General features: G+C 63.2%; 99 protein-coding genes, 1 tRNA gene and 2 pseudogenes (2 of these 102 only partly in view). 51 read left to right on the top strand and 51 right to left on the bottom strand.

Annotated features, from left to right (window positions below; translation table 11 throughout):
* Together CN933_RS20430 and CN933_RS20425 are read right to left on the bottom strand one after the other, a co-directional pair.
* Nucleotides 1-645: the 5' portion of an MBL fold metallo-hydrolase gene (locus CN933_RS20430; RefSeq protein WP_018096689.1), read on the bottom strand. 324 nt of this gene lie to the left of the window's left edge; 645 of the gene's 969 nt are visible here — the first part of the coding sequence; it begins with the start codon at nucleotides 643-645; its stop codon lies beyond the left edge, outside the window.
* A gap of 264 nt (nucleotides 646-909) precedes the next feature.
* Nucleotides 910-1,365 carry a carboxymuconolactone decarboxylase family protein gene (locus CN933_RS20425; RefSeq protein ID WP_102762219.1) on the bottom strand — a complete coding sequence of 152 codons (456 nt, stop codon included), beginning with the start codon at nucleotides 1,363-1,365 and terminating at the stop codon, nucleotides 910-912.
* Nucleotides 1,366-1,766: 401 nt separating this feature from the next.
* On the opposite strand from CN933_RS20425, the gene CN933_RS20420 reads away from it, so the two are divergent.
* The 5 genes from CN933_RS20420 (at nucleotide 1,767) to CN933_RS20395 (ending at nucleotide 8,445) form a co-directional block, all read left to right on the top strand.
* Nucleotides 1,767-2,747: an alpha/beta fold hydrolase gene (locus CN933_RS20420; protein WP_018096691.1), complete on the top strand. Its 981-nt coding sequence runs from the start codon at nucleotides 1,767-1,769 to the stop codon at nucleotides 2,745-2,747.
* A gap of 775 nt (nucleotides 2,748-3,522) precedes the next feature.
* Complete coding sequence (locus CN933_RS20410; RefSeq protein WP_102762218.1) at nucleotides 3,523-6,729, top strand: PAS domain-containing protein; 3,207 nt, start codon at nucleotides 3,523-3,525, stop codon at nucleotides 6,727-6,729.
* Complete coding sequence (locus CN933_RS20405; RefSeq protein WP_018096694.1) at nucleotides 6,726-7,367, top strand: response regulator transcription factor; 642 nt, start codon at nucleotides 6,726-6,728, stop codon at nucleotides 7,365-7,367. Before CN933_RS20410 ends, CN933_RS20405 begins: the two co-directional genes overlap by 4 nt.
* A gap of 2 nt (nucleotides 7,368-7,369) precedes the next feature.
* Nucleotides 7,370-7,747 (top strand): response regulator, encoded by a 378-nt coding sequence (locus CN933_RS20400; RefSeq protein WP_018096695.1) that lies wholly within the window; start codon nucleotides 7,370-7,372, stop codon nucleotides 7,745-7,747.
* A gap of 2 nt (nucleotides 7,748-7,749) precedes the next feature.
* Nucleotides 7,750-8,445, top strand: a complete 696-nt coding sequence (locus CN933_RS20395; protein WP_018096696.1) for a response regulator transcription factor — start codon at nucleotides 7,750-7,752, stop codon at nucleotides 8,443-8,445.
* 41 nt (nucleotides 8,446-8,486) lie between these two features.
* Here CN933_RS20395 and CN933_RS20390 read toward each other — a convergent pair whose 3' ends face one another.
* Nucleotides 8,487-9,419: a LysR family transcriptional regulator gene (locus CN933_RS20390; protein ID WP_018096697.1), complete on the bottom strand. Its 933-nt coding sequence runs from the start codon at nucleotides 9,417-9,419 to the stop codon at nucleotides 8,487-8,489.
* 58 nt (nucleotides 9,420-9,477) lie between these two features.
* Between CN933_RS20390 and CN933_RS20385 the strand changes: the two genes are divergently transcribed.
* The gene (locus tag CN933_RS20385) at nucleotides 9,478-10,227 is read left to right on the top strand and encodes an SDR family NAD(P)-dependent oxidoreductase (RefSeq protein WP_018096698.1); all 750 of its coding nucleotides are present in this window, start codon (nucleotides 9,478-9,480) and stop codon (nucleotides 10,225-10,227) included.
* Nucleotides 10,227-10,337 (top strand): annotated as a pseudogene (locus CN933_RS32405) (transposase); the annotation flags it as partial. The gene CN933_RS20385 and the pseudogene CN933_RS32405, both read left to right, overlap by 1 nt.
* 171 nt (nucleotides 10,338-10,508) lie before the next feature.
* Here the strand turns inward: CN933_RS32405 and trhO are convergent.
* The 3 genes from trhO to CN933_RS20370 form a co-directional block, all read right to left on the bottom strand.
* Nucleotides 10,509-11,456, bottom strand: coding sequence for an oxygen-dependent tRNA uridine(34) hydroxylase TrhO (gene trhO / locus CN933_RS20380; protein ID WP_018096699.1), 948 nt, complete (start codon nucleotides 11,454-11,456; stop codon nucleotides 10,509-10,511).
* 78 nt (nucleotides 11,457-11,534) lie between these two features.
* A complete protein-coding gene (locus CN933_RS20375) occupies nucleotides 11,535-12,437 on the bottom strand; it encodes a CHAD domain-containing protein (RefSeq protein ID WP_018096700.1) in 903 nt (300 codons plus the stop codon).
* On the bottom strand, nucleotides 12,434-12,907 hold the full coding sequence (locus tag CN933_RS20370) for a CYTH domain-containing protein (RefSeq protein WP_018096701.1): 474 nt from the start codon (nucleotides 12,905-12,907) through the stop codon (nucleotides 12,434-12,436). The genes CN933_RS20375 and CN933_RS20370 overlap by 4 nt, the downstream gene beginning before the upstream one ends.
* 257 nt (nucleotides 12,908-13,164) lie before the next feature.
* Here CN933_RS20370 and CN933_RS20365 point away from each other — a divergent pair, with 257 nt between their 5' ends.
* The 4 genes from CN933_RS20365 (at nucleotide 13,165) to CN933_RS20350 (ending at nucleotide 15,704) form a co-directional block, all read left to right on the top strand.
* Nucleotides 13,165-13,803 (top strand): 2-dehydro-3-deoxy-phosphogluconate aldolase, encoded by a 639-nt coding sequence (locus CN933_RS20365; protein WP_018096702.1) that lies wholly within the window; start codon nucleotides 13,165-13,167, stop codon nucleotides 13,801-13,803.
* 167 nt (nucleotides 13,804-13,970) lie between these two features.
* A complete protein-coding gene (locus CN933_RS20360) occupies nucleotides 13,971-14,675 on the top strand; it encodes a tellurite resistance TerB family protein (protein WP_018096703.1) in 705 nt (234 codons plus the stop codon).
* A gap of 118 nt (nucleotides 14,676-14,793) precedes the next feature.
* Nucleotides 14,794-15,495 (top strand): GNAT family N-acetyltransferase, encoded by a 702-nt coding sequence (locus CN933_RS20355; RefSeq protein ID WP_018096704.1) that lies wholly within the window; start codon nucleotides 14,794-14,796, stop codon nucleotides 15,493-15,495.
* The gene (locus CN933_RS20350) at nucleotides 15,492-15,704 is read left to right on the top strand and encodes a hypothetical protein (protein WP_018096705.1); all 213 of its coding nucleotides are present in this window, start codon (nucleotides 15,492-15,494) and stop codon (nucleotides 15,702-15,704) included. Before CN933_RS20355 ends, CN933_RS20350 begins: the two co-directional genes overlap by 4 nt.
* 43 nt (nucleotides 15,705-15,747) lie before the next feature.
* Here CN933_RS20350 and CN933_RS20345 read toward each other — a convergent pair whose 3' ends face one another.
* The 3 genes from CN933_RS20345 to CN933_RS20335 form a co-directional block, all read right to left on the bottom strand.
* Nucleotides 15,748-16,773 carry a nickel/cobalt transporter gene (locus tag CN933_RS20345; RefSeq protein ID WP_018096706.1) on the bottom strand — a complete coding sequence of 342 codons (1,026 nt, stop codon included), beginning with the start codon at nucleotides 16,771-16,773 and terminating at the stop codon, nucleotides 15,748-15,750.
* Nucleotides 16,767-17,411, bottom strand: coding sequence for a DUF1007 family protein (locus CN933_RS20340; protein ID WP_018096707.1), 645 nt, complete (start codon nucleotides 17,409-17,411; stop codon nucleotides 16,767-16,769). Before CN933_RS20340 ends, CN933_RS20345 begins: the two co-directional genes overlap by 7 nt.
* A gap of 118 nt (nucleotides 17,412-17,529) precedes the next feature.
* On the bottom strand, nucleotides 17,530-18,423 hold the full coding sequence (locus tag CN933_RS20335; protein ID WP_018096708.1) for a LysR family transcriptional regulator: 894 nt from the start codon (nucleotides 18,421-18,423) through the stop codon (nucleotides 17,530-17,532).
* A gap of 586 nt (nucleotides 18,424-19,009) precedes the next feature.
* Between CN933_RS20335 and odc2 the strand changes: the two genes are divergently transcribed.
* Together odc2 and CN933_RS20325 are read left to right on the top strand one after the other, a co-directional pair.
* Complete coding sequence (odc2, locus tag CN933_RS20330; RefSeq protein WP_018096709.1) at nucleotides 19,010-20,149, top strand: ornithine/lysine decarboxylase; 1,140 nt, start codon at nucleotides 19,010-19,012, stop codon at nucleotides 20,147-20,149.
* Nucleotides 20,150-20,234: 85 nt separating this feature from the next.
* The gene (locus CN933_RS20325) at nucleotides 20,235-20,825 is read left to right on the top strand and encodes a GNAT family N-acetyltransferase (RefSeq protein ID WP_018096710.1); all 591 of its coding nucleotides are present in this window, start codon (nucleotides 20,235-20,237) and stop codon (nucleotides 20,823-20,825) included.
* Between the two features lie 239 nt (nucleotides 20,826-21,064).
* Here CN933_RS20325 and CN933_RS20320 read toward each other — a convergent pair whose 3' ends face one another.
* Nucleotides 21,065-21,700, bottom strand: coding sequence for a LysE family translocator (locus tag CN933_RS20320; protein ID WP_018096711.1), 636 nt, complete (start codon nucleotides 21,698-21,700; stop codon nucleotides 21,065-21,067).
* 277 nt (nucleotides 21,701-21,977) lie between these two features.
* On the opposite strand from CN933_RS20320, the gene CN933_RS20315 reads away from it, so the two are divergent.
* Nucleotides 21,978-22,424, top strand: coding sequence for a glyoxalase superfamily protein (locus CN933_RS20315; RefSeq protein ID WP_018096712.1), 447 nt, complete (start codon nucleotides 21,978-21,980; stop codon nucleotides 22,422-22,424).
* Between the two features lie 71 nt (nucleotides 22,425-22,495).
* Here CN933_RS20315 and CN933_RS20310 read toward each other — a convergent pair whose 3' ends face one another.
* The 3 genes from CN933_RS20310 to CN933_RS20300 form a co-directional block, all read right to left on the bottom strand.
* On the bottom strand, nucleotides 22,496-23,485 hold the full coding sequence (locus tag CN933_RS20310) for a WD40 repeat domain-containing protein (RefSeq protein ID WP_018096713.1): 990 nt from the start codon (nucleotides 23,483-23,485) through the stop codon (nucleotides 22,496-22,498).
* A 43-nt stretch (nucleotides 23,486-23,528) separates the two neighbouring features.
* On the bottom strand, nucleotides 23,529-24,632 hold the full coding sequence (locus CN933_RS20305) for a CobW family GTP-binding protein (protein WP_018096714.1): 1,104 nt from the start codon (nucleotides 24,630-24,632) through the stop codon (nucleotides 23,529-23,531).
* A gap of 116 nt (nucleotides 24,633-24,748) precedes the next feature.
* Nucleotides 24,749-25,540, bottom strand: coding sequence for a creatininase family protein (locus CN933_RS20300; protein WP_102762217.1), 792 nt, complete (start codon nucleotides 25,538-25,540; stop codon nucleotides 24,749-24,751).
* A gap of 113 nt (nucleotides 25,541-25,653) precedes the next feature.
* On the opposite strand from CN933_RS20300, the gene CN933_RS20295 reads away from it, so the two are divergent.
* From CN933_RS20295 to CN933_RS20285, 3 genes are all read left to right on the top strand, one after another.
* Nucleotides 25,654-26,157, top strand: coding sequence for a MarR family winged helix-turn-helix transcriptional regulator (locus CN933_RS20295; protein ID WP_003528917.1), 504 nt, complete (start codon nucleotides 25,654-25,656; stop codon nucleotides 26,155-26,157).
* Nucleotides 26,158-26,265: 108 nt separating this feature from the next.
* On the top strand, nucleotides 26,266-27,288 hold the full coding sequence (locus CN933_RS20290) for a LacI family DNA-binding transcriptional regulator (protein ID WP_026168787.1): 1,023 nt from the start codon (nucleotides 26,266-26,268) through the stop codon (nucleotides 27,286-27,288).
* Nucleotides 27,289-27,361: 73 nt separating this feature from the next.
* Nucleotides 27,362-28,324 (top strand): 2-hydroxyacid dehydrogenase, encoded by a 963-nt coding sequence (locus tag CN933_RS20285; RefSeq protein WP_018096717.1) that lies wholly within the window; start codon nucleotides 27,362-27,364, stop codon nucleotides 28,322-28,324.
* Here CN933_RS20285 and CN933_RS20280 read toward each other — a convergent pair whose 3' ends face one another.
* Nucleotides 28,325-29,080: a gamma-glutamyl-gamma-aminobutyrate hydrolase family protein gene (locus CN933_RS20280; protein ID WP_018096718.1), complete on the bottom strand. Its 756-nt coding sequence runs from the start codon at nucleotides 29,078-29,080 to the stop codon at nucleotides 28,325-28,327. It lies immediately after the preceding gene.
* 328 nt (nucleotides 29,081-29,408) lie between these two features.
* Here CN933_RS20280 and CN933_RS20275 point away from each other — a divergent pair, with 328 nt between their 5' ends.
* The 4 genes from CN933_RS20275 (at nucleotide 29,409) to CN933_RS20260 (ending at nucleotide 32,924) form a co-directional block, all read left to right on the top strand.
* A complete protein-coding gene (locus tag CN933_RS20275; RefSeq protein ID WP_003528928.1) occupies nucleotides 29,409-29,633 on the top strand; it encodes an aa3-type cytochrome c oxidase subunit IV in 225 nt (74 codons plus the stop codon).
* 320 nt (nucleotides 29,634-29,953) lie between these two features.
* On the top strand, nucleotides 29,954-31,102 hold the full coding sequence (locus CN933_RS20270; RefSeq protein WP_018096719.1) for a Re/Si-specific NAD(P)(+) transhydrogenase subunit alpha: 1,149 nt from the start codon (nucleotides 29,954-29,956) through the stop codon (nucleotides 31,100-31,102).
* Nucleotide 31,103: 1 nt separating this feature from the next.
* The gene (locus CN933_RS20265; RefSeq protein ID WP_018096720.1) at nucleotides 31,104-31,514 is read left to right on the top strand and encodes an NAD(P) transhydrogenase subunit alpha part 2; all 411 of its coding nucleotides are present in this window, start codon (nucleotides 31,104-31,106) and stop codon (nucleotides 31,512-31,514) included.
* A 9-nt stretch (nucleotides 31,515-31,523) separates the two neighbouring features.
* Complete coding sequence (locus tag CN933_RS20260; protein WP_018096721.1) at nucleotides 31,524-32,924, top strand: NAD(P)(+) transhydrogenase (Re/Si-specific) subunit beta; 1,401 nt, start codon at nucleotides 31,524-31,526, stop codon at nucleotides 32,922-32,924.
* A 15-nt stretch (nucleotides 32,925-32,939) separates the two neighbouring features.
* Here CN933_RS20260 and CN933_RS20255 read toward each other — a convergent pair whose 3' ends face one another.
* The 4 genes from CN933_RS20255 to rpsU form a co-directional block, all read right to left on the bottom strand.
* Complete coding sequence (locus CN933_RS20255) at nucleotides 32,940-34,211, bottom strand: adenylate/guanylate cyclase domain-containing protein (protein WP_018096722.1); 1,272 nt, start codon at nucleotides 34,209-34,211, stop codon at nucleotides 32,940-32,942.
* 107 nt (nucleotides 34,212-34,318) lie between these two features.
* Entirely contained in the window at nucleotides 34,319-34,792 is a 474-nt protein-coding gene (locus tag CN933_RS20250; RefSeq protein WP_018096723.1) for a DUF992 domain-containing protein, read from the bottom strand.
* 300 nt (nucleotides 34,793-35,092) lie between these two features.
* Nucleotides 35,093-36,016: a tetratricopeptide repeat protein gene (locus CN933_RS20245; RefSeq protein ID WP_013844854.1), complete on the bottom strand. Its 924-nt coding sequence runs from the start codon at nucleotides 36,014-36,016 to the stop codon at nucleotides 35,093-35,095.
* 151 nt (nucleotides 36,017-36,167) lie between these two features.
* Nucleotides 36,168-36,380 (bottom strand): 30S ribosomal protein S21, encoded by a 213-nt coding sequence (gene rpsU, locus CN933_RS20240; protein WP_025424858.1) that lies wholly within the window; start codon nucleotides 36,378-36,380, stop codon nucleotides 36,168-36,170.
* A gap of 306 nt (nucleotides 36,381-36,686) precedes the next feature.
* Between rpsU and CN933_RS20230 the strand changes: the two genes are divergently transcribed.
* The 5 genes from CN933_RS20230 to CN933_RS20210 all read left to right on the top strand — a co-directional run bounded on the left by CN933_RS20230 (nucleotide 36,687) and on the right by CN933_RS20210 (nucleotide 43,305).
* Complete coding sequence (locus CN933_RS20230) at nucleotides 36,687-37,940, top strand: sarcosine oxidase subunit beta family protein (RefSeq protein ID WP_018096724.1); 1,254 nt, start codon at nucleotides 36,687-36,689, stop codon at nucleotides 37,938-37,940.
* Nucleotides 37,941-38,056: 116 nt separating this feature from the next.
* Nucleotides 38,057-38,398: a sarcosine oxidase subunit delta gene (locus CN933_RS20225; protein WP_003533888.1), complete on the top strand. Its 342-nt coding sequence runs from the start codon at nucleotides 38,057-38,059 to the stop codon at nucleotides 38,396-38,398.
* Nucleotides 38,395-41,388: a sarcosine oxidase subunit alpha gene (locus CN933_RS20220; RefSeq protein WP_102762216.1), complete on the top strand. Its 2,994-nt coding sequence runs from the start codon at nucleotides 38,395-38,397 to the stop codon at nucleotides 41,386-41,388. Before CN933_RS20225 ends, CN933_RS20220 begins: the two co-directional genes overlap by 4 nt.
* Nucleotides 41,381-41,935: a sarcosine oxidase subunit gamma gene (locus CN933_RS20215; RefSeq protein ID WP_018096726.1), complete on the top strand. Its 555-nt coding sequence runs from the start codon at nucleotides 41,381-41,383 to the stop codon at nucleotides 41,933-41,935. The genes CN933_RS20220 and CN933_RS20215 overlap by 8 nt, the downstream gene beginning before the upstream one ends.
* A 245-nt stretch (nucleotides 41,936-42,180) precedes the next feature.
* Nucleotides 42,181-43,305 carry a zinc-dependent alcohol dehydrogenase family protein gene (locus tag CN933_RS20210; protein WP_018096727.1) on the top strand — a complete coding sequence of 375 codons (1,125 nt, stop codon included), beginning with the start codon at nucleotides 42,181-42,183 and terminating at the stop codon, nucleotides 43,303-43,305.
* 16 nt (nucleotides 43,306-43,321) lie between these two features.
* Here CN933_RS20210 and CN933_RS20205 read toward each other — a convergent pair whose 3' ends face one another.
* The 12 genes from CN933_RS20205 to CN933_RS20150 all read right to left on the bottom strand — a co-directional run bounded on the left by CN933_RS20205 (nucleotide 43,322) and on the right by CN933_RS20150 (nucleotide 62,430).
* Nucleotides 43,322-44,395, bottom strand: coding sequence for a DUF2332 domain-containing protein (locus CN933_RS20205; RefSeq protein WP_018096728.1), 1,074 nt, complete (start codon nucleotides 44,393-44,395; stop codon nucleotides 43,322-43,324).
* Entirely contained in the window at nucleotides 44,388-44,876 is a 489-nt protein-coding gene (locus tag CN933_RS20200; protein WP_018096729.1) for a MaoC family dehydratase, read from the bottom strand. Before CN933_RS20200 ends, CN933_RS20205 begins: the two co-directional genes overlap by 8 nt.
* Nucleotides 44,877-45,029: 153 nt before the next feature.
* Nucleotides 45,030-47,018, bottom strand: a complete 1,989-nt coding sequence (gene glgX, locus CN933_RS20195) for a glycogen debranching protein GlgX (RefSeq protein WP_018096730.1) — start codon at nucleotides 47,016-47,018, stop codon at nucleotides 45,030-45,032.
* 126 nt (nucleotides 47,019-47,144) lie between these two features.
* Nucleotides 47,145-48,773 carry an alpha-D-glucose phosphate-specific phosphoglucomutase gene (locus tag CN933_RS20190; RefSeq protein WP_018096731.1) on the bottom strand — a complete coding sequence of 543 codons (1,629 nt, stop codon included), beginning with the start codon at nucleotides 48,771-48,773 and terminating at the stop codon, nucleotides 47,145-47,147.
* A gap of 4 nt (nucleotides 48,774-48,777) precedes the next feature.
* Entirely contained in the window at nucleotides 48,778-50,220 is a 1,443-nt protein-coding gene (gene glgA / locus CN933_RS20185) for a glycogen synthase GlgA (RefSeq protein ID WP_018096732.1), read from the bottom strand.
* A 6-nt stretch (nucleotides 50,221-50,226) separates the two neighbouring features.
* Entirely contained in the window at nucleotides 50,227-51,489 is a 1,263-nt protein-coding gene (gene glgC / locus CN933_RS20180; protein ID WP_003533906.1) for a glucose-1-phosphate adenylyltransferase, read from the bottom strand.
* Nucleotides 51,490-51,602: 113 nt separating this feature from the next.
* Nucleotides 51,603-53,813 carry a 1,4-alpha-glucan branching protein GlgB gene (glgB, locus tag CN933_RS20175; protein ID WP_018096733.1) on the bottom strand — a complete coding sequence of 737 codons (2,211 nt, stop codon included), beginning with the start codon at nucleotides 53,811-53,813 and terminating at the stop codon, nucleotides 51,603-51,605.
* Entirely contained in the window at nucleotides 53,810-56,287 is a 2,478-nt protein-coding gene (locus CN933_RS20170) for a glycogen/starch/alpha-glucan phosphorylase (protein WP_522954416.1), read from the bottom strand. The genes glgB and CN933_RS20170 overlap by 4 nt, the downstream gene beginning before the upstream one ends.
* A 198-nt stretch (nucleotides 56,288-56,485) precedes the next feature.
* Nucleotides 56,486-57,745, bottom strand: a complete 1,260-nt coding sequence (locus CN933_RS20165; RefSeq protein WP_033047519.1) for a vWA domain-containing protein — start codon at nucleotides 57,743-57,745, stop codon at nucleotides 56,486-56,488.
* A gap of 177 nt (nucleotides 57,746-57,922) precedes the next feature.
* Entirely contained in the window at nucleotides 57,923-58,810 is an 888-nt protein-coding gene (locus tag CN933_RS20160) for a transglutaminase family protein (RefSeq protein ID WP_018096736.1), read from the bottom strand.
* Nucleotides 58,811-58,815: 5 nt separating this feature from the next.
* The gene (locus tag CN933_RS20155; protein WP_102762215.1) at nucleotides 58,816-61,224 is read right to left on the bottom strand and encodes a circularly permuted type 2 ATP-grasp protein; all 2,409 of its coding nucleotides are present in this window, start codon (nucleotides 61,222-61,224) and stop codon (nucleotides 58,816-58,818) included.
* Between the two features lie 171 nt (nucleotides 61,225-61,395).
* Nucleotides 61,396-62,430, bottom strand: a complete 1,035-nt coding sequence (locus tag CN933_RS20150) for an aldo/keto reductase (protein ID WP_018096738.1) — start codon at nucleotides 62,428-62,430, stop codon at nucleotides 61,396-61,398.
* A 105-nt stretch (nucleotides 62,431-62,535) separates the two neighbouring features.
* Between CN933_RS20150 and CN933_RS20145 the strand changes: the two genes are divergently transcribed.
* Nucleotides 62,536-63,492: a LysR family transcriptional regulator gene (locus tag CN933_RS20145; RefSeq protein WP_018096739.1), complete on the top strand. Its 957-nt coding sequence runs from the start codon at nucleotides 62,536-62,538 to the stop codon at nucleotides 63,490-63,492.
* 69 nt (nucleotides 63,493-63,561) lie between these two features.
* Here the strand turns inward: CN933_RS20145 and CN933_RS20140 are convergent, their stop codons facing one another.
* On the bottom strand, nucleotides 63,562-64,323 hold the full coding sequence (locus CN933_RS20140; RefSeq protein ID WP_102762214.1) for a VOC family protein: 762 nt from the start codon (nucleotides 64,321-64,323) through the stop codon (nucleotides 63,562-63,564).
* 204 nt (nucleotides 64,324-64,527) lie between these two features.
* Entirely contained in the window at nucleotides 64,528-65,001 is a 474-nt protein-coding gene (locus tag CN933_RS20135; RefSeq protein WP_018096741.1) for a DUF1579 domain-containing protein, read from the bottom strand.
* 150 nt (nucleotides 65,002-65,151) lie between these two features.
* Between CN933_RS20135 and CN933_RS20130 the strand changes: the two genes are divergently transcribed.
* From CN933_RS20130 to CN933_RS20105, 6 genes and pseudogenes are all read left to right on the top strand, one after another.
* On the top strand, nucleotides 65,152-65,598 hold the full coding sequence (locus CN933_RS20130) for a MarR family winged helix-turn-helix transcriptional regulator (RefSeq protein ID WP_018096742.1): 447 nt from the start codon (nucleotides 65,152-65,154) through the stop codon (nucleotides 65,596-65,598).
* A 149-nt stretch (nucleotides 65,599-65,747) separates the two neighbouring features.
* Nucleotides 65,748-66,272, top strand: coding sequence for an RNA polymerase sigma factor (locus tag CN933_RS20125; protein ID WP_018096743.1), 525 nt, complete (start codon nucleotides 65,748-65,750; stop codon nucleotides 66,270-66,272).
* Nucleotides 66,269-67,042, top strand: coding sequence for an anti-sigma factor family protein (locus CN933_RS20120; protein WP_018096744.1), 774 nt, complete (start codon nucleotides 66,269-66,271; stop codon nucleotides 67,040-67,042). The genes CN933_RS20125 and CN933_RS20120 overlap by 4 nt, the downstream gene beginning before the upstream one ends.
* A gap of 145 nt (nucleotides 67,043-67,187) precedes the next feature.
* A pseudogene (sorT, locus tag CN933_RS32400) lies at nucleotides 67,188-68,388 on the top strand (SorT family sulfite dehydrogenase catalytic subunit).
* 75 nt (nucleotides 68,389-68,463) lie between these two features.
* Nucleotides 68,464-68,805 (top strand): SorU family sulfite dehydrogenase c-type cytochrome subunit, encoded by a 342-nt coding sequence (sorU, locus tag CN933_RS20110; RefSeq protein ID WP_018096746.1) that lies wholly within the window; start codon nucleotides 68,464-68,466, stop codon nucleotides 68,803-68,805.
* A 43-nt stretch (nucleotides 68,806-68,848) separates the two neighbouring features.
* The gene (locus tag CN933_RS20105; protein ID WP_026168789.1) at nucleotides 68,849-69,292 is read left to right on the top strand and encodes a pseudoazurin; all 444 of its coding nucleotides are present in this window, start codon (nucleotides 68,849-68,851) and stop codon (nucleotides 69,290-69,292) included.
* A 327-nt stretch (nucleotides 69,293-69,619) separates the two neighbouring features.
* Here CN933_RS20105 and CN933_RS20100 read toward each other — a convergent pair whose 3' ends face one another.
* Complete coding sequence (locus CN933_RS20100; protein WP_018096748.1) at nucleotides 69,620-70,087, bottom strand: MarR family winged helix-turn-helix transcriptional regulator; 468 nt, start codon at nucleotides 70,085-70,087, stop codon at nucleotides 69,620-69,622.
* Between the two features lie 126 nt (nucleotides 70,088-70,213).
* Between CN933_RS20100 and CN933_RS20095 the strand changes: the two genes are divergently transcribed.
* The gene (locus tag CN933_RS20095) at nucleotides 70,214-70,618 is read left to right on the top strand and encodes a GFA family protein (RefSeq protein WP_018096749.1); all 405 of its coding nucleotides are present in this window, start codon (nucleotides 70,214-70,216) and stop codon (nucleotides 70,616-70,618) included.
* 70 nt (nucleotides 70,619-70,688) lie between these two features.
* Here the strand turns inward: CN933_RS20095 and ilvD are convergent, their stop codons facing one another.
* The 3 genes from ilvD to cpdR1 all read right to left on the bottom strand — a co-directional run bounded on the left by ilvD (nucleotide 70,689) and on the right by cpdR1 (nucleotide 73,678).
* A complete protein-coding gene (gene ilvD, locus CN933_RS20090) occupies nucleotides 70,689-72,527 on the bottom strand; it encodes a dihydroxy-acid dehydratase (RefSeq protein ID WP_018096750.1) in 1,839 nt (612 codons plus the stop codon).
* A gap of 437 nt (nucleotides 72,528-72,964) precedes the next feature.
* Nucleotides 72,965-73,039 (bottom strand) — tRNA-Val (locus tag CN933_RS20085).
* A 276-nt stretch (nucleotides 73,040-73,315) separates the two neighbouring features.
* Nucleotides 73,316-73,678 carry a response regulator CpdR1 gene (gene cpdR1, locus CN933_RS20080; RefSeq protein WP_003531148.1) on the bottom strand — a complete coding sequence of 121 codons (363 nt, stop codon included), beginning with the start codon at nucleotides 73,676-73,678 and terminating at the stop codon, nucleotides 73,316-73,318.
* Nucleotides 73,679-73,868: 190 nt separating this feature from the next.
* Here cpdR1 and CN933_RS20075 point away from each other — a divergent pair, with 190 nt between their 5' ends.
* Both CN933_RS20075 and hisN read left to right on the top strand, forming a co-directional pair.
* The gene (locus CN933_RS20075) at nucleotides 73,869-74,750 is read left to right on the top strand and encodes an N-formylglutamate amidohydrolase (protein ID WP_020487499.1); all 882 of its coding nucleotides are present in this window, start codon (nucleotides 73,869-73,871) and stop codon (nucleotides 74,748-74,750) included.
* Between the two features lie 299 nt (nucleotides 74,751-75,049).
* Nucleotides 75,050-75,829 (top strand): histidinol-phosphatase, encoded by a 780-nt coding sequence (gene hisN, locus CN933_RS20070; RefSeq protein WP_018096753.1) that lies wholly within the window; start codon nucleotides 75,050-75,052, stop codon nucleotides 75,827-75,829.
* On the opposite strand, the gene CN933_RS20065 is transcribed toward hisN, so the two are convergent.
* Nucleotides 75,826-76,809 (bottom strand): alpha/beta fold hydrolase, encoded by a 984-nt coding sequence (locus CN933_RS20065; protein ID WP_102762213.1) that lies wholly within the window; start codon nucleotides 76,807-76,809, stop codon nucleotides 75,826-75,828. The two genes, hisN and CN933_RS20065, sit on opposite strands and share 4 nt — an antisense overlap.
* A 373-nt stretch (nucleotides 76,810-77,182) precedes the next feature.
* On the opposite strand from CN933_RS20065, the gene CN933_RS20060 reads away from it, so the two are divergent.
* Nucleotides 77,183-77,644 (top strand): Hsp20 family protein, encoded by a 462-nt coding sequence (locus CN933_RS20060; protein WP_003531141.1) that lies wholly within the window; start codon nucleotides 77,183-77,185, stop codon nucleotides 77,642-77,644.
* A 126-nt stretch (nucleotides 77,645-77,770) separates the two neighbouring features.
* Here the strand turns inward: CN933_RS20060 and CN933_RS20055 are convergent, their stop codons facing one another.
* The 5 genes from CN933_RS20055 to CN933_RS20035 are packed head-to-tail and all read right to left on the bottom strand — an operon-like array spanning nucleotide 77,771 to nucleotide 83,732.
* A complete protein-coding gene (locus CN933_RS20055) occupies nucleotides 77,771-79,285 on the bottom strand; it encodes an ABC transporter substrate-binding protein (protein ID WP_018096757.1) in 1,515 nt (504 codons plus the stop codon).
* Between the two features lie 15 nt (nucleotides 79,286-79,300).
* The gene (locus CN933_RS20050; RefSeq protein WP_018096758.1) at nucleotides 79,301-81,007 is read right to left on the bottom strand and encodes a dipeptide ABC transporter ATP-binding protein; all 1,707 of its coding nucleotides are present in this window, start codon (nucleotides 81,005-81,007) and stop codon (nucleotides 79,301-79,303) included.
* On the bottom strand, nucleotides 81,004-81,855 hold the full coding sequence (locus CN933_RS20045; protein ID WP_018096759.1) for an ABC transporter permease: 852 nt from the start codon (nucleotides 81,853-81,855) through the stop codon (nucleotides 81,004-81,006). The genes CN933_RS20050 and CN933_RS20045 overlap by 4 nt, the downstream gene beginning before the upstream one ends.
* Nucleotides 81,852-82,790, bottom strand: a complete 939-nt coding sequence (locus CN933_RS20040; RefSeq protein ID WP_018096760.1) for an ABC transporter permease — start codon at nucleotides 82,788-82,790, stop codon at nucleotides 81,852-81,854. The genes CN933_RS20045 and CN933_RS20040 overlap by 4 nt, the downstream gene beginning before the upstream one ends.
* 51 nt (nucleotides 82,791-82,841) lie before the next feature.
* Nucleotides 82,842-83,732, bottom strand: a complete 891-nt coding sequence (locus CN933_RS20035) for a proline iminopeptidase-family hydrolase (RefSeq protein ID WP_018096761.1) — start codon at nucleotides 83,730-83,732, stop codon at nucleotides 82,842-82,844.
* A 124-nt stretch (nucleotides 83,733-83,856) separates the two neighbouring features.
* On the opposite strand from CN933_RS20035, the gene CN933_RS20030 reads away from it, so the two are divergent.
* Both CN933_RS20030 and CN933_RS20025 read left to right on the top strand, forming a co-directional pair.
* A complete protein-coding gene (locus CN933_RS20030) occupies nucleotides 83,857-84,639 on the top strand; it encodes a helix-turn-helix transcriptional regulator (protein ID WP_018096762.1) in 783 nt (260 codons plus the stop codon).
* 53 nt (nucleotides 84,640-84,692) lie between these two features.
* Nucleotides 84,693-85,616, top strand: coding sequence for a proline iminopeptidase-family hydrolase (locus CN933_RS20025; protein WP_018096763.1), 924 nt, complete (start codon nucleotides 84,693-84,695; stop codon nucleotides 85,614-85,616).
* Between the two features lie 30 nt (nucleotides 85,617-85,646).
* Here the strand turns inward: CN933_RS20025 and CN933_RS20020 are convergent, their stop codons facing one another.
* Both CN933_RS20020 and CN933_RS20010 read right to left on the bottom strand, forming a co-directional pair.
* On the bottom strand, nucleotides 85,647-86,642 hold the full coding sequence (locus CN933_RS20020) for a bile acid:sodium symporter family protein (protein ID WP_026168790.1): 996 nt from the start codon (nucleotides 86,640-86,642) through the stop codon (nucleotides 85,647-85,649).
* 226 nt (nucleotides 86,643-86,868) lie between these two features.
* Complete coding sequence (locus tag CN933_RS20010; protein ID WP_018096766.1) at nucleotides 86,869-87,915, bottom strand: threonine aldolase family protein; 1,047 nt, start codon at nucleotides 87,913-87,915, stop codon at nucleotides 86,869-86,871.
* A 578-nt stretch (nucleotides 87,916-88,493) separates the two neighbouring features.
* On the opposite strand from CN933_RS20010, the gene gltB reads away from it, so the two are divergent.
* Nucleotides 88,494-93,218, top strand: a complete 4,725-nt coding sequence (gene gltB, locus CN933_RS20005) for a glutamate synthase large subunit (RefSeq protein WP_026168791.1) — start codon at nucleotides 88,494-88,496, stop codon at nucleotides 93,216-93,218.
* A 97-nt stretch (nucleotides 93,219-93,315) separates the two neighbouring features.
* Nucleotides 93,316-94,773 (top strand): glutamate synthase subunit beta, encoded by a 1,458-nt coding sequence (locus CN933_RS20000; RefSeq protein ID WP_018096768.1) that lies wholly within the window; start codon nucleotides 93,316-93,318, stop codon nucleotides 94,771-94,773.
* 70 nt (nucleotides 94,774-94,843) lie between these two features.
* Here CN933_RS20000 and CN933_RS19995 read toward each other — a convergent pair whose 3' ends face one another.
* Together CN933_RS19995 and CN933_RS19990 are read right to left on the bottom strand one after the other, a co-directional pair.
* Nucleotides 94,844-96,106 (bottom strand): SGNH/GDSL hydrolase family protein, encoded by a 1,263-nt coding sequence (locus CN933_RS19995; RefSeq protein ID WP_018096769.1) that lies wholly within the window; start codon nucleotides 96,104-96,106, stop codon nucleotides 94,844-94,846.
* 104 nt (nucleotides 96,107-96,210) lie between these two features.
* Nucleotides 96,211-97,428: a lytic murein transglycosylase gene (locus tag CN933_RS19990; protein WP_018096770.1), complete on the bottom strand. Its 1,218-nt coding sequence runs from the start codon at nucleotides 97,426-97,428 to the stop codon at nucleotides 96,211-96,213.
* A 301-nt stretch (nucleotides 97,429-97,729) separates the two neighbouring features.
* Between CN933_RS19990 and galU the strand changes: the two genes are divergently transcribed.
* Nucleotides 97,730-98,617 (top strand): UTP--glucose-1-phosphate uridylyltransferase GalU, encoded by an 888-nt coding sequence (gene galU / locus CN933_RS19985; protein ID WP_018096771.1) that lies wholly within the window; start codon nucleotides 97,730-97,732, stop codon nucleotides 98,615-98,617.
* A gap of 42 nt (nucleotides 98,618-98,659) precedes the next feature.
* Here galU and CN933_RS19980 read toward each other — a convergent pair whose 3' ends face one another.
* The 5 genes from CN933_RS19980 to CN933_RS19960 form a co-directional block, all read right to left on the bottom strand.
* Nucleotides 98,660-100,096, bottom strand: coding sequence for an outer membrane beta-barrel protein (locus CN933_RS19980; RefSeq protein ID WP_018096772.1), 1,437 nt, complete (start codon nucleotides 100,094-100,096; stop codon nucleotides 98,660-98,662).
* A 99-nt stretch (nucleotides 100,097-100,195) separates the two neighbouring features.
* Entirely contained in the window at nucleotides 100,196-100,651 is a 456-nt protein-coding gene (locus tag CN933_RS19975; protein ID WP_018096773.1) for an NfeD family protein, read from the bottom strand.
* Nucleotides 100,652-100,660: 9 nt separating this feature from the next.
* Nucleotides 100,661-101,647, bottom strand: a complete 987-nt coding sequence (locus CN933_RS19970) for an SPFH domain-containing protein (protein WP_018096774.1) — start codon at nucleotides 101,645-101,647, stop codon at nucleotides 100,661-100,663.
* 141 nt (nucleotides 101,648-101,788) lie between these two features.
* Nucleotides 101,789-103,294 carry a xylulokinase gene (locus CN933_RS19965; protein ID WP_018096775.1) on the bottom strand — a complete coding sequence of 502 codons (1,506 nt, stop codon included), beginning with the start codon at nucleotides 103,292-103,294 and terminating at the stop codon, nucleotides 101,789-101,791.
* Between the two features lie 112 nt (nucleotides 103,295-103,406).
* Nucleotides 103,407-104,393 carry a sugar-binding transcriptional regulator gene (locus CN933_RS19960; RefSeq protein ID WP_018096776.1) on the bottom strand — a complete coding sequence of 329 codons (987 nt, stop codon included), beginning with the start codon at nucleotides 104,391-104,393 and terminating at the stop codon, nucleotides 103,407-103,409.
* Nucleotides 104,394-104,505: 112 nt separating this feature from the next.
* Between CN933_RS19960 and CN933_RS19955 the strand changes: the two genes are divergently transcribed.
* The 9 genes from CN933_RS19955 to CN933_RS19915 form a co-directional block, all read left to right on the top strand.
* Nucleotides 104,506-105,861, top strand: coding sequence for a sn-glycerol-1-phosphate dehydrogenase (locus CN933_RS19955; RefSeq protein ID WP_018096777.1), 1,356 nt, complete (start codon nucleotides 104,506-104,508; stop codon nucleotides 105,859-105,861).
* A 4-nt stretch (nucleotides 105,862-105,865) separates the two neighbouring features.
* The gene (locus tag CN933_RS19950; RefSeq protein ID WP_018096778.1) at nucleotides 105,866-106,678 is read left to right on the top strand and encodes an HAD-IIB family hydrolase; all 813 of its coding nucleotides are present in this window, start codon (nucleotides 105,866-105,868) and stop codon (nucleotides 106,676-106,678) included.
* Nucleotides 106,675-108,210: a glycerol-3-phosphate dehydrogenase gene (gene glpD / locus CN933_RS19945; RefSeq protein ID WP_018096779.1), complete on the top strand. Its 1,536-nt coding sequence runs from the start codon at nucleotides 106,675-106,677 to the stop codon at nucleotides 108,208-108,210. The genes CN933_RS19950 and glpD overlap by 4 nt, the downstream gene beginning before the upstream one ends.
* 123 nt (nucleotides 108,211-108,333) lie before the next feature.
* On the top strand, nucleotides 108,334-109,221 hold the full coding sequence (locus CN933_RS19940) for a carbohydrate ABC transporter permease (RefSeq protein ID WP_102762211.1): 888 nt from the start codon (nucleotides 108,334-108,336) through the stop codon (nucleotides 109,219-109,221).
* 1 nt (nucleotide 109,222) lies between these two features.
* Nucleotides 109,223-110,104, top strand: coding sequence for a carbohydrate ABC transporter permease (locus CN933_RS19935; RefSeq protein ID WP_018096781.1), 882 nt, complete (start codon nucleotides 109,223-109,225; stop codon nucleotides 110,102-110,104).
* Nucleotides 110,105-110,172: 68 nt separating this feature from the next.
* Nucleotides 110,173-111,669, top strand: coding sequence for an ABC transporter substrate-binding protein (locus CN933_RS19930; protein WP_018096782.1), 1,497 nt, complete (start codon nucleotides 110,173-110,175; stop codon nucleotides 111,667-111,669).
* Between the two features lie 120 nt (nucleotides 111,670-111,789).
* On the top strand, nucleotides 111,790-112,515 hold the full coding sequence (locus CN933_RS19925) for an SDR family oxidoreductase (protein ID WP_018096783.1): 726 nt from the start codon (nucleotides 111,790-111,792) through the stop codon (nucleotides 112,513-112,515).
* Nucleotides 112,516-112,565: 50 nt separating this feature from the next.
* Nucleotides 112,566-113,630: an ABC transporter ATP-binding protein gene (locus CN933_RS19920; protein WP_018096784.1), complete on the top strand. Its 1,065-nt coding sequence runs from the start codon at nucleotides 112,566-112,568 to the stop codon at nucleotides 113,628-113,630.
* An 81-nt stretch (nucleotides 113,631-113,711) separates the two neighbouring features.
* Nucleotides 113,712-113,959, top strand: partial view of a bifunctional aldolase/short-chain dehydrogenase gene (locus CN933_RS19915; protein WP_018096785.1) — the 5' end (the start) only. It continues 1,801 nt past the right edge of the window; 248 of the gene's 2,049 nt are visible here — the first part of the coding sequence; its start codon is at nucleotides 113,712-113,714; its stop codon lies off the right edge, out of view.

The raw sequence follows: 113,959 nt of genomic DNA, 5'->3' as shown, positions 1-113,959 counted from the left end.
CTCATCGAACGGCCGCAGATGGCTCCGGTATTCTGCCATGAAACGCTTGGCGGTTGCCCTAAGAGCGTCCGGGAATCCCTGCGGCATGTGAGCGTGGGTGAAGTCGGGCGACTCCCAAAAGGTGACCTCGGCGGCTGCCACGTGAATCTGCAGATCTGGCCGCAGCCGGTCCTTCACACCTTCTACAAGGAGGCCACCGATATGGTCCATGTGCAAATGGGTCAGCACAATGTCGGTTACAGACCGAAGATCAATGCCCGCTGAATCCAGTCGCCTGACCAACTGGCCAGCACGCGGGAGGTTCAGATTAGGATCCAGTCCCAGCCCTGCGTCGATCAGGATGGTTCGATCACCGCTGCGCACCAGGGCTACGTTGAGCGACCAGTCGAACGCATCCGCTGGCAAGAACATCTCGCCCAGCCAGGCCGCGCGGGAGGCTGGATCAGCGTTGTGTCCCAGCATTTCGGTTGGGAGCGGTAGCATCCCGTCGCTGACCACCAGCACGTCAATCTCACCGACTCGCACCGCATAGCGCGACGGGACCAACTCTTCGGGTCCCGTTCTGCCGGGGTGTGAGTTGTTGTCCAAGCTCATGCTGGTCTCCTGCTGAGCAATCGAAGGGGGTATGGTTTCTGTCTGCGGCATGATGCGCTCCTGTTCTGCGTAATTGAAACGTGTCGGTTACAAGCCAGGGCGGATTTTATATTGAGGCGTGTTTGGCGGTCGATCCGGCCAAGGAAGAGGAAAGGCCATACCTGAGGATAGGGCAGCCTATGCTCTCTGTGCGGCCGCAGCGGAGATTTTGGCAGAGGGAGATTTTGGCAGAGGCTGGCATGAAGGAGCAGACGCTTTGCATCGGACCCTCCAGAGCGGATGAATCCGCCCGGTGCGTTCGCGTCTGCTCGGTGATCAAGCGGCGCGCTTGTGGTCTGCCGGATGCTGCAGCCGAAATCCGATCGCCAGCCGGTTCCATGCATTGATCATGGCGATGCCGATAGACAGCACCAGGAGTTCGTCTTCCGAAAAGACGCTTTGAGCAATTTCATAATCCGCATCCGGCGCACGGCTCTCGGCGATATTGGTCAGCGACTCGGCCCAGGTGAGTGCTGCGCGCTCACGGTCGCTGAACAGCTGCGATTGGCGCCAGGCGCTCAGAAGAAGCAGACGCTCTTCCGTCTCGCCCCGTTTCAGGGCGTCCTGACGATGCATGTGCAGGCAATGGGCGCAACCGTTGATCTGCGACACGCGCACCTTGACGATCTCCATTAGTTTGGGGTCGAAGCTTTTGGCAATCCAGGCTTCGACGGCGACGAGGCCATCGACTCCGTCATTCTTCCTGGTCAATATGTTCAAACGTCCGGTCATTCTGCTCTCCGTGGATTGATTGCGATCGGGTCGAAGCCACGCGGGTCGCCCGGATCACCAACTATCGACGGCATGGCGGATCATCCATCTGTCCGGAAGGCGCGCCCGATGCGCATCTGATGGAGCTGAGCCTTTCCGATCGATTAGGCTTCCCGTCGTTTGGGCCACCTCCTCCTATACTTCGGCAGAGGAAGGTCGCGTCCCATGTAGAATGGTGTGCGATCGCGAACCCACGCATTCTCCCGGCATGCGCAACCGCTGCCTTAGGAGAAAGAAGATGCCCAAAAATATCAATGTGTTGGCGCTCTGACGCAGCCGTCGCGACGGGTCGTTCGACGCGATCGGCTCGGGCCGGCGGTTCCCATCCTCTTTCGCATTTCAATCATCGTGAAGGATAAAATATGCAGGACATTTCAAACCCACCGGCTGTCGGCGTCTCGCGCCGCGACGCGCTGCTCGGCAGCCTTACCGCCGGTATCGCAACGGCCTTGCCGGCGGTTGCCGCCGCAAACACTCCGAAGCAGCCTCTCACCGCCACCATTAACCACGGAAAGCAAGCCATGAGCACCATCACCACCAAGGACGGCACAGAAATCTATTACAAGGACTGGGGCACCGGTCCGGTCGTCACCTTCTCGCACGGCTGGCCGCTGAACTCCGATGCATGGGACGGTCAGATGCTATTCCTCGTCCAGCAGGGCTTTCGCGTCGTGGCGCACGATCGCCGCGGCCATGGACGCTCAAGCCAGCCGACGTCGGGGAACGACATGAACGGATACGCCGATGATCTGGCGGCCGTTATCGAGGCGCTGGACCTCAGGGACGCAACGCTGGTCGGTCACTCCACCGGCGGGGGCGAGGTTGCCCGCTATATCGGCCGGCACGGTACGAAGCGCGTCGCCAAGGCCGTCCTCATCGCCGCCGTGCCGCCAGTCATGGTGAAATCGGCGGCCAATCCGGAAGGCCTGCCGATCGAGGCGTTCGACGCGATCCGTGCTGGTCTCATCAAGGATCGCTCGCAATTCTACCGTGACCTTGCCCCGCAATTCTACGGCGCCAATCGACCCGGCTCGAATGTTTCCAAGGGCACGCTCGACCAATTCTGGCTCTGGAGCATGCAGGCGGGTCTCTTGAACGCCTATGAATGCGTCAAGGCGTTCTCGGAGACCGACTTCACCGAAGATTTGAAGAAGTTCGATGTGCCGACGCTCGTCCTGCACGGCGAGGACGACCAGATCGTGCCGGTCAAGGATTCCGCCGTCAAATCTGCTCGGCTGATCAAGGGTGCCAAGGACATCTACTATCCCGGCGCGCCGCACGGCATTACCGCCACGCATCAGGACCAGGTCAACGCCGACCTGCTCGCCTTCCTCAAGGCCTGATCCCAGGCGGGATGCGGAGCAGCCCGCCGTGCTCCGCATCCCGTCCGCGCTTGGGGCGGCAATTCGCGGCATGCTCATAACCGGCAGCGCCAGCGGAATCGGCCCCAGCACGGCCGAACTTGTGCGCTCGAGACGTCAACCGCCTCCTCGACTTCGCGCGGCGCTACGGCGAGCAGGTTGTCCCCATTGAACGCGATGTGACGGACAGGTCGCATCGCAGGGCGCAGTCGCAACCGCGATGGAACGGTCCGCATGCTTCGACGTGCTGTTGAACAAGGCCGGCTATCCGCATCCAGGCCCTGTCGAATAGGTCTCTGAAGATGATTTCAAGGCGGAGATCGACACCCTGCAGACGTCAGGACATATCATCAACATCTCCTCCAGCTCGGCGCGCCTCGCCAGGACGATCTGCCGGAACTGCTCGTCCCCGGAAGCGACGCGCTGGCGCGATTTTCCCAGAATGATGCGGTCCGATGGACGGCCGCGCGCGCCGCTGGAATGAGGCGGCAGTTCGTCGGACCTCGACGTGGATGCCACGCCGCTGCTCCGGACTGACAAGAACCATCCAAGCGGATGTCGGATATCGTTGCGACATGACAGTTTTCTACCAAGCCGGCCAAGCGACGGCGCCGCCGCCGATACATGGATTTCCATAAGTTGTGGCTGTCCAGTGGCGCGAATAGTGTACGACGCGGGGTCGCTGGCGCTGAGGTCGAGACTAGCCATTCGATATGCTGGCGCCGCCCAAGCTTTATTTTCCCTGCAGGAGCCGCCGATGACGGACGTCTGGTCGAACCGCCCCCAATTCCTGCACCTGGGTCTGTTTTTTCTGGCTTGTGTCCTGGGTTGCGGCTTCGCGCAGGCACTTGCAGTCGTACCCGGAACAGGCATTTCCATATGGCCCCCGAGTGGGCTTTTCGTTGCAACCCTTATCCTTACACCCAAGCAGAGCTGGCCCTGGTGGGTGCTGGTCGGCTGCCTTGGCGAGCTATTCGGCAATGTCCTGTGGTTCCAGAGCCCGCTGCCGGCCGCCGTCTTGATTTATACCGGCAACGCGCTCGAAGCGATGGTCGGCGCATGGCTCGTAAATCGGGTATTGGGTCGGCCGGTTCGGCTGGAATCCTTGCGGGAAGTTCTTGTGTTCGTCGTGGTGGGCGCTGGAGCTGCCCCGGTGGTCAGTGCGACGATAGGGAGTGCGACGCTTGCCTGGTTCGGCATATTCTCGCAAACGTTCTTGGCGGCCTGGCCTCTCTGGTGGATCGGGGACGCCACTGGGGTCCTGCTCGTCGCGCCGCTCGCGCTCGCCGTGATCCAGAACTGGAACGGCAAGGCCGAGCTAACGGCTGCGCGATGGATAGAGGCATGCGTCGTGGGAGTTATCCTTCTCGGCGTCGCGACCCTTTCGCTCGGCGGCTACCTGCCCTTCGCCTATATAATCATGCCGCCGCTGCTTTGGGCTGCGGTGCGCTTTGAGTTCAAGGGGGCTGCCGTTACCCTCGCCCTCCTCGCGCTAATCACCGCGGTCTTCACGATATCCGGCGCCAGCCAGTTCGCCGGAAACGCCGAGAACCAACGCCACAACCAGATCATGCTGCAACTCTTCCTGGCGATCTCCGCATTTTCGGCCCTGGTCGTGGCCGCCATGTCCCGGCAGCACCAGCTCGCGTTGCTGACATTGCGCCAAAGCATGGAGGCCCTGCGCGACCGGGAGCGAGAGCTCTCGCAGATCGTGAACTTGGTCCCAGTCCACATCAGACGCCTGACGCCCGAAGGCGAGCCGACCTTCTTCAACAAGCGCCTGGTGGATTTTTTCGGTCTGGATCTGCAACAGTTGCACAGGCCAGGCACAAGTCAGCTAGAGGCAAACATTGAGGCTCTTGTCCATCCGGATGATGCGCCCGGTCTATTGCAGGCGGTCCGCGATGCTGTCGCCAGAGGCGAGCCATACTCGATGAAATATCGCATGCGCCGCGCGGACGGCGTGTATCGCTGGGTTGATGGCCGAGCGGAACCCTTGCGAGACGAAGGCGGGACGATCTTGCAATGGTACGCAATCTCAATCGACATAGATGATGAGGTGCGCGCGCAGGAGGCCTTGCGCGACCGGGAGCGGGAGCTCTCGCAGCTCGTAGACGCCTTGCCAGTCCACATCTGGAGCTGGACGCCTGCTGGCAAGCTGGCCTACGTCAACAAGCGATCTTTGGAGGATCTCGGCCTTTCCAAGGCGAATTTCGAAGATTCCGTCCGGGTGGCGCAAAAGCTGGTACATCCCGAAGATGCCCCCGAGGTCCTTCGAGCGTCAGCCAACTCCCTTAAGTCTGGCGACGCCTTCATGAGGCGTTATCGCCGGCGTTGGAAAGATGGCAGCTATCGCTGGATAGAGGCACGCGCGCAGCCTCTGCGCGATCAAGATGGAACGATCGTTCACTGGTATCAGGTGTCCATCGACATCGACGAACAGGTGCAGGCCGAAGAAGCGCTGAAGAGCAGCAAGCGGCAATTGGAGCAAATGATCGACGCCATGCCTTTCAATATCCTGAGCTTCGCCGCTTCAGGCAAGATGACCTACACCAGCAAGCGATATCTCGACGACGTTGGTTCGCCGACGGCAGACTTCCAAGACTTTGATGCGCTGGCCCGGGACGTGGCTCACCCCGACGACTTTCCAGCGATGTTTCAGAGGGCATCGGATGGCTTTGCGGCCGGTGAGCCTTTCGTGAACCGATTTCGCGGGCGAAACAAGCAGGGCGTCTATCGCTGGAAAGAGGCGCGGGCGCAACCGTTCCGTGATGCAGATGGCACAATCGTGCAGTGGTACATTGCTTCGATCGACATTGAGGACGAGATGCGCGCGCAGGCGGCATTGCGCGAGAGAGAACGCTTCCTTTGGCAACTGGTGGAAACACTGCCGGCGATGATTGATTGTGTCGCACCGAACGGCGAACCTGTCTATCGCAGCCAGCAACTGCGCGAGTTCCTTGGCTATGAGCTGGAGGAACTGGATGGGAAGGCCAAAACGCGGCTGAACGGCACGCTCGATGCCGCGGTCCATCCCGACGATGTCGCGGGCGTCAAGGAGCATTTTGCCCAGTGCGTGGCGACCGGCGAACCCTATCTCAGAAAGCACCGCCTACGACGCTTCGACGGCGAATATATCTGGGTCGAAACGCGCGCCGCGCCGATGCGCAAGGACGACGGCACCATCGTGCAATGGAACGTTATTTGCCTGGATATCGATGGCGAGGTGCGGATGCAGGAAGAGCTGCGCCTGGCGCAGGAGCGACTTGCGCGCGCCAGCCAAGCCGCGAGCCTCGCGGAGCTGTCGGCCTCCATCGCCCATGAGGTGAATCAGCCCTTGGCGGCGATCGTCGCCAATTCGCATGCGTGCTACCGCTGGCTGTCGGCTGAGCCCGTCAATGTCGCGCGCGCCAAGATCACGACCGAACGGGTAATCCGCGACGCCAACTCAGCGGCGGAAGTCGTCGGCCGTATCCGTGCGCTGTTCAAGCAATCCGTGGAGAATAGGACCAGCCTGTCGCTCTCCGGCGTCATCGCCGAGGCGTGTAACCTGGTGGCGGGGGAGGCTTTGCGCCGTCGCATCCGGCTCGACATCGACGCGGAGGTCATGCTTCCGCCCATCGCAATCGACCGCATTCAGATCCAGCAGGTCCTGGTCAATCTCATGCGCAATGGCATGGAAGCAATGGAGGCCGTCGCGGTGGAAAAATTGCTCACCGTGCGCGCCTATCGCGTGGGCAGTGAGGTGCAGACCGAAATTGGCGACCGGGGAAGCGGTATCGAGTTTCCGGATCAGATCTTCGAACCTTTCTTCACGACGAAAGAGAATGGAATGGGCATGGGTCTCGCCATCTGCCGCTCGATCGTCGAGGCGCATGGCGGGCGTTTATGGGCCGAGAAAAACGAACCGCATGGCGCGCGGTTCGTTTTCACCTTACCAATCGCGGGGAAAGCGGCGCCATGACAGCGGATGACCACGTCGTTTTCATCGTCGATGATGACAAGCGCATAACGGAGGCTCTCGGCGAGCTCCTGGAGACCCACGGGATGCGTGCCATCGCCTTCGGTTCGGCGGGCGATTATGTCAGCGCCGAGAAACCGGATGTGCCTTCTTGCCTGATCCTCGACGTCGAATTGCCCGATATCAACGGACTTGAACTGCAGCGCCAGATCGCCGAGGGCGATCATCCACCCATCGTCTTCATCACCGGGTATGGCGACATTCCCTCCTCGGTACGGGCGATCAAGCATGGTGCGGTGGATTTCCTCACCAAGCCGTTCAGCGACGCGGACCTCATGGCTGCGGTGCATACGGCGATTTCCGAGGATCGGAAAAACCGATCGGAACGGGCTGAACTGAGCGTGTTGAGGCAGCGTTATCTCGAACTGACGTTGCGCGAACGCGACGTGCTGCCGCTCGTGGTCAGCGGCCTCCTCAACAAGCAGGCGGCATCGGAACTGGGAATCAGCGAAGTGACGCTGCAGGTCCATCGAAGGAATGTGATGCAGAAAATGGCCGCGGCATCACTCGCCGACCTGGTGCGCATAGCGGAGCGACTGGGAATACCGATCACCCATTCGCGCCGAACGGGAGGAAATTGATCATGGAGAACACCAAGCCAGTCGTCGCGGTTGTCGATGACGACCCGAGGCTGCTCGAGTCGCTGGAAGAACTGCTGGAATCCGCTGGATATGCAACTTGCTGCCTCCGCTCGGCCGAGCACCTGCTCGCCCGCGGCCTGTCGGACCTGGACCTGCTGATCACCGATATCGGCATGCCCTGCATGAACGGCTTTGAACTTCGTGACATCGTCAACAAGGCGCGTCCGGAACTGCCGGTATTCCTGGTCACCGGCCGCCACGAGATCGCCTCTCAGGGCCGCGCGCGGGGCATCAGCGGCTTTTTCCGCAAGCCTTTCGATGCGCCTGCCCTGCTCATCGCGATAGGGGAAGCTTTGCAGAAATCGAGAAATGGAGGGTGATTATGAGAATTGACCAGCCGCTCCGGAGATCGGCAGTGCTGTCGCCACAGCACAAGAATGACACAAGTGAGCCCGTCGTCATCATCGTCGATGACGACGCGGCTGTTCGCGAAGGCTTGTCGGAACTGATCCTCTCGGCGGGCTTCCAGGCCGTAGCCTTCGCCTCGACCCGTGAAGTGCTCGACGCCGACATACTGGACAGCCCTGGCTGTCTGATCCTTGACGTTCGCATGCCTGGGGCAAGCGGCCTCCACCTGCAGCACCATCTGGCGGAGAGCGGCAATGGGAAGCCGATCATCTTCCTGACCGGACACGGCGATATTCCGATGACGGTACAGGCGATGAAGGCAGGTGCCGTCGATTTCCTTACCAAACCCGTGCGCGACCAGACGCTGCTCGATGCGGTGATCGCCGGCATTGCGCTCGATGCGTCGCGACGGGCCAACGCCATGGTCGTCAGGCGCAACGTCGAACGCCTGGAGACGCTCACGCATCGCGAGCGCGAGATCCTGCGTGAAGTGGCGCGGGGGCGGCTCAACAAGCAGATCGCATTCGACCTCGGGATAAGTGAGGTCACTGTCAAGCTGCACCGCGCCAATGTCATGCGCAAGATGGAGGCCGGATCGATCGGCGAGTTGATCAGGGCCTGGGAGACGCTGCCCATGGCGATGCGCGAGGCCGGCGGCGCCTGGTTCTGACAGGATCGATTTTTGCCGGCGTCGCCGATGATAGGTTGTGATCACATCGCTTCGATGGCTCTCGCCTCGCGCGCGATGAAGTCGCAGAACAGTTTGACGCGCAATGGCACGGTGCGGCCGAATGCATGCAGTGCATTGAATGGCAGGCTTGGAAGTGCGATCTCTGGCGCGGGCGTGACAAGCGTACCCACTTGCAGTTCCTTTGCCACCAAGCACCGCAGCAGATAAGCGGCGCCCAACCCGGCGAGCGCCGCTTGGATGAGTGCGGCGCCCGAATCGCAATCGACGCGGCCGACAGGCACAAAGCTGCTCCCGTCTGCCAGGCGCACGGGCTGAACCAATCCGCCGAGGACGTATCGGGCAAAGGGCAAGGCTGCAAAACTTTTGGCAGGCAGCGGATTGCCCCAGGTCTCAAGAAAAGCCGGAGAGGCGACGATCACCATCTGCAGGTCGGCCAGATGACGGACGATCAAATCGCCTTGCGTCGGATTGCCAGCGCGCAACACGACGTCAAAATCCTCCCGGATCAGATCGACGAACCGGTCGGTCAGGCCGATATCGAGATGCAAGTTCGGATTGTCGGCCGCAAAGCCTGTAAACAGCCGCGGCAGCAGCAGGGGCGCCAGCTCGGCTGGCATGCTGACGCGTAGACGGCCGGAGAGTGCGGCATCGGACCCGATCCCCTCGTCGCTCGACTCCAGATCCCGCAGGAGCGGTGCGACGCGTTCGAAGAAAATCCGGCCGTCCTGTGTCAACGTCAGGGCCCGGGTGGAGCGTAGGAAGAGACGCGCGCCGATCTTCTTTTCAAGCCGCGCCACGCTCTTCGACACCGCCGATGGCGTCGTGTCGAGATTGCGTGCCGCGGCGCTGAAGGAACCGGCCTCCACCGTTCGCACAAAGGCTATCAATCCAGAAGTCTCGTTCAGCAGGTTCGGCATTCGCAACTCCGCGGCACAAATCATGTGCGTGCCCATGATCTAATGGATGAGCGTGCCGCCGTTTATCTCAAGCTCAGTTGAAAGGAGATAAACAATGCAACGTCTCGAAGACAAGGTCGCCGTTATCACCGGTGGCAATAGCGGCATCGGCAGGGCGACCGCCAAGCTTTTCGCCGAGGAAGGCGCGCGGGTCATCATCACCGGCCGGCGGCAGGATGTCGTAGACCAAGCGGTGCGCGATATTGGTCATCATGCCTTGGGGGTCGTGGGTGATGTCGCTGATCTCGAACATCACCACAGGGTGGCGGACATGATCCAGAACCGTTTCGGCGGCGTCGACATCTATATGGCCAATGCCGGCGTCATTAGTCTAACCGCATCCGGCGATGTGACGCCGGAAGATTACGATCGGCATTTCGCCATCAACACGCGCGGCGTGTTCTTCGGCGTCCAGACGATCGCGCCTCTAATCCGCAATGACGGCAGTATCATCGTCACGAGTTCGCTGGCGGCGACAAAGGTGTTGCCGGACCACGCGGTTTACGCCGGCTCGAAGGCCGCCGTAGCCGCCTTCGCTAAGAATTGGGCGATCGAATTCAAGGCACGGCGCATCCGCGTCAACATTCTTAGCCCCGGGCCGGTCGAGACCGAAATCCTCGGCAAGCTCGGCGTATTGGAGGCGGAACGCCCTGCATTCGAGGATCACATGGCGTCACTCATCCCGGCGGGGCGAATGGGAAGGCCGGAGGAGCTGGCGCGCGCAGCGCTCTTCCTCGCCTCCGACGAGGGCAGCTTCGTAAACGGGATCGAACTTCATGCCGACGGCGGCATGACCTTGGCTTGAGTCGCAAGTCGGCGCTCGTGCGCCAGTTCATCCGCGCTGCTGGTGCCAGGCTCTGGTTTTTGCCGCCCTACTCCCCCGATCTCAATCCGTGTGTGATGGCTGCTGCGCGTTAAGGTGTCGGTTCGGATTTGGTGAACAGGTCGGTTACGGCAAAAGCCAGCGGGTTTTTCAGCAGCCTGCTAGAGCAGTTCAACGTTTCATGGAAACACTGAAATGCTCTAGCCATTTGATCCAACGCACTTTTGGACGGAAAACCGTTACGCACTTTTCCTGGACGTGCTCTAGCTTCCGAGATGCCGCGCGCCGCGCTTCTTGGCAAGCATGATCTGCCTCTGCCTCTGGCGGTAACGTTCGCGATCCTCTTCGGTGCGGGTGTCGTGGCAGTGAACGCAGGAGACGCCTTCCTCGTGAAGGTGCGACTGGAGGTCGGCGGGCGTCAGCGGCTGGCGGCAGGCATGGCAGAGCGTGTGCTCGCCCTCCTGCAGCCCGTGGGTTACGGACACGCGCTCGTCGAAGACGAAGCAGGCGCCTTCCCAGAGGCTCTCTTCCGGCGGTATTTCCTCGAGATATTTGAGGATGCCTCCCTTGAGGTGATAGACCTCCTCGAAGCCCTGCTCTTTCATGAAGGCCGTCGCCTTCTCGCAGCGGATACCGCCTGTGCAGTACATGGCGATCTTCGGCTTGTTGTGCAGGCCGCTATTGTTGCGCACCCATTCGGGAAATTCCCGGAACGTCTTGGTCTTGGGGTCGACGGCTCCCTGGAAGAGGCCGATGGCCGTTTCATAGTCGTTGCGCGTGTCGATGACCAGCGTTTCCGGATCGGAGATCAGCGCATTCCAGTCCTTCGGCTCCACATAGGTGCCGACCACCTTTTTGGGGTCGATGTTTTCGACGCCCATGGTGACGATCTCCTTCTTCAGGCGCACCTTCATGCGCAGGAAGGGCATGGCCGAGGCCCGACTCTCCTTGTGTACCAGGCCGGCGAATTCCGGCTGCGCGCGCAGACAGGCCAGGACCGCCGCAATGCCTTCCTCGGTGCCGGCGATCGTCCCGTTGATGCCCTCATGCGCAAGAAGCAGCGTTCCCTTCACCCCATTGGCGTCGCAGATCGCCTGCAGCGGCTCGCGGAAACCGGCGAAGCGCGGAAAGGATACGAAATGGTAGAGGGCGGCCACCAGAAACTGGCCCGGCGTCTCCGGGCGGCGCGATGTCGTGAGCATGTCGGTCATGCGGCACGCAAATACAGCTTTCGGGCGCCAAGTGCAATTGCGGCGAATCGCGCCCGAGCCTGACTTTCGGGAAGCGTTCTACCTTCCGGCTTCGAGCCAGAGCAGTTCGAGGGTTCGGCTCTCCCTCCGCGGCCGGTCGAGAAAGACCGCATCAGCGCGCTTCAAGGCCTCACGCCTCAGCGCGTCCTGCCTGGCCGCGACATTCGAAAGAAAATGTTCCCTGCTGTTGCCGGCAAGGTCGGGCCGCTCGTCGACGAGCGACATCAATTCGGCGATGTCATTCAGATGGCCGAGCACGTCGACCAGGTCGCTGGCCTCCGCTCTCTTTGCCCGCATCCCCGATGGCCACGCCTCGCGAAGCAGGGCAAGCTGCATTCGGTAATCCTGCGCGCTTTTGCGCAAGTCGTGAAACAGCGCCGTATCGGTGCTGGCCGCACAGGCCGCCCTGGCGCGTGCGGCGCGCCGCAACGTCTGCCGCCAGCCCTTCGCGAGGCGGCGGGCGGATTTCCGCCTGCCGTCATGGAAGGAAACATGAGCGAGCGCGGCGTGCGCCTTTCGGCAATTGACGATGGTTTCTTCGATTTTCCGGTCGAGATTGCCTCGTTCTTCGGCAATCCGGTCGCGCCGGCTTGCGAGGATCGAGCAGACCTTGTCGAGGGCCAGCTGCTGCTCCTCGCTCGCCGCGTGCTGGCGCAGATAGCCGGCATTCTCGACAAGCGCTGCCGCGTCGCGGAATGTCGAGAGATTGCGTGCCATGGCGCGGAAGCGTGCGTTTTCCTGCCTCTGGAAGAGTGGCGCATCCGCGACCACGAGGCGATAGAGCGAGCGCAGGCGCTTGAAGCTCTTGCGCGCATCGTGAATCGCTTCATGCACGCCTTCGGGTTGAGCCTCGAGCATCGCAATCGCGCGTTCGATCTGTTCCCCTCCGACGGCGCGGAAGTCCTCGGTAAAGGGGCGCTTCGGATGGAAGGCAAAGGTCATGTTTGCGCTTCCAGCAGTCCTTCGGTGGCAAGCGCCTGATTGGAGTAGCGGCGATCGCCGGTGATCTCGCGCCCCAGCCAGGCCGGCAGGTTGGGCAGGTCCGTTTCCCGCTTCATTTCGACTTCGGCGACGGTGAGCCCTTCGAGCGCACCCTCATAGACGTCGACCTCCCAGGTGAACCCCTTGTGCGGTATCCGGAAACGCCGTTTCTCGATGACGATGCCGATCGCGTGGGTCAATAATTCCCGCGCGTCGTTCATGGGGAGATCGTATTCGTACTCGTTGCGGACGAGGGCCGATTTGCCGATCTTGATGGTCAGGCGTGCCCGCTTGTTGCCGTGAATGCGCACGCGTACGGAGCGGTCTTCCATGGTGACGATGTAGGCCTGACGTAGCCTGATGCCCTTGTCCGCGTGTTGCCGCCAGCCGTCGGTGGCGACAAGAAACTTGCGCTCAATCTCCTTTGCCATGGATCTCCTGCCATTTCGAGATGTCGGCCGGCACAGACTACCGTTTAATCGATGTCGCTCAAGTCTTGTCCCTTCGATCACGATGATTTTAGATCGGATCGACCTGAAATCGTGAACGTGGCCGGTCCCGACAAGTTAGAGCGGAAGCGGGCGGTATAGCGCGAATAGTTTTCCGCGCCCGACCTGTCGGGCTCGACAACCGCAGACTGGCACGCTATGCGAGGGCATTATTCAATCGTTTTAAAAGGACGATCGGCATGAGCGCGAAAACGGACAAGCTTCTCTCAATCCTCAAGCTGCAGCCGGTGGTTCCCGTCCTGGTGATCGACGATGCGGCGTCGGCGGTACCGCTCGCGCGGGCGCTGGTCGCCGGCGGCCTCAAGGCGATCGAGATCACCTTGCGCACGCCGGCCGCTCTGGAAGCGATCCGTGCGGTCGCGGGTGAGGTGGAGGGCGCCGTTGCCGGTGCCGGCACCATCCTCAATGCCGCCCAGTTCGAAGAGGCCGTCGCGGCCGGATCGCAGTTCATCGTCAGCCCCGGCACGACGCAGGAACTGATCGACGTCGCCAACGATCACGAGGTGCCGCTGCTTCCGGGTGCGGCCACGGCGAGCGAGGTCATGGGGCTGCGCGAGGAAGGCTACGGGGTGATGAAGTTCTTCCCGGCCGAGCAGGCCGGAGGCGCCGCCTATCTGAAGTCGCTCTCATCGCCGCTCGCAGGCACCCTGTTCTGCCCGACCGGCGGCATTTCGCTTGCCAATGCGCGCGACTACCTGACGCTTCCCAACGTCGTTTGCGTCGGCGGCTCCTGGGTGGCGCCGAAGGACCTGGTCGCCAGGGGCGACTGGGCCGGCATCACCAAGCTTGCGGCCGAGGCCTTCGCGCTCAAGGGCTGATCCCAGCCGGCACCTGATGGAGAGGGCCGGCAGTCGTCCGGCCATTTCATTCTTCACGCCGGTTTGTCTTTCCGCGGCAACGTTCCTATGTCTCAATCGGCCAACGACGGAGCGGGGTGGGGCGTTCATGCTCGCCACCGCGCATGGACCGAAAAGGAGCAAGCCTGATGTTCGACGCGAAGAAATTGCTGGATCAGTTCCTGGGATCGCAGGTCCCCGGCGCCGGAGGGTCTGTCCGCGGCCGGGCGGATCAGGTGACCAAAGTCGCGAAGGACAATCCGCTTGCCACCGGCGCGATCGCCGCGGTTCTGCTCGGCACGAAATCCGGACGCAAGCTGGCCGGCAATGCCGCCGTCCTCGGCGGTCTCGCAGCCATCGCCGGCCTTGGCTATCAGGCCTACAAGAACTACCAGTCCGGCAAGGAGCCGGTGGCCGAGCCCGCACCACGCGCACCGGCCCAGTTGCCCGCGCCTCCCGCCGACTCCGGCTTCGCCGCGCCGGAAGCGCTGAGCGACGACTTCGCGCTCGTGCTGGTGCGCGCCATGATCGCCGCTGCGCGCGCGGATGGCCATATCGACGGCGCCGAGCGCAGCCGCATCATGGACAAGCTGTCCGTTTCGGGCCTTTCCGCGGATGCGGCGGCCTTCCTGGAAGCGGAACTCGTCAATCCGATCGATCTCGACGCCATCATCTCCGCCGGGGAGACGGAGGAGGAGCGGGTGGAGATCTATACGGCATCCCGTCTCGCGATCGAGCCGGACGGCCGGGCCGAGCGCGGCTATCTCGACCTGCTTGCCGGACGACTCGGCCTGGCCGATGCGCTCGTCGACCATATCGAGGCGACGGTTTCTGCGGCAAAGATTCCGGTTTGAACGGATTCAAGGGCGGGCGCCGATCCGTTCCGCTCATGGGTCGCATCACGAGTTTGAATTTGTCACCGCCCCGCGTCTGTCCTATTGCCAAACACGAATGCAAACGCGGGAGCAGTTGATGCGTGACCTTGCCGACTGGAAGGGATGCCCGGCGCCGAAACCGGTGCTCATCGAGGGACGATACGTTATCGTCGAGCCCTATGACCGGGCGAAGCATCTGAATGCTCTCTGGAACGATGCCTTCGGTGGCATGGCCATCAATCCTCTGCTCAAATATTTTTCCCAGGACGATTTTTCGGGCATAGAGGATTTCGATGCCTGGCTTTCCGCGGTCCAGCAGAAGTCGGCCTGGGTGACCGAAGTCTTTCGCGAACGGGCGAGCGGCAAGGTCGTCGGCATGGCAAACTACATGCGCGCCGATCCCGCCAACGGCGTCCTCGAGGTCGGCGGCGTCGCGCACGGGGCCGCCATGGCGCGGTCGCCGCTTTCGACGGAAGCGCACTATCTCATGGCCAGGCACGTGTTCGAGGACCTCGGCTATAGGCGCTACGAATGGAAGTGCCACAGCGAAAATCAGGCGAGCCGCACCACTGCGGCGCGCCTCGGCTTCACCTTCGAAGGCATTTTCCGTCAGCACATGGTTTCGAAGCGCGCCAATCGCGATACGGCCTGGTTCTCGATGATCGATCGCGAATGGCCGCTCATCAAGGCCGCTTTCGAGCACTGGCTTTCGCCCGACAATTTCGATCGCGATGGGCGCCAGAAGCAGCGCCTCGAGGATATCCGCGCAACGCTTGGCGCTGGGGAGGAGCGAAGGTGAGCACGCCCGAGAAGGAGAAATCGCCCGCCGTCGCGGCAGCCATCATTCTGCTGGTGGTCGGGATCGGCTTCTTCGCGTTGCCGTCGATCATGGTGAGGCTCGGCGACATATCCCCATGGCTTGCGGCCGCGGTCGGCTGCCTATTCGTGATAGGCTTCTTCCTGATATTCTGGCTGCGCGCCCGCCATCAGCGCCGGAAGGGGCTGTAATTTCTCGCGATCGACGCGCGCCCGCATGCGCTGACGGTGCGCCTCAGCTCTGCAGTGCCGCGCCCAGAAGCACCAGCCCGAGCAGCAGGACAAGCAAAGCACCGGCGATCTCGATGCCGTTCGAGATACGCGCCGCGGCCGAATCGCTGGAGGCATAGCGCACGGCAATGCCCTTGGCCGTGACGGCCATGGTCGCCAGGATCGAAACGGTGATTGCCGTACCGATCGACATGGCGAAGACCGAAAGCACGCCGCCGAGATAGAGCCCGTTCAGGAGGGCGAAGGACAGCACGATCAGCGCGCCGGAGCAGGGCCGCAAGCCGACTGCGACAATCGCCGACCAGGCTTCGCTGAGCGCGAAGCGGTCGCCCTTCAGGAGCGCCGGATCGGGTGCGTGGGCGTGGCCGCAGGTGGCGCAGACCTCGCCAGGCCCGTGCGCGTGGTGGTGATCGTGATGATGATGATGCTCGTGCCTGTGGCCATGAACGTCATCGGCATGCATCATGGCAGGGGCAGGGGCCGGACGCAGTATCGATCGCAGCTTGCGGAAGACCAGCCAACCGCCGAAGGCAGCGATCAGCGCATAGCTCGCGATTTCGAGTGCACGGGTGGCGTTCGTCATGCTGATCGAGGAGCCGCGCAACACGAGATAGACGGCGCCGATCAGGAGGATGGCAACGACGCCCTGCAGGATCGAGGAGAGGAAGGAAAGCAGCACGCCTCTCTTCAGTTCCGTCTCATTGGCGATCATGTAGGAGGAGATGACTGCCTTGCCGTGGCCCGGACCGGCGGCGTGGAAGACACCGTAGGTGAAGGAAAGGCCGATCAAGGACCAGAGCTGCCATGGGTTCTCGCGCATGTCCTTGAGCGCGTCGGTCAGCATTCGGTAGAAGCCTTGCTGCTCCATGTTCACCCAGGAAAAGAAACCGCCAAGAAAGCCCGTCGTCCGGATGGAGGGCTCGGCCGTGCCGATGCCGAGAGGCGACTGTGCGGCGGCGACGGTTGCGGAAAATACCGTCAACAGGAAGGCGGCCGCGATCAGGCGGCCGGCGTCGCGGGCATTCAGCATGTGATCTCGATCCTGGTTGCAAAAAGCTTCGACGTGTCAGTCCCGGTCGGATCGTTCCAGAAGGCGTCGGTCAGCGTGTCCTTGTTCTCCGCCAGCACTTCGTCGGGATCGGGCCGCACCACCTGATGCTGGCAGGCCTCGATCTTTTCGCCGACGACGGAGAGGTCCTCGTCGGTCGGGAAATCCATGGCGGTATACATGGTCGGGTCGTAGACGCCGAAGGAAAGCTTGCCCTTAAGCGGCATGGTCTCGGCAGGCTTGACCGCAAACATCATCAGGAGCTGGTTATCCTTGTAGTCGACGGTGATGCTGTCGGGTCTGCTGACCTTCACGGATTTGCCGTTGTCGGAAATCGACGTGTAATAGTTGTACTCCGCCAGCGACTCGAGCACCGTCTGGCCGACTTCCTTCAGTTCATCCGGGTCGAGCGTGGCGTTCGCGTTCTTGTCGAAGTCGAGAACGACGCTTGCCGAAAACAGCTCGTCGAACCGCCAGACATTCCTCAACTCGCCGATCCCGCCCGTGTCGTCCGAGACGATCTCGAGGCGGGCTTCCGCGAATATATGCGGGTGGGCGAAGGCGAGCGTGGGCGCGAGGAGCGTCGCAAGGCCGGCCATGACGAGGCTTTGTATTTTCATGGGAATGGGAATCCTTTCGGCCGGGGCCGCGCGAATCGTCCCCGAATGTACCGTAAATGAGACGGAATTGGGACTTGCAGCGCGTCGTTCCAACGCGTGAGGAAGGATCGCAGTCGCATCAGCGCGTGCTGCGGAACCAGCTGTGGAGGAAGTCGACGAAGGTGCGAACCTTGGTCGGGAGGTAACGACGATGCGGATAGATGGCGTAGATGCCGCGATCCTTGGGCAGGAAATCGTCGAAGAACGTCACGAGCTCGCCGGAAGCGATCTTCGGCCGGGCGATGAAATCGGGAAGGACCGCCACTCCGATGCCGCTCACCGCGGCGCGCGCCGCGGCAAGTGGACTGTTGACCTCGATCTGCCCGCTGACCGGCACGGTGAATGGCGAACCGTCCTTTTCGACGAAACGCCAGCTCGAATAGGACCGGCCGTTGGTGTCGAGGATGCACGGCAGCTTGGACAGTTCGCTCGGATGCCCGAGGGCGCCGGCCTTGGCCATGAAATCCGGCGAGGCGCAGACCAGCACCTGGAAGTCGTCGAGCTTGCGGGCGATCAGCGTCGAGTCCTCGAGCCGGGTGATTCGGATGGCGACGTCGAATCCTTCCTCGACGAGGTCGATGAACCGGTCGTCCGAGACGATGTCGAGCGACAGTTCGGGATGCTCCTTGCCGAAGTCGATCAGGGACTGGCCGATATCCGCATCGACGAAAGTCCTCGGCACGGTGATTCGCAATCGGCCCTTGAGGTCGGAATTGTTGGCACGCACGAGATCGGCGAGGTTGTCGATCTCCTTCAGGATTTCCGATGCGCTGCGATAATAGGTGTGGCCGGCCTCGGTCAGCGAGAACTGGCGCGTCGTGCGGTTCAACAGCAGCGCGCCGAGCTCGTCCTCGAGTTCGCGCACATATTTCGACAGCAGCGCCTTGGATTTGCCGATGCGCCGGGCCGCGGCCGAAAAGCCTTCCGCGTCCACGACATCGATGAAGGCGCGGATGCGGGTCAAGGTATCCATGGTTCGTCTTTCTCCGGCGTGCAGGCGAAAACGCGCTTGGGTAGACGGGTCTCCGGTTCCCGCCCGCACGCACGGCCTGCTGCGATCGTTCAGCCAAAGTGAACACTGGCGCCGTTGCCCGGTCCAGAAAAAATTAGCGGCGAGATGGAAAAACCTCTTGATTACGACAATGATTTTTCTTACCTACGCCTTGCCCAAAGTCGCACGTGCCTGTGGGTGTCCGCCGACCCTCGATTAGGTGAGGTTATCGGTAAGGTACCTGGAACTAACCCCTCCAGTCGCTATTCCGGCCAACCGGGAAATGCGAGGACATCTTGAAGCAACGACGGTGCGGGCCTTTCTGGTGTCTGCCGGCTTTCCAACAGCCGGGGTTACTGAAGAGGCACACCTTCATTGCCGGAAGTGCGGTTGGGTTATTCCCTCCAATCCATGGCAGACAAAGCCGAATCCTAGCCTTTGCGGGCTTCGATTCACATTCGCGCATCGAGCGCATGCATGGTTCCGGGGTCTCCACCGGCTGGTTCCAGTGCAGGCGTGCGTATGCCCTTTGTCCTCCACAAATGTGGAGTCTAATGGATCGGGGAATATGGCCATGACCACCGCACGTATCATCGACTTCCTCAACACCCGACGACCCGAAGGTCCTTGCCTCGTTGTCGACCTCGACGTCGTGCGCGATAATTTCAAGGCCTTCCGTCATGCGCTGCCCGACAGCGCGATCTACTATGCCGTGAAGGCAAATCCGGCGCCGGAAGTCCTGCGCCTTCTCGCCGGCCTCGGCTCCAACTTCGATTGCGCGTCGGTCGCAGAAATCGAAATGGCGCTCGATGCAGGCGCGACGCCGAACCGCATCTCCTATGGCAACACGATCAAGAAGGAGCGGGACGTTGCGCGCGCCCATGCGCTGGGCATCAACCTCTTTGCGGTGGACAGCCACGAAGAGGTCGAGAAGATCGCGCGCGCCGCTCCCGGTGCCCGTGTCTTCTGCCGCGTGCTCACCGATGGCGAAGGCGCCGAATGGCCGCTGTCGCGCAAGTTCGGCTGCGTGCCGCAGATGGCGGTCGACGTGCTCGTCTATGCGCACCAGCTCGGGCTCGTTTCCTACGGCGTCTCGTTCCATGTCGGCTCGCAGATGACGAAGCTCGACGCATGGGATGCGGCTCTTGCCGATGCCAAGCGTGTCTTCGTCCAGCTTGCCAAGCAGGGCATCGAGCTCAAGATGGTCAACATGGGCGGCGGCTTCCCGACGAAGTACCTCAGGGACGTTCCGTCGGCCGAAGCCTATGGCCAGGCGATCTTCGGCGCGCTGAAGAAGCATTTCGGCAACAACATTCCGGAGACGATCATCGAGCCGGGCCGCGGCATGGTGGGAAATGCCGGCGTGATCAAGGCGGAAGTCGTTCTCGTGTCGAAGAAGTCGGACAACGACAGCCACCGTTGGGTCTTCCTCGACATCGGCAAGTTCGGCGGTCTCGCCGAGACGATGGACGAGGCGATCCGCTATCCGATCCGTACGGCCCGCGATGCCGATGCGATGGAACCCTGCGTGCTCGCCGGCCCGACCTGCGACTCGGCCGACGTGCTCTACGAGAAGAACATGTATCCGCTGCCGATCTCGCTGACGATCGGCGACGAGGTTCTGATCGAAGGCACGGGCGCCTACACGACGACCTACTCGGCCGTCGCCTTCAACGGCTTCGAGCCTCTGAAGGCCTATGTCATCTGATCCTGCTCGCTCCCGCTCAAGCGGGAGCGGCTTTCACAATTCATGTCCGGTCCGCCTGAAGCGGTTTTGATGACGGGAGGCCCAGATGGCCGCTGTTGTTGATTCCCTGCGCGCGTTCTTCGCGCCAACCACCTTTATAATCGACTCGGAAAACCCGGGCGATGTCGTTGCGCGCGAGAACCTGCTCGACCGTGCCATGGGCGCGGGTCGCCGCAGGAAATCGTCGGAAAAGCTGCGCCGCGGCCGCGTGCCTGCCGAGGGCCTTGCCCTTGTCGCGCGGGATGCGGACGGTCACGTCATCGGCACCGTGCGCCTCTGGAACGTCGAGGCCGGCGTCAACCGCGAGGGCCAGGCGGTGCCGGCGCTGCTGCTCGGCCCGCTTGCGGTCGATCCGGCGCATGAGGGCAAAGGTATTGGCGGCATGCTGATGCGCGCGGCGATCCAGGAAGCCAAGAACCGCGGCCATGGCGCTGTCCTGCTCGTCGGCGACGCCGCCTATTACGAACGTTTCGGCTTCTTCGCGCAGCGCGCGCAGCATCTCGTGATGCCCGGTCCTTTCGAACGCAACCGCTTTCTGGCGCTCGAGCTCAAGGAAGGCTGGCTCGACGGTGCTGCCGGGATGCTGGTTCCCAGCGGCCGGAAACTCGCTTTTCCGCCGCTTCGCCGCGCGGCCTGAATTTCTTCCGCCCCTCACCCTGCGGAGGTGGATTATCAGCAGCGCTCCTGCCGCCCTTCGCGGCGGGAGCGCTGTGGCGCTTTAGAGCACTTCCAGGAGAAGTGTGTAACGGTTTTCCCTCGCGGAAGTGCGTTGGATCAAACGGTTGAAGCATTTCAGTGTTTCTATGACATGTTGAAATGCTCTAAAGCACGGCCATTCCCTTCGAATGACCATGCCACACGCTGTGCCGAAGCCTTCTAATTCGCAGCGCGGCGATAGAGCGCCAGAGATCCGGCGAGCGCCAGCAGTGCGCCGCCGCAGATGCGGTCGAGCCAGATCGCGCCGGAGCGCCTCATGAAGCGTATCGCCTGCGACCCGAGCAGGGCATAACCGAACATCACCATGAAATCGATCGACGCGAAGACGATGGCCAGCATGGCGTATTGCGGCGCCTGTGGCAGGACGGGATCGATGAATTGCGGCAGAAAGGCCGAAAAGAACAGATAGCCCTTGGGATTGGTGACGGCGACGAGGAGGCTCTTGGTGAAGATGGAGCGCGTCGCCCCGGCATCCATGGCCTGCGACGCTTGCGACGGTAGTTCCAGCGTCCCGCGCGATCGCATCAGCATGACGCCGAGATAGGCGAGATAGGCGGCGCCCAGCCATTTGATCACGGAGAACCAGAATTCCGACGCTGCGAGCAGTGCGCCGAGCCCGAGTGCGACCGCGCCGATCAGCACGAAATCCGAGAGCATCGCGCCGATCATTCCTGCCGTTGCCCGTTTCACGCCATAACGCGAACCATTGGTGAGGGCGAGAAGCACGGTCGGTCCAGGCGTTGCAATGCCGATGAAGGCGACAAGCGCGAATGCGAGAATTGTGACTTCGCTCATGACGTGCTCCCTGGATCACTTTCCTCATCCCCTCTTGGCGACGCCATGTCGTCCCATGGCGGTCGCTTGCGTGCAAGTGGCATCGCCGGCGGCCCCGCGCGTTTGACAGCCTGCGTCGTTTCCCCTATTTCAGGCGCCGGGCGAGGGCCCCTGCCGTCCGCGAGCGTCAAGCTTCGGTGAAGTCTCTCTTTTCGACACGGTCACGCCGCGCGGCATGCTACCGATGGCAATGCGGACACCCGTCCCGGAAATGCATGCCGTAACAGGAGACCCTGTCATGACGCATGAATTACGAAGCCTTCCCTCGCTCGATGCGCTGAAGGACCAGGCCAGACGCCTGAGATCCCGGCTTGTGTCGGAGGGTGACGAAGTCACCCACTCCAAGTCGCTCGAGCTGATCGCCGCCCAGTATGGCTATCGCGATTGGAACACGCTGCACGCGGCCGTCGGCAACCGACCTGCTTTCAATCCATGGATGCTCGGGGCGCGGGTCAAAGGCCGTTATCTCGGCCAGCCTTTCGAAGCGGAAGTCCTCTCGGCCCAGGCGATCGGCGCGAAGCCGGGACGTTATCGCCTGACGTTCAAGTTCGACGAGCCTATCGACGTCGTCACGTTCGAGAGCTTCTCCGCCTTCCGCCAGCGGGTCACCGCCACCATCGATGAGAGCGGGCGGACGGTCGAGACGACATCGGACGGGCGGCCGCATCTGGAACTGGAATGGTGAGAACCAGCGGAGCTGGCCCTCATCCGCCTGCCCCCGTCTTTCGCCGCAGCGGGGGCATGCATCCGCCCCTGCTAGCCGGCGATATCCACCACACCGCAATCGCCCGCCGCCGATCCAAAAGCGAGTTGGCGGCCGCTCTTGTTCCAGGCCATGGCGGTGATCGCGCCATTGCCCGGGCGACGCAACAGGACTTCCTTGCTGTCCGCGAAGCGGGCGGCAAGGATCATGCCGTCCTCATAGCCGATGGCGACGATATCGTCCGCCGGGTGGCAGGCGACCGTCGTCACCATGATGTTGGCGCGGGTGCCGAGCTCGAGCGGCGCCTTGCCCATCGGCCCGTCCTTGCCCTGAAATGGCCAGACGATCGCCGCCGGCGCCCCGGACGATGCGAGCCACTTGCCCTTCGCTGACCAGGAAAGCGACTTCACCTTCGCCGGATAGCCGGTCATGCGCATGTGGCGCGCTTCGGCGCCGGGCTTCGCGTCGAGCTTCCAGCCATGCAGCGCATTTTCCTGCATTGCCGTGACGACGAAGCGTCCGTCGGGAGAGAAGGTGACGGCGGTGTGGGCGCCCTTCCATTCGAGATCGACCGGCTGGCCTGCCATGGCCACCCAGTGCAGCGAGACGCCGTTGTAGCGCGCGGAGGCGATCCTCAGGCCCTTGGGTGCGAAGGCGATGCCTTCGACGGTCCGCTGCTCGGGAAAGTCCCTGGTGGTACCGTCGGAAAGGCGGACATGCGTCGTCTTGCCGTAGGCGTAAGCGACCGCACCCTGCGGTCCGGCCGCAACTTGCGAGATCCATTTGCGACCCGTGTCGGCAACGAGGCTCGCCGTGCCGTCTGCCGAAATGCGCATTACCTTGCCGTCTTCGCCGCCGGTCAGCAGCGTGTCGTTCGCCTCGTCGACAACGAGGGACAGCAGCCCGTCATGTGCTTCGGTCGTCTTGTGGCCGTGATCGAGCCGGTGGATCGTGCCGGCGGCCCCGGCGAAGAAGGGAACATCCTTGAGGAAAGCCACGCCGACGACGTGACCTTCGAGATCGAGCGGAGCGACGGTCGGCATCAGTTTGACGGACTTTCTTTTCTCATCATGGACTTATCCGGGATCATGCCGGGACTTCGCACGCCTTGAAGGTGCGCTCGATCTTCTCGCGGTCGAGATCGCGGCCGATGAAGACGAGCCTGCTTTCGCGCTTCTCGCCGTCTTTCCACGGGCGCTGGTGATCGCCTTCGATGATCATGTGAACGCCCTGGACGACATAGCGCTCGGCGTCGCCGGCAAAGGCGATGATGCCCTTGAGGCGCAGGATGTTCGGACCGTCGGTCTGGGTGATCTTCTGGATCCAGGGGAAGAAGCGATCCGGATTCATTTCGCCCCCGCGCAGCGAAATCGACTGCACCGTCACGTCATGGATCGGCGAGGGGCCGTCGTGATGGTGATGGTGGTGGTCATGATCATGCTCATGGTCATGATCATGATCATGATGGTGGTGATCATGATGGTGGTGATCGTGGTCGCAATCGGGACCGCAGACGTGGTCGTGATCGTCCTGATCGAGGAAGTGGGGATCGTTTTCGAGCGCCCTGTCGAGATTGAAGGCACCCTGGTCGAGCACCTTTCCGAGGTCGATCTCGGAGCGCTGCGTGCGATAGATGCGGGCGGACGGATTGATGACGCGCACGGTCGCCTCGACGCGCTCGAGTTCCTCCGGCGTCACGAGGTCGGTCTTGTTGAGGAGCACCACGTCGGCGAAGGCGATCTGGTCCTCGGCCTCGCGGCTGTCCTTCAGACGCAGCGGCAGGTGCTTGGCGTCGACGAGCGCCACGACCGCGTCCAGTTCCGTCTTGGCGCGAACGTCGTCATCCATGAAGAAGGTCTGCGCGACCGGCACCGGGTCGGCAAGGCCGGTGGTCTCGACGATGATCGCGTCGAAGCGTCCGGGACGGCGCATCAGTCCTTCGACGACCCGGATCAGGTCGCCTCGAACGGTGCAGCAGACGCAGCCGTTGTTCATCTCGTAGATTTCCTCGTCGGACTCGACGATCAGGTCGTTATCGATGCCGATCTCGCCGAATTCGTTGACGATGACCGCATATTTTCGGCCATGATTCTCGCTGAGGATGCGGTTCAGAAGCGTCGTCTTGCCGGAGCCGAGATAGCCCGTGAGCACGGTGACGGGGATCGGCTTCTGCGCGGATGTTTCGGTCATGGGAACCTCGAGGGTTGGCGATGCGCCGCGGGCATCGATGGTTGGGTTCTCATATAAGAGATGAGGTGGCGATGCGCAAATACAGACCTGTGTCGCGATCGACGCGGGAGAAAAAATCAGTCGAGCTCGCCGGCATCGAAGGCGTTCACATCCTCGAGCAGTTCGATGATGCCTTTCGCAGCATGCGCAAGCAGCGCTTCGCCGCGCTCGGCGGTGGCGGCGGCGGCATTGCCGGCGACGCCGTCCGGGCTCAGATCCGACATCCTCCAGCCGAAGGCGTGCGGGCCGTAGGCGCGCAAATGCTTGAAGGAACGCGCGAACTCGCTCTGCCGCGAGGGGAAGTCGCGGGTCTTCGCCATGTCCACCTTGTCCGGATGGAGCGCCAGCATGACCGAGGTCTCGATATCGCCGCCATGGATGTCGACGGCCTTGTCCTCGGCGCCGATCCAGCCATCCGGCTGTCCGAAGCGTGTCCAGCTCGTCGCCACGGCAAGCATCCGGAAGCGTATCCGCGCCTCCGTCGCTACGATGGTCATCAGGGGCGAATTGCCGCCATGCGCGTTCAGCATCACGAATTTGCGGATGCCGAGTCCGGCGAGGTCCTCGGCGATGCCGAGCCAACGTTCGACCGCCTCGTCATAGGCGAGCGTTCGGGTGCCGAGCACGTCCATGTGTTCGATCGAATAGCCGACCGGTTCGACAGGCAGGAAGGTCACGGGCAGGGCTTGGGGGAGTGCGGCGATAACGCGCTCGACGATGCCCGCCGCAATCAGCCGGTCTGTTTCGAAAGGGAGATGCGGCCCGTGCTGTTCATGTGCGCCGAGCGGGAGCACCGCGATCCAGTCCCGCCGCTCGACAGGTTCGAGTGCGGTGGAATTGTCGGTCCATCGTGGCTTCGGCAGCGACATTTCTACTCGGACCTCGGCGTGGTTTGTCGTAAAATCGTTATTTGAGTCATACAGTTCGTAAACTCAAGCCTTATTGCTATAAGTGTTGTGTAGGGGATTCGGCGGGAGGTCCAATGGGCAAGAAGAGCAAAGCCGAAAGGAAGGGCAAGAACGGCAAGAAGAAGGACGAGATCGTCGCCGAGGCGAACGATCACGATCTGGCTTCGGTTCTCGTCCAGGCGGCCCGCTCGATGCGCACCGTGCTCTCTCGCAACCTCGTCGCGAGCGGCCTTTATGCCGGGCAGGACGGCGTCATGCTAGCCCTTGCCGAAACCGACGGGCTCACGGCCGGGGCGCTGGCGGGCAAGCTCGGGGTCAAGGCACCGACGATGACGCGCACGATCGGCCGCATGGAAGCGCAAGGCTTCCTCGAACGCCGGCCGGACAGGGACGATGCCCGGCTGACCAAGGTCTATCTGACAGAGCTCGGCCGTGATCGCCTGCAGATCATCGCGGAAGCGGGCCAGCATTCCGAGAAGCTCGCAACACGCGGTTTGACCGACAAGCAGGTGCGCACTCTCATGAAGCTCCTGCGCGCGGTCGACAGCAATCTGCAGGCCGCCAGAGCTGCGGATTGAGCCGCGGTGTGAGAACAGGGCGGCTTGAACTTCCCGATTGCAGCGATATTTCAAACAGTTTAAAGGAATTTAAACTGGCTGACGGCAGCGACTGCAACGGGGGATATGGTGGCGCAAAAGGTCAAGCTTTCGACAATCGCGGAAACACTCGGCCTTTCGACGGCGACGGTATCCCTGGCATTGCGCGACAGCCCGCTGGTGGCGGCGGTCACCCGCGACAAGATCAAGGAGCAGGCGCGCGCACTCGGCTATATCTACAACCGCCGTGCCGCAAGTCTCAGGACGTCGCGCTCGGGCATCATCGGTGTCGTCGTGCACGACATCATGAACCCGTTCTACGGTGAGATCCTCAAGGCGATCGAGGCTGAGCTCGATCGCGACAAGCAGACCTTCATTCTGTCCAACCACTACGATTCCGTCGAAAAGCAGCGGGATTTCATCGAGACGCTGCTGCAGCTCGGCGGCGACGGCGTCATCATGTCGCCGGCCATCGGCACGCCGCCGCAGGACATTCAGCTTGCCGAGGACAACGGCATGCCGGCGATCCTGATCGCCCGCTCGATCGAGGGGCTCGACGTCCCGATCTTCCGCGGTGACGACGCCTATGGCATTTCGCTTGCGACCAATCACCTCATCGGGCTCGGCCATCGCTGCGTCGCGATGGTCGGGGGAACCGACCAGACCTCCACCGGCCGCGACCGCTATCAGGGCTACGTCAACGCGCTTCGCAAGGCGAATATCGAGGTCGATCCGGACTTGCGCATCCCGGGGCCGCGCTCCAAGCAGGGCGGTTTCGAGGCCGCCGTGCATCTCCTCTCACTGCCGCAGAAGCCGACCGCGGTCGTCTGCTGGAACGATCTGGTCGCCATCGGGATGATGAACGGCATTGCCCGCGCCGGCCTCGTGCCGGGCGTCGACATCTCGGTCACCGGCTACGACGACCTCGAGGAAGCGTCGATCGCGACGCCCGCGCTGACGACCGTCTGGAACGGCCAGGCGGAGGTGGGCCGCAGCGCTGCGCGCGCGCTCCTCGACAAGCTTTCCGGCAGCCATGAACCGGACGGCATCCATCTGATCAAGCCGGAAATGCGCATCCGCCAGTCGACCGGCCCGCTGCGGGTAACGGCTTGATCGATTCCTCCGAGTCTGAACAGGATGCGTGAGTGTTCGTCCGCATTCCCGCTATGTCCGGAAAGGAAACCCGATGAGTCGTCCCAGAATTCTCGTGCCCGGCAAGATAAACCCGAGGGTCCTCGAACGATTGCCGGAAATGTTCGAGACCGTGTGCATCGAGCGCGCCGATGCGGCTCTGGTGACAGCCGACATGCACGACGTTTCCGGTATCGCCGTTTCGGGCAAGCTGCCGGTGCCGCTGATGGATGCATTCCCCAGCCTCGAGATCGTTGCGAATTTCGGCGTCGGCTACGACGGCGTCGATGTCTCGCGCGCAGCAGCCCGAGGGATTGTCGTCACCAATACGCCTGATGTCCTGACGGAGGAAGTCGCCGACACGGCCATCGGCCTCCTCCTCAACACGCTGCGCCTCCTGCCGCAGGCCGAGCAATGGCTGCGCCAGGGCCGCTGGGCGCGCGAGGGCGCCTTCCCGCTGTCGCCGCTTTCGCTCCGCGGCCGTACGGTCGGGCTGTTCGGCCTCGGCCGGATCGGCCTCGCGATCGCACGGCGGCTCGAAGCCTTCGGCGTCTCGATCGCCTACCACACGCGAACGCCGCGCGAAGGGCTCGCTTTCACCTATCATCCGACCCTTTCGGGTATGGCCGAGGCCGTCGACACGCTCATCGTCATCGTACCCGGGACGGCGAGCACGCTGAGGGCTGTCGATGCGGATGTCCTTTCGGCGCTCGGCCCGAAGGGCGTACTGATCAATGTCGGCCGCGGATCGACCGTGGACGAGGCGGCGCTCATCGCCGCGCTTCGGAACGGCACCATTGCCGGAGCCGGCCTCGACGTCTTCGAAAACGAGCCGCATGTTCCCGAAGCGCTGCTTTCGTTTCCGAATGTCTCTCTGCTGCCGCATGTGGCGTCGGCGTCGGTCGTCACGCGCAACGCGATGTCCGATCTCGTGGTCGACAATCTGAAGGCATGGTTCTCGACCGGCGAAGCTTTGACGCCGGTGGTCGAGACGCCGTTCCGGCGCAGAGTGGTCTAACTAACCGGCCTTGCTCTCACGATAGGCGCGCGCGGCATCTCCGAAGGCCTTGAACAGGGCGGCTGACGGGGCGTCGGTCCGCACCCAGTATTCGGGATGCCACTGCACGCCGACGGCAAAGGCCTTGGCGCCGACGACCGAGACCGCCTCGATGGTCCCGTCGTCGGCCACGGCTTCGACTGCGAGGCGCGGAGCGGCGGCGCCGATCGCCTGGCGGTGCAGCGAATTGACCCTTACCCGGCCCGTGCCGAGGACCGGGGCAAGGCAGCTTCCTTCCTTCACGACCACATCCTGGCGAATGCCATAGGCGACATCGAGATCCGGAACCTCCGGCTTGCGATGGTCCCAGATGCCGGGCTGCTCCTGGATCTCGCTCGCAAGCGTGCCGCCAAGCGCGACATTGAGCTCCTGTATGCCGCGGCAGATCGCGAACAGCGGGACGCCGCGATCGATTGCGCGGCGGATCAGCGGCAGGCTGGTCGCATCGCGGCCCGGGTCGAAAGGCCCGTCCGCTTCGGTCGCCTCCCTGCCATAGAGCGAAGGGTGGACGTTGGAGCGAGCGCCGCTGGCGAGCACCCCGTCGACGCGGTCGAGAATCTCGTCCACATCGTTCCCGGCCTGCAGAGCGGGAACGAGAAACACCATCAGCCCGGCGCCCTCGACCGCCGCGCGGACATATTGGTGGGCGGCAACATGCCAGACATTGCCGTCGAATTCGCGGAAATCGCAGGGGATGGCAACGACAGGTTTCGACATCGTCAGACTCCGGTTATTATCCGCAAAAGCCATGCCGCCAGAACCTTTAAAAAGTCAACGGGAGAAGCGCGGTACTCCCTCGTCTCCGGCGGAACGGCTTGGGCAATGGACAGACGAGCCTGCGCACTTCCGACGGACCGCCATGCACTTTTCCCGAAAGTGCTCATTCGATTATGCCGCAGGCTTGCGGGGCGGTTTTCGTTGCGAATGGCCGGCGCATTGTGTATGCGGAGCTAAAGGAACCGATTGCGCCTCGCGGGCAAGCGGTGATGGGTGGATAAGACAGGGCCGCCATCGGCGGCGCCGCAGAATTTTGGAGAATTGGACGATGGCAGAGCATCATTCGGGACCGGTCGAAACGGGCGCTCCGATGGACTATTCCGAGCATGAGAAGACATATGATTTCTTCATCAGCGCCACGAAATACGGCACTCTGTTTTGCGTCGCGCTGCTGATTGCGATGGCTGCTGCTTTCTTTACGACGATGGGCTTCTTCAGCTCGCTTGTTCTTTTCATTCTCATCAACGTCGCCGGTTACTTCTTTCTTCGCTGATCGGCGTCGCTGATCCGTCCCGCCGAAGATGGGGAGGGGTCCCCATCTTTGTCGCGGGCCCATCGCGTTTTTCCCGCACCACGTGGGAGTATCGTCTCGGCGGCGGATGTTTCCGCCCCCGCAGGAGGAGTTTCTGTCGCTACGACGACGCCCCGGAGGGTGCACTAAGGTCGCTGTAGCGCATCGAGGTGCCGCATGGTTCTCTTCCGAAATCGGCTCGATTCGGGGACCGTGTGAGTGAAGAGGCGGCGTGCAATGCTGTCGTCTGGAGGACAACGTCCGCAACCCGGCCTGCCGGGGCGGACCGGGGAGGGGGATTTGTGAGCGAGATCGTCTTTATCGCCAAGGAATCGGATCCGAACGAGGGACGCGTTGCCGGCTCCGTCGAGAGCGTGAAAAAACTGAAGGCGCTTGGCTTCGACGTGGTTGTCGAAGCGGGTGCGGGCCTCAGTTCACGCATACCCGATCAGGAATACGAGAAGGCCGGTGCGCGGATCGGTACGGCCGCGGATGCGAAAACCGCCGACGTGGTCCTCAAGGTCCGTCGGCCGACCGCGCAGGAGATTTCCGGCTACCGGTCGGGCGCTGTCGTCATCGCCATCATGGATCCCTACGGTAACGAGGAAGCGATATCGGCCATGGCCGGCGCGGGCCTCACGACCTTCGCCATGGAGCTGATGCCGCGTATCACCCGCGCCCAATCCATGGACGTGCTTTCCAGCCAGGCAAACCTTGCCGGTTATCAGGCGGTGATCGACGCCGCCTACGAATATGACCGCGCGCTGCCGATGATGATGACCGCGGCCGGCACCGTGCCGGCCGCCAAGGTCTTCGTCATGGGCGCAGGCGTTGCCGGCCTGCAGGCGATCGCTACCGCCCGCCGCCTGGGCGCGGTCGTCTCGGCGACGGACGTTCGCCCCGCCGCCAAGGAGCAGGTTGCCTCCCTCGGGGCCAAGTTCATCGCCGTCGAGGATGAGGAGTTCAAGGCGGCCGAGACCGCCGGCGGCTATGCCAAGGAAATGTCTGAGGAGTATCGGGCCAAGCAGGCGGCGCTCGTCGCCGAGCACATTGCCAAGCAGGACATCGTCATCACCACGGCGCTGATCCCCGGCCGCCCGGCGCCGCGGCTCGTTAGCCGCGAAATGCTCGATTCCATGAAGCCCGGATCGGTCGTCGTCGACCTTGCAGTCGAGCGCGGCGGCAACGTCGAGGGCGCCGAAGCCGGCAAGGTGACGGAGGTCGGGGGCATCAGGATCGTCGGCCATCTGAACGTGGCGGGCCGCATCGCCGCTTCCGCCTCGTTGCTCTATGCCAAGAACCTAGTCACCTTCCTGGAGACGATGGTCTCGAAGGAGACGAAGGCGCTGGCATTGAACATGGAGGACGAGCTCGTCAAGGCCACGGCGCTGACCCATGGAGGGGCAGTCGTGCACCCGGCCTTCGGCGGCGCCATGAGGGGGGAGAAGTAAGATGGCGAACGAACTTCTGGACAAGGCACTGACCGATCTGGAACGGGCGGTCGAGGCGGTGAAGACCGCCGCCGAATACGTGCCCGATGCGGCCGGAGCGGTGGCGCATGGCGCGACCGGCGGCGCGATCGATCCCTTCGTCTTCCGCCTCGCGATCTTCGTGCTGGCGATCTTCGTAGGCTATTACGTCGTCTGGTCGGTGACGCCGGCGCTGCATACGCCCCTGATGGCGGTGACCAATGCGATCTCGTCGGTAATCGTCGTCGGCGCCTTGCTCGCGGTCGGGATTTCCGCATCGGGGTTTGCCACCGGCTTCGGCTTCGTCGCACTGGTGCTTGCTTCGGTGAACATCTTCGGCGGCTTCCTGGTCACCCAGCGCATGCTCGCCATGTACAAGAAAAAAGAAAAGTGAGGCGGGCCGATGAACGCTAATTTCGCTGCCTTCCTCTATCTCGTCTCGGGCGTGCTCTTCATCATGGCGCTACGCGGCCTGTCGCATCCGACCACCAGCCGCAAGGGCAATACCTACGGCATGGTCGGCATGGGCATCGCGATCGTCACGACGCTGTTCCTGGCACAGCCGTCGATCGGCGGGTTTCTCCTGATCGTCCTAGGTCTGGCCGCCGGCGGCGGTGCCGGCGCCTATATCGCAAAGCGCATCCCGATGACGGCGATGCCGCAGCTCGTGGCCGGCTTTCACTCGCTCGTCGGTCTCGCTGCCGTTCTGGTGGCGGCCGCCGCACTCTATGCCCCGTCCTCCTTCGGTATCGGTGAGGTCGGCTCGATCCACGCCCAGGCGCTGGTCGAAATGGCGCTCGGCGTGGCGATCGGCGCCGTCACGTTCACGGGCTCGATCATCGCCTTCCTGAAGCTCGACGGCCGCATGTCCGGCAAGCCTATCCTTCTGCCCTACCGCCACGCGATCAATCTCGCGATTGCCGCACTCGTCGTCTTCTTCATCGTCGGGTTGGCGCTCAGCGAAAGCCATTTCGATTTCTGGGCGATCGTCGCCCTGTCGCTGGCGCTCGGCGTCCTGATCATCGTTCCGATCGGCGGCGCGGACATGCCGGTCGTCGTGTCGATGCTGAACTCCTATTCCGGCTGGGCCGCGGCCGGCATCGGCTTTACCCTCGGCAACCTGGCGCTCATCATAACCGGGGCGCTCGTCGGCTCGTCGGGCGCGATCCTCTCCTACATCATGTGCAAGGGCATGAACCGGTCCTTCATCTCGGTGATCCTGGGCGGCTTCGGCGGCGAGACGGCGGCTGCCGGGGGCGACGACGGGGTCCAGAGGACGGTGAAACAGGGCTCGGCCGACGACGCCGCCTTCCTGATGCAGAACGCCTCGAAGGTGATCATCGTGCCGGGCTACGGCATGGCAGTCGCCCAGGCACAGCACGCGCTCCGGGAGCTTGCCGACAAGCTCAAGGAGAACGGCGTCGAGGTGAAATACGCGATCCACCCGGTCGCCGGCCGCATGCCGGGCCATATGAACGTGCTGCTCGCCGAAGCGAATGTCCCCTATGACGAGGTGTTCGAACTGGAGGACATCAATTCGGAGTTTGCCCAGGCCGACGTCGCCTATGTCATCGGCGCCAACGACGTCACCAATCCGGCGGCCCGCGACGACAAGTCCTCGCCGATCTACGGCATGCCGATCCTGGACGTCGACAAGGCCAAGACCTGCCTCTTCGTCAAACGTTCGCTCGGCTCCGGCTATGCCGGCATCGACAACACGCTGTTCTACAAGGACGGCACGATGATGCTGCTCGGCGACGCCAAGAAGATGACCGAGGAGATCGTCAAGGCGATCAATCACTGAGGGTATCGGCTCCATTTAACTGGAGGCGATCTCCGGATCCCAGGTGAAGAGCTCCTTCGCCCTGGCGATGCCGCGCAATGCGAAGCGCCCGAGCGAAACGGCATTTGTCCGATGCTCGGGCGGACAGGCGGCGATGAATTCCGAAGACATGATCACGTGCCGCTCGACGGAGCGGCACATGGCGGAGATACGGCTCACCTCGTTGACGGCCGGTCCGACGACGGTGAAATCCAGTCGGTTCTGGCTGCCGATATTGCCGTAAAAGACCTCGCCGATGTGCAGGCCCAGATAGACGTCGGTAGTCGGCTTCCCCTCGTCGAGCCGCCTTGCGTTCAATTCCGCCAGCATGACCCGCAGCTGACGCTCCGCCGCGATGGCGGCGCCGCAGGCCTCGGCCGGTTTGCGGCCGTTGAAGATGGCAAGCACTCCGTCGCCGATAAGCTTCAATACGCTGCCGCCATGATCGTGGACGGCGGTGATCACCATGCCGGAATAGTCGTTCAGAAAGGGGATGACATCCTCCGGCGCGACGCTGTCGGCTATGCGCGTGTAGTTCCTCAGATCGGAGAACCACATGACTGCTTCGATCCGCTCGGCCGAGCCCCGTTCGATGCTGCCCTCGACGACGCGGCGGCCGGCGTCGGGGCCGAGATAGACATCCGCAAGCGTCCCGATGATGCGCATGCACGAGGCTGCCTTCACCGCGAGCGCGAGGGTGGGCAGCAACACTCTCAGTGCTGCGATGTCCTCTTCACGGAAGCCGGCCTGCTTCTTTGTGGTCCAATAGGAGTACAGGCAATCCATCTGCCCTATGCGGCCGCGGTCGGTGAAGTGATGAATCATGCTGATGCAGTCGGTGTGGCCCTCTGCCCTGAGCGTGTCGAGCATGGTGAAGGGAATATGCTTCTCTCCGGCAAGGCGGGTGCGGCGCTCGGTTTCATTGTTCTTGAGCATATGGAAGAAGACGGAACGCTGCCAGTTGGTCTGGGCCTCGCCGCCGCTGGTCGACCCGTATTGCACGACCTCGGGAACCTCGCCGCTTTCGCTGTTCCACTGGAAGGCGCGCCCCTCGAACTCCGGGTGCAGCGTATCGATGATGCCGAGCGCACGATCTATGGGCAGGCCAGCGGCGTGGCACCGTTCACAGAAGCCGGCAAGAAGGTCCTGCTCCTTCAGGCCTCGAATTCCCTCGTCCGACATCCACACAACGATGTCGCGGATCAGCTGTTCCTTCATCCTGCATCCCGTCGTGCCGGCGTTACCGCGTCCGGCAACGATCATCACCATCACAGTGCAGCGACTTGCGGCGCCGCGCAAGGTGGGCCGTGCGGATCACGCAATGTGGCTCGGACAGCGGGATGGGAGAGGAGTCGGCCTCACCGCTCGCCCCGCGATCAACCGGCCGGCGCCAGGACCAGATGATCCACGCCAAGGGCGACATTCAGGCCCTCTTGCACCTGGACATTGACCGGTTGCAGCATGAAAGCCTTGTTCGTGCCGCCGGCAATGACCTTCGCTCCGCCACCGACTGCGAAGCTCGCATCGGCGCCGACGCCGACATATTCGCCAGCCAGTGCATATTCGTTCAGCGGAGTGCCGGTTTTCGCCAGCACGTCCCAGATCATGACGGTTTTGCCGGTTGAGCCGATGTCCAGGCCGATCTTGGTGATCTTGCCCGCGTAGACTCCTCCAGGCGAGCCATCCGCCGGCGAGAAGGTGCACATCAGGTCCTTGGTCGAGGTGACGATCAGCCCGGTGCCGCCTTCCGAACCGCATGTGAGACGCCCGAGCGTGACGTAATTCTGGGCGCTGGCAGCTCCGGTGAGCGCCGCAAAGGCGATTGCCGTAGTGAGGGTCTGTCGAATCATGGCTCGGATCTCCGTGCTGGACCGTTTCACTGTTCATCCAACAGCGAAACGCTCTAAACCCGCTGAAACCAGGCGCTTCCGGACGGAAAACCGCTACGCACTTTTCCTGGAAGTGCTCTAACCCTTTGGTCCAACGCACTTCCGGACGGAAAACCGTTACACACTTTTCCTGGAAGTGCTTCTAGGCCATGGTCAAACGGATTGAATTCAGGATGGTTCCGCGACCCTGTTCGGCTTTGATGAAACGACGACGCCAGCGACAGGCGCGGGCGTCTGATGTCTAACGGAGAATGGGCGACGTCAGGACATCGCCTTGGCGCGGGCAAGGCCGGCACGCGCCGGCTCGTATTTGGGATCGAGCGACAAGGCATGCGAATAGGACTTCGCTGCCTTGGCCTTGTCACCGCGTCGCTCGTAGATCAGCGCCTGGTTTGCCCAGGACTCCGCCAGCTTGCCATTCAGGTTGATGGCCGTGTTGAAGTCGGAGAAGGCATTGTCGTCGTCGCCCTGCGCCACATAGGAGATGCCGCGGCCGTTATAGGGTTCGGGTGAGCTCGGCGAGAGCGAGATTGCCTTGGAGAAATCTTCGATAGCCTGCGCGTGCTGGTTGCGCGCCTGATAGATCAGGCCACGATTGTGGTAGGCGCGGGGGTCCGCCGTATCGAGTTCGATCGCCTTGTTGAAGTCGTTGAAAGCGGCGTCGAGCTGGTTCGCCTGACGGTAGAGATTGCCGCGGCCGATATAGGCGACATCGTAATTCGGATTGATCTGCAGCGCCGCATTGTAATCGGCAAGAGCGGCCTGCTGGTTGCCCAGGTTGCGCTGAACCAGCGCCCTGTTGGCATAGGCCTGATAGAAGCGTGGGTTGAGCTGGATCGCCTGGTCGAAATCGGCGACCGCGCGGCGGAATTCGCCGGCGCGCCCGTAGGCCGAGCCGCGCACATTGTAGCCCTCGGGGTCGCTCGGATTGGACGCGATGACGCTCGAGAGCGAGGCGATGTTTTCTTCCGAGCCCTGTGCCCGTTCGACGCGGAACATCGATTCGGGCTTGTCGGTCTGGCATCCTGCGATCAGCAGGGCCGAGCCGAGCACGAGAAAGGCGGCAAGCTTCGGCTTGCGCTGGTGGCGGCGGTTCGCCTCCTCGGTGATGAGGCCGGAGACGTCCGCAGTCATGGCAGCAAGTGTCAAAGTCGATCCCTCAATGCGACAAGGCCCGAAAGCCATCGGCTTTCCGTTTACAGAGCACGCAAGTGCGGCGGCTGACCGTCGCCAGCTGTCACGCTAGACTGTCGACGGACTGGGTGTCCATACCAAAATGGCGGCGGCGATCCCTCGCCTCCGCCACTTGCATTGGAAAGCGTCGAAAAAAAGACGATCAGCGGGCCACGAGGCCTTCGCGCTGCGCCCGCTTGCGGGCCAGCTTGCGAACGCGGCGGACGGCTTCTGCCTTTTCGCGCGCACGCTTCTGGGACGGCTTTTCGTAGAAGTCACGCATCTTCATTTCGCGGAAAATGCCTTCGCGCTGCATCTTTTTCTTAAGAGCGCGGAGCGCCTGATCGACATTGTTATCGCGGACAAGTACCTGCACGTGAATCCCGTTCCTTTGCTTCGAGTTGGCAAGCCTCACCATCAGGTTTGGGGAGGCAATAAATTTGCGTTCGCTGGGCGAGAACCCTACGATTGAAAGAGCGGATAACAGATCGCGTGCCGAAAGTCCAGCGGCGAGAGAAACCGCGCGGGGAAAAAGCGCCAATACCTCTGCGGCGGCGGGCCGTCGATGTCGCAAGACCGCGCAAGTCCGCCTGATCGCGTCGCAAAAGAAACGTTGCGTGGTCCTCGGATTTGCGATTTCTAACGCCAACGAACGTTACCGGGTTCATGGAGTAGCAGGCTGATGCGCAAATATTCTGTTTTTGCCGTGGCGCGCGAGGCGCTGCGCGGCCACAAAGGGTGGGGCCCGCACTGGGCTTCGCCGGAGCCGCGCAAGCAATATGACGCAATCATCATCGGCGGCGGCGGCCACGGCCTCGGCGCCGCCTATTATCTCGCCAAAGAGCACGGCATCACCAACGTCGCCGTGCTGGAGAAGGGCTGGATCGGCGGCGGTAACACCGGCCGCAACACGACGATCATCCGGTCCAACTATCTCTATGAAGAGAGTATGGACATCTACGAGCATTCGCTGAAGCTCTGGGAAAACCTGTCGCAGGACCTGAACTACAACGTCATGTATTCGCCGCGCGGCGTGATGATGCTGTCGCACAACATCCATGACCAGCAGTCCTTCAAGCGTCACATCAATGCCAACCGGCTCTACGGCATCGACAACGAGTGGCTGACGCCGGAGCAGGCCAAGGCCTACTGCCCGCCGCTCGACATAGCGAAGACTGCCCGCTACCCGATCAACGGCGCGGCACTGCAGCGCCGCGGCGGCACTGCGCGCCACGATGCGGTCGCCTGGGGCTATGCGCGCGCGGCCTCGGATCGCGGCGTCCACATCATCCAGAATTGCGAAGTGACCGGCATCCGCCGCGACGAAACCGGCCGCGTGACCGGCGTCGATACCAACCGCGGCTTCATCGGCGCGAAGAAGGTCGGCATCTCCGCTGCGGGCCACTCGTCGGTCCTGATGCAGATGGCGGATGTGCGCGTGCCGCTGCAGAGCCAGCCGCTGCAGGCGCTCGTCTCCGAGCCCTTGAAGCCGATCTTCCCCTGCGTTGTCATGTCGAACTCCGTGCATGCCTATATCTCGCAGTCGGACAAGGGCGAGTTCGTCATCGGCGCCGGCACCGACCAGTACAATTCCTACTCGCAGACCGGCGGCCTGCAGATCATCACGCATACGCTGGATGCGATCTGCGAGCTTTTCCCGATGTTCCGCCGCGTCAAGATGATGCGGCAATGGGGCGGCATCGTCGACGTCACCCAGGATCGTTCGCCGATCCAGGGCGTGACGCCGGTGCCCGGGCTCTACCTCAATGCCGGCTGGGGGACGGGCGGCTTCAAGGCGACGCCGGGTTCGGCCAATCTCTTTGCCCATCTCATCGCGCGCGGCGAGCCGCACCGGCTTGCCGCGGGGCTCACGCTCGAGCGCTTCCGCACCGGGCGGCTCATCGACGAGGCGGCCGCGGCCGCCGTTGCGCACTAAAACATGATCCGACGGAGCGAAGCCAAGATCGATAGGATTACGCTTCAGAGAAAAGAACGTAGAGCGGCCTTGCGCCTTCCAAGGAAGGCGCGGCGCTCTGATCGAGGACATTCCAGATGCTTCTGATTTACTGCCCCTATTGCGAGGAAGAGCGCTCGGAGCTCGAATTCCGCAATGCCGGCGATGCCCACATCGTCAGACCGGCCAACATCGCCGAGATCAGCGACGAGGAGTTCGAGGAGTACTTCTTCCTCCGTCAGAATCCGAAAGGGCTGATCTATGAAAGGTGGCGGCATATCCACGGCTGCGGTCGCTTCTTCAATGCGGCTCGCGATACGGTGAGCGACCGCTTCCACGTGACCTACAAGGCCGGTGAGCCGAAGCCCGATCTCAACGCTGAGCCGAAGACGAGCGAAACGGTCGAGACCTACGAGGCGCTGGAAGGAGTGGCAGAATGACCGGGGTCAATCGAATTTCGGGCGCCGGGCGCCTGACGCCGGCGCGCACCGCCCGCTTCACCTTCGACGGCCGGACGCTGACGGCGCTCGAGGGCGACACCATCGCCTCCGCGCTCATCGCCAACGACATCCATCTCGTCGGCCGCTCGTTCAAATATCACCGCCCGCGCGGCATCCTTTCGGCAGGCGCCGAAGAACCGAATGCGCTGCTCGACGTTTCGCGCGATGCCGCGCGCCGGCAGCCGAACGTGCGCGCCACCGTGCAGGAAGTCTTCGACGGCATGAAGGTGTCGTCGCAGAACCGTTGGCCGTCGCTCGCCTTCGACGTCGGCGGCTTCAACGATCTGTTGTCGCCCTTCTTCGCGGCGGGCTTCTACTACAAGACCTTCATGTGGCCGAAGGCCGCCTGGCACAAGATCTACGAGCCCTTCATCCGCCGTGCCGCCGGTCTTGGCGTGGCGCCCACGGAGACCGATCCGGACCATTACGCAAGCCGCTACGTCCATTGCGACGTGCTGGTGGTCGGCGCCGGCGCTGCCGGACTTGCGGCCGCACTCGCGGCCGCGAATGCCGGTGCGAAGGTGATCCTGTGTGACGAACAGCCTGAAGTCGGCGGAGCGCTGCATTACGACAGCGGCACCGTGATCGACGGCCAGCCCGGCTATGACTGGGCACTGGCGACGGGCAAGGCGCTTGCGGCGATGGACAATGTCACGCTGCTGACCCGCACGACGGCCTTCGGTTACTACAACCACAATTTCGTCGGCCTCGTCGAACGCGTGACCGACCACCTCCCGGCCCCCGACAAGGGGCTTCCGCGCGAGCGTCTATGGCAGGTGCGCGCGAAGAAGGTGATCCTCGCCAATGGGGCGATCGAGCGCCACATGGTCTTCGCCAACAACGACCGCCCTGGAATCATGCTGGCCTCGGCCGGCCGCACCTATCTCAACCATTTCGGCGTCGCAGTCGGCAAGAAGGTGGGCATCTACACGGCCCATGATTCCGCCTATGAGGCGGCCTTCGACCTGAGGAAGGCCGGCGTCGACGTCCCCGTGATCGTCGACTGCCGCGACAGGCCGGGCGACATGGTACTCGCCGAAGCCCGCAGCCTCGGCATCGAGGTATTGAGCGGCCACTCGGTCGTCAATACCGCCGGCAAGCTCAGGATTGCATCCATGAGTGTGGCTCGCAACGGCGGCGGAGCATCGCGCAAGATCGCGGTCGACGCCCTGCTCGTCTCGGCCGGTTGGACCCCCTCGGTGCATCTCTTCTCCCAGTCGCGGGGCAAGGTGACGTTCGATGCGGCGACGGAGCGGTTCCTGCCGGGAACCTATGCACAGGAATGCCTCTCCGTCGGCGCCTGCAATGGCACGGACGACCTGCAGGCGACGATCGACGAGGCACTCGCCGCCGGTGAACTGGCGGCCCGTGCCGCGGGTGCGGAAGGCGGCGGTCAGGTCGCGCTCTCCGGCCGCAACGCTTTCGAATGGACAGGCGGCATGATCGGCGCGGCGGAAGGCGCGGGGCGAGACACGACGGTCAAGGCCTTCATCGACTTCCAGCACGACGTCTGCGCCAAGGATATCCGGCTCGCGGTGCGTGAAGGGATGCATTCGATCGAGCACATCAAGCGCTTCACCACCAATGGCATGGCGTCCGACCAGGGCAAGCTTTCCAACATGCACGGCCTGGCGATCGCGGCGGAAGCGCTCGGCAAGGAAATCCCGCAGGTGGGGCTCACGACCTTCCGCCAGCCCTATACGCCGGTGACCTTCGGAGCGATCGTCAGCCATTCGCGCGGAAACCTCTTCGATCCGGCCCGCAAGACGCCGATCCATGCCTGGGAGGAGGCGCAGGGCGCCGAATTCGAGGATGTGGGCAACTGGAAGCGTGCCTGGTTCTATCCGAAAGCGGGCGAAAACATGCACGAGGCGGTCGCGCGCGAGTGCAAGACGGTTCGCGAGGTGGCCGGCGTCTTCGACGCATCGACCCTCGGCAAGATCGAAGTGGTCGGCCCCGATGCCGCCAAGTTCCTGAACCTCATGTACACCAACGCCTGGGACAACCTGAAGCCCGGCCGCTGCCGCTACGGGATCATGCTGCGCGACGACGGCTTCGTCTATGACGACGGTGTCGTCGGCCGGCTTGCCGACGATCGCTTCCATGTGACGACGACGACCGGCGGCGCGCCGCGCGTCCTCCACCACATGGAGGACTATCTCCAGACGGAGTTCCCGCATCTGAAGGTGTGGCTGACGTCGACGACCGAGCAATGGGCCGTCATCGCGGTCCAGGGTCCGAAGGCGCGCGAGATCATCGCGCCGCTCGTCGAGGGCATCGACCTTTCGAACGAAGCCTTCCCCCATATGAGCGTTGCCGAAGGCAGCATATGCGGTGTGCCGACCAGGCTCTTCCGCATGTCGTTCACCGGCGAACTGGGGTTCGAGGTCAACGTACCGGCCGACTACGGCCAATCCGTGTGGGAGGCGATCTGGGCTCGGGCGGAGCCGATGGGCGCCTGCGCCTACGGCACCGAGACCATGCACGTGCTGCGCGCCGAAAAAGGCTACATCATCGTCGGCCAGGACACGGACGGAACCCTCACGCCGGACGATGCCGGCCTTTCCTGGGCGGTATCGAAGAAGAAACAGGACTTCGTCGGCATTCGCGGCATGAAGCGGCCCGACCTCGTCAAGGAAGGCCGCAAGCAGCTCGTCGGCCTCCTCACGAAGGACCCGCAGGTGGTGCTGGAGGAAGGGGCGCAGATCGTTGCCGATCCGAACGAAGCCAAGCCGATGACCATGCTCGGTCATGTGACCTCGTCCTACTGGTCGCCGAACTGCGGCCGCTCGATCGCGCTCGCGGTCGTCGCCGGCGGCCGCGCACGCCTCGGGCAGACGCTCTACGTGCCGATGGCCGACCGGACGATCGCCGTCGAGGTGAGCGACATGGTGTTCTTTGACAAGGAAGGAGGTCGCCTCCATGGCTGACCACGCAATCGCTACACGCAAAGCTCCGCTTGCCGGCCGCCGTGGCGGCTCGCCGGCGGCGATCCTTACCCCTGCGGAACCCGCTTCGCGGATATCGCTGCGCGCCGGCGCCGACGCGGTTCCCGCACTCTCGGCAGCTCTCGGCGTGACCATTCCCGTGCGGCCGAAGACGTCCGCCTCGACCGGCCGGCGTCATGTCCTTTGGCTCGGTCCCGATGAGTGGCTGGTGATCGACGAGGACGGCGCCGACCTGATGGCGGCGGCCGCATCGAGCGGGACCGTGCATTCGGCCGTCGACGTTTCGCACCGGAACACTGCCGTCATCGTCAGCGGGGCGGGCGCGGAAGCGGCGATCAACAGCGGCTGCCCGCAGGACCTGTCGCTGGCGATTTTTCCCGTCGGTGCCTGCTCGCGCACGATCTTCGGCAAGGCGGAAATCGTTCTTTTCCGAACCGCCGAGGATACGTTCCGCGTCGAGTGCTGGCGGTCGTTCTCGTCCTTCGTGTTTGGGCTGCTGGCCGAAGGCGCGGAAGACGCGGGGCACTGAGGAGGCAATTTCCGGCCCCTCATCCGGCCTGCCGGCCACCCTATCCTCGCCGGGGGAAGGTGACTCGCGGCAAGCTCCAGTCCCCTTCGCCGCCCTGGAAAGAGGGCGAGGCAGTGCCCGCATGTTCCTTCTCCCCGTAAACGGGGAGAAGGTTGCGGCAGCCGGATGAGGGGCATTTCCTCCTCAGGAGCGATCGCGCTAAGTTCTGCCGGTCGAACTGGGATTCGGGAACGGGAGGAGCGAGCTTGAAGACGCGTGCGGCGGTGCTGAGGAAGTCACCGGTCGGAAGGCCTTATGCCCATACGAGGCCGCTCTCGATCGAAACGATCGATCTCGATCCGCCGGGACCGGACGAGTTGCTGGTGAGGATCGGCGCCGCCGGACTCTGCCACTCCGACCTCTCGGTCATCAACGGCGACAGGCCGCGGCCGGTGCCGATGGCGCTCGGCCACGAGGCCGCCGGCACCGTGGAAGCGGTCGGAAGCGGCGTAGGTGACATCGTCCCGGGAGACCGGATGGTGATGAGCTTCATGCCGAGCTGCGGCCATTGCCTCCCCTGCGCGGAAGGCCGGCCGGCGCTATGCGTTCCCGGAGCGGAAGCAAACGGCAAGGGCACGCTGCTTTCGGGGGAACGCCGGCTGCATTGCGGTGAAGTCCCTGTGAACCATCACCTCGGCGTCTCCGGATTTGCCGATTATGCGGTGGTTTCGCGCCATTCCGCGGTCAAGATCGAGACGGACCTGCCGATGGTAGAGGCGGCGCTGTTCGGCTGTGCCGTGCTGACCGGCGTCGGAGCGGTCGTCAATACGTGCCGGGTTCGGCCGGGCGAATCCGTTGCCGTCATCGGGCTGGGCGGGGTGGGATTGGCAGCCCTTCTGGGTGCCGTTGCCGCCGGCGCCCAGCGCGTCGTCGCGATCGATCTCGCCGAGGACAAGCTGAAGCTTGCCCGCGCGCTGGGCGCGACGGACACGTTCCTTGCAGCCGATCCGGATGTGGCCGAGACTGTCCGACAGGCGACCCGCGGCGGCGTCGACCATGCGGTCGAGGCCGCCGGCTCCGTAAAAGCCTTCGAGCTCGCCTATCGCATTACGCGGCGAGGCGGGCTGACGGTTTCCGCAGGGCTCGCCCATCCTTCAAGCCAGATAGCCATCCCCGCGGTGAGCCTGGTTGCGGAAGAGCGTAGTGTGCGCGGCAGTTACATGGGAAGCTGCGTGCCCTCCCGCGATATCCCGCGTTTCATTGCGCTCTACGAACGCGGCAGGCTGCCGGTCGACCGGCTGCTGTCGAGCACCGGACCGCTGGAGGAGATCAACGAAGCATTCGATCTTCTCGACCAGGGCCGCGTGATACGCCACGTGATCACGTTCTGATACGGCCGCCACACGGTCAGCCGTCCGCCGGCCATCCCTGCCAGGCGATCCAGCGTCCGTGGAAGTCGGCGCGGCCGACGAGATGCCTTTCGCCCTTCGGCCAAATCTGCAATGACAATGCGGCACCCGGCGCCTGTCCGTCGGCTTCCATCTGCAAACGGGCAAGCGGGGCCTCGGATGTCGCGGTCGCCCCGGCGGCAGCGATCAGGGCCTCGCCCTCTTCCCGCGCAGCTTCCGGCAGATACTGCCAGGCGATCGAATGATAGACGACGTGGACAGCGCCCGGATGGACGTGCGCCAGCCGTGTTTTCAGCCAGTCGATCGCGTCCGCCTGCTCGACAAGGCTTCTTTGGGAGGCGGCAAGCTCCAGCGCCTGCCGCGTGCGGTCGATCCGGTCTTGCTGATCGGCCCAGACGTAGGAGAGGAGCCGTAGCCGATCCTCGCTATCGGCCGGATCGAGGGGGTTGATGTCGCAGCCGGCGCGTTCGATCACTTCGACGGGTCGCAGAGGCGGCGCTGCTCCCGACCACTCGGGGGCTATGCTCACGGGGCTGGCTGCATCGCCCCAATGGCTGTTCGCGAGATCGTAGCGGTAGCGGTCCCAATGGAGATTCAAGCCGGCGCTGGCGCCGATCTCGGAAAGGATCAACGGCTTCCCGAAAAGCTGTGCCACGGTGAGGAAACCGGGAAGCAGGGCGCCCGAGCGGCGCACCTCGTTCGTCTGCGGCGCGGAGGTGAGACGATCGAGGATGAAGGGGGCTTCCCGCTCCATAGCCTGAGCGATCGCCTGCCAGAGAGCGTCGTCGTCCGTCCGGTTCGGCGGATAGCACGCGCCGAGGGCCGCGCTGCGGCCGGATAGAACCAGCGCGTGCAGAGCACCGGCAAGGCGGAGCGCGACGGAATCGCCCTTCGAAGTCGGGTCGCCCGACCAGCCGAGGACACGCTCGCCCACCGGCGAGTCCGCATCGATCCGGTCGGCCACGAGACGGCAGAGTCGGGCCGTAAATGGCGATCCCAGCTCGTCACAGGACTTCGCCTGGCCGCGGAAGGCATGGCGAACGTGGGTCCCGTCCGGTCTCCCCTCAGACATCGTCCGGCCGATCCTTCGGGTCGAACTGGATGATCGTCTGCCAGGTGGCGGTCAGGGCAGGCTTTCTTTCGCCTTCGATCTCGACCGTGACGTCATAGGTGATCATCAGCATGCCGGCCCCGCGGAAGCGTGCGTCTGCCATGGTGAAGCGGCCGCGCACGCGCGCGCCGCTCTTGACCGGCGCCACGAAGCGCACCTTCTCGAAGCCGTAATTGATGCCCATCGTCTGCTCGCGGATCTTGGGCAGGCAATTGTAGTTCATCGCCGAAAGCAGCGACAGCGAGAGGAAACCATGCGCAATGGTGCCGCCGAAAGGCGTCTCCGCCGCGGCGCGCACCGGGTCGGTATGGATGAACTGGAAGTCACTCGTCGCCTCGGCAAAACGGTCGATCGTCTGCTGCGTCACGGTGATCCAGTCGGAGACGCCGAGCTCCTTGCCGATCAGATCCTTGATATCCGAAAGTGAAATATCCTGCGGCATATGATTTTCCTGAAAATGGGGCCTCCCCGCTGATCTATAGGCCGGCTCGGCAAGGTCTAGCAAGTGGTCCTAAGTCTTGAGATGGTTCACTGTTTTCTTGAAACAGCGAAACCATCCAACTCTCTGGAGCCGGGCACTTCCGGACAGAAACCGTCAGACCCTTTTCTTCGGAGCGCTCTCGAAAACCTCGGCGAGAACGGTGACCGAACGGGCCGGCGCGAAGGATGGTGCGCTGAGGTCCGAGAGTGCGTCGCGCCATTCGCCCTCAAGGCTCGAAGGCAGGCGGAATGGGTGCGGCGAGTGGCTGCGGTTGATGACCACCGCAAGTCGGGTCGCGCGCCCCTGACGGCGGTCGTCGGTCGCGAGCATCACGACGAGATTGTCGGTTGCGGGATGCTCCCAATCCTCCACCGCAAGCGGCTCCCCGTCGAGGCGCAGCCAGGCGACGTCGCCGCTGCCGGTGAAGAACCCGGTCTCGCCGAAGACCGAGAAGCGCCGGCGCATGGCGGAAAGCCTGGCGGTATGCTCGACGAGCTTGCCGTCGAGCTTGCTCCAGTCGAGCCAGGTCACGGCATTGTCCTGCGCATAGGCGTTGTTGTTGCCACCCTGGCTGCGCCCGCCTTCATCCCCGGCCGTCAGCATGATTGCGCCGCGCGAGGTGAAGAGCGTGGCGAGGAGCGCCATGACATCGCGTTGCCGGAAGGCGGCGATCTCCGGATCGTCGATCGGACCCTCGGCGCCGTTGTTCCACGAGAAGTTCTCGTCGTGGCCGTCCCGATTGCCTTCGCCGTTCGCCTCATTGTGCTTGCGGGCGTAGGAAACGAGATCCATCAGCGTGAAGCCGTCATGGGCGGCGATGAAGTTGACGCTGCGCGTGGCCGTCTCGCCCCAGCGGGAAAAGCTGTCCGAGGAGCCGGCGAGCGCGGTTGCAAGGACGCCGATCGCGTGCCGGTCGCCGCGCCAGTAGCGGCGGATGTCGTCGCGGGCACGGTCGTTCCATTCGAGGAAGGAATGGGGGAAATTGCCGAGTTGGTAGCCGCCGGGGCCGGTGTCCCAGGGCTCGGCGATGAGCACGCGGTCGCAAAGGACGGGGTCGGCGCAGATGGCGGAGAAGAGCGCGGCATCGCGGCGGAAGCCGCCCATGTCGCGGCCGAGGATCGATGCGAGGTCGAAGCGGAAGCCGTCGACGCCGGCGGCAAGGACGAAATGGCGCAGGCTGTCGAGGATCAGACGCTGGACGACCGGATGGTCGCAGGCGATCGTGTTGCCGCAGCCGGTGTCGTTGATGAGCTCGCCCGGGCGCCCCGTCGCGTGGCGATAATAGGTCAGGTTGTCGAGCCCGCGCATCGAAAGCGTGGCACCGAAGCGATCGCTCTCTCCGGAGTGGTTGAAGACGAGATCGAGGACGACGCCGATACCGGCCTCGTGCAGGACCTCCACGGTCATGCGCAACTCCTCGATGCCGCCCGGCACCAGGCCTGGATCGAGCGCCATCGGCGCGATCGGATTGTAGCCCCAGCCATTGTGGAGACCGAGCGGAGGCAGGTGCCGCTCATCGATCCAGGCCGTGATCGGCATGAGTTCGACCGCGGAAACGCCGAGCCTCGTAAGGTGATCGATGACGACGGGTTCGGCGAGAGCAGCCACCGTGCCGCGCTTCCTTTCCGGCACGTCCGGATGAAGGATGGTGAACGGCTTGACTGCAATCTCGTAGATCAGTCCCCCGGCCTGAAATAGCGGCGGCTTCGGCTCCAGCGGTCTTGCCTCGGTGACGATGGCCTTCGGCACGAGGTGCGCCGTCTCTTCGCCGAAGACCGTCAGCCGCTGGTCGTGACGAAAGGGCCGGTCGAGCCTCACCGCATAGGGGTCGACCAGAAGTTTCGACGGATCGAACCAAAGCCCATGGTCCGGCGAGTAGACCCCGTCGGCGCGAAAGCCGTAGCGGGTGCCGGCAGCTATGTCGGGCAGCGCGATGCTGTGGACATCGCCCTCGCGCAGCATAGGCAGGCGGCTGAGTTCGGTGTCGCCCGCTTCGTCGAACAGGCAGAGATCGATGCGGGCGGCATTGTGCGACCAGACCGCAAAGCGCCTCCCGTCGGGTGTGCGCGTCACGCCGAGAGGTGAAATTCCGGTCGTCGGCATGGGGGCCTCTTTAGAAGTCTAGTATCGCATGGGTTTGCCACGAGTCGATCTCCCCCTTGCGGGGGAGATGCTCGGCAAAGCAGAGGGGGGTAAAGGGCGCAGGAAGTGGCGCTTGGTACAGCACCCTCAGGTGATTACGCTCGGTTGGTCGCGGTTGGTACGCTCCTTGATCTCGGCGATCTCGTCGGCAACGGCGATCAGATCGGCAAGCGCTTCCTGCGTATCGAGATCGTGGCGCGCCGGATCCGGCTCGTAGCGCTCGATATAGACGCGCAGCGTCGCCCCCGACGTCCCCGTGCCCGACAGGCGGTAGACGACGCGGGATCCGCCCTCGAAGAGGATGCGGATGCCCTGGTTCTTGCTAACCGATTTGTCGACCGGATCGTGGTAGGAGAAATCGTCGGCAGTCTCGACCGTGAGCGCGCCGAAGCTCTTGCCGGGCAGCGCGGCGAGCTTGTCGCGGAGCGCGGCAACCAGGCCGTTGGCCGCATCGGTGTCGACCTCTTCGTAGTCGTGCCGGGAATAATAGTTGCGGCCGTAGGTCGCCCAGTGCTTGCGGGCGATTTCGAGTGCGCTTTCCTTGCGCGCGGCGAGGATGTTGAGCCAGAGCAGCACGGCCCAGAGCCCGTCCTTCTCGCGTACATGGTTCGATCCGGTGCCGGCGCTTTCCTCGCCACAGATCGTCGCCAAGCCCTCGTCGAGCAGGTTGCCGAAGAATTTCCAGCCGGTCGGCGTCTCATAGATGCCGATGCCGAGCTTTTCGGCGACACGGTCGGCCGCGCCGCTCGTCGGCATGGAGCGAGCGATCCCGGCAAGTCCCTTGTCATAGCCCGGCGCCAGATGCGCATTGGCGGCAAGCATGGCGAGGCTGTCGGACGGAGTGACGAAGATTCCCTTGCCGATGATCAAATTCCGGTCGCCGTCGCCATCGGATGCGGCGCCGAAATCGGGGGCGTCCGGCGCCATCATCGTCTCGTAGAGCGCTCGGGCGTGAACGAGGTTCGGGTCCGGATGATGGCCGCCGAAGTCGGGCAGCGGTATGAAGTTCATGACCGAGCCCTTCGGGGCGCCGAGCCGTTTTTCGATGATCTCCTTGGCATAGGGCCCGGTGACCGCGCTCATCGCGTCGAACACGACACGGAAGCCGCCGGCAATCAGCTTGCGGATCGCATCGAAGTCGAACAGGCTCTCCATCAATTCGGCGTAGTCGGAGACGGGATCGATGACCGTCACGGTCATGTCCTCGACCTGCTGACTGCCTTCGACATCGAGATTGACGTCCGGCGCGTCGGCGATCTTGTAGCTGTCGATCACCTTGCTTCGGGCGAAGATCGCATCCGTCACCTTTTCGGGAGCCGGGCCGCCATTGCCGACATTGTACTTGATGCCGAAATCCTCGGTCGGCCCGCCGGGATTGTGGCTTGCCGAGAGCACGATGCCCCCGAAGGCCTTGTATTTGCGGATGATATTGGATGCGGCTGGCGTCGAGAGGATGCCGCCGCGGCCGACGAGCACGCGGCCGAAGCCGTTCGCCGCCGCCATCTTGACGGCTTTCTGGATGACCTCGCGGTTGTAATAGCGGCCGTCGCCGCCGATCACCAGCGTCTGGCCTTCGAAGCCCTCGAGCGAGTCGAAAATCGACTGGATGAAGTTCTCGGCATAGTTCTTCTGCTGGAATACCGGGACCTTTTTGCGCAGGCCCGAGGTGCCGGGTTTCTGGTCCCCATAGGGGTTGGTCGAGACGGTTCTTGTCATCTGTTTAGCCTTTCGCGAGAAGAGCGGAGTAAAGCGAGACGTAGCGTTCCGCGCTTTTGGCCCAGGAAACGTCGGATTTCATGCCCTGGTTCTGCAGGCGTGCCCAGAGCTTGGGTTCATTGTATGCGCGCAGGACGCGCCGGATCGCAAGCTTCAGCCCGTCGGTGGTCACCGGCAGGAAATGAAAGCCGGTCGCGCACTTCGCAGACAGCGCCGCCTCGTTGGCGTCGATGATCGTGTCGGTGAGACCGCCGGTGCGGGCCACGACCGGAACGCAACCATAGCGCAGGCCATAGAGCTGCGTCAGGCCGCAAGGCTCGAAACGCGACGGAATGAGGATCGCATCGGCGCCTGCCTGCATGAGATGCGACAGCGGCTCGTCATAACCGGTCACCATGCCGATATGCCCGCGGTGGCGCGACGCGGCCGCCATAAGCGCGCTTTCCAGCGCCGGATCGCCGGAGCCGAGCACGACGAGCTTGCCGCCGAGAGCCACGATATCGTCGGCGGCTTCGGCGACGAGGTCCATGCCCTTCTGCCAGGTGAGGCGGCTGATGACGCAGAAGATCGGCCCCGGACCTTTTTCGAGGCCGAAACGCTCTTCCAGCGCCTTGCGGTTGCCGGCGCGCCGTTTGAGCGTGCCGGGCCCGTAATGCGCCGGAAGGTGCGGGTCCGTCTGCGGATCCCACGTGTCTCCGTCGATGCCGTTGACGATGCCCGTCAGGTCCGCGACACGGCTCGACAGGAGCCCGTCAAGACCCATGCCGAACTCGGGCGTCAGGATTTCCTGCGCGTATGAAGGGCTGACCGTCGTGATTGCGCTTGCCGTCTGCAGGCCGCCTTTGAGGAAGCCGACATCTCCATAATATTCGACGAATTGCGTGGAGAAGGCATCCGGCGGCAGCGCCAGTTCCGGGAACACCGAGGCGCCGAACTGACCCTGAAAGGCGATGTTGTGGATCGTCATCACCGTCGGCAGATCCGGCGCCGGGCCGAAGCGCATATAGACGGGGGTGAGCGCCGTCTGCCAGTCGTGGACGTGAACGATGTCCGGCTTCCAGTTGGAGATGATGCCGTTACCCGCGATCTCCGCAGCCGCCAGCGAGAGCGCGGCGAAGCGCCGGAAATTATCGGGATAATCCCGCCCGGTCGAATCGAGATAAGGGCCACCGTCCCGGGCATAGAGAGCGGGCTGGTCGAGGACCAGCAGGTCCATTCCGTTGACCTCGGAGGCAAGCACCGTGGCTGGATGGCCGAAGAGGTTGTCGAAGCGGCCGACCGTTTTTTTCTTCTTCAGCTTCTTCAGCACCGAGGGATAGCCGGGCACCAGCGTGCGCGTCCGCACACCATGCGGGAGAAGTGCGGAGGGCAGCGCGCCGACGACATCGGCGAGGCCCCCCGTCTTCACCAGCGGGTAGACTTCGGACGCAACTGACAGGACGTTCATACGCGGCTACATTCCCAGCTTGTCGATCATCGTTTGCGTGATCAGGCAAACGCCGCTCTCCGTGCGGCGGAAGCGTTTAGCATCGAGCTCCGGATCGTCACCGACGACCAGGCCCTCCGGAATGACGACGCGGCTGTCGATGACGACATTGCGCAGAATCGAATGCCGACCGATCGTCACGTCAGGGAGAACTACGGCATTTTCGAGTCTGGAGTATGAATTCACCCGGACGCCGGTGAACAACAGGCTCCTGTTGAGAGCGGCACCCGAGATGATGCAATCGCCCGATACGAGCGACGACGTGGCCGAGCCGCGGCGGTTCTCGTCGTCATGGACGAATTTGGCCGGCGGCTTGATTTCAGAGAAGGTCCAGATTGGCCAGGTGCTGTCGTAGATGTCGAGCTCGGGCGTGATATGGGTGAGATCGATATTGGCCTGCCAATAGGCGTCGATGGTGCCGACGTCGCGCCAATAGGCCTCGCGCTCGAAGTCGGACCGGACGCAGGAATGGGTGAAGCGGTGGGCCACCGCTTTGCCGTGTTCGACGATGTAGGGAATGATGTCCTTGCCGAAGTCGCGGCTCGATTTGGGATCGGCGGCATCCCGACGCAGCATGTCCATCAGGAATTTCGTGTGGAACACGTAGATGCCCATGGACGCGAGTGCCATGTCCGGATTGCCGGGGATCCCCGGCGGATCGGCCGGCTTCTCGACGAAGGCGATGATGCGGTCCGCATTGTCCACATGCATGACGCCGAAGCCCGTCGCCTCCATGCGCGGCACTTCCAGGCAGCCGACGGTCACGTCGGCGCCCGAATCGACGTGCTGCTGCAGCATCAGTTCGTAGTCCATCTTGTAGACGTGGTCGCCGGCGAGAATCACCATGTATTCGACGCCGTGGTCCTCGATGATGTCGATGTTCTGATAGACCGCGTCGGCGGTGCCTTCGTACCACTGCGTTTCGGAGACACGCTGGCTCGCCGGCAGGATATCGAAGCTCTCGTTACGCTCCGGCCGGAAGAAGTTCCAGCCGCGCTGGAGGTGCCGGATCAACGAGTGGGCCTTGTACTGCGTGGCGACGCCGATGCGCCGGATGCCGGAATTCAGCGCATTTGAAAGCGCGAAATCGATGATCCGCGCCTTTCCGCCGAAATAGACGGCAGGTTTCGCACGCCGGTCGGTGAGTTCCTTGAGCCGGCTGCCGCGGCCGCCGGCGAGAACATAGGCCATGGCATCACGGGCCAGGGGTTGCGTACGTTTTTCCACCATTTATCCTCCCCAAAATCATTTCGGGGGACTGCTTGGCGCCTCTTCGACGCCTCGCGCCCAAACGATTTCCTCCTGTTCCGCCCGTCGAGCCAGTCCCCGTCGGGCGGGACGCTCTAATCCTGCTCCAGCATCAGCGTCGCCAGAGGCGGCAGCGTGATGGTGGCGATTGTCTCTCCGTTCGCTCTCTTCTCTGCCTGGACGGCGCCGCCGTTGCCCTTGCCACTTCCTCCATAGATTTCCGCGTCGGTGTTGAGCACTTCCTTCCAGCGCCCCGCCACGGGAAGCGGTATGTCGTAATGCTCCCGGTAAACCGGAGTGAAGTTGGTGACGACGGCGACCAGCTTCTCTCCGGGCGCCTTCCTGAGCCAGGCGAAGACGGAATTTTCGCGGTCGTCGGCAATCAGCCATTCGAAGCCGTCGCCCTCGCAGTCGCGCGCATGCAGCGCCGGCTTCGAGCGATAGGTGCCGTTCAGGTCGCGCACCAGACGGCGCATCCCCTCATGCAGATTGTATTCGAGCAGATTCCAGTCGAGGCCGCGGTCCTCGGACCACTCGCGCCATTGGGCGAATTCCTGTCCCATGAAAAGGAGCTTCTTACCGGGATAACCCCACATGAAGCCGTAATAGGCCCGGAGATTTGCGAATTTCTGCCAGTCGTCGCCGGCCATCTTGGCGATCAGCGACCCCTTGCCGTGGACGACCTCGTCATGGGACAGCGGCAGCACGAAATTCTCGCTGAAGGCGTAGAGCAGCCCGAAGGTCATGTCGTTGTGGTGGAACTTCCGGTGCACGGGCTCGCGCGAGAGATATTGCAGCGTGTCGTGCATGAAACCCATGTTCCACTTGAAGCCGAAGCCGAGCCCGCCCGCATGCACCGGGTGCGAGACCTTCGGCCAGGACGTCGATTCTTCGGCGATGGTCAGTACGCCCTGGTGAATGCCGTAGATGCGGGTGTTCAACGTCTGCAGGAAACGCACGGCCTCGAGATTTTCGTTGCCGCCATATTCGTTCGGCACCCATTCGTCATGCTTGCGCGAATAGTCGAGATAGAGCATCGAGGCGACCGCATCGACGCGCAGGCCGTCGACATGGAACTTTTCCGCCCAGTAAAGAGCGTTGTTGACCAGAAAGGCGACGACCTCCTGACGGCCGAAATTGTAGATTGCCGTGTTCCAGTCGGGATGGAAACCCTGGCGCGGATCCGCATGCTCGTAAAGCGCGGTGCCGTCGAACCAGCGAAGCCCGTGTTCGTCGGTCGGAAAATGCGCCGGCACCCAGTCGAGGATGACACCGATCCCCACCTTATGGCAGCCGTTGACGAAACGGGCAAAGCCCTCCGGCTCGCCGAAGCGTGCGGTCGGCGCATAGAGACCCGTGGTCTGATAGCCCCAGGACGGATCATAGGGATATTCCGAAATGGGCAGGAACTCGATGTGCGTGAAGCCCATATCGACGCAATAGGGGATCAGCCTTTCCGCCAGTTCGTCCCAGGTGAGCATGTCGCCATTGTCGCGGCGCTGCCATGAGGCGGCATGGACCTCGTAGATCGAGATCGGCTGGCGGCGCGGATCGATCTCGGCCCAGTGACGACGATGCGCCTCGTCCTCCCAGTCCTGGGCGATCTCGCCTGCGGTCATCGAAGCCGTGTCGGGCCTGAGCTCCGAGCGTCGGGCAAAGGGGTCGGCCTTCAACGGCAGCAGCGTGCCATTGCTGTCGACGATTTCGTATTTATAGGGCGTCCCCACGGGCACGCCGGGAATGAAGATCTCCCAGATGCCCGTGTCGGCGCGCAGGCGCATGACGTGCCGTCGTCCGTCCCAGTCGTTGAAACTGCCGACCACCGACACGCGGCGGGCGTTCGGCGCCCAGACGGCGAAGTGAAAGCCCTCGGCGCCGTCGTGGCTGATCGGGTGCGCGCCCATCTTGTCGAAGAGGCGAAGATGCGAGCCCTCGCGGATATAGTAGTCGTCCATCGGCCCGAGCACGGGGCCGAAGCTGTAGGGATCGATGACGGTCCACTCGCCGCCGTCGTTGCGGGCGCGGTAGCGGATGGGCTGCTCCTTGCGCAGCGCCACCGGACCCTCGAAGAAACCGGCCTCGTCGCGCCGCTCGAGCGTGCCGAGTTCCTTGCCGCTGAGCGTTTCCGCGACCACCGTGTCCGCGCCCGGCACGAAGCACCGGGCGATATAGGTCTTGCCGGCGGCATGAACGCCAAGGACGGCGAAGGGGTTGCTGTGGGTACCGGAAAGTATTGCCGCGATTTCCGGCGCTGGCAGCATGCCTGACGGGGCGGGGGCTGGGTCCTTGCCGGGCGGAACCGTCATCCGGCTCTCCAGATCTCTCCGGCATATTGCCGGATCGTGCGATCGGACGAGAACCAGCCCATGCGGGCGGTGTTGCGGACCGCCTTCGAATACCAGGCGGACGGGGTGGTCCAGAGCTGGTCGATCTCGCGCTGGGCCTTGGCATAGGCCTCGAAATCGGCTGCAACCATGAACCAGTCGTGGTTGTAGAGCCCGTCCACGAGGCCGGAGAAGCGATTGCGGTCGTCGGGCGAGAAGACGCCGGAAGCGATCGCATCGAGCGCCTGCGAGAGTTCGCGCGAATTTTCGATGACGGCGCGCGGATTGTGTCCTTCCGCTCGCGCCTTGCCCACCTCCTCGGCGGTCATGCCGAAGATCTTGATGTTTTCCTCACCGATCCAGTCGCGCATTTCGACATTGGCGCCATCGAGCGTGCCGATGGTCAGCGCTCCGTTGAGCGCGAACTTCATGTTGCCGGTGCCCGAGGCTTCCATGCCCGCCGTCGAGATCTGCTCGGAGAGATCGGCCGCCGGCACCATCACTTCCGCAAGCGACACATTGTAGTTGGGGACGAAGACGACCTTCAAGAGCCCGCGGACGGCCGGATCGTTGTTGATGACGCGGGCGATGTCATTGGCAAGTTTGATGATCAGCTTGGCGTTATGATAGCTCGGTGCCGCCTTGCCGGCGAAGAGCTTGACGCGCGGCACCCAGTCGAGCTCCGGATGGGAGCGGATCTGGTCGTAAAGCGCCACCGCTTCGATGAGGTTCAGCAGCTGCCGCTTGTATTCGTGGATTCGCTTGATCTGGATGTCGAACATCGCCGAGGGATCGATCCGGATGCCGAGATTCGCCTGGACCAGCTTTGCCAGCCGCACCTTGTTGGCGCGCTTGACGGCTGCGAAGTGCTCCTGGAAATCCGCCTTGTCGGCAAAGGCGTCGAGGGCCTGAAGCGCCTCGGTATTGTCCATGAACTCGTCGCCGATCGCCTCCCGGATCAGGCCGAAAAGACCCGGATTGCACTGCATCAGCCACCGGCGCGGCGTGATGCCGTTGGTCTTGTTGTTGATGCGGTCCGGATAGAGCCCGTGAAGGTCGGCGAAGACCGTTTCCTTCATCAGTTCGGTGTGGAGAGCCGATACGCCGTTGATCGAGTGCGAGCCGACGAAGGCGAGATTGCCCATGCGCACCCGCCGGTCGCCCGTTTCGTCGATCAGCGAGATGTTGCGGATCGCCTCGTCCGTCGCGTGCCTCTCCCGGCGTGCCTCGATCAGGATCTTGGCGTTGATGGCGTAGACGATCTGCATGTGGCGCGGCAGCAACCGCTCGAAGAGCGGAACGGGCCAGCTCTCGAGCGCCTCGGGCAGCAGCGTGTGGTTCGTATAGGAGAAGGTCCGCCGAGAGATGTCCCAGGCCTGTTCGAAATCGAGCCCGTGGACATCGGTCAAGAGACGCACCAGCTCGGCGACGGAGACCGCCGGATGCGTATCGTTGAGCTGGATGGCGACGGCGTCCGGCAGCGACGTGAAGTCCGGATATTGCTGCAGATGACGGCGCAGGATGTCCTGGAGCGAGGCGGAGGAGAAGAAATATTCCTGCCGGAGCCTGAGTTCCTGGCCGGCCGGAGTGGCGTCGGCCGGATAGAGCACGCGCGTCAGGCTTTCCGCCTTGTTGCTTTCGCGCAGCGCCCCGATATGGTCGCCGGCATTGAAGGCGTCGAGCAGGATGGGGTCGATCGGCTGCGCGGCCCAGAGGCGAAGCGTGTTGACGCGCGTTGCCCGCCATCCCACGGCCGGCGTGTCGAAGGCGGTGGCGATAACGCGCTCGGCCGGCTTCCACACGTAGCGCTGCACTTCCTCGTCGATGTTGACCGTTTCGACGCTGCCGCCGAAGCCGATCTCGTAGGAGCTTTCGCGGCGCTCGAATTCCCAGGGGTTGCCGTGAGCGAGCCAGGTCTCCGGCAGTTCGACCTGCCAGCCGTCGGCCATCTGCTGACGGAAAAGGCCGTGCATGTAGCGTATGCCATAGCCGTATGCAGGCACGTCGACGGTCGCCATGGATTCCATGAAGCAGGCGGCGAGGCGGCCGAGACCGCCATTGCCGAGCGCCGCATCCGGCTCCAGAGCCGCAACCACGTCGATGTCGACGCCGAGCGAGGCGAGCGCATCGCGCATCTCGTCCATGAGGCCGAGATTCGTCATCGCGTCGCGCATCATACGGCCGATGAGGAATTCGAGCGACATGTAGTAGACGCGCTTGGCGCCGGTCGAATAGGTCTTGCGGGTGGAGTCCATCCATTTGTCGGTGATGCGGTCACGCGCCACGAGGTTGGCGGCCGTCAGCCAGTCGTGCGGCTTGGCGACTTTCGGGTCCTTGCCGATGCGGTATTTCAGACGCTCGAGGATCTCGACTGCAAGCTGGCTGGGTTCCGAGGATCTGAGGGCGGGTTGCGGCAGTTCGGTGGTTGAGAGCCGAGTCATCATGAGAACTGTCATACCCTTATTGCATTTCGGAAAGCCCCAGGTCGGAACCGACCAGGTTCAAGGGCAATTTATGCATCGATCCGAAGCGCTTGCAACAGGTGTTTTTAAAAGGATTAAAACAGCAGATGCTTGTCAGCCCCCGCTTCCGGCAGCAGTTGAACATCAAGGCCGCCCGGCAGGACCGGGCGGCACTTCAGCCGGACTCCCGGGTCATTTCGTCAGGCGGGAAGCCAGTGCAGAGGCGCGTTCGCCGATCGCCTTGAAGGCGGCGACCAGATCGGACGCTTCGTCCGCTTCGAAATAATGCGAGGAGGACGAGGCGCAGTATTTCAGCAACTTCTGGCCGCGGTCCGGCGCCATGAAAGCTACGCTGTAGATCTGAACCTTGCTCGCCTTGGCCGTGTCGCACCATTGTTTCGTGACGGTATCGTCATTGGCGTAGTTGTTTTCGCCGTCGGTCATGAAGACGATGTACTTCGTCGGCACCTGTCCGTTCCTGGCGCCGTGCGCGCTGTCTTCGGTCAGGGCTGTCACCTTCTGGTAGGCGGTCTTGAAGGCGCTGCCGGAGGCAGTTCCGCCCGTTGCCACGAGGGCGTTGACATAGTCGGCTGCACCCTTCGTGCCCCAGGAGAGACCGCTCGCCGTGTCCTGAGCGGAGTTGTAGGAAACCGCGCCGGTACGGACATAGATCGATTCCGGGTCCGCCGTCACAAGCTGGCGAAGGAGGTCGGCGACGGCTGCCTTCAAGGCGTCGACCTTGGTGACGTAACAGGGGCTGGTCGCCTTCAGGTCAGGATACTTGCTCCAGTTCGCTTCCGTGTAGTTTTGGCATTTCGCCTTTGCCGTGTTGACCGTGTTGGTCTTCCACGCCATCGAACCGGAGCGGTCGAGCACCAGATACATGGACAGGGCGTTCTTGCTCTCCGTTGCGCTCTGGGCGGTCGACTGCGTTTCGATCTCGACCGACTCCTGTCCGAGCAAGCGTGTCATCGCATTGAGCTGGAGGCGGTGTTTGTTGGCGACCGTGACCTGGAACGACATCCCCTTCGCGCCGTTCGCCGTCGCGGCGATATTGATCTCCGTCGTGTTGATGTCGTCCCATTGTGGTGCTGCGGCCGCCGGTCCCTCGCTCTCCGAAGCCTGGCGGGTGCCAACCTGCCGTTCCTTGCCCGGCATGTCCGTCGCGGAGGCCACTGCCGTCTGGGTCTTCAGGAACTTGCGTGCGATCGCCTTCGCTTCTTCGATGTCCGGTCTCGCATCGGATACGAGCGCGGAAGCCGCCGCGAGCGCTGCCGCGTCGGTTGCGTCCTGAAGCTGGTTCTTTGTCATCAGCATGTTGGCGACATCGACGGACACTCCGCCGACGGCCAGGAGCAGCGGCGCGAGCAGCGCCGTCATCATTCCGAAATTGCCGCCCCGATCGCGCAGCATCGCCAAGAAGGACCGGCTTATGATTGAACGTCTTCGCATCTGTGAACACCCCAGCAAATACATTGCAAGCCCAGGGCGACAATTAGCGGCGATACCTTGCTCTCAAGTTCAGGAAATCAGTTGAATTTTAGCGAAGTTCCTGAAAAACCCATGGCTTCTAATGGAAATTTCGCCCGGTGCGGCCGTGCCGAAGCAGGACATATGTGCCGTTTCGGGTCAGCCGACGGGTACGACGTCGACGGCCTGCTCCGTCGTGTGACGGCCGTAGCCCTTCAGCACCCCGATCACGGGGGCGACATCGCCGTAGTCGCGGCCATGGCCGACGACGATGTGGTCGATGCCCGCCGGAATATTGTTGGTAGGATCAAGCTCCATCCAGCCGCCCGTGGTGCCGCACCAGAAGCGGACCCAGGCATGCATTGCGTCGGCTCCTTCCAGCCGGTCCTGGCCCGGCGGCGGCAGGGTTCTCAGGAACCCGCTGACATAGCCGGCGGGGATCCCGAGGCTGCGCAGCGCCACGATCATCACATGGGCGAAGTCCTGGCAGACGCCGCGCTTCAGCTCGAAGGCCTCGCCGGGGGTGGTGTTCACGGTGGTCGCTTCGGGGTCATAGGCGAAGTCGCGGTGGATGCGATCGCAGACGGCGGCTCCGATCTGCTCGACCGTCATAGCGTTGCCGGCGATCGCGCGGGCATAGGCGGCGATCTCCGGCACGGCGGGAAGGAGGGGGCTCGGACCCAGGAAATGATGCGGGGATTCGGCGTCGACCGACCAGCAGGCGGCAAGCTCGGACGCAAGACCGCCGAGCGGAGGCGAGAGGTCGGCCGTGAGCGCCGGCGCCTCGGCCTGGACACGCGCCTGCATCCGCATGACGAGATGGTCATGCACGGAGCGGAACAGGATCGACGTCGTGTGATTGGCGAAGAAATCCTTGCCTTCCCGGCGTTCGAAGGGCACCGGCTGGCAAGTCACGGATCCGGCGACAAGACGTTGCCGCCCGGGAATGGATACCGGCAAAACACGTAAGAGATGTCTTCCGCCGCTTACCGGAGCTTCGTAACCGTAGGTGATCTTCAGGCTGATGTCGTAGAGCACGGCAGCCATCTCCTTCAGCCGAGATAGGTCTGCGCCAGCAGTTCGGACAGCCGTTCGAGATCCTGCATCAGGCGCCTGTAGACGGCCATATCCATCTGCTCCGGCGTCATGATCGCAAGCCCGGAATGAAGCCGCATCGTCTCGCGATAGAACGGTGACATCTGCCCGTTGACGAAGGCATTCGGCAGGAGCTCGACCTCTTTCTTGATCTCGTTGAGCTGATAAAGCACCGAGCGCGGATTGAGCGGATCGAGCGCCAGAAGGTCGGTGACCGTCGGTGCCGCCGTGTTGACGTTGTAGCGCCGGCGGTGCGTCATGACGCTGTCGCCGATCTCCAGCAGCATGTCATAGGCGCCGTCGGGAGCCTCTGGGCCGGACATGTGGCCGAGCAGTCCCGTCATATGCAGTCCGCGTTCGAGATAGCGTCCGATCGACAGGAACCGCCATCCCGTGAAGCGATACATGTTTTCGTGCACCAGGCCCGCGAAGCCGGCGAGTTTTCGCAGAAGGACCGTCATCGCGTGCGTGGCGTCGTCGCCCGCCTGAACGGTCGCGTGGAACTTCCGCGCCGTTCTGGAGAGGTCGTTGAGCGCGAGCCACCCGTCCGGCGAGAAGCGGTCGCGGATGTTCCCGGCGCTGAAAAGGGCGCTGTCGATACTGGAAAGCAGGCTGTCCGGTACCGGCTCTCCGGTGTTGATTCCAAGTACGGCGAGGTAGTCGCTCACGTCCTTCAGGAGCGGCATGTTCGCATCGGCGGATTCGGCGAAACGCCCGTGCCAGGCGCGCAGAACCCGAAGGGCGCCTTCCGCCCTTTCTATATAGCGGCCGAGCCAGAAGAGGTTGTCCGCAGCCCGGCTGGGCAGGCTGCCGGGCAGGTTTCGGGTGAAGCTCTCCTCCGCCGGAAGCAAGGTCGTGCGGTCGACGGGCTTGCCGCTCACGATCCAGACGTCGGCGGCAGTGCCGCCGGCCTGCATCGCTATTGCCGCCACGTCATCGCCGGAGCCGATGCGAGCGAAGCCGCCCGGCATGATCTGCCAGCCGTCGCGCGTGCGCGCGGCAAACACCCGGAGGCTCATCGGTCGAGGTGTGAGCCGGCCAAGCACCCAGGCCGGCGTCGTCGACAGCGTAACGGCCTCCTGGCCCACCAGCTTGCCGCCGTCCGCGGCGAGCCATTCGCCGACGGAGGTCCCGGCGCTTTCGCGAAAGGAGGCGCCGAGTACCGACTGGCCTTCGTCGTCGAAGAAGGGCCGCGTCGAATAGGCCGGGCCAATGACCATGCGCTCGATATTGCCGGCGACATGCCGCCGTTCGGCTTCCTGTCCGCACCACCAGGTGGCGATCGACGGCAGCTTCTGCTCCTCGCCGAGCAGATGACGGCAGATCGCCGGCATGAAAGCCAGGAAGGCACGCGTTTCCAGGATACCGGATCCGAGTGCATTGACGATCGAGACGGAGCCGGCCCTCAGCGCCTCGACGATACCCGGGGTGCCGATATGGGAGGATTGGTTGAGCTCCAGCGGATCGGCAAACGATGCGTCGAGGCGGCGCCAGAGCACACCTACGGGTTTCAGGCCTGCCACCGTGCGCACCATGACCCGTCCTCCGACAACCGTCAGATCCTCGCCCTCGAGCAGCATGAAACCGAGATAGCGGGCAATGTAGGCATGCTCGAAATAGGTCTCGTTGGCGAAGCCCGGCGAGAGCACGGCAATGCGGTCGTCCGCATGCTGCTTGTGCCCCTGCAGCGTGTCGCGGAAGGCCCCGAAGAATCCAGCCAGGCGATGGACATGGCTTTCTGCATAGAGGTCGGAAAAGGCGCGCGTCGTCGCCACCCGGTTCTCGAGCGCAAAGCCGGCGCCGGAGGGTGCCTCGGTCCGGTCGGAAAGCACCCACCAGTTTCCGTCGGGGCCGCGTCCGATCTCGAAGGAGCAGAAGTGCAGAAAATGTCCGTTCGCCGGTTCGAGACCGACCATCGGGCGCAGGAACTCCGGATTGGAAGCGATGAGCGCGGGAGGCAGCAGGCCGGCCCTGACCAGCCGGTTCTCGCCATAGACGTCGGCAAGCACCCGCTCGAGCAGTTCGGCACGCTGGACGAGGCCGGCGGAAACGGTGGCCCATTCCGCCTCGTCGATTAATACGGGAATGTGCGAAAGCGGCCAGCCGCGTTCGGAATTCTCCTTGCCGTAGGCGCGATAGAAGACTCCGGCATCGCGCAGGTACCGGTCCGCGCGGGCGAAGCGGTTGGCAAGATCCGTCTCGTCCATGCGGCCGAGCGTCGCGAGCAGTCGCTGCCATACCGGCCGGACGTTGCCGCCCGCGTCGAGCATTTCGTCGGCGACGCCGGGCAAGGCGCGATAGCCAAAGGCCGGGCCGCCCTCGATTCGGCTCATCTGTTCCGGCCCTGCCGCCTGCCTCTTCGTCATTCCAACTCCAGCCGGACGCCCCGCTCGCGCAACATCATCGGCTGAACCGCCGATTCCGATTCGACCATGTATCACAAATATGGAATGTTTCGCTGGCGAAGCTTTCGGCAGATGGCCGGCAGGCCCGTTTGGAGCTGCCGGCTTCGCCGCTTGCGTGCATGTCCCGTTTCTTCAGACGACCGGCGGGTTGATCCGCGCGAAGCCCTCCTGCCGGTAATAGGGGAAGTAAGGGTAGGGGGCGGTCGTCACACTCGCCGCGTCGAGCCGGGCAACCGCCTCGGCGGTGAGCGACCAGCCGACGGCGCCGAGGTTCTGTCTGAGCTGCTCTTCATTGCGCGCGCCGATAATGACACTCGAAACGGTCGGGCGCTGGAGAAGCCAATTGATGGCGATTTGCGGAACGGTCTTGCCGGTTTCCTGCGCGATGGCATGGAGAACCTCAACGACGTCGTAGAGCTTTTCCTCGTCGACCGGCGGCCCGAAGGAGGCGGTGTCGTGCAGGCGGCTGCCCTCGGGCCAGGGCTCGCCGCGGCGGATCTTGCCGGTGAGCCGCCCCCAGCCGAGCGGGCTCCAGACGAGTGCGCCGACGCCCTGATCGAGACCGAGCGGCATCAGTTCCCATTCGTAATCGCGGCCGACCAGCGAATAATAGACCTGGTTGGCGACGTAGCGCGGATATCCGTGGCGGTCGGCGGCGGCGAGGGATTTCATCAGCTGCCAGCCGGAAAAATTGGAAACGCCGACATAGCGCAGCTTGCCCGAGCGCACGAGCGTGTCGAGGGTCGACAGCACCTCTTCGACGGGCGTTCCGGCATCGAAGGCGTGCAGTTGCAACAGGTCGATATAGTCGGTTCCGAGCCGTTTCAGCGCCTTTTCCACACCGCTGATCAGGCGCGAGCGCGACGAGCCTGCGGCGTTCGGTCCTTCGCCGACAGGAAGCGACAGCTTCGTCGACAGAATGACGTCGTCGCGCCGGCCCTTGATCGCGGCGCCAAGAACCTCTTCCGAAGCGCCGTCGGAATAGACGTCTGCCGTGTCGAAAAGATTGACGCCCGCCTCCAGGCAAATGTCGACGAGGCGGCGCGCCTCGGACGCATCCGTACTGCCCCAGGCGCCGAAGAGCGGCCCTTTGCCGCCGAAGGTGCCCGCTCCGAAGCTGAGGACCGGTACTTTCAGTCCCGAGGAACCAAGCCGTCGATATTCCATAGCTGCAACTCCACTCTTGCTCATGAATCAGTCACATGAAGATGGAGCTGTAATCGCTTTGGATATAGACTGTCGCCGGGAATATTATCTGTGAGCTGAATTCATATGTCGAGACCCTCGGTCAATCGCTCGGGCGAAATGGAAATCTTTGCGAAGGCGGTGGAGCTTGGCGGATTTTCGGCTGCTGCCCGCCATTACCGGATGACGCCTTCGGCCGTCAGCAAGCTCGTGCTGCGCCTCGAGGAGCGGCTTGGCGTGAGGCTGGTGAACCGCTCGACGCGAAAGCTGCAGCTGACGCCGGAGGGACATGCATTCTACGAGCGCACGGTGCGCATCCTCGCCGATATCGACGAGGCGGAGCGATCTGCATCGGCCGGCGAGAGCCCTGTCGGCCGGGTCCGGCTGAACGTCAACGCCTCGTTCGGCACCCACGTCCTGATGCCGCTGGTGCCCGAGTTCCGGGCGCATTTTCCTGCCGTCAGCCTCGACATCGTCATGACCGACGCCGTCGTGGACCTGATGGAGGCGCGCGCGGACGTGGCTGTCCGCGCGGGGCCGCTGAAGAGCTCGACGCTGATTGCGCGCAAGCTCGGGGCGACGCGGATGGTGATCGTGGCGGCACCGTCCTACATAGAACGGTACGGAATGCCCTCGTCGCTCGAGGAGCTCAAGGAGCATGAGCGGCTCGGCTTCTGCTACGCGCGCGCCGTCGACGGCTGGCCGTTGAGGAGAGGCGGGGAAACGGTGGTGCTGCCGGCCTCGGGGGCGGTACAGGTGAGCGATGGCGAGGGGTTGCGCCAATTGGCGCTTGCCGGGGCCGGGCTGGCACGGCTTGCGGAGTTCACCGTAAGGGAAGACGTCAGCGCCCGGCGGCTTCTGCCGGTTCTGGAAGACCTTAATCCGGGCGATCTCGAGGAGGTTCACGCGGTCTATCTCGGCCAGGGCGGCGCTCTGCCCGCGCGCGTCCGCGCCGTCCTCGATTTCCTCGCCCGCCATGCCCGCGTCACGCCGGGGCAGGACGCGGGCAGGCGCCGGACTTCGCCGGTAACGGCACCGGCATGAGATGATCGCCGGAGCAGGACAGCGGCGAAGATGTTTGGCGCCTTCCCGCATTTCGAGAGGCGCCAACCTTCAGCGTTTCGGCGCGACCAGCGCGAAGAGCGCCCCTTGAGGGTCGGTGAACTGCGCGATCCACGCTCCGCCGGGCACTTCCATCGGACCCATCAACAGCTTCGCGCCGCCGGATTGCGCCCGGTCGATTGCCGCGTCGATCGCCTCGACATTGAAGTAGTAGAGCCAGAAGGGATTGGGAACCTCTCTCGGTCTGGTCATCATCCCGCCGATCGGTTGACCATTATGGGCGAAGATCTGGTAGACGCCCATCTCGCCCATATCCATCGCCTGGTCCTTGGTCCAGCCGAACAGCTTGGCATAGAAGCTGAAGGCCGTATCGACGTCGCCGGCCATCAGTTCGTGCCAGCCGACGTTGCCGGCAGCCATTTGCTCCATGGCCGGTGGCGGATCGCCGTCGCCCCTGAAGAGGGCGAAGGCGGCGCCGTGCGGGTCGGTCACGATCGCGAAGCGGCCGATATTCGGAATGTCCTCCGGCGCTCGATGGACCGTTCCGCCTTCGGCGGCGAGTTTGGCGGCGGTCTTGTCGACATCGTCGACCGCGATATAGCCGAGCCATGCCGGCGGTATCTGCATGTCGAGCGCACCTTCCGGCATCGTCATGAGACCCGCTACCCGGTGGTCTCCGGCGGAAAAGAGCGTGTAGTTCATGCCGGGCACTCCCGCGTCGCGCGCGCTCCAGCCAACGATGTCCCTGTAGAAGGCTTCCGCCGCCTTCACGTCCGTCGTCATCAGTTCGTACCAGACGAATTTCCCATGCATTGTCGGTCCTCCGGTTGTTCTGGATGTGTCGTTGCGGGCGGCGACGGACGGTCGCGTGGGGGAACGCGAACGCAATCGAAGGCTAGTTCCGGTCCGTCCGCACGCGCCTCATGTCGTTGTCGACCTGAAATCGTGAACGTGATCGCCTGTAAGTCGGCGCGGAATGCGGGCGGAAAACCGCGCGCACTTTTCCTCGATTCCTCTCTAGCGGCGGCGGTATTCCGCGCGCATCATTTCTTTCCAGTCGCCGCTTTCGGTCTGGACGCGGGCCGTAAGGGTCCGGCGGTTCGCGTCGATGAGCGTTATTCTATCCTGATATCGTGCGGTCTTGCCGGGATTTTCGAAGTCGGGGCCTTCACAATTGAGGGTAAGCGTCTTCCCGTCGTCCTCGATCACGCCGTCATAGACCCACATATGCGTCATCATGGATCCTATCCAGGTGCCGAGATAACGCTTGGTGTCGGGATTGTAGCCGAGCGTCATCAAAGTCTGGCCGGGGCTTCCCCCGGGCATGATGCCCTGTCCCTCGCACACGACCCAGAGACCGTGCATCGAGCGGACGTTTTCGATCCAGGGCTGGCTGTCCTCGCCGCTTCCCGTCGAATCCTCCGACGTGACGGTCCACTCGCCGAGCAGCTGTTCCAGCCATCGGTGTTCTTCCTGCGGCTCTATTTTCACGATTCCCTCCCATGGTCGTGCACAGCCGTCCCCTTCGCCGGGCGCGGCGCTGAAACGTCGCTCATCGGCCGAAGGATCCTTCCGTGCTTCCTTTGCGCTCGCCTCACGCCGGCGCTTGACTAATTATGTTGATATCAACATTACTATTTTATGTCAAAGCCGCTGCCGATACCTTTTTCCACCACGCTCTTCGTCAGGGACACCTGCCTGTGCCTGCATGTCCAGCGCGCCGCTCGGGCGCTCGCCCGCCGTTTCGACGAGGCGCTGAGGCCGCTCGAGATTACCAATGGTCAGTTCTCGCTGATGATGTCGCTCAACCGGCCGGACCCGCCGAGCATGAGCGCGGTTGCCGCCGTGCTCGCCATGGACCGCACGACCTTGACGGCGGCGCTGAAGCCGCTGGAGCGACGAGGCCTTGTAGAGGCGTTCGCCGACCCTGGCGACAGGCGTCTGAAACGCGTGCGGCTGACGGCGGAGGGCGGCCGGCTGCTCGCCGAAGCCCTGCCGATCTGGAAGGCAACCCATGAAGCGCTCGACGAAGGTCTGGGGGAGGGCGGCGCGCAACGTCTGCGGGCAGATCTTCTCGCACTGACCTGATGGGGCCGGCAAGCGCGCCGAGAAATCGCGAGCGGAGGGAGCGCATCATGGAATAAGCGGGGCAACTCGCTCGTCTCTACGCCGCGGAGGAAAAATGGGACGAACCGGAAGCATCGAGGCGGGAGCGCGAGCAGCCCTGATCGGGTATCATGCGCTCGCGCGTTGAACGGAGACTGGAACCGCATTATGCGCGGCTTTTCGCTTATGCCGTCGCGCTTTCGCGCGATCGCGACGGAGCACAGGATATCTTCCAGGAGTGCATCGCCCGCGCCTTGGATGCGCGAAGCGTGCCCGAAACGGAGCCGGCATTTCGCGCATGGCTCTTCGCCATCCTTCGGAACATCTGGATCGACCAGTCGCGCTTGCGCCGCCGGCGCTCCGACCTGGAACAGGAGTTCGTCACGGACCTTGTGCCCGCGCCGGTCGCCCCTGAAACCGTGCTGGTCGATGCATTTTCGGTCCGCCAGGCGTTTACCCGCCTCAGCACCGAGCATCGCGAAATCCTCGCGTTGGTAGACATATCCGGTTTCAGCTACGAGGAGGTGGCAACGATGATCGCCGTGCCCAAGGGTACCGTCATGAGCCGGGTCAGCCGCGCAAGGCGGGCGCTGGCGTCACACCTCGGCGATGCCAATGTCGTCGCACTCGCGCCGCATCGAGAAGGCCGGAAATGAGAGAAAACGACCTGGATCCCGATATTTTGAGCGCCTATATCGACGGCGAACTCGAGCCGGAGGAGGCGTCGCGGGTCGCACGTCTGATTGCATCCGATGAAGCCGTGGCGCGGCGCGCGGCCAATCTGTCCGAGATGAAGGCGGCAGTTGCGGGAATGGCTCCCGAGATCGTGGTGGTGACGGTGCCGCGTCCGCGGCCGGCCAGCAGATGGATGCTGTCGTTTGCCGCGGGTGCGTGTGCCAGTCTGCTGGTCTTTGCGGTGGCCTGGTTCGGCCTGGCAAGGGCACCGGTGTGGGTGCCGGCGGGGCTGCCCGGGGACGCGGCGGTTCGCGATGCCGCGCTGGAGCATGCGGCCTGGATCGGAGGCTCTTTCACGCCGCCCATGCTCCCGGCCTCCTCACCGCCCGATGTTTTCGTGCCGGAAATGTTCGCGGCCGGACTGACGCCGGCCTTTACGCGCGAAACTTCCGTGAATGGGGAGGCCGCATCGCATACGGGCTATGTCGGCAGCTCCGGTTGTCGGCTGAGCCTCTTCCGGATCGGTCGCCCGGACGCGGAGCACGGTTTCGACATGTCGATCGATAACGGCCTGCTTCATGCCTCCTGGTCGGGTGACGCCGCAAGCTTCCTGCTTGTCGCCCGGGGAATGGACGAAGCCCGTTTCGCCCTTCTCGCCGGCGCTCTGAAACTGGCGAGCGAAGGGGATGGCCGGGGAAAGCAGAAAATAATCGCAAGCCTCGGCGCGACGCGTGCGCCGTGCATCGGCTGACGCTGCGCCCGATCGGACGCGCGACGCTGCCAGTTCAGAAAAATGATCAGCCGGAGGGAATTTTCCGGTGCGTCGTTCGTCTCTTCCAGTCATTTCGGGGACGATCGGATCGGCATGCTGCCATCCGGGAAAAGGGAGACGCGACTTGACTGAGATGCTGACCATGAAGCGGCGGAGTTTTCTGACCGGGAGCGCCGGAGCTGTCGTTGCTGCCGGAACCGCTGGGCTTGCAGAGGCCAAGGAGACGACGCCTCTGCCCGACTATCTTGCCTGGAAGGACGCCGATGCGCTGATCGTCCATAGCGACAAGACACTGGAGACCAAGCGGAGCGAGTTCGGCACCAGCGTCATCACGCCCGAGGAGAAGCTCTACATCCGCAACAACGTCAACACGCCTCCGGAATCGATTCTTGCCGATCGCGACGGATGGAAGGTGGAGATATCAGGCGTAAAGGAGCCGCGGACGCTCACGGTCGCCGAACTGAAGACGCTGGGCCTGGTGACGGCGGCGACTGTTCTGCAATGTTCAGGCAATGGGCGCAAATATTTCAAGGATCAACTGACGGAAGGTCAGAAAATGAGCGGCACGCCCTGGACGGTGGGTGCTGCGGGCTGCGTCATCTGGAGCGGCGTCCCTCTGAAGGCCGTTGTCGAGGCCCTCGGCGGCCCGGCGGAAGGCGCCCGCTTCATCACGGGGACGGGCGGTGAGGAGCTTTCCGGCAGGGCTCGACCCCAAGCTTCTGGTGGTCGAGCGCTCCGTCCCGATCTCGAACCTCGATAATGTGATCCTGGCATGGGAAATGAACGGGAGGCCTCTTTCCCTCGCCCATGGGGGCCCGCTGCGCATGGTCGTCCCCGGCTATTCCGGCGTCAACAACATCAAATATGTCAAGGCTGTCGCCCTGACCGAGGCCGAGACGGACGCGAAGATCCAGAAGTCCAGCTATCGGGTGCACGCACTCGGAGAGAAAGGCTCTCCCGACCAGCCGTCGGTCTGGGAGCAGCCGGTGAAGTCCTGGATCACCACCGCGCAGGAGGCCGCAAAAGCGGGCCCGGTTCAGATTGCCGGCGTCGCCTTCGGCGGAATGAATGCCTGCAAGAGCGTGGAAGTCTCTGTGGACGGCGGCCAGACGTGGCAGGAAGCCGAGTTCGTCGGACCCGACCTTGGACGTTTCGCCTGGCGCGTCTTCGTCCTCTCGGCCGACCTGGCGCCCGGGACCTACACGCTCGTCAGCCGTGCGACGGACACCGAGGGCAACGTACAGCCCGAGGAAAGCGAAATGAATGGAGCCGGCTACAGCCATAACGGCTGGCGTGCGCCGGGCGTCAAGCTCACTGTCTCCTGATGAAACGAAGGGTTCCGCTGCGCATGCCGCGGAACCCTGTTTCACGATCTTTTCCCATCAGTTTCGGATCAGAACATGACCTATGCTTCAAGCCGCCGGATCGCGGCCGTGCTCACCTGCGTAACCATCGGCCTGTCGACGATCACGGCATCCGCCGAAGAAGACAAGCTTGCGCTCGGTAAAGAGATATTCCTCGAACGGTCGGAACCCCAATGTGCGCTCTGTCATACGCTGGCGGATGCGGAGGCCGTCGGGGAAGTCGGACCCAACCTCGACGAACTCGCACCGGACGCGGAGAGGGTGAGCACGGCCGTCATCAACGGCATAGGCCCGATGCCGGCCAACGAAATCCTCACGGACGAAGAAATCGAGGCCGTCGCGCTTTATGTCTCGACGGTTGCCGGAAAGGCCGAGTGATCGGCGTCATGCGAGCGTTGCTCGTCAAGCAGAGGAGAGTGCGTTGAAGACAAGAATGATGCTTTTGGCAATGTTGGGGGCGGCGTACGCAGGTCAGGTACAGGCCGCGGAATTTCGCATCGAAATGCTGAACAAGGCCGCCGACGGCCGGATAATGGCATTCGAGCCCGCAGTCGTGCGTGCCCAGCCCGGAGACACCATCACCTTCGTGGCGACGAACAAGGGGCACAATTCAGCTCTGATGAAGGGCGGTGCGCCGGAAGGGGTAGAGAGCTGGAAGGGCAAGATCAACGAAGAGGTCAGCGTGACGCTGAGCGAGCCCGGTGTCTACATGTATCAATGCACGCCGCATCTGGGCATGGGCATGATCGGCGCCATCGTGGTCGGAGAGCCGGCGAACCTCGAAGCGGTCAAGGGCATCAAATATCCCGGAAAATCGAAGGCGGCCGCGGAGAAGATCTTCGCGGAAATCGAGCGCGGCGGCTGACGGACGGTTGCTTGCGCTTGTAGCGGGACGAGGAAAATTGCGTGCGGTTTTCCGCCCGCATCCCGCGCCTTCTTGGAACCGATCATGATTTCAGGTCGGCCCGACCTAAATCATTGTGAGTTCGTGTTTTCCTGATTTCTGATTTCTGTGCTTGTCACAAGCACCAGCAGCGCTGCCTTCGCGGCGTGGGGGTTCTTTCCAGCCCAAGGACTTGGGCTGGCTGGATTCCCGTGGAGGCACGGGTATGAGGAGCGCGAGGGTAGCGTAGCGATAGCCGGCGATACCGCGGCTGCCGTCTTTTGTTTGCAACAACCGTTTTGCAGGCGCTTACGGCGGGGCCGCCGCACCGCGCTCGCGGAAGAGCGCGATGATTTCTCCGACGAGCACAGTCGCCCGCCGCAGCTTTTCCTCTCCGACTTCGCTGCCAAGCTCATTCGCCCAGACGGCCTGGCGTGCGGTGATCTCTGCGAGGACCGTTTCGCCCGGCGGAGTGAGCACAATCAGCTTCGCGCGCTGATGGGCGGGATTGTCCCGGTACTCGATCAAACCCTCGGCTTTCAGAACGTCGGCAATGCGCTGTACCCCCTGCCGGGCGAGCCCGAGCGCGCGCGCGGTATCGGCAACCGACATGGCAGCATGTCCAGCCGCGGCCAGAACCTGCCAGCGGGCGCTGCTCTGGCCGGATGGTTGCGCGAGCCTATCTCCTTCGGAGGTCAGATGTCCGGCGAGGCGAAGAACCGAGATGGCGAACTCTGCGAAGGCGTCGCCGGGCGGTGTACGAGAACTTGGATTCATATTGACAACTTATTGTCGTTTCGCTTAGATGACAACATGTTGTCACTATGCTCGATGCTTGGCAAGCCTGCGATCATTGAACATCAAGGAATCTGGAAGATTTAAGTTCAAACGGGGAGAAACGAGATGCAAAAGACCTATCAGGGCAGCTGCCACTGTGGACGGATCCGCTTCGAGGTCGACATCGATCTCGAAGCGGGAACCAGCCGCTGCAATTGCTCGTACTGCTCGAAACTGCGTTATTGGGGCGCAAGCGTTAAGCCGGAGGATTTCCGGCTGATGTGCGAGGAGGCAGGCATCGGCGATTATCAGTTCGGCACGATGAGCGGCCATCATCGGTTCTGCACGGCGTGCGGCGTGACGCCCTATGGCCACGGCTATGTCGAAGAGATCGGCGGCGCCTTCGTCTCCATCAATGTCGCATGCCTCGACGGGGTCGATCCCGCCGAGTTTGCGGCCCTGCCGATCCAATATATGGACGGGCTCCACAACAACTGGTGGAATGCACCGGCCGAGACCCGGCACATGTGAATTGACAGCTCCGAAACGAAAAGGCTCCCGCCGCGGCGGGAGCCTGTTCGACAGCTGCAATGCCGTTAGCTTAACGGTCGCCCAGATCTCTCACGGCGCCGCGGTCGGCTGATGTCGCAAAGGCCGCGTAGGCCTTGAGCGCGGTCGTCACCCGGCGCTTGCGTTGCTCGACCGGCTTCCAGCCCTTGGCGTCCTGTTCGGCGCGGCGAGCGGCAAGCTCGGCCTCGTCCACCCGCAGACTGATGGTCCGGTTCGGAATGTCGATATCGATCATGTCGCCCTCGCGCACCAGCCCGATCGTTCCGCCGTTCGCCGCTTCGGGCGAGACGTGGCCGATCGAAAGACCGGAGGTGCCGCCGGAGAAGCGTCCATCGGTGATCAGCGCACAGGCTTTGCCGAGACCCTTCGACTTCAGGTAGCTCGTGGGGTAGAGCATTTCCTGCATCCCCGGTCCGCCCTTCGGCCCCTCGTAGCGGATGACGACGACGTCGCCGGCTTTGATCTCGTTGGAGAGGATGCCCTTCACGGCGGCGTCCTGGCTCTCGAAGACGCGCGCCGGGCCGGAGAATTTCAGGATGCTCTCGTCCACGCCCGCGGTTTTCACGATGCAGCCGTCGAGCGCGATGTTGCCCTTGAGTACCGCGAGGCCACCATCCTTCGAAAAGGGATGTTCGACCGACCGGATGACGCCGTTTTCGCGGTCGGTATCGAGCTCGTCCCAGCGTGCCTCCTGGCTGAAGGCGACCTGCGTCGGAATGCCTCCGGGAGCGGCGCGGAAGAAGTTTCGGACAGTGTCGCTCGACGTGCGGGTGATGTCCCAGCGGTCGATGGCGGCGCCGAGCGTCTCGGCGTGGACAGTCGGGCAGTCGCGGTTGATAAGGCCGCCCTTGTCCAGCTCGCCGAGGATCGACATGATGCCGCCGGCCCGGTGTACGTCTTCCATGTGCACGTCGGCTTTCGCCGGAGCGACCTTCGACAGGCACGGGACCTTGCGCGACAGCCGGTCGATATCGTCCATGGTGAAGTCGATCTCGCCCTCATAGGCGGCGGCAAGGATGTGGAGCACCGTATTGGTCGAGCCGCCCATGGCGATGTCGAGCGCCATGGCGTTCTCGAAGGCCTGCTTGGTGGCGATGTTGCGGGGCAGCACCCGCTCATCCTCCTGCTCGTAATAGCGGCGCGCCAGATCGACGACGAGGTGGCCGGCCTCGACGAACAGGCGCTTGCGGTCGGCATGGGTCGCGAGCGTCGAGCCGTTGCCGGGCAGCGACAGGCCAAGCGCCTCGGTCAGACAGTTCATCGAATTGGCCGTGAACATGCCGGAGCAGGAGCCGCAGGTCGGGCAGGCGGAGCGCTCGATGATCTTGACGTCCTCGTCGGAAATCTTGTCGTCGGCGGCAGCGACCATCGCGTCGACGAGGTCGAGCGCATGCGTCTTGCCGTGCAGCACCACCTTGCCGGCCTCCATCGGCCCGCCGGAGACGAAGACGGCCGGAATGTTGAGGCGCAATGCCGCCATCAGCATGCCGGGGGTGATCTTGTCGCAATTGGAGATGCAGACCATGGCGTCGGCGCAATGGGCGTTCACCATATATTCGACGCTGTCGGCGATGATCTCACGCGAGGGCAGCGAGTAGAGCATGCCGTCATGGCCCATGGCGATGCCGTCGTCGACCGCGATCGTATTGAATTCCTTGGCGACGCCGCCGGCCGCCTCGATCTCGCGCGCGACGAGCTGGCCGAGGTCCTTCAGATGCACATGGCCCGGCACGAACTGCGTGAACGAGTTCACCACCGCGATGATAGGCTTGCCGAAGTCGCTGTCCTTCATGCCCGTCGCGCGCCAGAGGCCGCGGGCGCCGGCCATGTTGCGGCCGTGGGTGGTGGTGCGGGAGCGATAGGCAGGCATGAACGTGTTCCTTCACGGACGAATGTCATTAGGCGGATGTGGCGATCGCAGAGCGCCGTTGCAGGGGGGTAGTAGCGCAAAATTGCGCGCGCGTCATCGTCCGCGCCAGATTATTTCCGGCGGCGCGTGCTCGCACCGGCTCGGCTCCGCGCAAGAAAAAAGGCCGGGCTGAACCCGACCTTCCTCAACACCTTCAGCCGATGCCAGTACATCCGTGGTCAATGGCGAGGTGGGTATCTCTTAACAAGCGAACATGAAGACCATGTGACAACGATTCGAAAACCCGCGCGCGCTTTCGACAAGCCGGCAGAGTCGCCGCCGTTTAGAGGTTCCGGTCCGGGCTTCGGTTACGGGCGGAAAATGCTCTGCTCCGATCAGCGAGGCTGGGGGAATGAAAAAGGGCTTGCGGTCTCCCGTAAGCCCTTTTGAAACTGGGATGGTGGGCGTGACAAGGATCGAACTTGTGACCCCTACGATGTCAACGTAGTGCTCTCCCGCTGAGCTACACGCCCATCCGATGCGGCGCATAGACCACAAAACCGGCGCCCGCGTCAATAGGCTCTTCGAAGGTTTTTTGACAGAAAATGCGCAAGGTCCGCGCGGCATGATTTCAGGGGGACCGGCACTCCTTTCGGACCTCCTGCAGTTCCGGCGAGCGCGCTAACGCATTGAAATACAAAGCCGCCCTCGATGCTGGTGATCGAGGGCGGCTTAGAGGCAATGCTCGCGCGGAGCGCGTCTCAGGCTGAAGGGTGCGCCGGGAAGCTCGGCGCACATAAGAGCGCTGCTCAGGCCGCCAGCATCTTGTTGACCTCGTTGACGAGGTCGCGCAGGTGGAAGGGCTTGGAAAGGACCTTGGCATCCTTCGGCGCCTTGGAATCCGGGTTCAGCGCAACGGCGGCGAAGCCCGTGATGAACATCACTTTCAGGTCGGGGTCGAGCTCGGTCGCGCGGCGCGCGAGCTCGATGCCATCCATCTCCGGCATGACGATATCGGTGAGGAGAAGCGAAAAGGGTTCTTCGCGAAGCCGGTCGTAGGCGCTGGCGCCGTTGTCATAGGAAAGGACCTTGTAGCCAGCCTTTTCCAGCGCCTTCACTAGAAACCGGCGCATGTCGTTGTCGTCTTCGGCAAGGAGGATTTTCGCAGTCATATCTGGCCGTGGCTACTTCTTCTGGATGCTGGTGAATTGCGGCAGCTCAGCAAACCGCAACATGGTAAATATCTGGTGAACGGGCGCGATCAAGTCCCTTGAACCAGCGGGCGGCCACTATGGACACAGAGGCAACCAACTGGCAACATGATCTGAATAGCAAGAACCGGACATGGTAAAAAGGGTTCCGATGGGGGAAGCGGTTAAGTGGGAGTTTTTCGAGGTTCTGGAACCCGCAAGCCAGAGGATACCCTTCGTTTTCAACTCGCCGCATAGCGGCCGGCATTATCCCCAGTTCTTTCTCGACCAGTCGCGCCTTGATCCGCATTCCATCCGCCGCTCCGAAGACCATTTCGTCGATGAACTGTTCCGCAGCGCCACGTTTCTGGGGGCGCCCTTGCTTCGGGCGCATTTCCCGCGCGCCTTCCTCGACGTAAACCGTGAACCCTACGAACTCGACCCGCGCATGTTCGATGGCGCCTTGCCGCCGCACGCCAATATCAGTTCGATGCGTGTTGCCGGCGGCCTTGGCACCGTGCCGCGCCTCGTCGCCGAGAATATGGAAATATATCGTGGCCGTTTTCCGGTCGAGCAGGCGCTCGAGCGCATCGAGACGATCTACAAGCCCTATCATGCGACGCTCAGAAAGCTGATCGCCCGCACCCATGTCGAGTTCGGGATGTCGATCCTCATCGACTGCCACTCGATGCCGGGCAACGTGCATCTGCCGGGAAGCGGCCATCGCCCGGACTTCATTATCGGCGATCGCTACGGAACGAGTGCGGCGGCGGAACTGTCCCGGGTGGCGGTGGAGCTTCTGGAGCAGCTCGGCTACGCGGTCGCGCGCAACAAGCCCTATGCCGGCGGCTTCATCACGGAACATTACGGCCGACCGACGCGTGGACTGCATGCGCTGCAGATCGAAATCAACCGCGGCCTCTATGTCGACGAGGCAACCCTGATCAAAAAGCCGGGATTTGCGGCACTCGAGGCCGACCTCGCAACCTTTATCGCGGCGCTCGCGCGGCACGTCGAGGATTTCGCCGCCTATCTGCCGCTGGCCGCGGAATAGCAACGCGAAAGGGCTTTTGCGTGCCCGGCGGCGCAACGCTGCTCAAAAAGAACCGCGCCAGCGGCGCGGTCAAGTCTAGGGAGGAAACACCCAAGGAGGGTATTTGCAGCCACGAGTGACTGCAGAGAAACTGTAATGCTGCGCTGCACAATTGTCAAGATTCGAAGACGCAGACTTTCGTATCGGTACGGAGCGCCCTCTTCCGGCGCGCCTCACGGAAGCGGCAGCCGACGTCGGTCCGTTGCCTTTCGCTGAATTTCGTCTATTCAGATCGAACCTCCTTCCTCGCAGAGAGCGACATGCTGCCCGACCGTACCTTCTTCGACCGTCTCGCCGACGCCGCCAAGGCCGAAACCATGCCGCGCTTCCGGGTCGGCACGAGTGTTCTCAACAAGCTCGAAGGCGGCTTCGACCCGGTGACGGAAGCCGACAGATCGGCGGAGGCCTCGATCCGCGCTTTGATCGAGAGCAGCTTTCCGGAACACGGCATTCTCGGCGAAGAGCACGGCAATATCGGCCTCGACCGCGAGCTCGTCTGGGTCATCGACCCGATCGACGGGACCCGTGCATTCATCTCCGGCCTGCCGGTGTGGGGCACGCTGATCGGCCTCTACCGGAACGGCAAGGCCGTCATGGGGCTGATGGACCAGCCCTTCACCGGCGAGCGATTTTTCGCCGACGGCGAGAAGGCGCTCTATCGGGGACCTGACGGAGAGAGGGTGCTCGCCACACGGCCCTGCCGTGCGCTTTCGGATGCCGTCCTGTTCACGACATCCCCGCACCTCTACACGGGCGAGCTTAAGGAACGCTTCGAGGCATTGCAGGAGAAGGTGCGGCTCTTCCGCTACGGCTGCGACTGCTATGCCTTCGCGCTGCTCGCAGCCGGCCATGTCGATCTCGTCGTCGAATGCGGCCTGAAGCCCTACGACGTCGGCGGGCTCATTCCGCTGATCGAGCAGGCGGGCGGAATCATCACCGACTGGAAGGGCGGGCCGGCGGAAATGGGCGGCGAAATCATAGCTGCCGGCAGCCGCGAATTGCATGCGCAGGCGCTTGAGACCCTCAAGGGCCGGGGTTAAGCCTCTTCCAACTGCCGCGGCAGGGACGCGGGATCCTCGGCGTCGGCGCCCGGCAGGAAGGCCAGGATCGCGGCCAGCGCCTGGGCGCGATAGCGGTCGGCCTCCTGCAGGAGCTCGTGCCGCGCGCCGTCGATAGGGATCAGATGCCCCGCACGGAAATTGCTGGCCAGCCGCTCGACCGGTAGATACGGCACGAGCTTATCGGCCGTCGGGGCGAGTATGACGGCGGGTATGGTGATCCTCGTCAGATGTTCGTGCTTGAGGACGCGCCGGATCGTTTTGAAAGCTTCGCTCAGCCAGCGGGCCGTCGGCGGTCCGACCCGCAATTGCGGACGCGCATCGATGAGCGCCAGGTTGCGAGCGTAGCGCCGCTCGTCCGCGGTCAGCACATTGCCCTTGAAAGGGGTACGGTTGCCTTTGTCGGCGCTCAGCGGCAGCCTCCCGAGGCCGATCCAGCGCATGGCCGTCGCGATCGCCCCGATACCCCCTTCGCCGATCGCCTGACCGCCCAGGCCGACGAAGGGGGCAAGCAGCACCATCCGGTCGATCCGGCTTGCGAGCATGGGAGCGAGCGACAGGGCGACGAGCGCTCCCATGGAATGGGCGACGATCGAGAAGGGCAGGCGGGTGTCGGGCAGGACGATCTCGTCGAGGAAAATAGTCAGGTCGCGCTCGTAATCGGTGAAATCCTCGACATGGCCGTGGGTCCAGTGCGGCGACAGCCGCTCGGAACCGCCCTGTCCGCGCCAGTCGAAGGTCGCGACCCAGAAACCGGCGGCCACGAGATCGCCGATCGTTTCGAAATATTTCTCGATCGACTCGTTGCGACCCTGCAGCAGGACGATGGTGCCGCGAATGACCGGGGCCTTCGACCTGAACACCGCGTAGCGGATCTTACGGTTGCCGGCTCCGTCGAAAAAGCCCACCACGGGATCGCCCGGCATCGGATTTTCCGGCATCGAATGAAGGAGCGTGGTCATGGGGAGCGGGCCAGAAGGAACATGCAGATAGGGATAGGCGGCGGCCCGCCACCCGTCAAAGAAAAAAGCCGGAAACGGTGGATGAAATCCGGACGATCACCGTTTCCGGCCGCTGAAGGGAGAAGGGACATGTCACTTCAGCCCTGGGAAGACCCAGTGTCTCCTTTCTACTCCACGGCGGCTGAACGGCGGCCGAACCCGTCGTTCATCCATTGTTCAGGAAGCGCGGCGGCATCCCTCTTGAACTCGCGCGCGGGCATTCCCATGTCTTCTCCGCGGGCGCCGAAGAAGGGTCCGCTCACCGGTCGAGCCACAGCCGGAACGGGGTGGCAGGCCAGACATCGCAACCGTTGCTCTTATGGAGGACGACATCATGCGTCACTTTGATTTTTCTCCCCTCTACCGCTCGACTGTCGGCTTCGACCGTCTGTTCACCATGCTGGATAGCCTTGGTCAGCCGGATCAGTCGCAGACTTATCCGCCTTACAACATCGAACGCACCGGCGAAAACGCCTATCGCATCACCATGGCCGTTGCCGGTTTCGACGAAAGCGAGCTTTCGGTCGAAGCGCGTGAAAACACGCTGACGATCAAGGGCGAAAAGAGCGAAGAAAAGGGTGAGGAAACCCAGTTTCTCCATCGCGGCATAGCCAAGCGCGCCTTCGAGCGCCGCTTCCAGCTTGCCGACCACGTCGAGATCAAGTCCGCTTCGCTGAAGAACGGCCTGCTCCACGTCGATCTTCTGCGCAATATCCCGGAAACGGCCAAGCCGCGCCGCATCGAGATCACCGCGGCGGCTTCGCAGCCGAAGCAGATCGAGGCGCAGACCGCCTAGAGCGCTTCCATGTTTCATGGAAGCATTGAAAGGCTCTAAAGTCTTTGAAGCTGCGCACTAATGAAAAGACGGCGTCCAAAAGGGCGCCGTCTTCGTTTTGCGGGGATGCCTGTGACGGGCAACCCGTCAGTTCTTCACCGTATCTTCCAGGAAAAATCGGCCGAGCGGGTTCTGGTAGAAATTCTCGATGTTCTTGCGCGAAACGTTGAGGTAGGGGCTGTAGTAAAGGTCGATCCAGTGGACGTCGTCCTTCGCCGTCTTCTGGATCTCGACATACATGGCCTCGCGCTTCGCCGGATCGAGTTCCAGACGTGCCGCTGCGACAAGCTCCTTCACTTTCTCGCTGTTGTAGCGGGTCATGTAGTTCATATTGGTGTCATGGCCGAGCACGAAGGTGGTCTTCTGGTCCGGATCGAGGACGTCGTTCGTCCAGTACATCACCGAGATATCGTAGTCCCCGGCGACGAGCATGTCCCAGCTCTGGCTCGCGTCGACCTTCTGCAGATTGACCGTGACGCCCGCCTTTGCAAACTGCTGCTGCAGCAACACGGCGATCTGCTCGTCGACCTCGTTGCCCGCGTTTACGACATAGTTCAGCGTCAGGTCCGATGCCCCCGCCTCGGCCAGCATCGCCTTGGCCTTCTCCGGATCGTAAGGATACTGGTAGTTGGCGTCGTAGTGATAGAGCGAGCCCTTTGGGATGTAGGAATTTGCGACCGTGCCGATGCCGAACGTGACCGTGTCGACGATCGCCTTCTTGTCGATCGCCATATCCAGGGCCTGGCGCACTTCCTTTTTGGCAAGCATGCCGTGCTCATGGTTGATGAGCAGATGGTCTTCGCGGGTCGAGGTATCGATGTGGACCGTGAGGTTCGGGTCCTTCTTCAATTCCTCGACGCGCGAGAAAGGAACGAAGATCGCCGTGTCGAGCTGGCCGGCCTGGACGTTCAGCATGCGCGTGTTGTCGTCCGGAACGGAAATCCATTCGACGCCGTCTAGTTTCACACGATCCGCCTGCCAGAAGTTCGGATTCTTTTCGAGGATGACCCGGTCGCCGCGCCGCCACTCCTTGACGGTGAACGCGCCGGACGATGCCGTTGGCAGTTCGGCGAAGGCGTCCTCGCCAGCCTCGACGGCCTTCTTGGAAAGCACCGAGACGTTCGGAAGGGCAAGCGTCGACAGGAAGGGGGCGGAGGGCGTCTTCAGCTTGACGACCAGTGTCTTCGGATCGGCCGCCTCGGCGGTTTCGACGATCTTGTAGCTGTCGCTCCACAGAGAGCCTTCGTGGTCGCGTATGCGCAGCAAGCTGAAGGCGGCATCCTCGGCCGTTATCGGCGAGCCGTCCGAGAACTTCGCGTCGCGGATCTTGAACGTGTAGGTCAGGCCGTCGTCGGAAAGGGTCCAGCTTTCGGCGAGGCCGGGCTCCAGCTTGGTGCCGGTCTTGTCCACCCGGACAAGCACGTCGAAGACGTTGGAGAACACCCAGTTGTCGACGTTCTGGGCCGACTTGATCGGATCGAAAGTCGTCGAATCTTCGCGGCGGCCGATGGAGAGGATGCCGGCGGCCTCCGCATAACCGGCACTGAGCATAAGGGCGGCTGCGAAAGCGGCCCGGCCGATATTGTTCCACCTTTTGATCATTGTTTGTTCCCTTCGTTATTGTGGCAGGCGTTTGACGGACAGGATCGGTTCCACTGGCGCGGCATCGGTATGGCCGAGCAATGACCTGTCGGGATCGATGTCGGGGATCGCGGCGATCAATGCGGCGGTGTAGGGATGTTTCGGCCGGGAGAAGACGTCTGCGGAGCGGCCCTCCTCGACGATCTCTCCGCGATGCATCACCACGGTGCGTTCGCACAGATTGCGCACGATCGCGAGGTCGTGGGCGATGAAGATCAGCGTGAGGTTAAGGTCGCGGGCGAGCTTGCGGAAGAGGTCGACGATCTGCGCCTGGATCGTGACATCGAGTGCTGCGACGCATTCGTCGGCGATGATCAGCTTCGGATCGACGGCAAGCGCACGGGCGATGCCCGCCCTCTGGCACTGGCCGCCGCTCATGCTGCGCGGCTTGCGGTGGGCGAATTCGCGCTCGAGGCCGACAAGGTCCAGCAGCTCGCCGATGCGTGCCGGAATGTCGGCTCCGCCGATCTTTTTCTGCACTCTCAGAACTTCAGCAAGAGTCTGGCCGATGGTCAGGCGCGGGTTCAGTGCATTGAACGGATCCTGAAAGACCATGGCAGACTCGTGTCGCAGCCTGGCGAGACCCGCACCCCTCTGCTGAGAAAGATCGATACCGTCGAAGCTGACGCGACCGGCGGAAATCGGCGTCAGGCCAAGCATGGCGCGGGCAAGCGTACTCTTGCCGCTGCCGGATTCGCCGACGATACCGACCGTTTCGCCGGGCATGATCTGCAGGTTGATCCCCGAAACGGCGCTGACGGTCCTGGCGTTCTTACCCCTGAAAAGGCTGCCGCCCGACGGGAAGCGCACATGCAAGCCATCGATCTCCAGAAGCGGCCTTGTCGTTCCATGCAAGGGCGTTGGGAGACTGATGGCGGAGGGCACCGCATCAGGCATGGATGGATGGCTGCGGATGAGGCGAACCGTGTACGGGTCCTGCGGTGCGGACAGGATCGTCCGTTTAGGACCCTGTTCCAGCAGCTTTCCGCCGCGCATCACGGCAATGCGGTCGCAGGTCTGCGCCACGATGCCGAGATCATGGGTGATGAGAATGATCGACAGGCCGCGTCTGTCGCGGATGTCCATCAGGAGTTTCAGGATCTGCGCCTGGATCGTGACGTCGAGCGCGGTGGTCGGTTCGTCGGCTATGAGGATTTGCGGATTGCAGGACAGGGCCACACCGATCATGGCCCGCTGACGCATGCCGCCGGAAAGCTCGTGCGGGTAGCTGTCGTACTGGCGGGCGGGGTCAGGGAAGCCGACCTGCCCCAGTATCTCGACCGCTGCCGCCCGCGCATCGCGGCCGCTCAGGCCCTGATGGTAGCGGATGCCCTCGGCGATCTGGTCGCCGATGCGCATGACCGGGTCGAGGTGGCTGGTCGGGTTCTGGAAGATCATGCCGATCTCGGCGCCGCGTACCTCCAGCATCTCGGCGTCGGTGACGGCAGTGAGGTCGCGCTCTCCGAGGAGAACCGCACCGCCTTCGATCTTCAGCAAGGATGATGGCAGGAGGCGAATCAGCGCGCGGCAGAGCAGGCTCTTGCCCGATCCGCTTTCGCCGACGAGGCCGAGGATCTCGCCCTTGGCCAGGTCGAGCGAAACGCTATCCAGCAGCGTGCGCGTCTCTCCCTGGAGATGCGCCTTCACGGTCAGGTCGCGGACAGACAGGACCGAGACGCTCATTCGTGCACTCCCAGCAATTCTCCGAGCGCGTCGCCCAGCATGCTGAAGCCGAAGGCAAGGCAGACGATGGAAAGGCCGGGAAACAGCGTGATCCACCAGGCCGTGGTGATGAAGCTCTGGCCCTCCGCGACCATAATGCCCCATTCGGCGACCGGCGGCTGGACGCCGAGACCGAGATAGCTGACGGCCGCCCCGCTCAGCAGCACCAGGACGGCATCCGACATGGCAAAGACGATCGAGCCGGCAATGGCATTGGGCAGCAAGTGCCGGAACATGATGCGGAAGCGGCCGAAACCAAGGCTGACGGCGGCCACCGCATAGTCGCTGTTCTTCAGAACGAGAATCTGTGCCCGGATCAATCGGGCATAGGAAACCCATCCGACAAGCGCCATGGCGATATAGAAGCTGCCGAGGCCCGGACCCAGAATGGCGATTATCGACAGCATCAATACGAGGAATGGAAAGGCGAGGATAATGTCGACGAGGCGCATGAACAGCGCGTCGACAATGCCGCCGAAGAAGCCGGTGACGGTGCCGACGATCGTTCCTATGACGAAGGGGAAGGCGACGCCGATCAAGGCGATCTGCAGGTCGATGCGTGTGCCCCAGATGACGCGTGAAAGGAGGTCGCGGCCGAAGTTGTCGGTTCCGAACGGATGCAGAAGCGACGGCGGCTGCAAGCGGGCTGCGCCGTTCTGCAGGATCGGGTCATAGGGGGCGAGGACGGGTGCGCCGATCGCCAGCAGGAGGAAAAACAACAGGATTCCCGCGCCAATGACGAGGGCCAGCCGCCGGCCGAAGAGTAACCGCCAGCCGGCCGGCGACGAGGGCACCGTACCGGCGCTCATAGTTTCACCCGCGGATCGACGGCGACGGTGACGATGTCGGCGACGAAATTGACGAGCACAGTGGCGCAGGCAAACACCATGGCGACACCCTGCACGACCATGTAATCGCGCGAGAAGATGGCGCGTACCAGCAATTGTCCCATGCCCGGCAGGGCAAAGACGCTTTCGACCACGACCGTGCCGCCGATCAGCCAGCCGATGTTGACCGCCAGAAGGTTGATGGTCGGCACCAGCGAATTCGGAACGACATGCCGCCAGAAGACGATGCGCTCAGGCATGCCGCGCGCGCGGGCGGCTGTCGCCACGTCTGACTTCAGGGACTCGATCATTGCCGCGCGCAGGCTGCGAACCAGCACCGTCGACAGGGAAAGAGCGACCGTCAGGCTCGGCAGGATCAGATGGGCGAGCTTGTCGCCGAAGGTCGCCCCGTAGCCGGACACCGGCAGCAGATCCAGCTTGACGCTGAAGAGGATCATCAGCATCAGGCCGAGCCAGAACGGCGGAAAGCCGATGCCGAATGTGGAAACAATCCGGACGATATGGTCCGGCGCCCTGCCGGAGTTACGCGCTGCAAGCGCCGCCATGGGCACGGCGATGAGAACCGCCAGAACGACGCTCGACAGCACGAGCGCGACGGTCGGCTCGATACGGGTGGCGATAAGCTTCAGGACATCGATCTTGTAGAGGATCGACTTGCCCATCTCGCCATCGGCGAGATTCTTCAGAAAGTAGAAATATTGCTGCCACATCGGCTCGTCGAGGCCGTACTGGGCGCGGATCTTGGCGATGGCCGAAGGGGTGGCGCGGGCTCCGAGCAGATTGCGCGCCGGATCGCCGGGGATGAGCCGCACCAGAATGAAGGTTATGATGCTGATCCCGAAGATGACCGGCAGGAACTGCAAAGGTCGAGTGAGCACGAACCTATAGCGATGCATGGCGATGCGCGCGCCTCCGTCTCGTTCGGATGTCTCTCGCCATGTTTTGCATCAGTTCGGCCTGTGCCGCGACAGGAAATCGATCAGCGCAGGATAATAGTCCGCCGGGTTCTCGTAGAACGGCATGTGGCTTGCGTTGGCAAAAACCCTGAGTTCGGCCTCGGGGAGGGCGAGCTTCATCTTCAACGCGCAGGCCGGCGTGAGCTCGTCGTGTTCTCCCGTGGTGATCAGCGTCGGCACCTTGATGCCGGGGAGGTCTGGAATGCGGTTCCAGTCCTTGAGATTGCCGATATAGAGAAACTCGTTCGGGCCCTGCATCGTGCCGTAGGGACCCATGTTCCAGTCGTCCAGGGACCGGCGTACCGGTGCGGGCCATTCCGGCAGGCGGCAGACATGGCGATAGTTCAGGATGGTGATGGCAGCCAAATATTCGGGATGATCGTATGTGCCCTGCGCCTCGTGCTTCTGCATCATGGCGACGGTCTCCGGGCCGAGGGCGGCGCGCAGCCGCTCAAGCTCGGTGACGAGGTGCGGCATGTCGGCGACCGTATCCTCCAGGATCAGCGTCTGCAGGTTTTCCGGGTATGTCAGCGCGTAGTCGATCGCCAGCCAGCCGCCCCAGGAATGGCCGAGCATGTGCACCTTGCCGAGCCCCAGCGCCTTGCGAACCGTTTCGGTTTCCTCGACATATCGGCCGATCGTCCAGAGCGAAGGATCGGTCGGGCGGTCGGAGGCGCCGGTGCCGAGCTGATCGAAGGCGACGACGCGATAGCCGTTGTCGATGAGGCACGAATGGGCCTCGCGCAGATAGTCACAGGGTAGTCCCGGCCCGCCATTCAGGCACAACAAGGTCTCCGGGCCCGAACCGAAGCTGTAGGCCACCACCTTGTAGCCATCGACTTCGATTTCGTGTCGCGCCTCCGGCTCGATATCACGCCACATTGACCGCCCCGGCAAAGAAACTGCTTGCTCAATATTTGAGCACGGCTAAATTTTATCCGAAAGGCCAGCAGGCGCCCAGCTATAAGAAGTGATAGGTTGGGGATGACCGGGACCGGAGACAAGGATGTTTGACGAACTCGGGACGATCAGGAACCAGTTCACCGCGCACGACACGCTGGATGGCCGTATAGACCAGGTGTTCGAGGCGATGAAGGCGATCGGCTTCGAGGCGCTGATCTACGATTATACGCCGGTGCCCCGCGATCTCGACGGCACCATCATGGTCCCGTCGCTGCTGAAACTTCGCAACATCTCGGAGGATATGCACGACTACTGGTTCGATCGCGGCTATTTCCGCATCGATCCCGTGCAGCAGGTGGCGCTGCGCACGTCAACTCCGTTCTTTTGGAACTATGATCCCGATGCGGACACGCTGATCAGACGCTTCATGAGCGATGATACGGCGCCCGTCGCCCGCTATCTGAGCGAACGGGACATGTCGACCGGCGTCACCGTTCCGGTCCACATGCCGCGCGGCGACTATGCGACGGTCACGGGTGTGCGTTTCGGCGGCAACCGGGCATTCGAGCGGCATGCGCTGCGGTACATCGCCGATTTCAACCTGCTCGCCCATGTGTTTCACGAGGCGGCCTATTCGCTGTTCGACGCGCAGGCCTTCAACGCCGGCACCGCGAGGCTGACGGAGCGGGAGCGCGAATGCCTCCGCCATTCCGCCGAGGGTCACTCGGCCAAGGAAATTTCGCGCATCATCCACCGTTCTGTGCCGACCGTGGTCATGCATCTCAACGCCGCGGCCAAGAAACTCGGCGCTAAGAACCGTACCCAGGCGGTTGTCCGCGCCACGCACTACCGGCTGCTCGAAGAGCGCCCATCCTATAACTTGTGATAGCTGCCACGGCTTGAAACCCCACGTTATGTTCCCTCCGTTGTCCGTCAGAGATGGAGATGCATGTGGCCGCCGTCGCGTCGAAGGAAGCCTTCCTGCCCTTTCGCGAGTACCAGACCTGGTATCGCATCACCGGTTCGCTCGACAGCGGCAAGCTGCCGCTGGTCGTCGCCCACGGCGGACCGGGCTGCACCCACGACTACGTCGATTCCTTCAAGGGGATCAGCGAGATCGACGGACGCGCGGTCATTCACTACGACCAGCTCGGCAACGGCAACTCCACGCGCCTTCCGGACAAGGGCCCGGATTTCTGGACACCTGACCTGTTCCTCGGGGAACTCGACGCGCTGCTGAAACATCTGGGCATCCAGGATCGCTATGCCTTTCTCGGACAGTCCTGGGGCGGCATGCTTGGTGCGGAACACGCGGTTCTAAAGCCCACGGGTCTGAAGGCGCTCGTCATCGCCAATTCGCCGGCCAACATGCATACCTGGGTGGCGGAAGCCAATCGCCTGCGCGGGGAACTGCCGAAGGCGGTTCAGGATACGCTGCTCATGCATGAGCAGGCCGGGACGATTACCGATCCGGAATACATCGCCGCCTCGCGCGTCTTCTACGACCGCCATGTCTGCCGCGTCACCCCGTGGCCTGCCGAAGTCGCGCGCACCTTTGCGATCATGGACGAGGACAATACGGTCTATCGCAACATGAACGGCCCGACCGAGTTCCACGTAATAGGCACGATGAAGGACTGGACGATCGAGGACCGGCTGATGCGGATCGAAGCGCCGACCCTTTTGATTTCCGGAAAATACGACGAGGCTACGCCGCTCGTCGTCAAGCCGTATGTGGATCGCGTGAAGGGCTGCGAATGGGTGCTGTTCGAGCATTCCAGCCACATGCCGCATGTGGAGGAGAAGGACTTGTGCCTGGAAACGGTCTCTCGTTTCCTGTCATCCCACGATACCGACGCTTGATAAGACGACACGCCGTTTCGTTTATGCTCCTCAGGTGGGCGTCGCCGGGACGGCGTTTCCTTCGAGCTCTGCCGCCTTGGCGGCATAGCGCTGGGCAAGGACCGCACAGGCCATCAACTGGATCTGATGGAACAGCATGACCGGCAGGACGATCATGCCGATGTTCTGCCCGGCGAAGATCGCGCTTGCCATCGGAATGCCGCTCGCCAGGCTCTTCTTCGATCCGCAGAAGGTGATGGCGATTTCGTCCGCGCGGTCGAAGCCGAGAAGCCGGCTGCCGAATGTGGTGGCCGCCAGAATAAGCGCGAGGAGAGCAATCTCGATTAGCGTCAAAACCGTGAGGTCCGTCAGGGTGAAGGACTGCCAGAGGCCGGCGGTGACGGCCTGGCTGAAAGCCAGATAGACGACCATCAGGATCGAACCGCGGTCGACCGGTGCGAGCAGTTTCTTGCGGGCGCGAATCCAGCCGCCGATCCAGGGCTGCAGGATCTGGCCTGCGACGAAGGGCGCAAGCAGCTGCAGGAGGATCTGTTCGATCGCGTCGAGCGATACGCCACCATGTCCGCCGGCCGAGAAGATGACGCCGACGAGAAGCGGCGTCAGGAACACGCCCAAGATGTTGGATGCCGACGCCGCGCAGACGGCTGCCGGAACATTGCCGCCGGCCATCGACGTGAACGCGATCGACGACTGTACCGTCGAAGGCAGAACGCAGAGGAAAAGGATGCCGGTATAGAGCGACGGCGGCAGGATCCATGACGGGACGAAACCGACCAGGAGGCCGATGAGCGGGAAAAGGGCGAAAGTCGAAAAGAGAATCGCCAGGTGCAGCCGCCAATGCAGGAAACCGGCAATGACGACCTCGCGCGAAAGCCGTGCGCCGTGGAGAAAGAAGATCAGGCCGACGCCAAGCTTCGTTGCGATGGCGAACCAGGCCGCGGCGGCTCCGTCGATGGGCAAAACCGCTGCGAGAGCGACTGTCAGCATCAGGAGGATGGTAAAGGTGTCGGGGAGATAGCGGCGCATGGTGCTTGCCGTGTAAGCCCAACCGGAAGCCGGATGCAAGCACTAGATCACGATGTTTTCAGATCGGGTCGACCAAAAACATGAACGTGATCGCTTCCGAGAAGTTGAGACGCGGAATGCGGGCGGAAAACCGCACGCACTTTTCCTCATCCCGCTCCATCGGTCGCAATGCGCGCCGCATTCAAGCGATTTCATGCGGCGCGCTTCGACATCTGCCATATCCGCATCAGCAGGCGGCGACGAAACGGTCGACGTCCTCGGCGCGGGTGGCGAAGCTGGTGACCAGGCGATAGAGCCCTTCGTCTTCCGCGAGGTTGCCTTCGAGATCGTGCGGCACTTCCCAATCGTAGAAAAGGCCGCCCTGCTGCTGCAGCCGGCCGGCGGCCTCCCGCTTCAGTACGACGAAGACTTCGTTGGCATCGGGCGCCCAGGCGAGCCGGCTCTCGGCCGAAGCGGTGATGCCGTCGGCGAGGCGCCGCGCCATCGCGTTGGCGTGGCGCGCGAGATCGAGCCAGAGATCTCCGGCGAAATAGGCGTCGAACTGGGCGGCGACGAAGCGCGACTTGGAGAAGAGCTGAGCCGAGCGCTTCCGCAGGAAGTGCATCTCCTGCGCCTTCGAAAGGTCGAAGAGCACCAGCGCCTCGGCGCACCAGCAGCCGTTTTTGGTTCCGCCGAAGGAGAGCAGATCGACGCCACGCTTCCAGGTCATCTCGGCCGGTGTCGTCCCAAGGCTGACCAGGGCATTGGCGAAACGAGCGCCATCCATGTGCAGCGGTATTTTATGAGACCGGGCGATCGAGGCGATCGTTTCGATCTGGTCGAGCGAATAGACGGTGCCGCTCTCGGTCGCCTGCGTCACCGTCACCGCCATCGGCTGACCGCCATGGACGTTCTCCTTCGGGAACCGCCGAATTTCGGCCTCGAGCTTCGCCGGCTCCATCTTGCCGCGAGCGCCCCCGACCGGGCACAGCCTCGCGCCGTGCGAAAAGAACTCCGGCGCGCCGCACTCGTCGACGTTCACATGCGCTTCGCGATGGCAGAAAGCGATTCCGCCCGCCCGATTGGCGCTCGAAAGTGCAAGGGAGTTTGCGGCGGTTCCGGTGCCCACGAAGAATACCGCGACCTCCCTCTCGAAAATCTCCGAAAAGCGCTGTTCCACTTTCCGATCGAGCTCGCTCGTGCCGTAGGCGGAAGCATAGCCCTGCGCATTCGTGACCAGACTTTCGGCGATCGCCGGATGGGCGCCGGCCCAGTTGTCGGAGGAGAAGATCATCTGAAGTTTACCCTGTTTACATCGAGCCACGCCGTGCGGAGAGGCGCGCCGGCGCGACCATAGCCGAGTCCCGTCGGCAAGCAAACGGCTGCGCTCGACTGTGCCTGCCTTGTAGTGCCAACCGGAGACCAGTTTGAAACCAAAGTAAAGAAAGCGCCGGATACGGGTAATTAAATTTCAAACCCGGGTAATTTCCGGCAATGTTCGGCAAAATCTCTCGCATTATTTGCGGCCGAGGCCCTTGCGAAGGAGGGCGGTTTCTGGCATAGAGCGCATGAAATAGGACAGGTTTGCTGTCCTATTTCGGTCTAGGGGCCGGAACAATCGCCGGAGGCACCGTGAAAAGCGGCAGCCGGCGTGAAGCGCGAGGGGCTTTCGCCGGATTTCATCCGGTCGTTATTCCTTGGCGTCAGGATGGTCGCGGACATCGGTGCCTGACGCGGCCGCGCTTCATTTGCGACCTGATCAGGATCATGCGACGATAAAGCCCGGCTTGCCGCCGTGCGAAAAGCACCATGCGGCAACTGCGTGCGGGCCGCGTTATGCCCGGAATTCCCGGGTTCAACAGGAGGGAAAAGATGACGGATCATTCGCCATCACGACAGATTGGGCTCAACCTCGCACAAGACGCTGCGACGGCTGTGAAAACGCCCGCATTCCCCTCCGGCCTGCCGCGAAAACAGGGGCTGTACGATCCACGAAACGAACATGACGCCTGCGGCGTCGGCTTCGTAGCCCATCTCAAGGGCGAGAAGTCGCATCAGATCGTGCGCGACGGCCTCTTCATGCTCGAAAACCTGACCCATCGCGGAGCGGTCGGTGCCGACCCGCTGATGGGCGACGGCGCGGGCATTCTGGTCCAGATCCCCGACCGCTTCTTCCGCGAGGAGATGGCGAAACAGGGCGTCACCCTGCCGAGGGCCGGCGAATATGCGGTCGGCTATCTCTTCATGCCGCGCGATGAGAAGCTCATTGCCCATTTCAAGGAGGTGATCAGCGAAGTCGTGGCCGAGGAAGGGCAGATAATGCTCGGCTTCCGCGACGTGCCGGTCGATAATTCGTCTCTCTCCAAGGCGCCCGACATCGCCGCGACCGAGCCGCACCATGTCCAGGTGTTCATCGGCGCTGGCCGGGAGGCCGCGAGCAGCGATGAATTCGAACGGCGGCTGTTCACGCTTCGCAAGGTGATCTCCAACCGCATCTATGCGGAAGCCGATGGTGGCGATCTCGGCTTCTATATCGTGTCGCTGTCGACCACCACCATCGTCTACAAGGGCATGTTCCTCGCCTACCAGGTGGGTGCCTATTACAAGGACCTCGCCGACGAGCGCTTCCAGTCGGCCGTCGCACTCGTGCACCAGCGCTTCTCGACCAACACCTTCCCGTCCTGGAAGCTCGCGCATCCCTATCGGATGGTTGCGCATAACGGCGAGATCAACACGCTGCGCGGCAACGTCAACTGGATGGCCGCACGGCAGGCTTCCGTTTCCTCGCCGCTCTTCGGCGACGACATTTCCAAGCTCTGGCCGATCTCCTATGAAGGGCAGTCGGACACGGCCTGTTTCGACAATGCGCTCGAATTCCTCGTGCGCGGCGGTTATTCGCTTTCGCATGCCGTCATGATGCTGATCCCCGAGGCCTGGGCCGGCAACCAGCTCATGTCGCCTGAGCGCAAGGCCTTCTACGAATATCATGCGGCGCTGATGGAGCCGTGGGACGGACCGGCGGCGGTCGCCTTCACCGACGGCCGCCAGATCGGCGCCACGCTCGACCGCAACGGCCTGCGTCCGGCGCGCTACATCGTCACCAGCGACGACCGCGTCATCATGGCGTCGGAGGCCGGCGTGCTGCCGGTCGCCGAAGACAAGATCGTCAAGAAATGGCGGCTGCAGCCCGGCAAGATGCTGCTGATCGACATGGAAGAGGGGCGCATCATCTCCGACGAGGAGGTGAAGTCGTCGCTCGCCGGCAAGCATCCCTATCGCCAATGGCTCGACAACACCCAGCTGATCCTCGAAGAACTGAAGCCGGTCGAGCCGCGGGCGCTGCGGCGCGACGTGTCGCTGATCGACCGCCAGCAGGCCTTCGGTTACACCCATGAGGACACGAAGCTCCTGATGTCGCCGATGGCGACGACCGGTCAGGAGGCGATCGGATCCATGGGCACAGACACGCCGATCTCGGCGATGTCCGACAAGCCGAAGCTGCTCTACACCTATTTCAAGCAGAACTTCGCGCAGGTCACCAACCCGCCGATCGATCCGATCCGCGAGGAACTGGTGATGAGCCTCGTCTCCTTCATCGGTCCGCGCCCGAACATCCTCGACCACGAGGGCATGGCGCATGCGAAGCGGCTGGAAGTCCGCCAGCCGATCCTGACCAATGGCGACCTCGAGAAGATCCGCTCGATCGGCCACACCGAAGACCGCTTCGACACGAAGACGCTCGACTTCACCTATGACATTTCGCGCGGTGCCGAAGGCATGCTGGAAATGCTCGATCGTCTCTGCGAAAGGGCGGAAGCGGCAGTCAAGGGCGGCTACAACATCATCGTGCTTTCCGACCGGCAGATCGGTCCCGATCGCGTGGCGATTCCGGCGCTGCTCGCAACCGCGGCCGTTCATCACCACCTGATCCGCAAGGGTCTGCGCACGTCGGTCGGCCTCGTCGTCGAGTCGGGCGAACCGCGCGAAATTCATCATTTCTGCCTGCTCGCCGGCTATGGCGCGGAAGCGATCAATCCCTATCTCGCCTTCGACACGCTCGTCGACATGCACAAGCGCGGCGAGTTTCCGAAGGAAGTCGACGAGAAGGAAGTCGTCTACCGCTACATCAAGGCGGTCGGCAAAGGCATCCTCAAGGTCATGTCCAAAATGGGCATTTCCACCTACCAGTCCTATTGCGGCGCGCAGATATTCGACGCCGTCGGCCTTTCGTCCGCGCTGGTCGGCAAGTACTTCTTCGGTACTGCGACGACGATCGAAGGCATCGGCCTCGAGGAGATCGCTGCCGAAACCGTGGCGCGTCACAAGGCGGCCTTCGGAAGCGATCCGGTGCTCGCCAATACGCTCGACATCGGCGGCGAATATGCCTTCCGGATGCGCGGCGAAAGCCATGCCTGGACGCCGGACGCCATCGCCTCGCTGCAGCATGCCGTGCGCGGCAATGCCGAGGACCGCTATCGCGAATTCTCGGCGACGATGAACGAGTCGGCGAGCCGCATGAACACGATCCGTGGGCTCTTCACGATAAAGGGGGCCGAGGCGGCCGGCCGCAAGCCGATCCCGATCGAAGAGGTCGAGCCGGCTGCGGAGATCGTCAAGCGCTTCTCGACCGGCGCCATGTCCTTCGGCTCGATCAGCCGCGAGGCGCATACCACGCTCGCGGTCGCGATGAACCGGATCGGCGGCAAGTCCAACACCGGCGAAGGCGGCGAGGAGAGCGATCGCTACCTGCCGCTGCCGGACGGCTCTGCGAACCCCGAGCGGTCGGCGATCAAGCAGATCGCCTCCGGCCGCTTCGGCGTCACCACCGAATATCTGGTCAATGCCGACGTTCTGCAGATCAAGGTGGCGCAGGGCGCAAAGCCCGGCGAAGGCGGCCAGCTGCCGGGTCACAAGGTAGATGCGACCGTCGCCAAGACGCGGCATTCGACACCGGGTGTCGGCCTGATCTCGCCGCCGCCGCATCATGACATCTATTCGATCGAGGATCTGGCGCAGCTGATCTACGATCTGAAGAACGTCAACCCGGAAGCCGATGTCTCGGTCAAGCTGGTATCGGAAGTGGGTGTCGGCACCGTTGCGGCCGGCGTTGCCAAGGCACGCGCCGATCACATCACCATTGCCGGCTTCGACGGGGGCACCGGTGCTTCGCCGCTGACCTCGCTGAAGCATGCGGGTAGTCCGTGGGAGATCGGCCTTGCCGAAACGCAGCAGACGCTGGTGCTCAACGGTCTGCGCTCCCGCATCGCGCTGCAGGTCGATGGCGGCCTGAAGACCGGCCGTGACGTCGTCATCGGAGCGCTGCTCGGCGCCGACGAATTCGGCTTCGCGACCGCGCCGCTGATCGCCGCCGGCTGCATCATGATGCGCAAGTGTCACCTGAACACCTGTCCTGTCGGCGTCGCCACCCAGGATCCGGTGCTCCGGAAGCGCTTCAAGGGGACGCCGGAGCATGTCGTCAACTACTTCTTCTTCGTTGCGGAGGAAGTGCGCGAGATCCTCGCATCGCTTGGTGCCAGAAAGCTCGACGACATCATCGGAGCCTCGGATCTGCTCGACCGCGACCGGATGATCGAGCACTGGAAGGCGAGGGGCCTCGACTTCTCGAAGATCTTCCACAAGGTGGAGGCTCCGAAGGAAGCGACCTATTGGACGGAGCGCCAGAACCATCCGATCGACGACATTCTCGACCGCAGGCTGATCGAGAAGGCGAAGCTCGCGCTCGAGACCAAGGTGCCGGTCGCCTTCGAAGCCGGGATCAGGAACGTCGACCGTTCGGCCGGCGCGATGCTTTCGGGCGCGCTTGCCAAGCGCTGGGGCCACAAGGGGCTGAAGGACGATACGATCCACGTGACCCTCAAGGGCACGGCTGGGCAGTCCTTCGGCGCGTTCCTCGCCCGCGGCATCACCTTCGATCTCGTGGGAGACGGCAACGACTATGTCGGCAAGGGCCTCTCGGGCGGGCGCATCATCGTCCGGCCGCCGGAGAACGCTCGGATCGTGCCGCACCAGTCGATCATCGTCGGCAACACCGTGCTTTACGGCGCGATTTCCGGAGAGTGCTACTTCAACGGCGTCGCCGGTGAACGCTTTGCCGTGCGCAATTCCGGTGCGATCGCGGTCGTGGAAGGCGTCGGCGATCACGGCTGCGAATACATGACCGGCGGCGTCGTCGTCGTTCTCGGCGGCACGGGCCGCAACTTCGCGGCCGGCATGTCGGGCGGTGTCGCTTACGTGCTCGACGAGGAGGGCGACTTCGCCCGGCGCTGTAACATGGCGATGGTCGAACTGCAGCCGGTTCCGGAGGAGGACGACATGCTGGAGAAGCTGCATCACCACGGCGGCGACCTCATGCACAAGGGCATGGTGGACGTCTCGGGCGACATGACGCGCCACGACGAAGAGCGCCTCTACCAGCTCATCTCGAACCACCTGCACTATACGGGTTCGGTCCGCGCCAAGGAGATCCTCGATCGCTGGGCGGATTACCGGCCGAAGTTCCGCAAGGTGATGCCGGTAGAGTACCGCCGCGCGCTCGAGGACATGGAGCGCATGAAGATGGCTGAAGCGGCCGAGTAACCGGCCCTCGTGAATACGGCTCCCGGCCCGCCCGGGTCAGGGGCCATCACGCGCGCTCGAGCGCGCCTGTTGAGATTGAAGATGTCAGGATCATAAGATGGGCAAGGTTACTGGGTTTTTGGAGATCGACCGGCAGGTGGCGAAGTACCAGCCGGCATCCGACCGCATCCGCCATTTCCGCGAATTCACCATTCCGATGTCCGATCAGGAAGTGCAGAAGCAGTCCGCTCGCTGCATGGACTGCGGCATTCCCTATTGTCACGGGCCGACGGGGTGCCCGGTGCACAACCAGATCCCGGACTGGAACGACCTCGTTTATAACGGCAATTGGGACGAGGCGATCCGCAACCTGCACTCGACCAACAACTTCCCGGAATTTACCGGCCGCGTCTGCCCGGCGCCCTGCGAGGAAGCCTGCACGCTGAACCTCGAAGACGTGCCGGTGGCGATCAAGACGGTCGAGCAGGCGATTGCCGACAAGGCCTATGAGATGGGCTATATCGTGCCGCAGCCGGCCGTGACCAAGACCGGCAAGAAGGTCGCGGTCATCGGCTCCGGGCCTGCCGGCATGGCGGCTGCCCAGCAACTGGCGCGCGCCGGCCACGAGGTGCATGTCTACGAACGCGAGTCCAAGCCCGGCGGGCTGCTGCGCTACGGCATTCCCGATTTCAAGATGGAGAAGAACTTCATCGACCGTCGTGTCGAGCAGATGCGGGGCGAGGGCGTGACCTTCCATTGCGGCGTCAATGTCGGTGTCGATGTCGCGGTGCAAAAGCTCGTCGATGAAAACGACGCCGTGCTCTATTGCGGCGGCTCCGAGACGCCGCGCGACGCCGGCATCCCCGGCGTGGAGTTCGTCGGCGTGCACGATGCCATGCCGTATCTGGTACAGCAGAACCGTCGCGTCGGCCGCGAGAACATCGATAGCGTGGGCTGGCCGTCCGAGCCGATCCTCGCCGGCGGCAAGCATGTCGTCGTCGTCGGCGGCGGCGACACGGCATCCGACTGTGTCGGGACCGCCTTCCGCCAGGGCGCCGTCAAGGTGACACAGCTCGATATTCGTCCGCAACCGCCCGAGAAGGAAGACAAGCTTGCGGTCTGGCCCTTCTGGGCGACGAAGATGCGCACCTCCTCCAGCCAGGCCGAGGGTGCGGTTCGCGAGTTCCAGGTTGCGACGCTCGAATTTGTCGGCGACGAGGACGGCAATCTCACCGGCGTCAAATGCTGTCAGGTCGACGAGCGCCGCAAGCCGATCGCCGGTACCGAGTTCATCATCAAGGCCGATCTCGCCTTCATCGCCATCGGTTTCCGCGGGCCCTTCGCAGACAGCGTCCTCAAGGATCTCGGCGACAAGCTGACGGTCAACACCGACCGCCGCGGTTCGACCAATGTCGTGGCCAACGAGCGCGACTACAGGACTTCGGTCGACAAATTGTGGGCGGCGGGCGACATTCGCCGCGGCCAGTCGCTCGTCGTATGGGCTATCCGCGAAGGCCGGCAGGCAGCGCGCGCGATCGACGAGGCGCTGATGGGCTCGACGGTGCTGCCGCGGTAGGGCCAGTCCTCGCCGGGCCCGGCAGGCGGATGAGGGGCGAAGGCGGTGTTCCCGGAGCCCCGCGTTTCCATCAACGCGTAGAACTGCCCGGCGGCCCCTGCTTCGTCAGCCGGAAATCGTCGATACGTCCGGCTGGGGCGACGACCACCTCGCCCTTTTCGATGAGCCGGTCGCGCGGGCTCTTGCCGGTGCTCTTGAGGGGCGTGTCGCCGCCGAGAAGGGCGGTCGCTCCATCGAGTTCGGGATCGATGAGGCTGATCGGCTGCGTCTTGATGATATCTTCGTTGGCAAGCGGCTTGCTGACGACCAGGTCCTTCAGGCCTTCCGCACCCGGAACGTCCGTGGACGCTGCCGCTTCGCCCAATAGCTTGCGAATGTCCTTTTCAACATAGAAGGCCAGTTTGCGCTTGCCGGCCTTCGTCAGGTTGATGCCGTCAGAACCCCTGAGGCGGACCTGCTGCCCGTTGATGTCGGAGCCGGTCAGGACGAACTTTCCCCCTTCATCGACGAAGCCGTCCCAGATGTCGATGAACTGGCCGCCGACCTTCTCCACCTCTTCGCGGTAGATTCCGTTGAACGTCACCATGTCGGCGGTCATGGACGTCGATTGGAAGGGCGGCATTCCGACCCAGAGAACCGGAAGATTGTCCTTGCGCGCAAGCGTCGCCAGTGCGTTGACGCGCTTGCGGTATTCTTCCGTCCAGGCGTCGGTCCGGAACTTCTCCTGCACGTCGCCGATCCGCATCATCTGGCGATCATTGGCGCCGAGGCTCACGACGATGACGGCGGGCTTGAGTTCCGCGATGGCGTCGGGCAGCGCCTTGGGCCAGTCGAAATAGTCGTCGCGGACGATACCCGAGGACCCGTTGGCGCGCGTCTCGATCACGATACCGGGCGTGGTTTCGAACGCGACCTTCAGACCGTCGCCAAGGCTGCCGGCAACGAAGTCTCCGACCACCAGGACCTTCTTGGCGTCCGGAGATTTCTCCACGACGACCGGCGCGGGCGGCGGCGCCGCGGCGGGCCGCGGCTTGGCGCGGCTCGGGCGCGACTGCCGTGGCTCCGATGGTTGCGCTCGGCGCTTCTGGATGCGCTGCGGCCGCGGCTGGCGCCGAAAATCGTATTGATCCTCGTAATAGACGCGCCTTTGCGGCGTGAAGACGCCGAAGAGCCTTTGCAGCACGTTGCGTCGTGGCACCCGCTCCTGGGCCTCGGCCACAGTGGCAAAGAAACCGGCGGCGACCATCGCCGCAGCGCCGAGCAAGACGGGAGCCAGCCGAAGCAAACGCGAAAACAGTCCCTTCCCGCGGTATCGGATCGTCAGCATGATCATTTCACCGTCGAATGGCAGACATTCCCGCAACCATACGCCAGATCACGGCGATTGGCACCGTTTGATCGGGAATCGCCGTGATGAGAGAAAGCTGCGGGTGCGTTTCACCGGCGCAGGGCGCGCAACAGACGCTGTGTCGGCTCCCCGTCCGGGGCCAGGCCGTTCTGGGTCTGGAACGCCTGGATTGCTGCTTTCGAGCCCGAGCCGAAATTGCCGTCGACTTCGCCGTCGTAATAACCGAGTTCCTTCAACCGGTTCTGCAGCTCGAATTTTTCGCTGATGTCGAGCGAACCGTCCGGACGCGGCCAGCGTTGCTGCATGCCGGCATATCCTGCGATCTGATCCGCAAGAAGCCCGACCCCGAGCGCGTAGGAATCCGAGGCGTTATAGCGCTTGATGACGAAGAAGTTCTTGGTCATCAAGAATCCGGGGCCGTTGCCGCCGCCGGGCAGCTTCAGTTCGGCCCGCATCTTCGGATTGCTGAAGCCCTTGCCGCCCGGGCGGGCGAAGCCGAGGGCCGCCCACTGGCCGAGCGTCTTGGTCTGGCCCGAATATTTCGCCGCATTGGCCGGCGGGACGACCTCGTAACCCCATGTTTCGCCGGGACGCCAGCCGTTCTTCCGCAAGAGATTGGCAGCCGTTGCGAGCGCATCCGGCACTGAGTGCCAGATATCCCGATGGCCGTCGCCGTCGGCATCGACCGCATAGAGCAGGTAGCTCGTCGGAATGAACTGGGTGTGTCCCATGGCGCCCGCCCAGGAACCCGTCAACTCCCGCGGGGTGATGTCGCCGCTCTGCAGGATCTTCAGTGCCGCGATGAGCTGGGTCTTCGCGAATTTGGACCGCCTTGAGTCGGCATAGGCAAGGGTTGCCAGCGCCCGCGGCACGTAGTGCAGCCGGTCGTCTTTCTGGAGAATCGCGCCGTAGTTCGATTCCATCGACCAGATGGCGAGCAGGATGGATTTGTCGACGCCGTAGTGCCGTTCGAGGGCATTGAGCGTGCGGGCATGCTTCGCCGCCATTTCCTGTCCTATCCGCTTGGTGTACGGATTGACACGCGCGTCGACATACTCCCAGATCTTGTGCTTGAATTCGGGCTGATAAGCGGCCTTCTCCAGCACGGCCGGATCAGGCGTCTTCACGCCGGCGAAGGCCTTGCGATAGGTCGCCTGGCTGATGCCGCTCTTGGCAGCCGTTGCATAGAAGTTATTGATCCAGTTTTGAAAACCCTGATCCGCACGCGCGGGCGACGACCCAAAAGCGGCGGCAACAACGAGAGCGGCGGCGATATGTCGGAAGAACGTCCTGCGGTTTTTCATCATCTGCTGTCGGTTCCGTTTCTCGGTGGAGCGTTCAGCCGGCGTTCATGCCGAACCGACTACTCCGAGGTTCGCAATTTGCCCGCACCAGGCCACTGGAAAGGGCAGTATGCGGTTCTTCTAGGGACCGGACGGCGCAAGCCGTACCCGATCGAGGGAGAAGCCTACAGAAACGAAGTCAACAAAGTCTTTACCATGAAAAAACCGAGTCGTCTTCCTTCGTAAAAAATTGGCAATCGGCGACTAAATCCAATTCAATTTTCCTGTTTCAGGCTAGACTGAGATGCACTGCAAGGAGGTGCCAATGCACGACAAGCGCAAAGTCCGCAAAGCCGTTTTCCCCGTTGCAGGTCTCGGGACCCGTTTCCTTCCCGCGACCAAGGCGGTTCCGAAGGAGATGCTGACGGTGGTGGACAAGCCGGTCATCCAATATGTCGTCGATGAGGCGCTCGAAGCCGGCATCGAGCATCTGATTTTCGTGACCGGCCGCAGCAAGGCGGTCATCGAGGACTATTTCGACATCCAGGTCGAATTGGACCAGACGCTGCGCGAGCGCAACAAGAAGGCGGAGATCGAGCTCCTCGAAGCCATGCTGCCGAAGGCCGGTACCACGAGCTTCACCCGTCAGCAGGCACCGCTGGGCCTCGGCCATGCCGTCTGGTGCGCCCGCGATCTCGTCGGCAACGAGCCCTTCGCGCTGCTCCTGCCCGACATGATCATGAAGGGCGAGAAGGGCTGCCTCAAGGGCATGGTCGAGCTCTACGAAGAGTCGGGCGGCAACGTCGTCGCGGTCGAGGAATGCGCGCCCGACCAGGCGCATAAATACGGAATCGTCGGAGTGGGCGAGACGGTCGGCGACGGGTTCCGGATCACCAAGATGGTCGAGAAGCCGGCCAAGGGGACGGCTCCGTCGAACTTCTTCATCAATGGGCGCTACATCCTGCAGCCGGAGATTTTCCCGATCCTGGAAAAGCAGGAACGCGGCGCCGGCAACGAGATCCAACTGACCGACGGCATGGTGAAGCTCGCCGAAGCTCAGGCCTTCGCCGCCTATCGCTTCCGCGGCGATACGTATGATTGCGGCGCCAAGGACGGCTTCATCCTGGCGAACGTCGCCTTCGCTCTCGAGCGCGGCGATATCCGCCCCATCGTGGAAGGGCCGCTCAAGACGCTCCTGCAGGGTCTGAAGTAAGCTCGCACGTAGCCGGGGAGGCCGCGAGCGCGGCCGTCCCGATCAGCGCCGGAGCGTCAGGCCGAGGCCAATCCGCGTGGTATCGGTCGAGCTACCCTCGTCTCTATCCGTGCGCTCGTAGCTCACGTCTCCGGTGAGCGCGAGATAGCGGCTCATGTCCCAGGTGAGCCCGGCGCCGGTTCGCCAGGTCGTCTCGTCGGAGGCGGTGGCATCCGAAGGAAAATCGCGCAGGGTGAGACTGTTCGAAAGCCGGCCGACGAGGCTCGAACGCAACTGATGCGTGACCACGTTCGTCAGCTCGTAATTGATCGATCCCGCCTCGCCCGGAGTGGTCGACGGATCGACATAGGTCAGCACGCCGAAAAGGACGTCGGTGCCGCGGTGCGGTGACCAGTTGACGCGGCCGTCGAGCGAGAACCCGTTGAGGTCGCCGAGCCGTTCATCGTCGAAGCGGAAGGTCTCGTAACCGAGCGCCAGTTCACCGTTGAGTTTTTCGCCGAGATCGACCTCCATGCCGGCGCGGCCGGCATAGCTCTGATAGGAACGCTCGAAGCCGAACGTATCCCGACGCAGATCATAGATCGATTTGCCGACGGAGGCCTCGAGGAAGGGGATGAGCGCCGGCGAAAGCTCGTAGCCGATCCGCCCGGTGAGGGTGCCGAGATTGCGGTCGCGATCCTCTTGCGAGAGCGTCGTCCCATTGTCGAGCTCGACATCGCCATAGGTGCGGCGCTCGAAATCAACGCCGAGCGAGCCGCGAATGAGACCGAGGTCGCGCTCGACCGCGGCGCCCAGGCGATAGCTATGGACGCCGGATTGGCTGTCTGCATTGGCGATGGCATTCGGGTCGTTCGCATCTTCGCGTTCGAAACTGTAGCCTGTCCTCAGCCTTGCAATGGTCTCCGCGCCGAGGTCGAGGCGCAGTTCCGCGTCGATGTCGGCGCGCGGCTCCTCCTGGCCCTCACCGGATATGTTGTCCTGGATCACGCCTTCGCCGGTCACGCTGAGCTGATGGCGGGACCAGTCGGAGGTGAGCGAACCCTTGAGCCCGGTCTCCATGAAGCCCCGGCTTTGGCTGCTGTCGCCGTTCTTCTGCCGTTCGTGGTTGAAGGTCTCGCTGAGCGCCGGCTTCAGAACGAAGGTGCCGATGCGAATGCCGGGCGCCTGGCCGTCATCGGGATCGATCCGCCTGCGCAGCCCGTCGATCGTCTCCTCGCGCCGGTTCAGGCGGTTGAAGTCCTCGTCCAGGGCCGGCGAGAGGTCGGTGCCGGCAAGGGCGCCGGTCTCCTGCGGATCGATGATGACCGGAAGCGGCTGGTCCGCTGGGGCGGCGACGGAGACGCCCGCCGGGGATGGATCGCCGAGGCTTTGCGCACTCGCTGGCGCACAGGCGAGGAAAGCGCAACCCGCCAGCAGCCATGCCGGCGGCTTCACACGCAAGGCGCCCGCCATCATCGAGCGTGAAATATTGGGCACCATGCGCCGTCTGTCCGCAATTTGATTGCAATCGTTTCGCAATCGTAAAGGTGCGTGGTTAACCAATCGTTTCTCTACCGCAGTTTCCGAACGCGGATGTGTTCAGATCTGCTCGACCGTCAGGTGGCGGCCGCTGCTGGCGACGATGCGCACGCGTGTGCCGACCGGAAGGTCGGGGCCCTCGACGGACCATGTCGTATCGTCGAGCCGCACGCGCCCGCGGCCCTCCTTGATCGGCTGCTCGAGCACTGCCGTCCGTCCGACGAGGCTTTCGCCGCGCCTGTTGAGCAGAGGCTCGTCGCTCTCGGCGGAAGAGGAGACGAAGCGCCGCCCGATAAGGACGGAAGCGACCGAGAGCAAAGCGAAGGCGACGAACTGCACCTGCCAACTCCAGAACGGCGCCTCCCAGAAGAAGAGCGAGAGGGCCCCGGTGACGAGCGCGGCAAGCGCGATCCACACAAGGAAGACGCCGGGCAGGATCAGCTCCGCCGCCAGCAGCAGGAGGCCTAGGACCCACCAGCTCCAGGGGCCGAGTTCGAGGATGATGCGCATGATCATGGGCGATCCTCAGGGCGTTTCCGATGGAACGGAAGGACCGGTTCGGGGCGTGGACTGGCGCTGGCGCGGGGAGGACGCGGTGCCTTCACCGAAGACCTCCTTCGCGATCGCGCCTATGCCACCGAGCGAGCCGATGAGCGACGAGGCCTCCATCGGCATCAGGACGATCTTCTGGTTGCTCGCCGTTCCGATCGCGGCAAGGGCCTCGGTATATTTCTGCGCGACGAAATAGTTGATCGCCTGCACGTCGCCGGCTGCGATCGCCTCGGAGACCATCCGGGTTGCCTTGGCCTCCGCCTCGGCCAGGCGCTCGCGCGCCTCGGCCTCGCGGTAGGCGGCCTCGCGCTGTCCTTCGGCCTGGAGGATCGCCGATTGCTTCGCGCCTTCGGCACGCAGGATCTGCGCATTTCTGGAGCCCTCCGCTTCGAGCACCTGTGCGCGCTTCTCGCGTTCCGCCTTCATCTGCCGGGCCATGGCGTCGACCAGGTCTTTCGGCGGCGCGATGTCCTTGATCTCGATGCGGGTGATCTTGATGCCCCAGGGATTGGCGGCCTCGTCCACGACGTGGAGCAATCGATCGTTGATCGTGTCGCGGTTCGACAGGAGTTCGTCCAGATCCATCGAGCCCATGACGGAGCGGATGTTGGTCATCGTCAGGTTGAGGAGCGCGTTTTCCAGATTGGCGACCTGATAGGCCGCCTGTGCGGCGTTCAGGACCTGATAGAAGGCGACCGCATCCGCCGACACGCTCGCATTGTCCTTGGTGATGACCTCCTGCGTCGGAACGTCGAGCACCTGCTCCATCACGCTCAGCTTGGAACCGATGCGATCGATGAAAGGGACGATGAGATTAAGCCCCGGCTCCATCGTCCTCGTGTAACGGCCGAAACGCTCGACCGTATAGCGGTAGCCCTGCGGCACCGTCTTGATCCCGGCAAAGAGCACGAGGATCACGACAACGACGAATGCGACGACTGCGATATCCATACCGCCCATGACAGCCCCTTCCTTTTGCAACTCCAGCGTTTGGAGTCGCGCCCGAGTGATCAGGTGGCGATTCGCGGGGATAATTCAAGCGTGTCGGGAAAGTCCGCGCGTTTCTGCGATGCCGCACGGCCAACTGTCGTCAAGACAAAGTCAGGTCCCGGTGTCGGCATGATCGAGGTGGCGGATCGCGCGGTAGAGGTTTGCCTGCCGGCGGGACAGCGCCGCCCATGCTTCGGCCGTGGCTGGGCGCGGTTCGACCTGTTCGGCGAGGCGCGACATGGCGTCGGCGGCCTCGCTGAAATGCCCGTACCAGCCGGCGCCGACGGCAGCGGACATCCCGGCGCCGAGTGCGGAGGCCTCGTTGGAAAGGCTGCGAATGACAGGCAGCCCGCTGGCATCCGCGATCATCTGCCGCCAAAGCGGGCTGCCGGCGCCGCCGCCGATGACGAAGATCCGGTCGGCCAATACGCCCATCGATCTCATCTCGCGCAGGGACCGGACGAATTCCAGGGTAATGGCTTCCATCGAGGCACGGTAGAGATGGCCCATGCCCGTCTCGGGACCCATGCCGGTGAAGGCTGCGCGGGCATCCGCGTCCCAGTGCGGGTCCATGCAGCCCATGAGGTAGGAGCAGACGGTGACGCCACCGGAGCCGACACTCAGGCTGGCCGCGTCCGCTTCGAGCCTTGCGAAAATTGAGGGATCCGATCGTCCTCCGGCGAAGGTGTCCAGCAGCCAGTTGACGAAATAGGCGCCTGCGCGCTGGCAGCTTTCGAGCAGATAGCCTTCGCCGCTCGGCGAAACCAGGGTGCGCCAGTAGCGGCTGAGCTTGCGCGTCGGGGTCCAGCAACCGCCGACGACGGCCGTGCCGAGATTGAGGTAGACGACGCCCGGTTTGATCACATTGACTCCCAGGCCGGCGCAATGGCCGTCGCCGCCGCCAGCATAGACCGGCACCCCCGCGGCAAGGCCCGTCGCCGCCGCGGCATCCGCGGTTACCTGGCCGATCAGCGTACCGGGCCGGTAAAGCGGCGGCAGCTTGGTGAGCGGAATGCCGAGGTGGTCGAGAATCGCGCGGGACCATTGCTTCGTCTCGATATCGAGGAGCCCGAAGGGATCGCCGCTGGTCCAGCTTGCAGCGGCCTCGCCAGTCAGCTTCTGAGTCAGGTAATCATGTACGCTCAGGATCTGCGTCGCGCGGTCCAGCATTTCCGGCTCATACTGCCGATAATAGAAAAGGCGATACACGCAGGGAATGGTGTCGACCGGCTTGCCCGAGGTCGCATGCAGCCGCTCGGCGCCGAATTCCTCCGCGAGCAGCTGAACCACGTCCTGCGCGCGGCGGTCGAGCCAGAGGGTTGCCGGGCTGAGCGGCTTTCGGTCCTGGCCGAGCAGGACCATCGTTTCGCGCTGGTTCGAAATTGCAATACCGTCGACCCGGGCCGGATCGATCTGGCGCATGAGTGATGACAGCGCCTGGCAGGCGGCGGACCACCAGTCCTCGGCATCTTGCTCCGCCTTGAGCGGATGCGGCGTCGAGATGCGGTGCGGCGCGCGGCCCTCGGCCCGCGGTGTGCCGTCCGCTGCCCAGGCGATGGCCTTGACGGATTGGGTCGATGAATCCAAGCCGATGACATAGCGTTCGTCCAGCTGCATGCGCACCTCCTCCACGGCTCAGCACTATGCGGCCCTCCTCAGACCGCACCACACGCGTTGGCCCTTCCTCCCGGCCGAGATCAGCCGCACCGGACGACCGGGGTCGCCCTGATCACTTCGCCAGCAACGCCTCTCCCGTGGCGATGTCGGTTACGAAATGGGTGGCGTAGCCGGCTTCGAGCGTGGCGGTGATCGCGGCGATCTTGACCGCGCCTCCGGCCACGCAAATGCGGCTCGCCACCTGCTTCAGCTCGTCGAGCGAAATGCCGACCATCCTTTCATCGTGGTCTCCGCCGATCGCGGCACCATGCGCATCGATGAAGCGACCGATAATCACGGCCGTGGCACCGCGCGCGACATAGTCGTCTATCTCCTCCCGGCTTGCGATGCCGGAGGCCCGCACCGTGCTCTTCGGGCCGATGTCGCCGACGCCGAAGAGAATGCGGTTGGTCGAATGCACCAGATCCATCTGCTTCCTCAGCACCGGTTCGTTGAGCAACGCCGCCTTCAGCTCGCGCGTCGACAGAACGGCAGGCGCCAGAAGGTTGACGCAGCGGGCGTGGATGCGGTTCGAAAGCAGGGAGGTGCAGAGTTCGGGCGAGAAGTTAGGCTCGCCGGTCGAACTGCCGGAGACCTGCACCACGGTCAGATTTCCGACAGGGCGCGTCAGGGAAATGCGGTCTGCGACGGCGAGTACGGTGCGCCCCCAGGCGACGCCGATCGTATCGCCGTCCTCGATCTGGTCGGCCAACACGCGCGCGCCGGCTTCGCCGAGCCGCTGTGACAGGCTCTCCTCGTCACCGTTCGGGATGACGAAGGCGCCTTGAAGGCCGAACTTCTCCATCAGCGCGCGGGCGACGCTGGTGCGGCCGCCGGCCTTGGGGTTGATGTTCACGGAGACGATGCCGCGCTCGCGTGCCTCCTGCAGGTAATTGACGATGGTGGCTCGCGATACGTTGAGCTGCTTGGCGATCTCGCTCTGCGTCATCTGGTCGGCATAGTAGAGCCAGGCGGCCCACATCACCGCATCATCGAACTCGGTGGGTATCCCCGCCGTGGTTTCCTCGCCGGTCCTGCCGGAAGTCTTTTCCCTTGCCATGGCGCTATCTGGCAGAGCCTGATGGCATTTGTCAATCATCTCTGGCATATGTATTGACATATGCCAATTCATGTTGTCACATGCTACGAGATTGAGAGCACGGAACGAGGGTATGGAAACGGCAAGCCAGCAGAACACCGCCGCATGTGCGCCCGAAGGAGGCTGGGCGGTCCTCATCGACGACATTCTTGCCGGGAACTGGATCAACCCCGAAACGGGTAGGCCGGCCAGCGTTCCCTACGAGAAGATCGCCATTGCGGAATCGCTGGACGGAGCCGAGGCCGATCTCGTCGCCAGCCTCGGCTTGGGCGAACGCTATGCGGTGGTATCCGACGCAGCCACCTGGGATGCGATGGGCGGGCGCGTCGCATCCGCGCTGAAGAGCCTCGGTCCGGTCGATGCGGTCATTCTCGACCATCCGCATGCGGATATGGGTGCCGTGGGCGCGTTGACCGAAAGGCTTTCCGGAGCGGATGCCGTAATCGCGGTGGGTTCCGGCACGATCAACGATCTCTGCAAATTCGTCACCGGGCGCACCAATCGCCGATACGCCGTGTTCGCGACGGCCGCCTCGATGAACGGCTATACTTCGACGACTGCCTCCATCACCTTGGAAAACGGCCTGAAGGTCTCGCTTCCCTCGCATGCGCCGGCCGGCTTTTTCGTCGATCTCGCGGTCACGGCCGCGGCGCCTCGCTATCTCTCGGCGGCCGGTTTCGCCGATTGCCTCGTGCGCTCTGTCGCGCAAATCGACTGGTGGATGTCCCACCGGCTGACGGGCAGTCTCTATTCGAGCGTACCCTATATCCTCCAGGGTGCCGACGAGCGGGCGTTGAACGCACGTGCGGCGGGCATTGCCGAAGGTCGCATCGAGGCCAACGGCTACCTTCATCGCGTCCTGACGCTTTGCGGCTTCGGCGTCTCCTTCACCGGAATGTCGAACCACGGCTCGATGGGCGAGCATCAGATATCTCACTATATCGACTGCTTTGCCGGCGAAAATCATCCGGGCACGCTGCACGGCCAGCAGGTGGGGGTAGCAACGCTGACCATGGCGCGGCTGCAGCGCATCTTCCTCGACAGCGACAAGCCGCCGGTCGTCCGTCCCACGAAGATCGACGCTTCCGAGATGGCCCGGCGTATGGGCGACGACATCGCCGCCCAGTGCTACGCCGAAATCCAGCCGAAGATTTTCGATGCAGCTTCCGCCGGCGAGATCAACGAAAAGCTCTCCGAACTCTGGCCGACGCTGCGCCGGGAGCTGGAGGCTTTCGCATTGCCGGTGGCCGAGATGGAGAGACTTCTACGGGATGCCGGCGGCCCGATGACGGCGGCCGACCTCGGCCTGCCCGCCGATACCTACCGGGAGGCCGTGCTGCACTGCCGAGAGATGCGCAACCGTTACACCTTCCTCGATATCGCCGCCGACGCGGGCATCCTCGAGGATTTCGCCGCCGGGGAGGCGTGAGGCGATGCGTGCGGTTGCCGAGATGCCGATCGATGTCGCCGCCCGGATCAAGGTGCTCTTTGCCGACATCGACGACACACTGACCAACGAAGGCCGGCTGCCGGCCGCCGCTTACGACGCCGTCGAGCGCCTGGCCGAGGCGGGCGTTGCCGTTGCCCCGATTACCGGGCGACCGGCCGGCTGGTGCGACATGATCGCCCGCATGTGGCCGGTCGCGGGAGTCGTCGGCGAAAATGGCGCCTTCTATTTCGCCTATGACCAGACGGAGCATCGCATGCGCCGCCGCTTCGCTATCGCCGAAGCCCAGCGTGCCGCCGACCGCGAGAAGCTCAGCCAGGTGAGCGCCCGTATCCTCGCGGAAGTGCGCGGCGCAGCGGTCTCTGCCGATCAGCTCTACCGAGAGGCCGATCTCGCCATCGATTTTTGCGAGGACGTGCCGGCGCTCCCGGCATCGGAGGTGGACCGGATCAAGCGCATCTTCGAGGAGGAGGGTGCCGTCGCCAAGATCTCTTCCATCCATGTCAACGGCTGGTATGGCGCCTATGACAAGCTGACCACGACGCGTCGCTTCGCCGCCGACATTCTGGGCGTCGACATCGACAGCGAGCGCGAGACGATCGTTTTCGTCGGCGACAGCCCGAACGATGCGCCTATGTTCGGCTTCTTCCCCAATGCCTGTGGCGTTGCGAACGTGCTCTCCTTCAAAGGTCGCATCGAGGCGGAGCCGGCCTATGTGGCGGCCCGCGAGGGAGGTCACGGCTTCGTCGAGGTTGCGAACCACATCCTCGACGCCCGGTCGGGGAGGGACGCGGCATGAAGGGAGCGGCCTTCGACATTGCCATTATCGGCGGCGGCATCAACGGAGCAGGCGTCGCCCGCGATGCGGCTGGCCGCGGTCTGAGGGTCCTGCTCACCGAACAATCCGACCTCGGTTCGGCCACATCCTCGGCTTCCACCAAGCTCATTCATGGTGGCCTGCGTTACCTGGAACACTACGAGTTTCGACTGGTCCGCCATGCTCTGGAAGAGCGCGAGCGGCTCTGGGGAATCGCGCCGCATATCATCTGGCCGCTGCGCTTCGTGTTGCCGCACCGCAAGGGATTGCGTCCCGCCTGGCTGCTGCGGCTCGGCCTGTTCCTCTACGATCATCTGGGCGGGCGCAAGCTTCTGCCGGCAACGCAGACCGTGCGGCTGAGGAACCACCCTGCAGGGGAGCCACTGCGCGACGTCTCGTCAGTTGGGTTCGAATATTCCGACTGCTGGGTGCAGGATAACCGACTCGTCGTACTCAATGCGCGCGATGCGGCGATGAGAGGCGCCGACATCAGGGTGCGTACACGCTGCGTAGCCGCGCGCCGCGAAGGCGGTCTCTGGAGGCTGACTTTCGAAGATGCCGAGACCGGCCTGAAGAGCGAAGCGACGGCTCGCGCCCTCGTCAACGCCGCGGGCCCTTGGGCCGACAAGATCGTGTCCGAGGTCGCGGGCGTCGGTGCGGCGGGCCGCGTACGCCTGGTTCAGGGCAGTCACATCGTCATCAGGAAGCTCTACGAGCACGACCGCTGCTACATCTTTCAGAATCCGGACGGCCGCATCTTCTTCGCTATTCCCTATGAGGAGGACTTCACCCTCATCGGCACGACCGATCGGGATTACAGGCACGCTCCCGAAGAGGTCACCGCGTCGGCGGAGGAGATAGATTATCTGCTGACCGCAGCATCGTCCTATTTCCGTGCCGATCTTTCCGCAGCCGACGTCGTCTGGACCTATTCCGGCGTGCGCGCTCTGTTCGACGACGGCGCAGCCAACGCGCAGGAGACGACGCGCGATTACGTGCTGGAGCTCGATCGGCCGGAAGCGCAGGCGCCGATGCTCTCCATCTTCGGCGGCAAGATCACCACCTATCGCTGCCTGGCCGAGGATGTCCTGGAACAGCTCGCGACGGTCTTTCCCGAGTGGAACAGGCAGCGGGGCTGGACGGCGGCGCAGCCGCTTCCAGGCGGCGCCTTTCCGGTTGGAACGGCCGACGATCTCGCAAGAGCCATTCTCTCCGAGCATCCCTATCTCACCTGGCGGGAGGCGCGCCGACTGGTGCGTCATTACGGACTGGAGGCACGCGGCATTCTCGGCAAGGCGCGGGAGCGCGCCCATCTCGGCCGCGACTTCGGCGGCTCAATGACCGAGGCGGAAATCATCTTCCTGATGGAGCGCGAGTTTGCACTAACGGCTGCCGACGCAGTCTGGCGGCGCACGAAGTCGGGACTGCGGATGACGAGCGAGGAGATAGAGGCGCTCGACAGATACATGCAGGAACGGCGCCGCTGCGGCGAGGCGGCGCGCGCGGCAGGCTAGGACCGCTTCCGGGGAAGGCGGGCGCACGAGAGGAGACGACGGTGTTCCGCACCGTCGAATTGTCGGAGGGGACGGACCAGGGCGGGTTACCGCCGCGACTGGCGTCCGTGGGAGGAGAAGGCAATGTCGATTGCACAGGTAAAACGCATCGCGATCTCGGATTCGCCGTGGCCGTGGCTCCTGCCGCTTATCGCGCTGCTCGCCGTCTTCACCATCTATCCGTTCATCTACAATGTCTGGCTGAGCTTCCACGAATTCGTGCCGAAGAGCCGAGGACTCAAGTTCGTCGGAGTCGACAACTGGATTCAACTTTGGAACGACAGTCGCTTCTGGGGTGCACTTGGTGTCACGTTCCTCTATTTCGCCGTGGCCCTGACGATCGAAATCGTCCTCGGCATGGCGATCGCGCTTCTCCTCGACGCCGAACTGCCGGGCTTCGGGATGCTGCGCGCGGTGCTTTCGATGACGCTGGTCATCCCCCCCGCCATTGCCGGCATGATGTTTCTCCTGATGGAGGATTCGCAGTTCGGGGCGCTCTCCTATCTGCTGGGCCTCGTCGGCCTGCTCGACAAGGCGACGCCGATGCTTGCCACGTCCTCGCTCGCGCTGATCGGGGTTCTGATCGCGGAAGTCTGGCAATGGACGCCGTTCATGGTGCTGATCTTCCTGGCCGGGCTTCGCTCGCTGCCGGCGGAGCCTTACGAGGCGGCGATGATCGACGGCGCATCGTCCTGGCAGATGTTCCGCCGGCTGACGCTGCCGATGATGTCGCGCGTCATCGCTGTCGCGGTGCTCCTGCGCGGCATCGACCTCTTCCGCGTGTTCGACTACGTCTTCGTCATGACCTCGGGCGGGCCAGGCACCGCCACCTACACGGTCAGTCTCTATGCCTGGCAGCAGACCTTCTCGTTCCTGAAGTGGGGCTACGGCGCCACGCTGAGTCTGACGAGCCTGATCATCGTCATGGTCATTGCCAACACATTCATCCGCGTTGCAAAGGTGAGGTGGTAACATGCATCAGAGCGCTTTCGCCCGCACGCTGCGCACCATTGCCGGTTGGCTCGTCGTCGGAGCCTTCTTCTTCCCGATCTATTTCTGGACATCGGTCGCCTTCCGCGACGCAAAGGACATCTTCAACTGGCCGCCGATTTTCTTCGGCTTCCAGCCGACCGTGAGGAATTTCGAGCAAGTCTTCGGCATATCGCTGGGTTTCGGCTTCGGCAGCCAGGAAGCCGTGACGCCGGGTGGCGGCAACTTCTACATGGGGCCGCGCCTTTGGGATTCGATCGTCGTCGCATCCTGCTCGACGGTGCTGGCGATCGTGGTCGCGACCCTTGCCTCCTATGCACTGTCGCGCATGCATTTCCGCGGCCGCCATGAATTCGTCAACTGGGTGCTGTCGACCCGCATGATGCCGCCGGTAGCGGTGGCGATCCCGATGTTCTTCATATTCAAGCAGTTCAACCTGCTCGATACCTATACGGGTGTTATCCTCGTGCACGGTCTCATGAACCTGCCGCTGGCGGTACTGCTTCTGAAGAGCTTCTTCGACGACATACCGGCGGAGATCGACGAGAGCGCGCTGCTCGACGGCGCGTCGCGCTGGACGATCTTCCGACGCATCGTGCTGCCGATGGCCAAGGGCGGCATCGCCGCTACCGCCGTACTTTGCTTCATCTTCTCGTGGACGGAGTTTCTCTTCGTCCTGACCCTGACGCAGACCGGGCTGAAGACCGTGCCGGTCGTGTCGTCGACCTTCGTGACATCGATCGGAACGGCCTGGGGCAACATGGCCGCCCTCGGGGCAGCGGCGATCGTGCCCGCCTTCGTCGTGATCCTGCTCGTTCAACGCCACCTCGTCCGTGGCCTGACGATGGGGTCGCTGAAGCAGTGAGAATGCGGCGCTCGCGCCGACAACAGGAGAGATCGGGGCCATTTCCGGCGCCGATAGAGGAGGAAGACATGAAAGAGAAAGACAGAAAGTTTTATCTCGCGTCTGTGACCGACCGCTTCGTCCGCGGCCAGATCGACCGCCGCAGCTTCCTGCGCGCCGCCGGCACGCTCGGCCTCGGCGCAACCGCGCTCGGAATGGGTTTCGGCAGCCGCCCCTTCGGCGTAAGCAGGGCGCTCGCTCAGGAGCAGCTTCAGCCGTCGGCCGAGGTGATCTCCTGGCTCAAGGACGTCGCCAAGCCCTTTGCGGGAACGACGTTGAAGCTCGCCACGGAATCCACTCCGCCGTCGAACGCCATCAACTCGCAGCTGAAGAAATATTTCGAGGAAGCGACCGGCATCAGGGTCGAGATCGAGGTCCTGCCGCTCGAACAGGTTCTGCAGAAGCTGACGCTCGACGTCGCCTCTTCGCTCGGAACCTACGATCTCTATTACATCGACCAGAGCTGGTCGGCATCCTTCAGCCAGGACGTGTTCGATCCGCGCGAGCAGCTTCAGGACAAGCCAGACCTCGCCATGCCGAACTACAACATCGACGATTTCATGCCGGCGCTCGTCGACGGCATCGCCAAGTATGAGGATCGCTGGGTTGGCGTTCCCTACGACATTCCCATCTTCATCATGATCTACCGCAAGGACATCTACGAAAAGCTCGGTCTCAAGGCGCCGACGACGTTCGAGGACCTGCTGAACAATTCCGCCGCCATCACGAAGGAAATGGGGCCGAACCTCTACGGCTATGCCGGGCAGATGAAGTCGGGCCACTATGCGCTGGAGTGCGAGTGGACCTCCATGCTCTGGGGAAATGGCGGCTCGATCTTCAATGCCGACAAGAAGTTCGTCGGCAACGACGAACGGGGCATCGCCGCGCTCGACTATTACACCAGGCTCAAGGAAACCATGCCGCCGGGTGTCGACCAGTGGACCTGGGACGGCCAGGGCCAGGCGATCGCTCAGGGGGTTGCCGCCTCCATGCTCTCCTGGGGCGAGTTCTTTCCCTATTTCGACGATGCCAGCCAGACCAAGGTTTCCGGCCTCTGCGAGGCGGTCGTCCCGCCGCAGCCGGCCGCGCTCAGGAAGCCCGAAGAATGCGGCTACGGCGAAATCCCCGGTACCGGCCACCAGGGCGGCTCGTCGCTGGCGGTGTCCAGATATTCGAAAAGCCCGGATGCGGCTTGGATCTTCATGCAATGGGCCACCTGCGCCGACACGCAGGCCCTCATCACCACGCTCGGCGGCGGCACCGGCCCCACCCGCGCCTCGGTCTATGACGACCCGCGCGTCAAGGCCAATGCCCGGGTCGGCGCCGGCACGACCCGTCACTTGTCGGTCGTCCGCGAGACGATCGACAAATACATGGGCTCGGAACCGGACTTGCCGGAATGGGCGCAATTGTCGAGCGACACGATTCCCGTCGGCCTCGGCAAGTATTTCGCCGGCAGCTACGGCTCCTCCAAGGAGGCGATGGACGACATCGCCTCGCAGGTCGAAACCGTTCTGAAAGGCTGACTCACATCCGGATGGGGTGCCGCTGCATGTCGGATGCGGCGGCGACATTGCGCATCGGCAAGCGCGCCGTCTTAGCGGTGCCCCTTCCAGCCGGGACAAACGCAAAAACAGGGGACCACCATGCCCGAAAAACCGCTGATAGCGATCACTGGCGCCAGCTCCGGCATTGGAGAGGCCGTCGCGCGCGCCTTCTCCAAGGCCGGCCATCCGTTGCTGCTCATAGCACGCAGGCTCGACCGGCTCGAGTCGCTGGACTTGCCCAATGCCGTTCTGAAGAAGGCGGACGTGCGCGATCGCGCTGCACTTGCGGATGCGGTCGGCGAAGCCGAGGCGAAATTCGGGCCGGTCGACATGATGTTTGCCAATGCCGGCATCGCACGGCTCGGCGACATCGCCCGTCAGGCACCGGAAGAATGGGACGAGATGATCGACATCAACACCAAGGGTGTGATGAACAGCGTGCATGCGGTGCTATCCGGTATGATCGGGCGGAAGCAGGGAACGCTGGTGATGATGAGCTCGATCGCCGGACGCAAGGTCTACCCGGACCATACGGTCTATTGCGGCACAAAGTTCTTCGTCCACGCGGTGTCCGAAAGTCTGCGCGAATATCTGGCGCCGCACGACGTGCGCGTCATCGTCGTCTCCCCCGGCATCATCGAAACGGAGGTGCTGGACCACGTGAAGGACGAGACCACTCTTGCCAATTACAAGGCGAACAAGGCGGCGATCGGCGGCGGTATTTCAGCCGAAATCGTCGCGGACCTCATCCTCGACGCGTATCGGCTGCCGCAACGCGCGATCGTCCAGGAAATCGTCATCACGCCGACGCGGCAGAAGTATTGAGACAGAGCTGCCGCGACGGCCGGCCGAAACGAACAGGGGAGTAACGACCGATGGCGACCGTGGAATATCAGAATATCGGCAAGTCCTTCGGTGCCGTCACGATCATGCGCGACATCTCCTTCCGAATCGAGGACCACGAATTCGTGGTCCTGCTCGGACCGTCGGGCTGCGGCAAGACGACCTTGCTCAGAATGACGGCCGGCCTCGAGGCCGTCAGCGAAGGCGATCTCATGATCGGCGGAAAGCGTGTGAACGACGTGCATCCGCGTGACCGTTCGATCGCCATGGTCTTTCAGAACTACGCGCTCTATCCGACGATGAAGGTCTACGACAACATCGCCTTCAGCCTGGAAGTGGCGAAGGTTCCTTCCGCGGAGATCAAGGAGCGAGTGGAATGGGCGGCCGCAACCCTCAACCTCACCCCCTATCTCGATCGTTACCCAAAGGAGCTTTCCGGCGGCCAGCGCCAGCGCGTCGCCATGGGTCGCGCCATGGTGCGCGAGGCGGAGGTGTTCCTGTTCGACGAGCCGCTGTCGAATCTAGATGCCAAGCTGCGCGCTCATATGCGCACGGAAATCCGCCAGCTGCACAACCGGCTGAAGACCACCACCATCTACGTCACCCATGACCAGATCGAAGCCATGACCATGGCCGACAAGATCGTCGTCATGCGCGCGGGCAAGATCGAGCAGATCGGCTCGCCCGACGACGTCTACGACCGGCCCGCCAGCAAATATGTTGCAGACTTCATCGGCTCTTCGTCCATCAACTTCCTCCCCGGAACCGTGGTGGCGGACAATGGCGCTCCCGCCGTCGATACGGCGGCCGGCCGGCTGGCCGTGGAGGCGTCCCCGGCATTGAAGCCGGGCAGGAAGGTGGTCCTCGGCCTGCGCCCGACCGACGTGGTGGTCGATTCCGCAGGTCCGCTTGCAGCCAAAGCGATTCTCACTGAGCGGCTTGGCCATGACGCGCAGCTTTTCTGCCAGGGCCCGGAGGGAAGCTTCGTCGCGGTCGTCGACAAGGCGGAGCGGTTTTCGGAGGGCGCCGAGGTTCGCTTTGCGATCCCACCCTCCAAGGTGCACGTGTTCGATGCCGAGACCGAGGTCCGCATCTGACCGCTGCGGACCGGACATTACACTATTGATCGACTGGGAGCCGGCCGCTCGAACGCGGTGCCGGCCAGGAAAGGAACTGTCATGAAATCGCGCTGGTTGGACTCCGAATTCACTTCGACCGTAGAGGGCTATACCGCCAAAGGCGTCAATCGCGATCTTGCGGTCCGCACCTATACGACCCGGCTGCTGGGCTCCGATCCGGAATTGGTATTGCACGGCGGCGGAAACACATCGGTCAAGACCACGTTCAAAGAGATGGACGGCACCGAGGTTGAGGTACTCTGCGTCAAGGGCAGCGGATGGGACATGGGTACGATCGAGCCGCAGGG

Source organism: Sinorhizobium sp. M4_45, assembly GCF_002885915.1.
In the GTDB taxonomy this organism is placed as follows: Bacteria; Pseudomonadota; Alphaproteobacteria; order Rhizobiales; family Rhizobiaceae; genus Sinorhizobium; species Sinorhizobium meliloti_A.
The sequence above is the reverse complement of the archived record's forward strand: the minus strand, read 5'-3'. Positions and strand labels throughout refer to the sequence as shown.

Bases quoted from the DNA above. Each gene is read 5' to 3' on its own strand.
- CN933_RS20425 (WP_102762219.1), bottom strand. From the start codon at position 1,365: ATGACCGGACGTTTGAACATATTGACCAGGAAGAATGACGGAGTCGAT.
- CN933_RS20420 (WP_018096691.1), top strand. From the start codon at position 1,767: ATGCAGGACATTTCAAACCCACCGGCTGTCGGCGTCTCGCGCCGCGAC.
- CN933_RS20410 (WP_102762218.1), top strand. From the start codon at position 3,523: ATGACGGACGTCTGGTCGAACCGCCCCCAATTCCTGCACCTGGGTCTG.
- CN933_RS20405 (WP_018096694.1), top strand. From the start codon at position 6,726: ATGACAGCGGATGACCACGTCGTTTTCATCGTCGATGATGACAAGCGC.
- CN933_RS20400 (WP_018096695.1), top strand. From the start codon at position 7,370: ATGGAGAACACCAAGCCAGTCGTCGCGGTTGTCGATGACGACCCGAGG.
- CN933_RS20395 (WP_018096696.1), top strand. From the start codon at position 7,750: ATGAGAATTGACCAGCCGCTCCGGAGATCGGCAGTGCTGTCGCCACAG.
- CN933_RS20390 (WP_018096697.1), bottom strand. From the start codon at position 9,419: ATGGGCACGCACATGATTTGTGCCGCGGAGTTGCGAATGCCGAACCTG.
- CN933_RS20385 (WP_018096698.1), top strand. From the start codon at position 9,478: ATGCAACGTCTCGAAGACAAGGTCGCCGTTATCACCGGTGGCAATAGC.
- trhO (WP_018096699.1), bottom strand. From the start codon at position 11,456: ATGACCGACATGCTCACGACATCGCGCCGCCCGGAGACGCCGGGCCAG.
- CN933_RS20375 (WP_018096700.1), bottom strand. From the start codon at position 12,437: ATGACCTTTGCCTTCCATCCGAAGCGCCCCTTTACCGAGGACTTCCGC.
- CN933_RS20370 (WP_018096701.1), bottom strand. From the start codon at position 12,907: ATGGCAAAGGAGATTGAGCGCAAGTTTCTTGTCGCCACCGACGGCTGG.
- CN933_RS20365 (WP_018096702.1), top strand. From the start codon at position 13,165: ATGAGCGCGAAAACGGACAAGCTTCTCTCAATCCTCAAGCTGCAGCCG.
- CN933_RS20360 (WP_018096703.1), top strand. From the start codon at position 13,971: ATGTTCGACGCGAAGAAATTGCTGGATCAGTTCCTGGGATCGCAGGTC.
- CN933_RS20355 (WP_018096704.1), top strand. From the start codon at position 14,794: ATGCGTGACCTTGCCGACTGGAAGGGATGCCCGGCGCCGAAACCGGTG.
- CN933_RS20345 (WP_018096706.1), bottom strand. From the start codon at position 16,773: ATGCTGAATGCCCGCGACGCCGGCCGCCTGATCGCGGCCGCCTTCCTG.
- CN933_RS20340 (WP_018096707.1), bottom strand. From the start codon at position 17,411: ATGAAAATACAAAGCCTCGTCATGGCCGGCCTTGCGACGCTCCTCGCG.
- CN933_RS20335 (WP_018096708.1), bottom strand. From the start codon at position 18,423: ATGGATACCTTGACCCGCATCCGCGCCTTCATCGATGTCGTGGACGCG.
- odc2 (WP_018096709.1), top strand. From the start codon at position 19,010: ATGGCCATGACCACCGCACGTATCATCGACTTCCTCAACACCCGACGA.
- CN933_RS20325 (WP_018096710.1), top strand. From the start codon at position 20,235: ATGGCCGCTGTTGTTGATTCCCTGCGCGCGTTCTTCGCGCCAACCACC.
- CN933_RS20320 (WP_018096711.1), bottom strand. From the start codon at position 21,700: ATGAGCGAAGTCACAATTCTCGCATTCGCGCTTGTCGCCTTCATCGGC.
- CN933_RS20315 (WP_018096712.1), top strand. From the start codon at position 21,978: ATGACGCATGAATTACGAAGCCTTCCCTCGCTCGATGCGCTGAAGGAC.
- CN933_RS20310 (WP_018096713.1), bottom strand. From the start codon at position 23,485: ATGCCGACCGTCGCTCCGCTCGATCTCGAAGGTCACGTCGTCGGCGTG.
- CN933_RS20305 (WP_018096714.1), bottom strand. From the start codon at position 24,632: ATGACCGAAACATCCGCGCAGAAGCCGATCCCCGTCACCGTGCTCACG.
- CN933_RS20300 (WP_102762217.1), bottom strand. From the start codon at position 25,540: ATGTCGCTGCCGAAGCCACGATGGACCGACAATTCCACCGCACTCGAA.
- CN933_RS20295 (WP_003528917.1), top strand. From the start codon at position 25,654: ATGGGCAAGAAGAGCAAAGCCGAAAGGAAGGGCAAGAACGGCAAGAAG.
- CN933_RS20285 (WP_018096717.1), top strand. From the start codon at position 27,362: ATGAGTCGTCCCAGAATTCTCGTGCCCGGCAAGATAAACCCGAGGGTC.
- CN933_RS20280 (WP_018096718.1), bottom strand. From the start codon at position 29,080: ATGTCGAAACCTGTCGTTGCCATCCCCTGCGATTTCCGCGAATTCGAC.
- CN933_RS20275 (WP_003528928.1), top strand. From the start codon at position 29,409: ATGGCAGAGCATCATTCGGGACCGGTCGAAACGGGCGCTCCGATGGAC.
- CN933_RS20265 (WP_018096720.1), top strand. From the start codon at position 31,104: ATGGCGAACGAACTTCTGGACAAGGCACTGACCGATCTGGAACGGGCG.
- CN933_RS20260 (WP_018096721.1), top strand. From the start codon at position 31,524: ATGAACGCTAATTTCGCTGCCTTCCTCTATCTCGTCTCGGGCGTGCTC.
- CN933_RS20255 (WP_018096722.1), bottom strand. From the start codon at position 34,211: ATGGTGATGATCGTTGCCGGACGCGGTAACGCCGGCACGACGGGATGC.
- CN933_RS20250 (WP_018096723.1), bottom strand. From the start codon at position 34,792: ATGATTCGACAGACCCTCACTACGGCAATCGCCTTTGCGGCGCTCACC.
- CN933_RS20245 (WP_013844854.1), bottom strand. From the start codon at position 36,016: ATGGCTTTCGGGCCTTGTCGCATTGAGGGATCGACTTTGACACTTGCT.
- CN933_RS20230 (WP_018096724.1), top strand. From the start codon at position 36,687: ATGCGCAAATATTCTGTTTTTGCCGTGGCGCGCGAGGCGCTGCGCGGC.
- CN933_RS20225 (WP_003533888.1), top strand. From the start codon at position 38,057: ATGCTTCTGATTTACTGCCCCTATTGCGAGGAAGAGCGCTCGGAGCTC.
- CN933_RS20220 (WP_102762216.1), top strand. From the start codon at position 38,395: ATGACCGGGGTCAATCGAATTTCGGGCGCCGGGCGCCTGACGCCGGCG.
- CN933_RS20215 (WP_018096726.1), top strand. From the start codon at position 41,381: ATGGCTGACCACGCAATCGCTACACGCAAAGCTCCGCTTGCCGGCCGC.
- CN933_RS20205 (WP_018096728.1), bottom strand. From the start codon at position 44,395: ATGTCTGAGGGGAGACCGGACGGGACCCACGTTCGCCATGCCTTCCGC.
- CN933_RS20200 (WP_018096729.1), bottom strand. From the start codon at position 44,876: ATGCCGCAGGATATTTCACTTTCGGATATCAAGGATCTGATCGGCAAG.
- glgX (WP_018096730.1), bottom strand. From the start codon at position 47,018: ATGCCGACGACCGGAATTTCACCTCTCGGCGTGACGCGCACACCCGAC.
- CN933_RS20190 (WP_018096731.1), bottom strand. From the start codon at position 48,773: ATGACAAGAACCGTCTCGACCAACCCCTATGGGGACCAGAAACCCGGC.
- glgA (WP_018096732.1), bottom strand. From the start codon at position 50,220: ATGAACGTCCTGTCAGTTGCGTCCGAAGTCTACCCGCTGGTGAAGACG.
- glgC (WP_003533906.1), bottom strand. From the start codon at position 51,489: ATGGTGGAAAAACGTACGCAACCCCTGGCCCGTGATGCCATGGCCTAT.
- glgB (WP_018096733.1), bottom strand. From the start codon at position 53,813: ATGACGGTTCCGCCCGGCAAGGACCCAGCCCCCGCCCCGTCAGGCATG.
- CN933_RS20170 (WP_522954416.1), bottom strand. From the start codon at position 56,287: ATGACAGTTCTCATGATGACTCGGCTCTCAACCACCGAACTGCCGCAA.
- CN933_RS20165 (WP_033047519.1), bottom strand. From the start codon at position 57,745: ATGCGAAGACGTTCAATCATAAGCCGGTCCTTCTTGGCGATGCTGCGC.
- CN933_RS20160 (WP_018096736.1), bottom strand. From the start codon at position 58,810: ATGGCTGCCGTGCTCTACGACATCAGCCTGAAGATCACCTACGGTTAC.
- CN933_RS20155 (WP_102762215.1), bottom strand. From the start codon at position 61,224: ATGACGAAGAGGCAGGCGGCAGGGCCGGAACAGATGAGCCGAATCGAG.
- CN933_RS20150 (WP_018096738.1), bottom strand. From the start codon at position 62,430: ATGGAATATCGACGGCTTGGTTCCTCGGGACTGAAAGTACCGGTCCTC.
- CN933_RS20145 (WP_018096739.1), top strand. From the start codon at position 62,536: ATGTCGAGACCCTCGGTCAATCGCTCGGGCGAAATGGAAATCTTTGCG.
- CN933_RS20140 (WP_102762214.1), bottom strand. From the start codon at position 64,323: ATGCATGGGAAATTCGTCTGGTACGAACTGATGACGACGGACGTGAAG.
- CN933_RS20130 (WP_018096742.1), top strand. From the start codon at position 65,152: ATGTCAAAGCCGCTGCCGATACCTTTTTCCACCACGCTCTTCGTCAGG.
- CN933_RS20125 (WP_018096743.1), top strand. From the start codon at position 65,748: ATGCGCTCGCGCGTTGAACGGAGACTGGAACCGCATTATGCGCGGCTT.
- CN933_RS20120 (WP_018096744.1), top strand. From the start codon at position 66,269: ATGAGAGAAAACGACCTGGATCCCGATATTTTGAGCGCCTATATCGAC.
- sorU (WP_018096746.1), top strand. From the start codon at position 68,464: ATGACCTATGCTTCAAGCCGCCGGATCGCGGCCGTGCTCACCTGCGTA.
- CN933_RS20100 (WP_018096748.1), bottom strand. From the start codon at position 70,087: ATGAATCCAAGTTCTCGTACACCGCCCGGCGACGCCTTCGCAGAGTTC.
- CN933_RS20095 (WP_018096749.1), top strand. From the start codon at position 70,214: ATGCAAAAGACCTATCAGGGCAGCTGCCACTGTGGACGGATCCGCTTC.
- ilvD (WP_018096750.1), bottom strand. From the start codon at position 72,527: ATGCCTGCCTATCGCTCCCGCACCACCACCCACGGCCGCAACATGGCC.
- cpdR1 (WP_003531148.1), bottom strand. From the start codon at position 73,678: ATGACTGCGAAAATCCTCCTTGCCGAAGACGACAACGACATGCGCCGG.
- CN933_RS20075 (WP_020487499.1), top strand. From the start codon at position 73,869: ATGGGGGAAGCGGTTAAGTGGGAGTTTTTCGAGGTTCTGGAACCCGCA.
- hisN (WP_018096753.1), top strand. From the start codon at position 75,050: ATGCTGCCCGACCGTACCTTCTTCGACCGTCTCGCCGACGCCGCCAAG.
- CN933_RS20065 (WP_102762213.1), bottom strand. From the start codon at position 76,809: ATGACCACGCTCCTTCATTCGATGCCGGAAAATCCGATGCCGGGCGAT.
- CN933_RS20060 (WP_003531141.1), top strand. From the start codon at position 77,183: ATGCGTCACTTTGATTTTTCTCCCCTCTACCGCTCGACTGTCGGCTTC.
- CN933_RS20055 (WP_018096757.1), bottom strand. From the start codon at position 79,285: ATGATCAAAAGGTGGAACAATATCGGCCGGGCCGCTTTCGCAGCCGCC.
- CN933_RS20050 (WP_018096758.1), bottom strand. From the start codon at position 81,007: ATGAGCGTCTCGGTCCTGTCTGTCCGCGACCTGACCGTGAAGGCGCAT.
- CN933_RS20045 (WP_018096759.1), bottom strand. From the start codon at position 81,855: ATGAGCGCCGGTACGGTGCCCTCGTCGCCGGCCGGCTGGCGGTTACTC.
- CN933_RS20040 (WP_018096760.1), bottom strand. From the start codon at position 82,790: ATGCATCGCTATAGGTTCGTGCTCACTCGACCTTTGCAGTTCCTGCCG.
- CN933_RS20035 (WP_018096761.1), bottom strand. From the start codon at position 83,732: ATGTGGCGTGATATCGAGCCGGAGGCGCGACACGAAATCGAAGTCGAT.
- CN933_RS20030 (WP_018096762.1), top strand. From the start codon at position 83,857: ATGTTTGACGAACTCGGGACGATCAGGAACCAGTTCACCGCGCACGAC.
- CN933_RS20025 (WP_018096763.1), top strand. From the start codon at position 84,693: ATGGAGATGCATGTGGCCGCCGTCGCGTCGAAGGAAGCCTTCCTGCCC.
- CN933_RS20020 (WP_026168790.1), bottom strand. From the start codon at position 86,642: ATGCGCCGCTATCTCCCCGACACCTTTACCATCCTCCTGATGCTGACA.
- CN933_RS20010 (WP_018096766.1), bottom strand. From the start codon at position 87,915: ATGATCTTCTCCTCCGACAACTGGGCCGGCGCCCATCCGGCGATCGCC.
- gltB (WP_026168791.1), top strand. From the start codon at position 88,494: ATGACGGATCATTCGCCATCACGACAGATTGGGCTCAACCTCGCACAA.
- CN933_RS20000 (WP_018096768.1), top strand. From the start codon at position 93,316: ATGGGCAAGGTTACTGGGTTTTTGGAGATCGACCGGCAGGTGGCGAAG.
- CN933_RS19995 (WP_018096769.1), bottom strand. From the start codon at position 96,106: ATGATCATGCTGACGATCCGATACCGCGGGAAGGGACTGTTTTCGCGT.
- CN933_RS19990 (WP_018096770.1), bottom strand. From the start codon at position 97,428: ATGATGAAAAACCGCAGGACGTTCTTCCGACATATCGCCGCCGCTCTC.
- galU (WP_018096771.1), top strand. From the start codon at position 97,730: ATGCACGACAAGCGCAAAGTCCGCAAAGCCGTTTTCCCCGTTGCAGGT.
- CN933_RS19980 (WP_018096772.1), bottom strand. From the start codon at position 100,096: ATGGTGCCCAATATTTCACGCTCGATGATGGCGGGCGCCTTGCGTGTG.
- CN933_RS19975 (WP_018096773.1), bottom strand. From the start codon at position 100,651: ATGATCATGCGCATCATCCTCGAACTCGGCCCCTGGAGCTGGTGGGTC.
- CN933_RS19970 (WP_018096774.1), bottom strand. From the start codon at position 101,647: ATGGGCGGTATGGATATCGCAGTCGTCGCATTCGTCGTTGTCGTGATC.
- CN933_RS19965 (WP_018096775.1), bottom strand. From the start codon at position 103,294: ATGCAGCTGGACGAACGCTATGTCATCGGCTTGGATTCATCGACCCAA.
- CN933_RS19960 (WP_018096776.1), bottom strand. From the start codon at position 104,393: ATGGCAAGGGAAAAGACTTCCGGCAGGACCGGCGAGGAAACCACGGCG.
- CN933_RS19955 (WP_018096777.1), top strand. From the start codon at position 104,506: ATGGAAACGGCAAGCCAGCAGAACACCGCCGCATGTGCGCCCGAAGGA.
- CN933_RS19950 (WP_018096778.1), top strand. From the start codon at position 105,866: ATGCGTGCGGTTGCCGAGATGCCGATCGATGTCGCCGCCCGGATCAAG.
- glpD (WP_018096779.1), top strand. From the start codon at position 106,675: ATGAAGGGAGCGGCCTTCGACATTGCCATTATCGGCGGCGGCATCAAC.
- CN933_RS19940 (WP_102762211.1), top strand. From the start codon at position 108,334: ATGTCGATTGCACAGGTAAAACGCATCGCGATCTCGGATTCGCCGTGG.
- CN933_RS19935 (WP_018096781.1), top strand. From the start codon at position 109,223: ATGCATCAGAGCGCTTTCGCCCGCACGCTGCGCACCATTGCCGGTTGG.
- CN933_RS19930 (WP_018096782.1), top strand. From the start codon at position 110,173: ATGAAAGAGAAAGACAGAAAGTTTTATCTCGCGTCTGTGACCGACCGC.
- CN933_RS19925 (WP_018096783.1), top strand. From the start codon at position 111,790: ATGCCCGAAAAACCGCTGATAGCGATCACTGGCGCCAGCTCCGGCATT.
- CN933_RS19920 (WP_018096784.1), top strand. From the start codon at position 112,566: ATGGCGACCGTGGAATATCAGAATATCGGCAAGTCCTTCGGTGCCGTC.